The 115,343-nt window shown below is 43.3% G+C and carries 97 protein-coding genes (2 of these 97 only partly in view); 48 read left to right on the top strand and 49 right to left on the bottom strand.

Going from position 1 to position 115,343, the window contains the following annotated elements; all coding sequences use genetic code 11:
- From PBT90_RS18490 to mfd, 3 genes are all read right to left on the bottom strand, one after another.
- A protein-coding gene (locus PBT90_RS18490) for a DoxX family protein (RefSeq protein WP_270130577.1) crosses the window boundary here: on the bottom strand, positions 1–272 show its 5' portion. It extends 172 nt beyond the left edge of the window; only the first 272 of its 444 coding nucleotides appear in the window; the start codon lies at positions 270–272; its stop codon lies beyond the left edge, outside the window.
- A 155-nt stretch (positions 273–427) separates the two neighbouring features.
- Positions 428–1,651 carry a gliding motility lipoprotein GldJ gene (gldJ, locus tag PBT90_RS18485; protein ID WP_264807978.1) on the bottom strand — a complete coding sequence of 408 codons (1,224 nt, stop codon included), beginning with the start codon at positions 1,649–1,651 and terminating at the stop codon, positions 428–430.
- Between the two features lie 176 nt (positions 1,652–1,827).
- A complete protein-coding gene (mfd, locus tag PBT90_RS18480) occupies positions 1,828–5,181 on the bottom strand; it encodes a transcription-repair coupling factor (protein WP_264807977.1) in 3,354 nt (1,117 codons plus the stop codon).
- A gap of 121 nt (positions 5,182–5,302) precedes the next feature.
- Here mfd and PBT90_RS18475 point away from each other — a divergent pair, with 121 nt between their 5' ends.
- Both PBT90_RS18475 and PBT90_RS18470 read left to right on the top strand, forming a co-directional pair.
- A complete protein-coding gene (locus tag PBT90_RS18475; protein ID WP_264807976.1) occupies positions 5,303–5,917 on the top strand; it encodes a cytochrome c oxidase subunit 3 in 615 nt (204 codons plus the stop codon).
- 133 nt (positions 5,918–6,050) lie between these two features.
- Entirely contained in the window at positions 6,051–6,476 is a 426-nt protein-coding gene (locus tag PBT90_RS18470) for an SRPBCC family protein (protein WP_264807975.1), read from the top strand.
- Here the strand turns inward: PBT90_RS18470 and PBT90_RS18465 are convergent.
- Entirely contained in the window at positions 6,473–6,943 is a 471-nt protein-coding gene (locus PBT90_RS18465; RefSeq protein ID WP_264807974.1) for a Fur family transcriptional regulator, read from the bottom strand. The two genes, PBT90_RS18470 and PBT90_RS18465, sit on opposite strands and share 4 nt — an antisense overlap.
- 185 nt (positions 6,944–7,128) lie before the next feature.
- Between PBT90_RS18465 and PBT90_RS18460 the strand changes: the two genes are divergently transcribed.
- The 12 genes from PBT90_RS18460 (at position 7,129) to moaA (ending at position 16,867) form a co-directional block, all read left to right on the top strand.
- Positions 7,129–8,406 carry an aspartyl protease family protein gene (locus PBT90_RS18460; protein ID WP_264807973.1) on the top strand — a complete coding sequence of 426 codons (1,278 nt, stop codon included), beginning with the start codon at positions 7,129–7,131 and terminating at the stop codon, positions 8,404–8,406.
- A 109-nt stretch (positions 8,407–8,515) separates the two neighbouring features.
- A complete protein-coding gene (locus PBT90_RS18455; RefSeq protein ID WP_264807972.1) occupies positions 8,516–9,106 on the top strand; it encodes a LemA family protein in 591 nt (196 codons plus the stop codon).
- A 12-nt stretch (positions 9,107–9,118) separates the two neighbouring features.
- Positions 9,119–9,556: a TPM domain-containing protein gene (locus PBT90_RS18450; protein ID WP_264807971.1), complete on the top strand. Its 438-nt coding sequence runs from the start codon at positions 9,119–9,121 to the stop codon at positions 9,554–9,556.
- Positions 9,534–10,337: a TPM domain-containing protein gene (locus PBT90_RS18445; RefSeq protein ID WP_270130572.1), complete on the top strand. Its 804-nt coding sequence runs from the start codon at positions 9,534–9,536 to the stop codon at positions 10,335–10,337. The genes PBT90_RS18450 and PBT90_RS18445 overlap by 23 nt, the downstream gene beginning before the upstream one ends.
- 181 nt (positions 10,338–10,518) lie before the next feature.
- On the top strand, positions 10,519–11,694 hold the full coding sequence (locus PBT90_RS18440; protein WP_264807969.1) for a molybdopterin molybdotransferase MoeA: 1,176 nt from the start codon (positions 10,519–10,521) through the stop codon (positions 11,692–11,694).
- Between the two features lie 15 nt (positions 11,695–11,709).
- Positions 11,710–12,294 (top strand): molybdenum cofactor guanylyltransferase, encoded by a 585-nt coding sequence (mobA, locus tag PBT90_RS18435; protein WP_264807968.1) that lies wholly within the window; start codon positions 11,710–11,712, stop codon positions 12,292–12,294.
- A complete protein-coding gene (gene cobA, locus PBT90_RS18430) occupies positions 12,291–13,103 on the top strand; it encodes a uroporphyrinogen-III C-methyltransferase (protein WP_264807967.1) in 813 nt (270 codons plus the stop codon). Before mobA ends, cobA begins: the two co-directional genes overlap by 4 nt.
- A gap of 28 nt (positions 13,104–13,131) precedes the next feature.
- Positions 13,132–13,368, top strand: a complete 237-nt coding sequence (locus PBT90_RS18425; protein ID WP_264807966.1) for a MoaD/ThiS family protein — start codon at positions 13,132–13,134, stop codon at positions 13,366–13,368.
- A gap of 3 nt (positions 13,369–13,371) precedes the next feature.
- Entirely contained in the window at positions 13,372–14,418 is a 1,047-nt protein-coding gene (moeB, locus tag PBT90_RS18420; RefSeq protein ID WP_270130568.1) for a HesA/MoeB/ThiF family protein, read from the top strand.
- Positions 14,399–14,827, top strand: coding sequence for a molybdenum cofactor biosynthesis protein MoaE (locus PBT90_RS18415; protein ID WP_264807964.1), 429 nt, complete (start codon positions 14,399–14,401; stop codon positions 14,825–14,827). The genes moeB and PBT90_RS18415 overlap by 20 nt, the downstream gene beginning before the upstream one ends.
- 128 nt (positions 14,828–14,955) lie before the next feature.
- Positions 14,956–15,873: a bifunctional molybdenum cofactor biosynthesis protein MoaC/MoaB gene (moaCB, locus tag PBT90_RS18410; RefSeq protein WP_264807963.1), complete on the top strand. Its 918-nt coding sequence runs from the start codon at positions 14,956–14,958 to the stop codon at positions 15,871–15,873.
- Positions 15,857–16,867, top strand: a complete 1,011-nt coding sequence (moaA, locus tag PBT90_RS18405) for a GTP 3',8-cyclase MoaA (protein WP_264807962.1) — start codon at positions 15,857–15,859, stop codon at positions 16,865–16,867. Before moaCB ends, moaA begins: the two co-directional genes overlap by 17 nt.
- Positions 16,868–16,942: 75 nt before the next feature.
- Here the strand turns inward: moaA and PBT90_RS18400 are convergent, their stop codons facing one another.
- The 12 genes from PBT90_RS18400 to PBT90_RS18345 form a co-directional block, all read right to left on the bottom strand.
- Complete coding sequence (locus PBT90_RS18400; protein ID WP_264807961.1) at positions 16,943–17,470, bottom strand: hypothetical protein; 528 nt, start codon at positions 17,468–17,470, stop codon at positions 16,943–16,945.
- 172 nt (positions 17,471–17,642) lie between these two features.
- Positions 17,643–18,920 (bottom strand): alginate export family protein, encoded by a 1,278-nt coding sequence (locus PBT90_RS18395; RefSeq protein ID WP_270130564.1) that lies wholly within the window; start codon positions 18,918–18,920, stop codon positions 17,643–17,645.
- Positions 18,921–19,155: 235 nt separating this feature from the next.
- Entirely contained in the window at positions 19,156–20,598 is a 1,443-nt protein-coding gene (locus PBT90_RS18390) for a rubredoxin (RefSeq protein WP_270130562.1), read from the bottom strand.
- Positions 20,595–24,116 carry a molybdopterin-dependent oxidoreductase gene (locus PBT90_RS18385; RefSeq protein WP_396127671.1) on the bottom strand — a complete coding sequence of 1,174 codons (3,522 nt, stop codon included), beginning with the start codon at positions 24,114–24,116 and terminating at the stop codon, positions 20,595–20,597. The genes PBT90_RS18390 and PBT90_RS18385 overlap by 4 nt, the downstream gene beginning before the upstream one ends.
- 102 nt (positions 24,117–24,218) lie before the next feature.
- Entirely contained in the window at positions 24,219–25,643 is a 1,425-nt protein-coding gene (locus PBT90_RS18380) for an MFS transporter (protein ID WP_264807957.1), read from the bottom strand.
- A 141-nt stretch (positions 25,644–25,784) separates the two neighbouring features.
- Positions 25,785–26,447 (bottom strand): response regulator, encoded by a 663-nt coding sequence (locus PBT90_RS18375; RefSeq protein WP_270130557.1) that lies wholly within the window; start codon positions 26,445–26,447, stop codon positions 25,785–25,787.
- Positions 26,448–26,506: 59 nt separating this feature from the next.
- Positions 26,507–28,318: an ATP-binding protein gene (locus PBT90_RS18370; RefSeq protein WP_270130555.1), complete on the bottom strand. Its 1,812-nt coding sequence runs from the start codon at positions 28,316–28,318 to the stop codon at positions 26,507–26,509.
- Positions 28,319–28,322: 4 nt separating this feature from the next.
- Entirely contained in the window at positions 28,323–28,901 is a 579-nt protein-coding gene (locus PBT90_RS18365) for a DUF4202 domain-containing protein (protein ID WP_264807954.1), read from the bottom strand.
- 13 nt (positions 28,902–28,914) lie between these two features.
- On the bottom strand, positions 28,915–29,292 hold the full coding sequence (gene nirD, locus PBT90_RS18360) for a nitrite reductase small subunit NirD (RefSeq protein ID WP_264807953.1): 378 nt from the start codon (positions 29,290–29,292) through the stop codon (positions 28,915–28,917).
- Positions 29,293–29,310: 18 nt separating this feature from the next.
- Entirely contained in the window at positions 29,311–31,821 is a 2,511-nt protein-coding gene (gene nirB / locus PBT90_RS18355) for a nitrite reductase large subunit NirB (protein ID WP_270130552.1), read from the bottom strand.
- 172 nt (positions 31,822–31,993) lie between these two features.
- Positions 31,994–32,158 carry a hypothetical protein gene (locus PBT90_RS18350; protein WP_264807951.1) on the bottom strand — a complete coding sequence of 55 codons (165 nt, stop codon included), beginning with the start codon at positions 32,156–32,158 and terminating at the stop codon, positions 31,994–31,996.
- Positions 32,159–32,777: 619 nt separating this feature from the next.
- Positions 32,778–33,200: a nucleoside-diphosphate kinase gene (locus PBT90_RS18345; protein ID WP_270130550.1), complete on the bottom strand. Its 423-nt coding sequence runs from the start codon at positions 33,198–33,200 to the stop codon at positions 32,778–32,780.
- Positions 33,201–33,439: 239 nt separating this feature from the next.
- On the opposite strand from PBT90_RS18345, the gene PBT90_RS18340 reads away from it, so the two are divergent.
- From PBT90_RS18340 to PBT90_RS18315, 6 genes are all read left to right on the top strand, one after another.
- The gene (locus PBT90_RS18340; protein WP_264807949.1) at positions 33,440–33,643 is read left to right on the top strand and encodes a hypothetical protein; all 204 of its coding nucleotides are present in this window, start codon (positions 33,440–33,442) and stop codon (positions 33,641–33,643) included.
- A gap of 57 nt (positions 33,644–33,700) precedes the next feature.
- On the top strand, positions 33,701–34,762 hold the full coding sequence (locus tag PBT90_RS18335; RefSeq protein ID WP_270130547.1) for a BF3164 family lipoprotein: 1,062 nt from the start codon (positions 33,701–33,703) through the stop codon (positions 34,760–34,762).
- 237 nt (positions 34,763–34,999) lie between these two features.
- Positions 35,000–36,034 (top strand): DHH family phosphoesterase, encoded by a 1,035-nt coding sequence (locus PBT90_RS18330; protein ID WP_264807947.1) that lies wholly within the window; start codon positions 35,000–35,002, stop codon positions 36,032–36,034.
- Between the two features lie 43 nt (positions 36,035–36,077).
- Positions 36,078–37,004, top strand: a complete 927-nt coding sequence (locus tag PBT90_RS18325; RefSeq protein ID WP_270130545.1) for an FKBP-type peptidyl-prolyl cis-trans isomerase — start codon at positions 36,078–36,080, stop codon at positions 37,002–37,004.
- 46 nt (positions 37,005–37,050) lie between these two features.
- A complete protein-coding gene (locus PBT90_RS18320; RefSeq protein ID WP_264807945.1) occupies positions 37,051–37,602 on the top strand; it encodes an FKBP-type peptidyl-prolyl cis-trans isomerase in 552 nt (183 codons plus the stop codon).
- Between the two features lies 1 nt (position 37,603).
- Positions 37,604–38,158 (top strand): FKBP-type peptidyl-prolyl cis-trans isomerase, encoded by a 555-nt coding sequence (locus PBT90_RS18315; RefSeq protein ID WP_270130543.1) that lies wholly within the window; start codon positions 37,604–37,606, stop codon positions 38,156–38,158.
- A gap of 28 nt (positions 38,159–38,186) precedes the next feature.
- Here the strand turns inward: PBT90_RS18315 and PBT90_RS18310 are convergent, their stop codons facing one another.
- Complete coding sequence (locus PBT90_RS18310; RefSeq protein WP_270130541.1) at positions 38,187–38,807, bottom strand: methyltransferase family protein; 621 nt, start codon at positions 38,805–38,807, stop codon at positions 38,187–38,189.
- A 112-nt stretch (positions 38,808–38,919) separates the two neighbouring features.
- On the opposite strand from PBT90_RS18310, the gene PBT90_RS18305 reads away from it, so the two are divergent.
- Positions 38,920–40,137 (top strand): NAD(P)-dependent oxidoreductase, encoded by a 1,218-nt coding sequence (locus tag PBT90_RS18305; RefSeq protein ID WP_264807942.1) that lies wholly within the window; start codon positions 38,920–38,922, stop codon positions 40,135–40,137.
- Positions 40,115–40,786, top strand: a complete 672-nt coding sequence (gene deoC, locus PBT90_RS18300) for a deoxyribose-phosphate aldolase (RefSeq protein ID WP_264807941.1) — start codon at positions 40,115–40,117, stop codon at positions 40,784–40,786. The genes PBT90_RS18305 and deoC overlap by 23 nt, the downstream gene beginning before the upstream one ends.
- Here deoC and PBT90_RS18295 read toward each other — a convergent pair.
- A complete protein-coding gene (locus tag PBT90_RS18295; RefSeq protein ID WP_264807940.1) occupies positions 40,783–41,892 on the bottom strand; it encodes a Na/Pi symporter in 1,110 nt (369 codons plus the stop codon). The two genes, deoC and PBT90_RS18295, sit on opposite strands and share 4 nt — an antisense overlap.
- 243 nt (positions 41,893–42,135) lie before the next feature.
- On the opposite strand from PBT90_RS18295, the gene PBT90_RS18290 reads away from it, so the two are divergent.
- The 4 genes from PBT90_RS18290 (at position 42,136) to PBT90_RS18275 (ending at position 47,075) form a co-directional block, all read left to right on the top strand.
- Positions 42,136–43,266 carry a hypothetical protein gene (locus PBT90_RS18290; RefSeq protein ID WP_264807939.1) on the top strand — a complete coding sequence of 377 codons (1,131 nt, stop codon included), beginning with the start codon at positions 42,136–42,138 and terminating at the stop codon, positions 43,264–43,266.
- Positions 43,267–43,277: 11 nt separating this feature from the next.
- Positions 43,278–43,721: a nucleoside deaminase gene (locus tag PBT90_RS18285; RefSeq protein ID WP_264807938.1), complete on the top strand. Its 444-nt coding sequence runs from the start codon at positions 43,278–43,280 to the stop codon at positions 43,719–43,721.
- Positions 43,722–43,827: 106 nt separating this feature from the next.
- Positions 43,828–44,439, top strand: a complete 612-nt coding sequence (locus PBT90_RS18280) for a superoxide dismutase (protein ID WP_270130536.1) — start codon at positions 43,828–43,830, stop codon at positions 44,437–44,439.
- Between the two features lie 206 nt (positions 44,440–44,645).
- Positions 44,646–47,075, top strand: a complete 2,430-nt coding sequence (locus PBT90_RS18275) for an outer membrane beta-barrel family protein (protein ID WP_270130534.1) — start codon at positions 44,646–44,648, stop codon at positions 47,073–47,075.
- Between the two features lie 48 nt (positions 47,076–47,123).
- On the opposite strand, the gene PBT90_RS18270 is transcribed toward PBT90_RS18275, so the two are convergent.
- Positions 47,124–47,594: a MaoC family dehydratase gene (locus PBT90_RS18270; protein WP_264807935.1), complete on the bottom strand. Its 471-nt coding sequence runs from the start codon at positions 47,592–47,594 to the stop codon at positions 47,124–47,126.
- Between the two features lie 167 nt (positions 47,595–47,761).
- Between PBT90_RS18270 and PBT90_RS18265 the strand changes: the two genes are divergently transcribed.
- The 3 genes from PBT90_RS18265 to mtgA all read left to right on the top strand — a co-directional run bounded on the left by PBT90_RS18265 (position 47,762) and on the right by mtgA (position 52,399).
- Positions 47,762–49,645, top strand: a complete 1,884-nt coding sequence (locus tag PBT90_RS18265) for a transglutaminase-like domain-containing protein (protein WP_270130531.1) — start codon at positions 47,762–47,764, stop codon at positions 49,643–49,645.
- A complete protein-coding gene (locus PBT90_RS18260; protein ID WP_270130529.1) occupies positions 49,638–51,578 on the top strand; it encodes a DUF3857 domain-containing protein in 1,941 nt (646 codons plus the stop codon). Before PBT90_RS18265 ends, PBT90_RS18260 begins: the two co-directional genes overlap by 8 nt.
- Positions 51,579–51,703: 125 nt before the next feature.
- Entirely contained in the window at positions 51,704–52,399 is a 696-nt protein-coding gene (gene mtgA / locus PBT90_RS18255; protein WP_270130527.1) for a monofunctional biosynthetic peptidoglycan transglycosylase, read from the top strand.
- A gap of 439 nt (positions 52,400–52,838) precedes the next feature.
- On the opposite strand, the gene PBT90_RS18250 is transcribed toward mtgA, so the two are convergent.
- Both PBT90_RS18250 and PBT90_RS18245 read right to left on the bottom strand, forming a co-directional pair.
- On the bottom strand, positions 52,839–54,566 hold the full coding sequence (locus PBT90_RS18250) for a chloride channel protein (protein ID WP_264807931.1): 1,728 nt from the start codon (positions 54,564–54,566) through the stop codon (positions 52,839–52,841).
- Between the two features lie 119 nt (positions 54,567–54,685).
- Positions 54,686–55,615, bottom strand: coding sequence for a M28 family peptidase (locus PBT90_RS18245; RefSeq protein WP_270130525.1), 930 nt, complete (start codon positions 55,613–55,615; stop codon positions 54,686–54,688).
- A 69-nt stretch (positions 55,616–55,684) separates the two neighbouring features.
- Here PBT90_RS18245 and PBT90_RS18240 point away from each other — a divergent pair, with 69 nt between their 5' ends.
- Complete coding sequence (locus tag PBT90_RS18240; RefSeq protein WP_264807929.1) at positions 55,685–56,692, top strand: NTPase; 1,008 nt, start codon at positions 55,685–55,687, stop codon at positions 56,690–56,692.
- A gap of 178 nt (positions 56,693–56,870) precedes the next feature.
- Here the strand turns inward: PBT90_RS18240 and yjjX are convergent, their stop codons facing one another.
- Both yjjX and PBT90_RS18230 read right to left on the bottom strand, forming a co-directional pair.
- Complete coding sequence (yjjX, locus tag PBT90_RS18235) at positions 56,871–57,437, bottom strand: inosine/xanthosine triphosphatase (RefSeq protein WP_264807928.1); 567 nt, start codon at positions 57,435–57,437, stop codon at positions 56,871–56,873.
- A 21-nt stretch (positions 57,438–57,458) separates the two neighbouring features.
- On the bottom strand, positions 57,459–58,166 hold the full coding sequence (locus PBT90_RS18230; protein WP_264807927.1) for a YebC/PmpR family DNA-binding transcriptional regulator: 708 nt from the start codon (positions 58,164–58,166) through the stop codon (positions 57,459–57,461).
- A 145-nt stretch (positions 58,167–58,311) separates the two neighbouring features.
- Between PBT90_RS18230 and PBT90_RS18225 the strand changes: the two genes are divergently transcribed.
- Entirely contained in the window at positions 58,312–59,643 is a 1,332-nt protein-coding gene (locus PBT90_RS18225; RefSeq protein WP_264807926.1) for an NAD(P)/FAD-dependent oxidoreductase, read from the top strand.
- Between the two features lie 92 nt (positions 59,644–59,735).
- Positions 59,736–60,164: a DUF4890 domain-containing protein gene (locus PBT90_RS18220; RefSeq protein WP_264807925.1), complete on the top strand. Its 429-nt coding sequence runs from the start codon at positions 59,736–59,738 to the stop codon at positions 60,162–60,164.
- A gap of 78 nt (positions 60,165–60,242) precedes the next feature.
- On the opposite strand, the gene PBT90_RS18215 is transcribed toward PBT90_RS18220, so the two are convergent.
- The 5 genes from PBT90_RS18215 to mutY form a co-directional block, all read right to left on the bottom strand.
- A complete protein-coding gene (locus PBT90_RS18215; protein WP_264807924.1) occupies positions 60,243–61,727 on the bottom strand; it encodes a glutamate synthase subunit beta in 1,485 nt (494 codons plus the stop codon).
- A gap of 1 nt (position 61,728) precedes the next feature.
- A complete protein-coding gene (gltB, locus tag PBT90_RS18210) occupies positions 61,729–66,219 on the bottom strand; it encodes a glutamate synthase large subunit (RefSeq protein WP_264807923.1) in 4,491 nt (1,496 codons plus the stop codon).
- A 394-nt stretch (positions 66,220–66,613) separates the two neighbouring features.
- Positions 66,614–67,963, bottom strand: a complete 1,350-nt coding sequence (gene gldE / locus PBT90_RS18205; RefSeq protein ID WP_264807922.1) for a gliding motility-associated protein GldE — start codon at positions 67,961–67,963, stop codon at positions 66,614–66,616.
- A 70-nt stretch (positions 67,964–68,033) separates the two neighbouring features.
- The gene (locus tag PBT90_RS18200) at positions 68,034–68,498 is read right to left on the bottom strand and encodes a single-stranded DNA-binding protein (RefSeq protein WP_264807921.1); all 465 of its coding nucleotides are present in this window, start codon (positions 68,496–68,498) and stop codon (positions 68,034–68,036) included.
- A 48-nt stretch (positions 68,499–68,546) separates the two neighbouring features.
- Positions 68,547–69,617, bottom strand: coding sequence for an A/G-specific adenine glycosylase (gene mutY / locus PBT90_RS18195; RefSeq protein WP_264807920.1), 1,071 nt, complete (start codon positions 69,615–69,617; stop codon positions 68,547–68,549).
- Positions 69,618–69,762: 145 nt separating this feature from the next.
- Between mutY and PBT90_RS18190 the strand changes: the two genes are divergently transcribed.
- The 3 genes from PBT90_RS18190 (at position 69,763) to PBT90_RS18180 (ending at position 72,671) form a co-directional block, all read left to right on the top strand.
- Entirely contained in the window at positions 69,763–70,071 is a 309-nt protein-coding gene (locus PBT90_RS18190) for an HU family DNA-binding protein (RefSeq protein WP_264807919.1), read from the top strand.
- A gap of 18 nt (positions 70,072–70,089) precedes the next feature.
- Positions 70,090–70,917 (top strand): tetratricopeptide repeat protein, encoded by an 828-nt coding sequence (locus PBT90_RS18185; RefSeq protein WP_264807918.1) that lies wholly within the window; start codon positions 70,090–70,092, stop codon positions 70,915–70,917.
- 182 nt (positions 70,918–71,099) lie between these two features.
- On the top strand, positions 71,100–72,671 hold the full coding sequence (locus PBT90_RS18180; RefSeq protein WP_264807917.1) for an Rne/Rng family ribonuclease: 1,572 nt from the start codon (positions 71,100–71,102) through the stop codon (positions 72,669–72,671).
- Positions 72,672–72,781: 110 nt separating this feature from the next.
- Here PBT90_RS18180 and PBT90_RS18175 read toward each other — a convergent pair whose 3' ends face one another.
- The 9 genes from PBT90_RS18175 to PBT90_RS18135 form a co-directional block, all read right to left on the bottom strand.
- Entirely contained in the window at positions 72,782–73,897 is a 1,116-nt protein-coding gene (locus tag PBT90_RS18175) for a DUF4221 domain-containing protein (RefSeq protein WP_264807916.1), read from the bottom strand.
- A 53-nt stretch (positions 73,898–73,950) separates the two neighbouring features.
- The gene (locus tag PBT90_RS18170; protein WP_264807915.1) at positions 73,951–75,168 is read right to left on the bottom strand and encodes a hypothetical protein; all 1,218 of its coding nucleotides are present in this window, start codon (positions 75,166–75,168) and stop codon (positions 73,951–73,953) included.
- 114 nt (positions 75,169–75,282) lie between these two features.
- The gene (locus PBT90_RS18165; RefSeq protein ID WP_264807914.1) at positions 75,283–76,035 is read right to left on the bottom strand and encodes a LytR/AlgR family response regulator transcription factor; all 753 of its coding nucleotides are present in this window, start codon (positions 76,033–76,035) and stop codon (positions 75,283–75,285) included.
- Positions 76,032–77,105 (bottom strand): sensor histidine kinase, encoded by a 1,074-nt coding sequence (locus PBT90_RS18160; RefSeq protein WP_264807913.1) that lies wholly within the window; start codon positions 77,103–77,105, stop codon positions 76,032–76,034. The genes PBT90_RS18165 and PBT90_RS18160 overlap by 4 nt, the downstream gene beginning before the upstream one ends.
- 78 nt (positions 77,106–77,183) lie before the next feature.
- Complete coding sequence (locus PBT90_RS18155; RefSeq protein WP_264807912.1) at positions 77,184–77,828, bottom strand: tetratricopeptide repeat protein; 645 nt, start codon at positions 77,826–77,828, stop codon at positions 77,184–77,186.
- An 11-nt stretch (positions 77,829–77,839) separates the two neighbouring features.
- Positions 77,840–79,999: a TonB-dependent receptor gene (locus tag PBT90_RS18150; protein ID WP_264807911.1), complete on the bottom strand. Its 2,160-nt coding sequence runs from the start codon at positions 79,997–79,999 to the stop codon at positions 77,840–77,842.
- Positions 80,000–80,138: 139 nt separating this feature from the next.
- A complete protein-coding gene (locus tag PBT90_RS18145; protein ID WP_264807910.1) occupies positions 80,139–81,941 on the bottom strand; it encodes a M14 family metallopeptidase in 1,803 nt (600 codons plus the stop codon).
- Positions 81,942–82,091: 150 nt separating this feature from the next.
- Positions 82,092–83,750 (bottom strand): carboxylesterase/lipase family protein, encoded by a 1,659-nt coding sequence (locus tag PBT90_RS18140; protein ID WP_264807909.1) that lies wholly within the window; start codon positions 83,748–83,750, stop codon positions 82,092–82,094.
- Between the two features lie 208 nt (positions 83,751–83,958).
- Positions 83,959–86,490, bottom strand: a complete 2,532-nt coding sequence (locus PBT90_RS18135; protein ID WP_264807908.1) for a M14 family metallopeptidase — start codon at positions 86,488–86,490, stop codon at positions 83,959–83,961.
- 202 nt (positions 86,491–86,692) lie between these two features.
- Between PBT90_RS18135 and PBT90_RS18130 the strand changes: the two genes are divergently transcribed.
- The 7 genes from PBT90_RS18130 to PBT90_RS18100 all read left to right on the top strand — a co-directional run bounded on the left by PBT90_RS18130 (position 86,693) and on the right by PBT90_RS18100 (position 91,607).
- The gene (locus PBT90_RS18130) at positions 86,693–88,087 is read left to right on the top strand and encodes an MBL fold metallo-hydrolase (RefSeq protein ID WP_264807907.1); all 1,395 of its coding nucleotides are present in this window, start codon (positions 86,693–86,695) and stop codon (positions 88,085–88,087) included.
- A 12-nt stretch (positions 88,088–88,099) separates the two neighbouring features.
- Positions 88,100–88,408 (top strand): rhodanese-like domain-containing protein, encoded by a 309-nt coding sequence (locus tag PBT90_RS18125; protein WP_264807906.1) that lies wholly within the window; start codon positions 88,100–88,102, stop codon positions 88,406–88,408.
- 172 nt (positions 88,409–88,580) lie between these two features.
- Positions 88,581–88,835 (top strand): AAA family ATPase, encoded by a 255-nt coding sequence (locus PBT90_RS18120; RefSeq protein ID WP_333482161.1) that lies wholly within the window; start codon positions 88,581–88,583, stop codon positions 88,833–88,835.
- Positions 88,836–88,845: 10 nt separating this feature from the next.
- Positions 88,846–89,022 (top strand): hypothetical protein, encoded by a 177-nt coding sequence (locus tag PBT90_RS18115; protein ID WP_264807905.1) that lies wholly within the window; start codon positions 88,846–88,848, stop codon positions 89,020–89,022.
- 102 nt (positions 89,023–89,124) lie between these two features.
- Positions 89,125–89,331 (top strand): hypothetical protein, encoded by a 207-nt coding sequence (locus PBT90_RS18110; protein WP_264807904.1) that lies wholly within the window; start codon positions 89,125–89,127, stop codon positions 89,329–89,331.
- Positions 89,332–89,473: 142 nt separating this feature from the next.
- On the top strand, positions 89,474–90,502 hold the full coding sequence (locus tag PBT90_RS18105) for a hypothetical protein (protein WP_264807903.1): 1,029 nt from the start codon (positions 89,474–89,476) through the stop codon (positions 90,500–90,502).
- A gap of 217 nt (positions 90,503–90,719) precedes the next feature.
- Positions 90,720–91,607, top strand: a complete 888-nt coding sequence (locus tag PBT90_RS18100) for a DUF4221 family protein (protein ID WP_333482151.1) — start codon at positions 90,720–90,722, stop codon at positions 91,605–91,607.
- Between the two features lie 13 nt (positions 91,608–91,620).
- Here PBT90_RS18100 and PBT90_RS18095 read toward each other — a convergent pair whose 3' ends face one another.
- Positions 91,621–92,199: a PsbP-related protein gene (locus PBT90_RS18095; protein WP_264807901.1), complete on the bottom strand. Its 579-nt coding sequence runs from the start codon at positions 92,197–92,199 to the stop codon at positions 91,621–91,623.
- Between the two features lie 90 nt (positions 92,200–92,289).
- Positions 92,290–95,106, bottom strand: a complete 2,817-nt coding sequence (uvrA, locus tag PBT90_RS18090) for an excinuclease ABC subunit UvrA (protein ID WP_264807900.1) — start codon at positions 95,104–95,106, stop codon at positions 92,290–92,292.
- A gap of 269 nt (positions 95,107–95,375) precedes the next feature.
- On the opposite strand from uvrA, the gene PBT90_RS18085 reads away from it, so the two are divergent.
- The 4 genes from PBT90_RS18085 (at position 95,376) to PBT90_RS18070 (ending at position 98,678) form a co-directional block, all read left to right on the top strand.
- Positions 95,376–95,900, top strand: a complete 525-nt coding sequence (locus PBT90_RS18085; protein ID WP_264807899.1) for a hypothetical protein — start codon at positions 95,376–95,378, stop codon at positions 95,898–95,900.
- Between the two features lie 111 nt (positions 95,901–96,011).
- Positions 96,012–96,623: a nicotinamide riboside transporter PnuC gene (pnuC, locus tag PBT90_RS18080; RefSeq protein WP_264807898.1), complete on the top strand. Its 612-nt coding sequence runs from the start codon at positions 96,012–96,014 to the stop codon at positions 96,621–96,623.
- Complete coding sequence (locus PBT90_RS18075; RefSeq protein ID WP_264807897.1) at positions 96,616–97,155, top strand: ATP-binding protein; 540 nt, start codon at positions 96,616–96,618, stop codon at positions 97,153–97,155. The genes pnuC and PBT90_RS18075 overlap by 8 nt, the downstream gene beginning before the upstream one ends.
- Positions 97,156–97,157: 2 nt before the next feature.
- Entirely contained in the window at positions 97,158–98,678 is a 1,521-nt protein-coding gene (locus tag PBT90_RS18070; protein ID WP_264807896.1) for an arylsulfatase, read from the top strand.
- 19 nt (positions 98,679–98,697) lie between these two features.
- On the opposite strand, the gene PBT90_RS18065 is transcribed toward PBT90_RS18070, so the two are convergent.
- The 6 genes from PBT90_RS18065 to PBT90_RS20410 all read right to left on the bottom strand — a co-directional run bounded on the left by PBT90_RS18065 (position 98,698) and on the right by PBT90_RS20410 (position 106,894).
- On the bottom strand, positions 98,698–99,783 hold the full coding sequence (locus PBT90_RS18065) for a serine hydrolase domain-containing protein (protein WP_264807895.1): 1,086 nt from the start codon (positions 99,781–99,783) through the stop codon (positions 98,698–98,700).
- Between the two features lie 142 nt (positions 99,784–99,925).
- Positions 99,926–101,467 carry a M20/M25/M40 family metallo-hydrolase gene (locus PBT90_RS18060; RefSeq protein ID WP_264807894.1) on the bottom strand — a complete coding sequence of 514 codons (1,542 nt, stop codon included), beginning with the start codon at positions 101,465–101,467 and terminating at the stop codon, positions 99,926–99,928.
- A gap of 132 nt (positions 101,468–101,599) precedes the next feature.
- Positions 101,600–102,322 carry an alpha/beta hydrolase gene (locus PBT90_RS18055; RefSeq protein WP_333482150.1) on the bottom strand — a complete coding sequence of 241 codons (723 nt, stop codon included), beginning with the start codon at positions 102,320–102,322 and terminating at the stop codon, positions 101,600–101,602.
- Between the two features lie 262 nt (positions 102,323–102,584).
- Positions 102,585–102,986 (bottom strand): sensor histidine kinase, encoded by a 402-nt coding sequence (locus PBT90_RS18050; RefSeq protein ID WP_264807892.1) that lies wholly within the window; start codon positions 102,984–102,986, stop codon positions 102,585–102,587.
- Positions 102,983–103,153: an ATP-binding protein gene (locus PBT90_RS20415; RefSeq protein WP_264811486.1), complete on the bottom strand. Its 171-nt coding sequence runs from the start codon at positions 103,151–103,153 to the stop codon at positions 102,983–102,985. Before PBT90_RS20415 ends, PBT90_RS18050 begins: the two co-directional genes overlap by 4 nt.
- 12 nt (positions 103,154–103,165) lie before the next feature.
- On the bottom strand, positions 103,166–106,894 hold the full coding sequence (locus PBT90_RS20410) for a two-component regulator propeller domain-containing protein (RefSeq protein ID WP_264807891.1): 3,729 nt from the start codon (positions 106,892–106,894) through the stop codon (positions 103,166–103,168).
- Between the two features lie 635 nt (positions 106,895–107,529).
- On the opposite strand from PBT90_RS20410, the gene PBT90_RS18035 reads away from it, so the two are divergent.
- Complete coding sequence (locus PBT90_RS18035; protein ID WP_264807890.1) at positions 107,530–108,531, top strand: hypothetical protein; 1,002 nt, start codon at positions 107,530–107,532, stop codon at positions 108,529–108,531.
- An 86-nt stretch (positions 108,532–108,617) separates the two neighbouring features.
- On the opposite strand, the gene PBT90_RS18030 is transcribed toward PBT90_RS18035, so the two are convergent.
- Both PBT90_RS18030 and PBT90_RS18025 read right to left on the bottom strand, forming a co-directional pair.
- Positions 108,618–109,262 carry a response regulator transcription factor gene (locus PBT90_RS18030; protein WP_264807889.1) on the bottom strand — a complete coding sequence of 215 codons (645 nt, stop codon included), beginning with the start codon at positions 109,260–109,262 and terminating at the stop codon, positions 108,618–108,620.
- Positions 109,259–111,187: an ATP-binding protein gene (locus PBT90_RS18025; protein ID WP_264807888.1), complete on the bottom strand. Its 1,929-nt coding sequence runs from the start codon at positions 111,185–111,187 to the stop codon at positions 109,259–109,261. The genes PBT90_RS18030 and PBT90_RS18025 overlap by 4 nt, the downstream gene beginning before the upstream one ends.
- A 488-nt stretch (positions 111,188–111,675) precedes the next feature.
- On the opposite strand from PBT90_RS18025, the gene PBT90_RS18020 reads away from it, so the two are divergent.
- Positions 111,676–113,067, top strand: a complete 1,392-nt coding sequence (locus tag PBT90_RS18020) for a sulfatase-like hydrolase/transferase (RefSeq protein ID WP_270130506.1) — start codon at positions 111,676–111,678, stop codon at positions 113,065–113,067.
- 265 nt (positions 113,068–113,332) lie between these two features.
- Here the strand turns inward: PBT90_RS18020 and PBT90_RS18015 are convergent, their stop codons facing one another.
- Both PBT90_RS18015 and PBT90_RS18010 read right to left on the bottom strand, forming a co-directional pair.
- Positions 113,333–114,223: a phosphoenolpyruvate hydrolase family protein gene (locus tag PBT90_RS18015; protein ID WP_264807886.1), complete on the bottom strand. Its 891-nt coding sequence runs from the start codon at positions 114,221–114,223 to the stop codon at positions 113,333–113,335.
- A 238-nt stretch (positions 114,224–114,461) separates the two neighbouring features.
- A protein-coding gene (locus tag PBT90_RS18010; RefSeq protein WP_264807885.1) for a Tm-1-like ATP-binding domain-containing protein crosses the window boundary here: on the bottom strand, positions 114,462–115,343 show its 3' portion. The gene runs 336 nt beyond the window's last position; the window shows 882 of its 1,218 coding nt (coding positions 337–1,218); its start codon lies off the right edge, out of view; it ends in the stop codon at positions 114,462–114,464.

The raw sequence follows: 115,343 nt of genomic DNA, 5'->3' as shown, positions 1-115,343 counted from the left end.
ATGGGAAGCTGGAAGAGTATGGCAAAGCGTGTTACCAGCCCTAGCGCTATCAGAAACCCTCCTACCAGGTGGGCGAAGGCAACATAATGGGCTAATCCAAGATTGAAAAATTGCAGATCTTTATTCTCCATTAGATTCATCAGGGCATCTGTGTTTGAAATGAACAGCACTCCCTTATACAGGATAAATAAGCCTAGCAGGATTCTCAGGAAGTCAATCCACTGGGGATGATGGGCGTCTGCCCAAGTTTCGATTTTAGTGATAGTTTCCATGATTATTTGGGTTTAAGGTGTTTCCTTTAATTTACAAATAATCAGGATAAAAAGCTGTTTTTCAGGTAAATAAGCTTTTGTTGAAGTCGTAATTAAAATGAAAAGCCCCGTCAAAAAAATTTGACGGGGCTTTCAATATGGTGTTTGGCCTTAGCTTATTTGCCTTTTTCTCCGATCGAAATCATGGCACATCTAAAACCAATGTGGTTGGTAGCTGAGTCCTGATGCATAAACCTTCTGGTACCTGGGGCAAGCCAGTAAGTCACATCTCTCCAAGAACCACCTTTGTAAACTCTCAAGTCATCGGTAAGCAGCGCGCTGCTGTAATCCTCCATATCATCATCTGGTGTCGCCTTTCTCACGGGGTTAAGGTCATCAAAATCCTGGTAGGAAAGAGGTTTATAAACATCCTGTACCCACTCATTCATATTTCCTGCCATATGGTAAAGGCCGAAATCGTTTGGCGCCATATCGTAAACATTGGTTGGGATGATGTCTCCATCATTTCGCTGTCCACCGGAGATTCCGCCGTAGTCACCTCTACCTCTTTTGAAGTTGGCCAGGAAATCACCTTGCTTGCCTTTTCTTTTTACGTTGTAAGGATTACGAACGCCTCGACCATCCCAAGGATAGATTCGGCCGTATTCCTGGTTTTCGTCCATATATTGTGTACCGATCATGGCTTTCGCTGCGTACTCCCATTCTGCTTCAGATGGCAATCTATAATCAGCTAGCGCAACTCCTCTTTCTACCAATTGGCTTTTGGTGAACGAAGAGTCAAGCCCACGCTCTTCTCGGATGATTTCCTGTACGTATTCAGTTCTCCATTTAGCATAGGTATTGGCCTGAGTCCAAGACACCCCTGCTACTGGATAGAAGTTAAAGCCAGGGAATCTGAAGTAGTAAGTTTGGTACATGTCATTGAAGGTCATGGCACCATCCCATACTTCTTCTGAAGGCTCAAGTTTCAAAATGGAATCCGCGCTCACTTTTTTCTTCATATCGAAAACAAACTCCCGATAGTCATTATTAGTGATTTCGGTTTCATCCATGTAGAAATTGGCAAGGGTTACCGTTCTTTCCTGATTATCACGGAAGGCCATTACATCTTCCTCCTGCGTACCCAGTACGGCTCTACCACCTTGGATAAACTTCAAATTTGGCCCTGGGATTTGCTCGGCGTTTTTCGCTACAAAAAATTGTGTGGTGTCCGTTTCGTCAAAACTGAACTCGGCACCGGTGGTAGCACTTTTTTTGCCAGGCTTAGCGGCAGTTCTTCTGCCATAGCCAGGAGTTTTATTACATGAGGTAAGAATAGAGCTGCCGACGATGGCCAAAGCCGCTACCCACATTCCCCAAGATTTGTTACTCAGACGCATATTATAATAGTTTAAGGTCTTTTTCAGTGTGCTAATATATAAGCTATGTCAAGCACTTGCAATGATTTAACTTGCAGTTATATTTTTAAACTAAGCTATTTGGCGCGAAAATCGCCAAAAACTGCAAATTCGGGAGGCAAAACTGCAATATTTATGCCAGTAAAATAATTCATTTATCAGGCTTCATTCATCTCTTTTAGCTTGATTTGAGCACGTGAAATCGTTGAAACATTGGACAGTGTAAGAATCAAACGATTCTTGTACTCCTTTATTTTACATTGTTTGCTGTTGAACTGAGCAAAACGCATGATTTTTTGGAAAATAGCTGAAGAATAGAAATCATCCCTGGTAGAAGGGAGGAGGTAGCACTTCATCTGACCACCTTTCAGGGTAAGTTTTTCTATGCCTAGCTTTTCTGCCTTCCATCTGAGCCTCACCGTTTCCATCAGATCTTCTACAGAATCAGGCAATGGACCAAATCTATCCAATAGCATTTTGGAGAATTTAGTCAACTCTTCCTCGTCTTTGATAGCATCCAGTTTGGAATATAACCCCAATCGCTCGCTGATATTGCCCACATAGTCTTCTGGGATCAGTAATTCCAGATCTGTTTCAATAGTACAATCCTGAACCAGGACTTTTACTTTTTCTGCCAAATCTGTTTCAAACAAAGCCGCAAATTCATTTTCTTTCAATTCCTGCACGGCTTCATCCAGAATTTTATGGTACATCTCAAAGCCCAGATCAGTGATAAAACCACTTTGCTCTGCTCCTAGCAGATTACCAGCACCTCTGATGTCTAGATCTTTCATGGCCACTTTGAATCCATCTCCCAGGTCCGAAAACTCCTCTAGCGTCTGCAATCTTTTCCTCGCTTCGGCAGTCAGGCCTGACATGGGTGATGTCAATAAGTAGCAGAAGGCTTTTTTATTGCTTCGTCCCACCCGACCTCTCATTTGATGTAGGTCACTCAGCCCAAACATATGTGCTCTGTTGATCATGATGGTGTTGGCATTTGGAATATCCAGGCCTGACTCGATGATATTGGTAGATACTAATACGTCATATTCATGATGAATAAAATCCACCATGATTTTTTCCAGTTTTTTCCCATCCATCTGTCCGTGAGCTCCCACTACCCGGGCATCAGGTACCAGTTTCATGATCAGATTGGAAATGGAGTCTATTTCCCCCACTCTATTGTGGACAAAGAAAACTTGCCCTCCTCTTCTCAATTCATAGGAGACCGCATCCCGGATCACTTCCTCTTGGAAAGTCTGAACCTCAGTAGTTACCGGCTGGCGGTTTGGTGGAGGAGTGGCTATGACCGAAAGATCTCTAGCTCCCATCAACGAAAAGTGAAGTGTTCTGGGAATAGGAGTGGCTGTCAAAGTCAGCACATCCACATTCACACGAAGGTTTTTCAGCTGATCCTTTACCTTCACCCCAAACTTCTGCTCCTCATCTATGATCAATAATCCTAAGTCTTTGAATACAATGTCCTTATTGACGATCTTATGGGTACCTACGAGAATATCTATAGCCCCAGATTTGACTTCGGACACGATTTCTTTGATTTCCTTTGCCGAGCGGAATCGGTTGATGTATTCTATTCTTACCGGGAAATTCTCCAATCGCTCCTTGAATGTCTGAAAGTGCTGCATGGCCAAAATCGTTGTCGGCACCAGTACAGCCACTTGTTTTCCGTCATTCACTGCCTTAAAGGCAGCCCGTATCGCGACCTCCGTTTTACCAAACCCCACGTCGCCACAAACCAATCTATCCATGGGATAGGTTTTTTCCATATCGCTTTTCACATCTTGCGTGGCTATGGCTTGATCTGGGGTGTCTTCGTATATAAAGGAAGATTCGAGTTCGATCTGCATCACAGAGTCCTCCTTAAAGGCAAAGCCGGGTGCAGATCTTCGCTTGGCATATAGGGCGATTAGGTCTTTGGCTATATCTTTTACCTGCTTTTTGGCCCGGGATTTTTTATTTTCCCAGTCAGGAGACCCCAGCTTTGACATGGAAGGGACAGTGCCTTCCTGACCCGAAAATTTGGAGATTTTGTGCAGAGAATGGATGTTTACATAAAGCAAATCATCATCCCGAAAGATGAGTCGTACTGCTTCCTGCATTTTACCGTTTACATCCACCTTTTCCAGACCGGCAAACCTCCCTACTCCATAATCCACATGCACGATGTAGTCCCCTGGGTGCAATGCCTTGAGCTCTTTGATCGTCAGGGCTTTGGATTTACTGACTTTGTCACGGGTTTTGTACCGGTGAAAGCGCTCAAATAGCTGATGATCGGTGAAGCAGGCAAGCTTAGTTTGTCTATCATCAAACCCCTCTCTCAGCCCTAGCAAGAGACTGTTTACCTGCAGGGTAGGGTCCAACTCTTTGAAAATTCCCAAAAGCCGGTCGATCTGTTTGGCATTTTCCGCGGTGATAATATTGACCAGGCCCTTTTTTTCATTCTCTGCGAGCTGAGTGACCAGCAGGTCAAAGTTTTTATTGAAAGAAGCCTGTGGCTGACTGTCCCATTTACTGACTTTGGCATTTTTTAGATAAAATTGCCTGCCAAACTCCACTCGAGTAAAGTCCTGGGAAAGCTGCGCAAAGTCTTTTCCCTGATCAAAAAGATCCTCAGGTCCCAGTACGGTTTTGGTATTATTGGTCTTCTTGACAATCTGCTCAAAGGCAAGAGTAGCTTTATGAAAGCACTCATCCATCACATCTATGGTGAGCTGGTAATCTTTGATCCAGATGATGGTCTCAGCAGGTAGAAAACCCAAAAACGACTGCCGAACCTCCTGAAGCAGCTTGGTTTGTACATTTGGGATAAGGGAGATTTGCTCCACACTAGCGATAGAAAGCTGGCTTTCCGGGTCGAAAGTTCTAATGCTTTCTATTTCCCGCCCAAATAACTCCAGGCGATAAGGCATTTCATTGGAAAAGGAAAACACATCCAAAATACCGCCTCGAATCGCGAACTGGCCAGGCTCATACACAAAGTCTGTCCGCTCAAAATCATAGCTGCTCAATAGCTCCGAGACAAACTCCATGTCCACTTGCTCGCCTACCTTGGCGATAAAGGTGTTGTCCTGAAGGGAGCGTTTATTGATCACCCGCTCATATATGGCCTCTGGGTAGGTGATTACGATTCTGGATTTGGCTTTATCTTCCAGAATTAAATTTAGGATTTCGGACCGCATCAGCACGTTGGCATTGTCCACTTCCTCATATTGGTATGCCCGCTTGAAACTAGAAGGAAAAATCATGTGCTCCTCCGTGTCCAGCAGGTTTTGAAGATCAGAATTCAGATAGGCGGCTTCCTCTTTGTCCTGTGCTACTAGAAGATGAAACCCGCCCTGTGATTCAAATAGACTCGAAAGTAAGACCATATCCAGACTACCGGAAATACCCTTGAGCTGAATATTTGCCTGAGCACCAGTGGTGATCTCATGGGCAATGGTCTGAAAAATCGGGTCGGATTTATAAATGGAAAGAAAGGACTGACGATCCAATGGCTTGTGGTTTTGATTTTCGTTGGTGCAACAAAGTTAGGGCTTTAAGAATTCTCAACTAGAGAATAAAAGTTGTTTTGCGAAATTGTGAACCATAGCCCTTCCGAAATGTTTCCATACTATGGCAGAGAAAGAGCATGAGCTAACCTGGTTTCAGCGGATAGAAAGGCTGCATCCATACGAAACACTCCTTTACTTAGGGATGATCGGGAGCGGATTGATTTTTCTTTTTCTGACAGTGGCCTTTTTGTTTTCGGGAAGGATGCACCTTGCGGGCATGAATCAATCGGTGCCTACGGCATTTTTGATTTCTACTTTTTTATTGGTGATCAGTGGGTTTACAGCCACTTCCATCAGGTTGGCTTTTCAGGAAGAAAACACTGAAAAACTGCTGGGGTCGCTCAGAAATACAGTTTTACTGGGCTTGATCTTCAGTGTATTACAGGTAGTAGGTTGGTATGAGCTGGAGGCCAAAGGAATAGCATTTACCGGCATTCCCAGTGGTAGTTTTCTTTATGTACTCAGCGGAATCCATGTTTTCCACTTGCTGGGGGCGATGATTTTTGCCCTGATTCTATACGTACAGCTTGCTAAAGGCCGATCCGACCAAATTCATAAGCTCATCATTTACACCAATCCATTTGAAAAAATGCGGCTAAGGCTTTTTACAGTTTATTGGCATTTTATGGATGCGATCTGGCTGGTACTCTTTTTATTATTTGTAGTCAGTATCTGAGGTAAGGTGATGCAAAACCGCCCCTGATGCAGGATCGATTGGGTATAAACTATTCCGTCAAAAGAGAGTTATCGAAATAGGCAGGCGCATGTAATTGATCCTGCCTGAGGACTTTAAAAGTCAGATTTCACACATGAAGATATCCATATCCACTCCTGTCAACCAGGATTATTTAACTGTAAAGAAAGGGTTTAACTCCGATTTGTTTGAAAAATTGAACCCGCCTTTTCCACCGGTTAAACTGCTTTTATTTGATGGGTCTGAGGTTGGGGATATGGTATCTCTAGAGTTGGATTTTTTGCTTTTCAAGCAAACCTGGACCAGTGAAATCACGGAAAGTGAAGTTTCTGCTTCCGAATATTATTTTGTGGATGTGGGCGTTCAGCTTCCTTTTTTCCTCCAAACCTGGAGACATAAGCATAGAATCCTAAATCTAGGAGATGAATCAATTATTAGGGATGAGATAGAGTTTACGAGTCCGATTTCCTGGCTACTGTACCCGGTCTTATATCTTCAGTTTCTTTACCGCAAACCTATTTATAAGAAGATTTTTGCTTAGAGTTCCTGTAGGTTTTCGCAGTTCTCTATTTCGCAGTTGCCGTAGAGTACCAGAGAGTGACTGGTGATGGCAGACTGGAAAGATTTGCCTATAACTTCCTTGATCTCATTGATTTTAGGATCTGAGAATTCGCGGATTTTCCGGCATTGGTTGCAGACATGATGGTCGTGATGCTTGTAAGTCAAAGCTTGCTCATAGAGCGCTACTTTGTCTTTGAACTGATGTTTTACAGCAAGGCCACTTTCTACCAGCAAGTCCAAGGTATTATAAATGGTAGCGCGACTGATGGTGTAGCCTTTGTTTCTCATGCTCAAAAACAAGCCTTCTACGTCCATATGCTCGTCTTCTGGAAGAGAATACAGTTCATCTATCACAGAAAACCTTTCCGGGGTTTTCCTGTTTCCTTGCTTGGTAAGGAAGCTTTCAAAGATCTTCTTTGCTTTTTCTATTAAAGCTGGGTCAGCCATGGGTCTACAATCATTAAAAAATAAAGATGAGGGAATATCCATTTTTTGACAAGCTTCCACATAGAATGGGTCTAATTTGATATCAATCTAATTAAAACTAATTCTAGTAATTCCGTATTTATTAGAGAAGATTCATAGAGTTTTCGATTTGATTCAGTAATATTTCAAAAAACCAATTAACTTATTTGAATACAGCTCTCAGTCAGTATATGCAGAAAAGCGTAGGTTTTTTTTTAGTATTGATTTTCACCCTGCAGGTTGCCGGCTTTGCCCAGGTTCCTGGTTTTTTCATGAAGGAAGACCGTCGGAAGGTGACCCTTCCCTTTTATGCCTCCAATAGTCTGATCATTATTCCGGTATCCATCAATGGAAATACGCCTATAAATTTTCTTCTGGACACCGGAGTGAGAAGCAATATTCTGTTCAGTAGGGTACTGGGTGATGCTTTGGGACTGGAATATACCAGACAGCTCAAGCTTGTGGGAGCCGATGGTAGTACTGATCTAACTGCGTCTGTTTCTCCGATCAACCATTTTGACCTAGGCCCTATTGAAGGGGTATTTCAGAGTTTATTGGTGTTAGATGAAGAGTTTTTTGGGTTGGAATCTGTAATTGGAATCCCCATTTATGGCATCATAGGGCATGAATTTTTCAAGTACAATCCCATCAAAATAGATTACGATAATGAGAAAATAGATTTCTATCAGCAGGGCAGGATGAAGTGGAAGCCGCTATTTTATAGAAAAATGGATTTGAGCGTGGAGGACAGCAAGCCTTACATCAATGCAGAGGTCAAGCAGCGGGATGGCTCCGTGCTACAGGCCAAACTTCTGGTCGATACTGGTGCCAACCACGGACTACTGCTCAATCGGGAGACTACGGATAAAATCACCATGCCGCCCTTATTTATCGAGTCTGAACTGGGGCAAAGTCTGGGCGGGATCCTCTATGGCTACGTGGGCAGGGTGGATTACATGGAGCTGGCGGGCTTTAGATTGAAGGATGTGCTGACTTCCTATCCCGAAGAGACGGACTTCAGCTATGTAATCAAAGAATCCGGTAGGCAAGGAAGTCTTGGAGCTGAGGTTTTGGGCAGGACCAAGCTTATTCTAGATTATCCCAGAGACAGGATTTTGGTGAAAAAGGCAGAGAATTTCTATGCCCCATTTCAGTTTGACATGAGTGGGATGAGCCTAAAGAAAATTCCAAATGATGATAATAGGGTTTACATTTCGGAGGTACGGGTCGGCTCTCCGGCAGCTAATTCAGGTGTGAAGGCTTACGATGAAATCCTCGAAATCAATAATGTGCCCACCTTTATCTGGGAACTGTCCGAAATCAATCGACTAATGCGCTCAGAGCCAGGTAAGAAAATCACCATGAAAATCCGGAGATATAAGGATGACAACTTGGAAGATTACGAGGATTCTGTGGTTACATTCTCGCTGCGCAAGCAGATTTGAATACATTCCTAAGACGTTTAAGATAAAAAGGATAATTTTGACCTGAGGATGCATAATCCCAACCTCTTTTTTATCCAATCGTAATCTATTTTCTAATAAAAAACCAATCATGAAAAAATTCCTTATTCCTATTCTGATTTTGGCTGTTGTGGGTATTTTTATCTATACCAAGGCCGTAGGGACTTATAATACCTTTGTCCAAAAAGAAGAAGTTATCAATGGTCAGTGGGCTGAAGTAGAGACCCAGTATCAGCGTAGATCAGACTTGATCCCTAATTTGGTCAACACGGTAAAAGGCTATGCGGACTTTGAGCAAGAGACGCTTACTGCGGTCATCGAAGCCAGAGCAAAAGCCACTGCTGTAAATGTGGACCCTTCAAACCTTACACCTGAAAAACTCGCGGAATTTCAAGGTGCACAAGGAGAACTTTCGGGTGCATTGGGCAGGTTGTTGGTCAGTGTGGAGCGTTATCCAGAGCTAAAAGCCAACCAGAACTTCCTAGAACTGCAAGCGCAGCTAGAAGGCACCGAAAACAGAATAGCTGTGGCAAGACGGAACTTCAACCAATCCGTACAGGATTACAATTCCAATCTCAGAACATTCCCGAACAACCTTTTTGCAGGCTGGTACGGATTTGAGCAGAAGGGCTATTTCGAAGCCTCTGAAGGCGCTGAGAATGCTCCTACTGTACAGTTTTAAATTAAGAAAATCATGGCTGAAAAATTATTCTCATCGGCAGACCGGGAGGCGATCATTCAAGCCATCAAGTCTGCTGAAGTTTCCACTTCCGGCGAAATCCAGGTCCATATAGAAAGCCGATGCAAAGGCGAGGTACTAGACCGCGCCGTCCGGGTTTTTGATACGTTGAAAATGCATCAGACCAAGGACCGAAATGGGGTGCTTTTCTATTTGGCCGTAGTGGATAAGCGATTTGCCATTTTGGGTGATAAAGGGATCAATGATGCTGTAGCGGATGATTTCTGGGAAAATATAAAAGAACACATGGCCAGCTTATTTAAGCAAGGCCAATTTACACAAGGTCTGATCGATGGCATCCATATGGCCGGCGAGCAACTTGGACAGCATTTCCCGTATCAGGCTGATTCAGACATAAACGAACTTCCTGATGAGATTTCCTTTGGATCTTAAGATTCGATCAATTCTATTTCTTTTACTCTTCATCAGTCTGGGAATCCAGGCTCAGGAACTTCCCCCTGCGCCGAATCCTCCCCGGCTGGTGAATGATTTTACAAACACCCTTTCCTCAGCCGAGCTGGTGCAGCTTGAAAGCAAGCTTGTGGCATACAATGACAGTACCTCTTCGCAGATCGCTATTGTAATGATGCGTTCTGTGGGGCAAAATGAGATTTCAGATTACGCCTTTCGACTTGGAGATGCCTGGGGCATTGGCGGTGGAAACAACGATAACGGTATCCTGATCTTGGCGGCCATGGATGACCGGAAGGTATTCATTGCCACTGGATATGGAATGGAAGGCGCAGTGCCTGATGCACTGGCGAAGCGAATCGTCGAGAACCTAATACTGCCCAATTTCCGTCGTGAAGCCTATTATGAAGGACTGAACGAGGCTACGGACATGATCATTAAACTAGCATCTGGAGAGTATCAAGCGGAGGATATTGAATCAAAAGGAAATAGCGGAGGAGCTATTTTTATGGTGCTTTTCTTCATTTTTATCTTTGTGATTTTGCCTTTGTTGAGAAATCGCAATGACAATGATAACCATATGGGCGGCCGTGGAGGCGGAGTGGATCTATGGACCACGATCATGCTGGCTAATATGCTGGGCGGTGGAGGCCGATCTTCTGGCGGCTTCGGCGGCGGCGGTGGATTCGGTGGCGGAGGCGGCGGCTTCGGTGGATTCGGGGGCGGTAGCTTCGGAGGCGGTGGAGCCGGCGGTAGCTGGTAATTTCCTACTTGACTAAAAAAGAAACGCTTTGATTAGCGTTTTTTTTTGCCATAAAAATACCTGAGCTTCAAGTGAGAGAAGGAAGATTCCCCCAAAAGAGGAGTTTTTAACAAATAAATACGTAGAAAAATACGTATTTATACTTAATTTTATCTAAGTTAGCAATCTGTTCAACCCCCTTATGATTTCTGTAACTGAAGCATTAGACCTGATCAAAAGAGAAACTACAGCTCTTCCAAAGACTAGCATTCCTTTGGAAGAGAGCAATGGGTACTATTTGGCGGAGCCCATCATAGCCCCTATGAGTCTTCCGCCATTTAGGCAGTCGGCGATGGACGGTTATGCTTTTCGCCATGGTGACGTGACGGAGCTAGAAGTTATAGGAGAATGCAAAGCCGGTGATGCCCATGAATTTGAACTGCAGGCAAATCAGGCGGTTCGGATATTTACCGGGGCGCGAGTCCCAGACCAGGCAGATACGGTGATCATTCAGGAGCATGTGGAAGTGAAGGGGAAGATGATTTCCATCCAAAAACTTCCGGCAAAATCTGCCAATGTGCGTAAAATCGGCGAGCAGGTGCCAGCAGGAGAGCAAGTGCTCGCAGAGGGATTAAAAATCACAGAATCCATTATCGGGTTTTTAGCCGGTTTTGGGATTACCGAGGTTTTAGTCTTTAACAAACCCAAAATTACTTTGATCGTGACAGGAAATGAACTTCAGGAGCCAGGAAGGCCCTTAAATCCTGGTGCTATTTACGAAAGCAATGCGATCATGCTCAAGTCCGCACTGATATCAAGAGGCTTTGATTCAGTGCGGATTCTGAAAGTTCAGGACGATCTGGAGTCTACCAAAAGAGTGATAAGTCTGGGACTTGAGTCAGACGTGCTGCTGATTTCCGGAGGGATATCTGTCGGAGATTATGATTTTGTCAATGAAGCTTTGAAGGCAAATGGAGCCAAGGAGATTTTCTATAAGGTCAACCAAAAGCCGGGCAAACCAATATGGTTTGGGAAAAAGGGAGAAACGCTAATTTTCGCCTTGCCGGGCAATCCGGCATCTTCACTCACTTGCTTTTTGATCTATGCGCTTTCGGCCCTACAGATCATGTCAGGAAATGTGAACTACGACCTGGATTTTAGCACAGGGGTGCTCAGGCATAGTACTACTAATAAGTTCGGGAAGACCCTTTTTATACTGGGTACAGAGCAGGACGGTCAGCTTGATATTTATCCCAAGCAAGCCTCCAGTATGCTGATTTCGTATGCTTTAGGAAATGCCCTGATATTGATTCCCGAGGAAAAGGAAGTTTTAGAAGCTGGAGAAAGGCTGAGCTATCTTCCGATTAATAGAAATTAAAAGCGGTCTGAAAAATTGAAGAAAAACTCAGAAATATCGGCCTATATACTCTGTGGAGGCAAAAGCAAACGAATGCAATCCGAAAAAGGCCTGGTGCTGTATAAGGGAAAGCCTTTTATCCGCTGGATCATAGAGGCGGTCATGCCAGTGACTTCCAATATTATTCTGGTGACCAGTAATGGGGATTATGAATTGATAGGATTGCCTATGATTGAGGATGTCTATGCGGACAAGGGCCCGGTGGGAGGCATCCATACGGCTTTGCAGCATAGCAAAACTGACAGAAATCTGATTTTGAGCTGTGATGTGCCGAAAATAACTACGGAGCTGATCCGGAATCTCGTGAGTGAATCCGGTAAAAGCGAGGCATCACTTACATTTCTTCACGATGGCAAAAATGATTACCCGCTTCTAGGTGTGTATAGAAAATCAGCCAAAAAAGCTTTTGCAGAAGCTATAATCGCAGACAGGCTCAAGCTCTGCCCATTGGTCAATTTGATGTCCCATCAGAAACTTTGCGTCAATTCCCAGCAGAAAGCGCTGGTACAAAATATTAACAGCAGGGCCGAGCTACAGGCTCTAAACCTATTGAATCCATGAAAACATTAACTGGAAAAAATCCACGACTCACTTTGTTGGGTGCAGGTCCTGGCGATCCTGAACTGCTCACGCTGAAAGCAGTGAACGCTTTGAACGACGCAGATGTGGTCTTGTATGACTCTCTGGTCAGCGAGGAAATATTGCTTCACGCAGCTCAAGCCCTGCAGGTATTCGTGGGAAAAAGAGTGGGTAAACACAGCCATTCCCAGGACGAAATCAATGAGTTGATTGTGAATTACGCGTTGGAATATGGACATGTAGTCCGTGTGAAGGGTGGAGATCCTTTTGTTTTTGGGAGAGGAAAAGAAGAAGAACTATATGCTTTGGAGCATGGAATAAATGTAAACGTAATTCCTGGAATCTCTTCCAGCGTGGCTGTCCCGGCTACCTTGGGCATTCCGGTGACCAGCCGTGGTGTGGCGGATAGTTTCTGGGTCATTACCGGCACCACGAGTGAAAGGAAGCTTTCCAAAGACCTGAAGCTAGCGGCCAAATCCTCCGCAACGGTGGTCGTATTGATGGGAATGAGCAAGCTTTCCGAAATCGCCGATATTTATCTATCAGTTGGAAAGGGTGATTTGCCAGTCGCGATTATTAAGGAGGGAACCAAAGCGGAACAAAAAGAAGTGGTGGGAACCATTCAAAACATAGTGGAGATCAGTGCAAACCAAGGAATGGCTGCACCAGCGATTATCGTAATCGGTGAGGTGGTGCATTTGGCAGGAGTGAAAAAGCAGCTTCAGGAAGAATGGATCCTGGAGGATGAATTTATTTTCCAGAACCTGAATACCTTGCCCTTTGTTAACTAATCCGAATCATCTGTATTAACTTGAGCCTATGATCACTGTAAATTACTTTGGAACCCTAGCAGAAGCTGCGCAAAGCGATTCAGAAGCTTTGGATTTGCAAGCTGTCAGCGTAGCTGAACTGGTAGATCTTTTGGATGCCAAATATGGCCTTCGTAAGTTTCAGTTTCAGGTGGCGGTAAACCGAAAAATCATTTCCAAAAAGCAAGATATCCAACTCACAGCTAGTGATGAAATAGCCTTACTTCCACCTTTTTCCGGAGGATAAAAAATGCAAAGATACCAGCGACAAATCATCCTTCCCGGCATAAGGGATTCCGGCCAGCAAAAACTACATGAGAGCAAAATCCTTGTAGTAGGTGCTGGAGGATTAGGCTGTGCTGTTTTACCTTACCTCGCTGCGGCAGGCGTGGGTAACTTGGGAATTGTGGATGGGGATAAAGTGGAGCTGAGTAATCTGCACAGGCAGGTTTTATATTCAGACCAATCTACTGGTTCATATAAAGTTCAGGAAGCCAAGCGCTATATAAATCACTTAAATTCAGCTGTCAAGACAGTGTCTTATCCTGTTTTTCTCACGGAGGAAAATGTGGATAACTTGATCTCCGCATATGACCTGGTGATAGATGCTACGGACAATACGGAGGTAAGATATATCTTGGATGAGGCGTGTAGGCGGGCAAATAAGCCAATGATCTACGGATCAATCTTTCGATTTCAGGGACAGGTTTCCGTATTCAATTACCAAGGTGGTCCCTCCTACAGAAGCCTATTTCCAGAAGAAGAACAAAGCCTCTTAAATTGTGCAGAGGCCGGAGTTTTGGGTACCACAGTAGGCTTGATCGGGATGTTGCAAGCCAATGAAGCCATGAAGATTGTTTTGGGAATTGGAGAGGTGCTTTCCGGGAAGATCCTCATCTATAATCTGCTTTCCAATGAGCAGCAGATTTTTGATTTGGAGATGCCGGAAGGAGAAGTGGTGGAGAGGGTTCCTACGGTGAAGGTAGACTTTATTTCTCCTGAGGAAGCTTTGGCACAAAGTGGAATCTTACTGGATGTGCGTGAAATCGGTGAAGTGCCATTCCTTCAATTCACAAATTGTATTAACCTCCCGCTTTCTGCCCTGGAGAGGCGTTTGGATGAGATTCCCAGAGACAGGCCGATTAGCGTTTTTTGCCAGGCAGGTACCCGGGCTATTGCAGCTTCCAAGATTTTGCAGGAGGCTAAATTTTCTGAGGTGAAAGCCATCCGCGGAGGAGCTAAAGACTTAATACAATTGAAAACCCAATCAACTCAACATGAAAAAAGTATTTCTTGAGGGAGCTATCTCCCCAGAATTTATAGCAGAGTCCATTGCCAAGCATCAGGGCAAGCATACCATCGGGGCGCATAATATTTTCTTGGGCCAGGTTCGTGCAGATGAAGTCGGCGATCAAAAAGTTGTTGCCATAAAATACACCACTTATGAGGAAATGGCAAACGAAAAGCTCCACGAGATTCGTGAGGCGGCATTTGAGCAATTCGATCTGACATGCCTACATATTTATCATAGCCTGGGTAAGGTAAAAGTCGGGGAGGTTTGCATTTTCGTATTCGTATCCTCTCCGAGAAGAAAGCAAGTGTATGAGGCTACAGAATGGCTAGTGAATCAGGTCAAAGAACAGGTGCCGATCTTTGGTAAAGAGATTCTGGACAATGCCGATCATCAATGGAAAGTAAATAGTTGAGAAATTCGGAAGGCTATAGTCTGAATTCTAAAATCGTTTTGGATAGATTGGTAGTGAACGATTCTAGTGTCATCCTGAGTGAAGTCGAAGGATATTCTGATGAACACGAGTAGAGATTAAAATTAGAAATGGTAGATATTACGCATAAAGTCACCACACTTCGCACAGCCAAAGCCAAGGCGATCGTGCAGGTAAGTTTAGAAGAAACCATCGCGGCAGTGGTGGAAAACCGTGTGCCAAAAGGCAATGTGTTTGAAATGGCGAAGGTGGCGGGACTTTTCGCAGTGAAAAACACGCATATCACCATTCCGGATTGCCATCCGCTTCCTGTGGAATACACTGCGGTGGAGTATGAAATTGAAGGCTTGGAGATCCACATTTATATCACGGTGAAAACCGTCTATAAAACGGGTGTAGAGGTAGAGGCTATGCATGGAGCATCGGTGATTGCGCTGACCATGTATGACATGCTCAAGCCCATAGATAAGGGAATTGTTATCCGGGAAATCGGGTTGGTAAAGAAGACCGGCGGCAAATCCAGTTTTAAGGATAGAAATGAAAAGCAGGTCCAGGCTGCTGTGGTCGTTTGCTCGGATTCTATTTCCAAAGGCATCAAAGAGGATAAAGCCGGAAAGGCCATTGTGGATAAGTTGGAAATTCATGGCGTGAAAACTTCCTCGTATGAGGTGATTCCGGATGACTTGGAGCAGATCCGGACTAAAGCATTTGAGCTTTCGGAGAAAAACCAACTGGTGATTTTCACTGGAGGAACCGGGCTATCTAAGCGGGACGTAACGCCTGAGGCTTTGGAACCTATTCTGGAGCGACGAATCCCCGGAGTAGAGGAAGCAATTAGAAGTTACGGACAAAAGATGATGCCATTTGCCATGCTTTCCCGATCCGTGGCCGGCACGATTGGAGATAGCATTATTCTGGCTTTGCCAGGATCTACCAATGGGGCAAAGGAATCTATGGATGCGGTTTTCCCACATTTATTGCATGTATTTCAAATATTAAAAGGAGCTAATCATGACCCAATCGGGTAATATTCAGGAGCTTAGAGATCGATTTGGGCGAGTTCACAATTACTTGAGGATTTCGCTGATCGAGAAGTGCAATCTGCGCTGTAGCTACTGCATGCCCGCTGAGGGAATCGCACTCAGTCCTAAAGCCACCATCATGAGTGCAGAAGAAGTACTAGAGTTTGCGAGAATTTTTGTTGGGCTGGGCGTAGACAAAATTCGGCTTACCGGAGGTGAGCCACTGCTGCGCAAAGACATTAGTGTGATCCTGGAAGGCTTGTCCCGAATGCCTGTGGAAATCTCCATTACTACGAATGGTTTGCTGATCGATAGGCATGTGGATAACTTGAAGAAATTTGGGGTTAAAAAAATCAATTTCAGTCTGGATACTTTGAAAGAAAGCCGCTTTCAAGAGATTACCAGGCGATCCGGATTTCAAAAAACCTTGGACAATTTTGAGCTGCTCCAAGAGGATTTTGATCTGAAGATCAATGCGGTGTTGATCAAAGGGACCAATGAGGATGAAATTGTGGATTTTGTGAACTTGACCAGAGACTATGAGGTCTCCGTGCGTTTTATTGAATTTATGCCCTTCGATGGCAATCGCTGGGACAGATCAAAAATGGTTTCCGAGCAGGAAATCCTGGATCATCTGTCAGCTCGTTTTGGTTCAGCACAAATTGCTTCCTTGCCGAATGAAAAGAATTTTACTGCCCGGAAATTTCAGGTGGCAGGATATAAAGGGACTTTTGGAATTATCTCCTCGGTGACCAATCCATTTTGTGGCACCTGCAACAGGATTCGCCTGACTGCCAATGGGCGTATCAAAAACTGTCTTTTCTCCAATCATGAAATCGACCTGCTGTCGGCTATGCGGGCTGGGGAAGATGTGGAAAAGCTGATCTTGGAGTCCATTTTGAATAAAAAAGCTCTTCGAGCCGGGATGGACAGCATGGAGAAATTATCCGACCCGGCACTTCATTCAGATAATCGAAGTATGATTGCGATTGGGGGGTGAAGTATAGGATTTAAATCCTACATAGGTTGTGTGCATAGATTATTGATAGGAAGCTGAGGAGTTTTGAAAAGAAATTCATTTATAATGCAGTCTTGAAAAACTGATTTTTGCATTATAATCTTTGTTTCCATGAACATCCTCGTCAACTATTATTTCCGAATCATATTCGATATTATATGATTTTAATAGTTGATCCATCTTCATTTTCCTTTTCTTTTCAATTTGGAAATCTTGTCGGAACGATATTAAAGGACCAGTGGCGAAAGGAATAATGAGAAAACCAACGCCAATAATAATTAAAGGTACTTTGGAGACAACTCCCTTGTCCCAAGCCATTGAACCTAGAAAATACCCACCTAGCATTATTGTAACTCCAATCATGAAATAGAGAATAAAATGGGCAACGTTCATCCACTTTTTAGATGCAACTCTATAATGCTCAATGTTCACTTCCCTTATACGTCGGATATGATTATCACCAAATTTGATATTCGGACATTTACCCTTAAAATCAGGCCTCATTGAGGTTAAACCACATGTGGTACCAGTTGATAAGTCAAACACCCTATGATCACATAATTCACAATGTTTTGCTAATTCCATTTTTTAGGGGTTTGCCGAAGTCATAATATAATGGTATGTACTCTGAGCAGAGAGTTCAGAGAAAGATTACTCTACTAAAGCATAATCATTGATAAGAAGTTGAGCAGAGAGATATTGGTTACAGCCATCACTCCGTTTCTGCACATGAAGGATTCAATTGAATTTGAGTATGTTACTCCCCCTTAACCTTATACGTCAGCAACCTAGGATTCACTATCAGCTGCACCCAGCCCCAGTTGTTGGTATTGTCTGAAGTCACCCCGCCTTTGAGCACACTCATACTTTCTGTGGCAAAGAGCTGGGAATATCCTCCGGCGATCTTCACATATTGGCCCAAAGAATGGCTGTAATAGAGGTCTAGTTCTGCTCCCAGATTTTTACTGAAATCGTCCGCTAGTTCTGCATTGGCTGAGAAATAATGAAGATCAAGTCCTAGATTTCCTTTTGAAGCCACTGCCAGTTGCACTTTTCCGTAAAAGTCATTCAAACCCACATTGTTGGCATGATTTCCCACGTAGAAATAATCCATAAATCCATTGAATTTGTGGTTGGTTCCATAGAGAGGAAAGAAGGATTTATTTTTATCCTCGCCTGCTTGATCTGTGCCACTCAGGGATTCAAAGCCTGCGATCAGAGTGACTTTACCGGCTTTGTATTTCGCTTCGATCATGTATTGGTATGCCGATAGATCGGTAGCGGCATTGGCCATTCCGCTTTGTAGGTAGGCAGAGCCTGTGATGGTCAGGAAGGAAATCGGAAAGCTATAATAAGTTCCGGTAGTTTGTCTATAATATAAGCCGTCGGTTTGGGGAATGGGATCATTGGTATATTTCTGAAAACCAGTATTCATAAAAAGAAAACTAAAAGTGGCTTGATCCCAGGCTTTAGTCAGGTGGGCCATTTGCATGGTCTTATAGGAAAATCCACCCCTGATGGTATAGTCCGTTCCGAAGTTATACTGTCCCTCTTGGTTAAAAGCAAAAGCCAGGTCCAGATCGAATTTGTTTCTGGAAAATTGGAGCATTGCAGCATCATGGGTTCTTCCCTGCATGGCCCAGTCTGTGGCTCCAAGGATTCGCTGATCATCGTATGAAAGTACCTGCCTACCAAGTTTGATTCCCCAGTTTTCATCGAAAGCATAGCGTATCCAACCTTGGAAAATGGAGAATGAATTATTCCCATCCGTTGCACTCAGTTGCTGAGTATCACCCCAAGTACTTACGTCCTGGGCACTGAAATAAAGGCTCCACTTTTGATCTTTAAATGCGAAATTCAATCTAGAGCGCTGCGTGACAAAGGCTGCAGGCTTAGCTTCATCTGCATAAAGGCTGGAAAATCCATGTCTGTATTCAAATCGCGGACGAATATCTGCATCCAGTGTGAACTCCTGAGCCTTAGCGAGTTTTCCGAGCGTAATTGACAAGAAAAGTAGGGTAACAAGCTTTTTCATATTCCTTCTGTTAAAGTTAAAATCAGGAATAAATATAAGTAAAAATACTTATAAATAAGCTAGATAAATACGTAATAATCTAAGTATTATTTTCTTGGATAGTATTGAAAAACTTGAATAGGATTAGTTTGTAAGTCCCCTGTTTACAGCTTGTTGTTCCTTTTTCCTAGGCTCAGAAAAAGCGGCTAGCACCTTAAGGTTAGGAATGGGGGCTAACTTCTAAAAACTAGTTTTACTAGTCCACTTCTTTCTCAAAGACCCTTTTCACAAAATTCGACTTTGGTGCTTCGCAAAGGGAGCAATGATAATCCTCAGGCAAATCCTCAAAAGTTGTCATGGCCTCAATATGCTGAGATTCATCACCATACTTTGGATCATAGACCGTGAGACAGTCTGTGCACTGATACGCTTCGGTTTTGATGGTCTCTTTTGGGGAAATAGATTTTTTGGATTCTACAGGCTTTTTGCCCAGCTGCTCGAAGTACATTTTACTCAGTTCGATGAGTAATCGCGGGAGTTCTGCCTTGTCCACCTCCTGCACATGCACGATGTATTGCTGGGTGTTTGGGTCAAAATTTTTGGCATACAGCAGGTTATAGGTGTCTCGGATTTTTACGCCGTCCAGACCAACTGGAGGCTGGTTTTTCTCTATAATGATAGATGTAAAATAATATGCCTTTCGAGTGTAATCTGTGATTCCAAAAGTCAGTCCATAGGTACTGATATCCCGCTTGTCAAAGTTTTCCACTAAGTACTCTTTCAGCTTGAGTGCCGCTTTGTTATTTACCGGAAGGTGCCAGTTCAATTCCAACATGGAGTGGCGCACATTGATCCCATAGCGGCCCAGCAGCCTTTCCCATTCGATTTTGGAATTTTCTGGTATTCCTTTGATAATGATGGATTTCCAAGGTGTAATGGAGATTTTTCCGATTTTGCTGTCGGCGCAGAGGTCACAGAGTACTTTCAGAAAATCTATATAGTACTTGTTGTTTCTCCAATATAAGCCCAGCCAATAACGGTCGTCGCCCACGCGATTGATGCCTTCATAGTAGGGAAAAGGGTAAAAGGGAACCTCCAAAGGCTTGTCCACAGTCCTGTTGTTGGAATCCACCGCATCATTGACCAACTCAAATAAGACCTCAGCAGTCTCGGGTTCCTCTTGGAGAATATCCTCAATCGCCGTAGCGACCTTAGCTATGTCCCAGCTGTATATCAGTGCCGGATACATCTGGTTCTCCTCCCAGTCTGGCAGCCGTACGTACAGATACCAATAGTCTTCATGCGCTGAAGCAATGAAATTAAGATGTCCTGTAAAAAGCGGTACCAAGCGTTGCTTGGGATCGGTAATGTTGATTTTTAAGTGGGGTTGCTGCCTGAAATTTTCCAAAATGTAGAGGTAACGATCCCCGGTAAGCCAAGGCGTGTTTGGGAAAATATCTGCAGATGCATAGGAAGAAACTATGTTTTCAGATCCGATTTCCTCTGGGGAGACAAACTGAAATTTCTCCTGAGCGTCGATTTTCAGTGAATCATCATCTTTGATAAAGAGGATATCCTGCCTTGAGCCCAGTGAAATCGTATCCAGCCCGGCACTCTCGCCGAGTTCTAAAATCTGCTTCAATTCGGCAGGAGAAAGCACTCCTCCTTTGACAATTACTCTAGAGAATGTCTGTTTCATACCAGTACTTTTGATTGGTGAAGAATCTCCCTAACCTCCGTTTTGCAGCTGCCACAGCCCAGTCCAGCTCCAGTTTGCTGACAAAGTGCGGTAAAATCTGTGCAGCCGTCTGCAATTGCTTCCTTGATGTTTCCCTCACCTACACGGCTACAGCTACAAACTAATTTCCCAATAACCGGTCGGGTATCCGAGGATCCCATCAGTAAGGATTTACGTTTTTCGGAGAGTTCAATTTTGTTTTCAATCAGGGATTTGAATTCAGCAAATTCATTTTTATCTCCCATCAGCACTGCCCCTACCAACAGATCATCTTTGACAATGCACTTTTTGTAATAGCGTCGACTGATATCGGTAAATATGATTTCCTCGTAACTGTCGTCATTTTCGGGAATGCTGATGTCTCCAATGCTGCACAGTTCCAAATCTTTGAATTTTAGAATATTCATCAATACGGAACCGGAATAGATGCTGCTCACATCTCCTGCAATGTAATTGGCTAATACCATGGCCTGCTCCTCAGCAGCGGAGGTGATCCCAAACAGCTGATTCTCGAATTCTGCGATCTCACCTATGGCGAATATGTTTGGGTAATTGGTCTGCAAATGCTGGTTGACCTTGATGCCTCGTCCACAGATGATGCCGTTGTCCCTTGCGATTTTAATATTTGGTTGGGTACCTATGGCATACACCACCGCATTGGCATAAATGATTTTTCCGCTTTTCAGGGTGATGGAGAGTGATTTGTGTTCCTCATCATCGAAAACAGTGCTCACCTCATTGTCAAAGTACACATGAATTCCCCGCTCCTGCACGTCTAGGGAAAGCAGTTTGCTGGAAACCTCATCCAGCTGTCGCTCCATCAGCCGGGATGCTCGCTGCACGATGGTCACTTTGACTCGATTGTGCTGCAAAGCTGCCGCCAGCTCTAGTCCCAGCAATCCACCTCCGATGATAACCACATGCTGGTTTTCCGGGGGTAAATGGGTAGCGTCTAAGTAATCTTTGAATCGATCCGCATCAATTTTACTTCGCATGGTAAAGCGCCCAGGCAGATCCAGCTGCGCATCTTTTGGGATAAAAGCCCGGCTTCCTGTCGCCAAAATCAACTTATCAAAGGAGTATTCCTGTCCTTTATCGTCAACTACTAATTGAAGTTCGGGATCGATTTTTTCTACAGAAAGCTCCGTGTGTAAGCTGATTTTCAGCTTTTTGAGCTCTTGCTCTTTGATTTTTTGTAGTTGCTCCCAGGTGAGTTCCTCAGTCACATATTCCGGCAATAGTACCCGATTGTAGAATGGATGAGGTTCTTTGGAAAACACATGGATTTCATCTGTTTCGTTATGCTCTCTATAGTTTTGAATGAAACGAAATGCTGCCGCTCCGGCTCCTACCACCACGATTTTTTCCTTCGCTTTTTTATACTTGGAAACGGATACTGTAGTAAACTTGAAATCCGGTTCCTTGGATTGAGGATCTACTACGGTTTTGGTGAGATTGTTTGCACGGTTGAGGTCACTTTGCAGCTGCTTGCCCCAGTGCATTGGGAGAAATACCACGCCTTCGCGGATAGCTTTGGACAGTTTGGCTTTCACCCGTACCATTCCGTTTTTGCTTTTTACTTCCACTACATCACCATCTTTCACCTTATCCAGGTAGGCATCTATGGGATTGATCTCCAAGACAGGACTTGGGTAATGTGTGCGAAGTCGGGAAACTTTCCCGGTCTTGGTCATGGTATGCCACTGGTCGCGCACACGTCCTGTAGTGAGAATCAGTGGGTATTCCTTACTGGTTTGCTCTGAGGTATTGCTGATCTGTGCGGGAATATTGAATACCGCTTTTTGGCTTGGGGTGTAAAATTTTCTATCGGAAAAAAGCCTGGGCGTTCCTGCATGGCGGTATTCCGGTACGGGCCATTGGAAAGTACCCTCGTTTTTCAGTCTATCGTAATTCAGGTATGAAATATCAATGTTTGTCCCCTTGGTCATTGCACAGTACTCCTCGTAGATTTCCTCAGAGTTTGAAAAGTTAAAACCTCTGAAACCCATTCTTTTGGCGAAATCACAGAGGATTTCCACATCTGCTCTGGCCTCACCTGGAGGGTTGATACCTTTATTCAAATAGGAGATTCTCCGTTCGGAATTGGTCATGGTACCCTCCTTTTCCAGCCATCCGGCGGCTGGAAGTACCAGGTCTGCATACGCTACAGTATCGGCTTTGTGCGATATATCCTGAACCACCACGAACTTGGCATTTTTCAAGGCCTTTTCGATTTTTTTGGAATTGGGGAGGCTCACCAGCGGATTGGTGCAGATGATCCAAATGGCCTTCATTTCTCCACTTTCCAGTGCATCAAACATTTCCGTGGCAGAATAGCCGGGCTCCGCAGAAATCTCATGCACTCCCCAGAAGTTAGCCACCTCCTGCCGGTGTATAGGGTTGCTAAGTTCCTTATGGGCCGCCAAAAGACTGGCCATGCCCCCTACTTCACGTCCTCCCATGGCGTTGGGCTGACCTGTCAGAGAAAATGGCCCGTTGCCTGGTTTTCCGATTCTTCCGGTCACCAAAGAAAGGTTTAGCAGAGAGAAATTCTTGTCAGTTCCTACGGCACTTTGGTTCAATCCCATGGCCCACATGCTGATAAAGCCTTTGGATTCTCCGATGATTTCAGCCACTTGTTTGATTTCATCCACAGAGATACCGCAGAGTTTGGAGGCTTCTTTTAGCGATGTGGCCATCACTTGCTTGCGGTATTTCAGGTAGTTTTCGGTGTGTTTTTCAATGAACGCCTTGTCAGCTAGACCGATATCAATAATTCGCTTGCCGATGGCATTGTATAAAATGATGTCTGTTCCCGGGATGATCTGAAGGTGAATATCTGCGAAACTAGCCGAGTCGGTTTTTCTAGGATCTACCACAATGATTTTCACATTTGGGTTTTTCTCCTTATGCTTTTCCAGCCTTCGGAATAGGATAGGATGACACCAGGCAGGATTTGCGCCAGCAATGAGAAAGGCATCTGCCAATTCTATATCCTCGTAGGAAATCGGCACGGAGTCTTCCCCAAAGGTTTTTTTGTATGCTACTACCGCCGAACTCATACAAAGTCGGCTGTTGGTATCAATGTTATTTGTACCCAGAAAGCCTTTTGTCAATTTATTGACTACATAATATTCCTCCGTCAGACATTGCCCTGAAACGTAAAAACCTACACTTTTCGGTCCATGTTTTTGAATCAATGACTTGAAAACCCCCGCCGCTCTATCCAGGGCATCATCCCAACTCACGCGCTCGCGAGGGTGAGATCTGCTCCAGCGCATTTCAGGATGGAGGATTCTATCCGAAGTGTCATTGACTACGTAGTGGAGATTCATGCCTTTGGAACAAAGCATGCCTTGGTTTACGGGGTGATCTTTGTCTCCTTCGACCTGTACTTTTTGCTGGGCGTCTACTCCCGCCACGATGCCGCAGCCGACTCCGCAGTAGGAACAGGTGGTTTTGACTTTTTTATCAGGGATCACAAATTGACAATTACGATGGTAAATAGGTTTAGAACAAAATAGCTCATCCACTTGAAAACCTTCAATGCTGGAAGATCTATTTTGGGAGTATGGCTAAAGTTAATTATCTGCGCGTACTAATTCAGGCTGCAGTTTACTTAATTCTACTTCGGCTACTTTTTCATCGGCTGTGCTGAATCGAATGGCCAAGGCTATCACTCCGGAAACTACAATCATGCCGCCTATGATCAAATACCCCGCAGATACTGCGCTGGCGGCAGCAGCAGACTGAGCGGCGGCAGCAGCTTCAGCACTGAGTGATTCACTGGCAATCAGAGCAGCTTTTTCGGCCACTGCTGATTTGGAACTGAGAAAAAGTGCTGCCAAAAAGGCTCCGAAATTCCCTCCTGCTCCTACTATTCCCGATATGGATCCAATGGCTTTTCTATTCACGAAAGGCACCACGGAAAAGGTGGCTCCTTCTGCCATCTGTACGGATAGGCTAAATGCAATCAGTAAGGCAAAACCAACGAATATTCCTGTGGCTAAAGAGAATAAACTAAGCATTAACCCTTCCACAATTAATATGGCTGCCAAGAACCATACTCTACCTTTGAGACCGCGTAGTTTACCAAACTTGTCGCCAAAGTATCCTCCCAGTGTTCTGGCAAAAATATTCATCAGCGCAAAAGATAGAACTATGTTGCCGGCAGTGAGTCGCTCCAGCTGAAAGGTGTTTTGCAAGTAATCATCCATGGTGCCATACACGGTCAGCTCTATGCCGAAACTAGCGGCATACACGAAAAAAAGGAGCCAAACCCGGTAATCTTTGATTGCGGTAGAGAATCCCACCTTGTCTTTTTTTGTGGTAGGCACTTTTTCTCCCTTTTCCTCTAGTTCTTTGAAGTTTCCTTCAGGGGTGTCTTTGGTGAAGAAGTAGTACACCAGTCCCATGCTGAAGCAAACTACTCCAGCAATGACCATGGCATACCTCCAAGCGTCAGCCTCAGCTACTCCCAGACCAATCACTATGGCGGCAATGATCGGCATTCCCAATCTATTGGCTCCACCGCCTAGATTTCCCCAGCCAGCAGAAGTGGCATTCGCCGTGCCAACTACATTGGAGGCAAACATGAGCGAGGTATGAACTTGGGTGATGACGAAAGAAGCGCCGATAAAGCCTGTCAGCAAACGGCAAATGTAAAACTGCATAGGCGTCTGCACCAGTCCGCTGGCGATCACAGGAATAGAGCCTAGGATCAAAAGCCAGGTGTAACAAAGCCTGGGGCCGTACTTGTCACATAGTTTTCCGATGAGTAATCTGGCGAAAACCGTGCCCGCTACTGCCAATACGGTAGCGTTCCATTTTTGGGATGGCGTGAGTCCGAGGTCCTTGACTACGTCTGGCATGAATGGGACTATGCCAAACCATGCGAAAAAGCAGGTGAAGAATGCAATAGAGGTGATCCAGAAAGTCCGGATCGGAATGCTCTTGAAATCTAAAAGATTTAGTCTAGTTGCTTTGTGGGTAAGTAGTGATTCCATAATACTTATTTTTAGATGTCTAAAAGTAAGTATAAATACGTATTTAATCCAAATAGTACGTAATTTATTTACGTACAAAAATAAAAATCCATCTAGTTTGGCGCAAGATGGATTTTAAGACTACTTATTTTCTCATGGATTCTAGATCATGTTCAGTTCCCTACACTTAGTGGTCAGCTCGGCTAGATTTTTCACATTCATTTTTTTCATGAGATTAAATCGGTGAACCTCAGCAGTTCGCTTACTGATCTCCAATTCCTCTGCGATTTCATTATTCCCCTTTCCTTGCAAAATGAGATCTAAAATCTGCTTTTCCCGGTTGGTCAGGTTTGCTAGCTCTTCCGGCAGCGCCTCAGGCTTACTGCTGGCTTTGGGTTTTCCATTGACAAAGTTGTTGATGATATACGCGGAGACATCACCTGCAAAAAACTTTCCTCCTTCAGAAATCGTGTGCAGGGCCTTTAAAAACTCGCTTTTCGAAGATCCTTTAAGCAAATAACCATCCGCTCCAGCCTGGATGGCCTCCACCACATATTCTTCAGAATCGTGCATGGAAAGAACCAATTTTTTGATTTTGGGGAGGGATTTTGTCAATTCCTTCACGACTTCCAGTCCGTTCATGACCGGCATACGGATGTCTACGATGAGCAGATCCGGTTTTTGCTCGGCCACTACCGCTAAGGCTTCCTTACCGTCAGCGGCTTCATCTATGACCAAAAAATCATCTTCACTTTCCAGCAAGGATTTGATTCCATCGCGAACCAACTCGTGATCATCCGCTAAAACTATTTTAATTGGGTTCATATGTGCTTAGGTAAATACGTAGTAAAGAAACAGAATTTACGTAGAATAATCTAGCAAATCTAGGCTAAAGGTACGTTAAGGGTGACTTTTGTGCCTTCATTGATGGACGAATTGATGAAAAGGCGTCCGTTGATATATTTGACCCGTTCTTTCATAAACGTCAATCCCATTCCTCCTTCCTCGTCGGGTTTGGACTTGAGTTTTGCCTTGTCAAATCCTTTGCCATTGTCATCTACTATGATGCTGAGTAGGTTTTGGCTGTGGGAAATGGTGACGATGATGTGTGTGGATTCGGCATACTTGATGGCATTGTTGATGGCTTCCTGCGTGATGCGGTAGAGGTTGATTTCTACCAGGGAATCCAGACGTTGATTGAAATCTGATTTGTTGAAGAGTACGATTTCTTTTCCGGTAAGCTTGGAAAGCTCCTGGGTCAGTTCGGTGAGAGCCGGGACTATCCCATAATCCTTCAATTCAGGGGGAGTCAGGTTGAAAGTGGCCGTTCGCACACCTTTGATAATATTGGAAGTGAGTTCTTTGAGCTTAATGATTTTGATTTCCGCTTTTTCCGGGTCGCTAGGATCCACACTCTCCAGCAGGTATTTCAATCCTGTCAGCATTTGGCCGATTCCGTCATGAATATCTTTGGCAATCCGATTTTGTTCGTTTTCCTGATTTTCTATAATCTGTCTGGAGACGATTTTTTGCTGCTGCATTTTCTCTTCAAAGCTCTCCTTGGTCAGGCGCTCCACTTCCTCCATGACTTCCTTCCGCTTGGTAATGTCCAGGCAAATTAAGATCAGTTCCTGCTTATCTTCATCGGAATTGAATGGGGTCATGGATACATCCAGCCAGATGTCCTCACCGGTGCGAGAGCTGGTTTTGAGTTCGCCTTCCCAGCCTGCCTTTTTGTTTTCAGCTATAATTCGATCTATGGTGTTCTTTTCATTTTCCTGTGTGGAGAGAACATCGGAGATTTTAGCATTTATGTTGAAATTATGGTACTTATAGAGCCGGCTGAATTTCTCTCCCATGTGCGTGATATAGCCTTCTGGTGTGATTCGGGCGAAAAGCAGCACCTGGTCCATTGCCTGGCTAAGCGCTCTTAGTTCACGTACTGTTTTTTCTTTGGATTGACTGAGTAAATCAGCGTTTTTTGCCATTTGAATGGCTTTTTTCTCAGCATCCATCAGTTCATGGATGCTTTGCTTCATGGCTTTGGCCGAAGGCCAAAAGATGATCAAAAACTCCCCAACTAAGACTAGCATAGTGAAAAGTGTGATCAATAGCTCCAACCTTCTGAGGCTATTTACCTTTTCCTTGGCCTCAAAATCGTACTGGTTTACGATTTCGTCCATTTTCACCAGGAAATTTTTAGCATTGTTTTGCACCGCTGAGACTTCTAAGGCTATGCTCGTAGTGTCCGATGAGTTTTCGGATTTTAGAAGCAGGAAATTCTGCGCGGCCTGAACGGCATTTTCGAAATGGGGATTGATCTCGGAAAACATTTCCTCGACTACCGGGCTGTTTTCAGCAGTAAATCCAAAGTTCTCGTCTCCGGCCTGAAGTGCTTGATTGGCACTCTCCCAAAGGGTCAGCGTGTTTTGGATGGTATCTGAGAGGCTGATGATTTCGGCTTGGCGGGTAGCTTCGGCGAGTTGCAAAACTTCTTTGCTGAGTTTTTGGCTGAGCATGCGCTGTCTGCCGGCTACATTTACTAACCGGCTATCGTTTTCCTGATCATTGAGATACTTTCGGATGATGAGTTGGCTTGCGATCAAGGAGATGGCAATAGCTCCCAAGGCGATAAGATAGAGTCGGCGTAGTCGATTAAAAGTTTCTTGATCCAGCGATCGCGGTGTACCGGTCATTTTGTTAGGTAATGGCTTCTTTGACTAATTGTAAACTTGTAGGTGAAAGGGGCAATTGCAGTGCGGCTCGGTGTCCTTTTTCCGACATTTTCGCCCAGGTCTTCTGTAGGATGTCAATGACTTTTTCGTTTTCATGCTTTTCTGCAAACTCCTCGAAGTAGTACTCCAAAAATACCAGGCAGATGACGTCTTCCATGGTTTGGGTATCCGGATCAGTTTTTAGTTGTTTTTTTCGGATCAGGAATTTAGTCCGCTCGATGGTCTCCTCATCATAGCCTGATTTTTCCAGAATTTCTGCAGCCAGATCAGCGTGCATTTTCTTGAGCTCCTCTCTCCATCTCAGGTATCCTACCCTATCCATGGGGTATTCCGATCTGGGAATTTTCCACCTTGCGATGTGCTGGGCACGCACGGCAAGTTTCATGGCTTCGGAGGAATCAGGCTCAAAATCAGCCAGTTTGTCCGTCATTCGGATGGAGTAGAGGAGTTCTTTGGAGATTTCTTTGCCGTCAAGGGTTTCTTTGGTAGGATCTTCGGCATTGACCTCATCGATCAATGCGATTGCTTTCTGAAATTGGTTCATGTGTCAAATTGGATTAATCTGCGAATCCAATATATACATTTCCCTCCTGAATCCTGACCGGATAGGTGGCTATGCTGTAGGCTTCACCGTTCAGATTGCTACCGTCTTCTAGTGAGAAGGTCTTCTTGTGAAGGGGACAGGCTACTTTTGGGATGCCCTGAGAATCTCCTGTCATTCCTCGTGATAGGACCATTTCCATCTTGTGCGGACAGAGGTTTTGGCAGGCATACCAAGAATCTGTTCTGCTGAAATAGTACACAGCAATCTGCTTGGAGTTATACTTCACACAGGCACCGGCATTTTCCGGAAAGTCGCTTGTATGCCCTACTCTCACCCAGTTGATGGCCTGTTGTTCTGCGACTGTTTGATATTGTTTTAATAATTCTTCCATGAACTTATTCTTATAGGATTACCAAGGTCTAGGCATTTTTTGTTCTCTCATTGGCACGAATACCAAGCTATCGTCCGTCTCATCAGAATTCACAAATGGCTTGAACCGCTTCATCATCTGAGGATCTTCTATGGCTTCTTTCCACTCGCAGGCATAGCGCTGCACCAATTCTTCCATTTCAGCTTCCAGTTCCTCGCCGATTCCCAGGCTGTCTTCCACGATTACCTTCTTCAGGTAGTCTATTCCTCCTTCCAATTTGTCCAGCCAAGGGGCTGTTCTTTGCAGGGGCGCGGCTGTTCGTATGTAGTACACCAGGAATCTATCGAGGTACTTGATGCAGGTTTCGTCGTCTAGCTTTTCTGCCAAAAGAACAGCGTGTTTTGGCGTGGCTCCGCCATTGCCACATACAAACAGGTTCCATCCGCCTTCTACCGCGATCACGCCAAAGTCCTTTCCTCTAGCCTCTGCGCATTCACGTATACATCCGGATACACCGCCTTTGAGCTTGTGGGGAGAGCGAAGTCCTTTATATCGCTCCTCAATTCGGATCGCAAAACTCACGCTGTCATGCAAGCCATAACGACACCATGTCGATCCCACACAGCTTTTTACGGTTCTAAGTGATTTGCCATAGGCGTGCCCACTTTCGAAACCCGCGTCAATCAGCTCTTTCCAAATCATGGGAAGCTCATGAAGCTGCGCTCCAAAAAGGTCTATTCGCTGGCCCCCGGTGATTTTGGTATAGAGATCGTATTTCTTTGCCACTTGTCCCAGCACCATCAATTTCTCAGGAGTAATCTCTCCTCCCGGAACTCTAGGCACGACGGAATAAGAGCCGTTTCTCTGAATATTTGCCAGAAATCTATCGTTTGAATCCTGGATAGGAGCCTGACGATTAGCGGTTTCCATGTAAATACTGGCAAATATCGAAGCTAAAACCGGCTTGCAGGTTTCACAGCCGTGTCCTTTCCCATGTTTGTCCAGCGCTTCATCGAAATCCATAATGCTGTGCAGCTTTACCAGATCGTACAATTCCTGCCGGCTGTACTCGAAGTGCTCGCAGATGGTTTCTTTGACTTCTTGTCCCATGGACTTCAGTGTGGCATTCACCAGGTCCGTCACCATAGGTTTACAGCCACCGCAGGAACTGGAAGCTTTGGTGCTTTTCACTACATCTGTGAAAGAACAGCAGGCTCCACTGCTGATGGAATCGCAAATTGCGCCTTTGGAGACCGCCTCACAGGAACAAATCTGAGCCGTGTCCGGAAGATCCAACACAGATCCCAGCGCGCTTTTGCTTTCTCCACCTCTAGAGCCTAAGATCAAATCTTCAGGATTCTCAGGAAGCTTCATCGCATTGATGTACAGCTGGAAAAGGGTATTGTAATCTGAAGAATCACCCACCATGATCCCACCAAGAAGCTTGGATCCATCCTTGGCGATATTGATTCTTTTATAGACTCCGCGTTGCTTATTTTCATAAACTATCGCGGTGACGTTTTCATTTTCTATAAATGGATCGCCAAAAGAAGCTACTTCTGTACCGACGAGTTTCAGTTGGGTGGACATGTCTATAGTAGGACTCATCAGCTTTTCCCCGCCGGTGATTTGTTCTACAGCGACTCCCGCCATTTCATAACCTGGCGCGACTAGTCCGTAGATTCCATTGTTATAAAGTGCCACTTCTCCGATAGCGTAGATCGCCGGGTCGGAGGTTTCCATTTTGTTATTTACATAAACTCCACCGCGCTCACCGGTTTTCAAGCCACTTTTCACTGCCAATTCATCCCTAGGTCGAATGCCTGCGGAGATGATCAGCATATCGGTTTTTAGCGTGGTTTCGTCAGTAAAATCGATTTGCTCAATACCGTCCTCGCCTACGATTTCTTGGGAATTTTTGCCTAGATGCACCTTGATGCCGAGGCTTTCAATCTTGTTTTGCAGCATGTCGCTCGCTGCCTGGTTCAATTGTCTGGGCATGAGACGCGGGGCAAATTCGATGACGTCTGTTTGCATGCCCAGTTCTTTTGCTGCATTTGCTGCTTCCAGTCCTAGCAGTCCGCCTCCAAGAACCGAAGCTTTGAATTTGCCTTCATTCTTTAATTTTTGGGCGTAGTCCTTGATGGCATCCAGGTCTTCTATGGTTCTGTAGATAAATACGCCCGGTTTGTCCACTCCTTTGATGGTTGGGACAAAGCAGGAAGAGCCTGTGGCTAAAATCAGATAGTCATACTCGAAATACTCATGCTTATGGGTAAGCACGCGTTTGGATTTGGTTTCGATGTCAGTGATCATTTCCCCGGTTCTTAGGGTAATCTGATTTTCATCGTACCAGTTTCTCGATGCCAGTAGCAGTTTGTCTGCTGAGTCTAGCGTGAAATATTCGCTTAGGTGGACACGATCGTAAGCGGGCCTGGATTCTTCACCGAAAACAGTGATCTGAAATTGATCTCTAAGTGGGTGGGCGGCGAGTTTTTCGCAGAACTTATACCCTACCATTCCATTTCCTATGACAATAACTTTCTGCATGGCTACGTAATTTAGAGCTCAAATATAAGTATAAATACGTAATTAGAAAGAGTTTCTTGAATAATTACTTAATTTAAATAAGTAATTTTAAATAGCTATTAAAGTGAAAAAGTGCTATTGATGTGGTTTTAAGGTCTATTTTTATATTGGAATCAGCTTCATACGTATTTTTTCATACTAAGTGTCTGGCGTACGTAAGTGGTTTGGTTTTTAAGTAAAATGTGGAATTTGCCTGAAAACAGTGGATGTTCCTGAGTAGCAGAGGGGAGACTTTTGACTCTAGGGCTTCTGGAGAAAAAGGATAATCCAGAAATGTGGCCTTTGTGTTATCCGCCATGTGCTTAGTGATTAAAATTACGGAATTTTTGAGGGCTGTACTTAAAGGCACAGCTTCCACTTCTCAATTCATTATAGCTACCCATAGTTGGTCCCTAACGGGACTGAATTGGGGCAAACTAGTCTGGATAATGGAAAAGTAGGATAATCCAGACATGTGGCCTTTGTGTTATCCGCCGTGTGCTTAGTGATTAAAATTACTGAATTTTTGAGGGCTGTACCTAAAGGCACAGCTACTACTACTTAATTCAATTTATCTAGCCATAGTTGGTCCCTACCGGGACTGAATTGGGGCAAACTAGTCTGGATAATGGAAAAGTAGGAAAATCCAGAATTGTGGCCTTTGTGTTATCCGCCGTGTGCTCAGTGATTAAAATTACTGAATTTTTGAGGGCTGTACTTAAAGGCACAGCTTCCACTTCTCAATTCATTATAGCTACCTGTAGTTGGACCCTTACGGGACTGGATTGGGATGAACTAGTCTAAGTTCTAGAAAAGATGAATAACACTTCTCTGCGCCCTCCGTGAAACCTCTGCGCTCCCTGCGGTTAAATCAAAATTGACTTTAATCAAAAAAAGCACCCCAAATTGAGGTGCTTTCGAAATTATTTTCTGTAGAATTAACCTATTCTTTCTGTTTGAGAGAAGTAGAATGCCCCTTCGATAGCTGCGTTTTCGTCTGAGTCAGAACCGTGTACTGCATTGGCTTCGATAGACTTAGCGAAGATCTTACGGATAGTTCCTTCTGCTGCATCGGCAGGGTTGGTAGCGCCGATGAGTTTTCTGAAATCTTCTACTGCATTTTCTTTTTCCAGTATCGCCGCGATGATAGGTCCAGAAGACATATAAGCGCAAAGATCAGCGTAGAAAGGTCTTTCTGCGTGAACTTCGTAGAATTTACCAGCTAGAGCCGGAGTCAATTGGGTAGCTTTCATGGCTACGATTTTGAAGCCTGCTTCTTCGATCATTTTAAGGATAGCTCCAGAATTTCCTGCCGCAAATGCGTCAGGCTTGATCATGGTGAATGTTCTGTTAGTTGCCATGTTATTGGTATTTCATTGGTTTAAATCGGGCGCAAAAATAGTGGAATCCCAATAGTAATCCGAAAAATTAGCGGGAATTAACGGCTATTTTGTTCAAATACAGTGAGATGAAAATCATTCAACTAGCCATGTTCTGAATTGGATAAACCCTTTAGGAAATCGTGGGTACTTACCTTGTGATTTTTTGGATAATTCATTTTTTTTAAATTCGGAGATCTTTTAACCAAAATCCCAGTTTTATGAAAAAATTGTTAGTAGCGTTGGTGATGATCGCAGGAGCGATTTCGTTTCAGCCATCACCAGTAGAAGCAAATGAATGGGGAGGATTATGTTGTAAAGACATTCCAAATTCTTGTTTTCACCCCATCGGAATGAATATTCCAGAGTCGGTTTGGACGTCTGGTAGGGATACTTGTACACTTGATGAAGATGGTGAAGGTTAATTAATTTTCAATAGAGGCTATCTCTTTTATTGGAGGCAGCCTCTTTCCTTACTCATTATGAAAAAATTATTTTTTATATACTTTCTTATATTTAATCTCACTAGCTGTAGTCAGAAAGCAGACCGCAGTTTTGAAAATTTTACACAATTTACATGGGAAGATCTTCCCGACGCGAAGGAAATCAATGGAGAAAAGTTGAGGCTTGACGGTTTTTTAGACCCTAGAGGCCTTTTGTACAAAGAAGGGATGCTTGTAGTATCTGAGACAAGTAATGAGTTTCAAATACACATCTATAAGGAGGATGAAAATTTTAGGTTAGTTAATTCTAAGGGTTACAATGGATTTGGTCCTGGTGAATTGACAAATGTCAGGAAGATGGAAGATCGTGGAGAGCCAGGCAAGTTTTGGGCATATGATCTTCAGCAGAAATCTTATTATAGATTTGATCTTCATGATTCCAGTTTTTTAGCTGATAAAGAATACAGTCGTTTAGAGCCCTTCTACTATGTGGCAGATATGACCTGGGCGTCTGATAGTACTGTATGGGCAAATATGGTCGACCATGAGGATCAGTATTTTGAGCTTTCAATAAAAGGAGACACTATCGCAACGTGGGGAAAGTGGCAAGATTATGCGGATCGACCAGGGGTGCCGTCTAGTGTTTTCTCTAGTTTACATCAAGGTAAAAAACACGTAAACTTGTCTAAACGAATAGGAGTAGTTGCAGGTTCCCAGAGAGATTATATAGAAATCGTTGATTTGGAAACTCATGAAATGATCCAAATAAGTGGACCTGAAAACTCTTACCCAGAATATACTGTAGATTATTCACTTGGATACCCAATGCCTAATGTCAACCGTAATAACAAAGCCTTTTATTTGGATAGCTATCCAGGCGATAATTATATATACTTGCTTTATTTTGGAGAACCGGGGAGGAAGCTTGGGGAGCTAGGATACAATTCTAAACTATTCATTATGAGTTATCAAGGAATAATAGAAAAAGTTTATCAGTTTAAACAGCCTATCATTTCTATGGCTATAGATGAAGAAAACGATAGAATGTTTGGTCTTTCATATGAGGCAGACCCCGACGTTTATTTGTTCAATTTTAAATGAATGAAAGCACAGATTATCAAAATAGCTGCTTAATATTGAACGCTTTTTAACTTGTTGAGGCAAGGATATAACCTTTATAATTTTTCCATTCATGAGAAATTCAGCTGGTTCAATAGATGTTTTAGTCAGGTAAGGACTTATCTTATTAATTATCAGCACACTACTATAATTGGGAATTGTCAAAAATTTCCTGACCTTTGCGGACTACAAGAGCCAAAAAGCAGCTAAATGTATAAAATGGAAGCTTTAGCCTCGTTTAAGAGAGAGATTTCTTCACCCAAAAAAATATTCATCACCACTCATGTCAAACCCGATGCCGATGCATTGGGTTCTTCGTTGGGAATGGCAAACTACCTGACCAAGAAAGGACATGAGGTAACTGTGGTGACTCCGACCGATTACCCTTCCTTCCTGAACTGGATGAAAGGCAACGATGAGGTACTGGATTTCAGCAATCCCGATCATACCCAGGCTGCCACCAATTCACTGGAAGATGCGGATATTATAATCTGTCTGGATTTCTCTTGCTTATCACGAGTCAACGAACTAGGCGAAATGATCCGCAAGTCGGATGCATACATCGTCAATATAGACCATCATCAGGATCCTGAGGATTTTGCAGATTTCCGGGTATGGAGCACCGAAGCCGCAGCCACCTGTGAGCAGGTATATGAACTCATCGTGGCCCTTGGGGACGAGAAACTACTGGATAAGGATATCGCAGAATGCCTTTACGCGGGCATTATGACAGATACAGGGGGGTTCAGACATCCAAATACCACCAAAAATGTCCACTTGGTGGTAGCCGAACTCCTGGACTTGGGCGCAGATACCTCGCAGATCGCCAATTGGATCTATGATTCCAATTCAGTGAACCGTCTGAAATTCATAGGTTTTGCGATCAGCCGCAGACTGGTGGTGCATGAGGATCTCCACATGGCTTACTTTGCCATCAGCAAAAAAGATCTTAAAAAATATCAAAGCCGTACCGGAGATACTGAAGGATTGGTCAATTATGCACTATCTTTGGACGGGATTAAACTGGCGGCTTTGTTTTCAGAACGTGAAGACGGAATCAAAATCTCTTTCAGATCTTCCAGTGAAGTGGCAGTCAATAAGTTTGCAGCCAAATACTTCGATGGAGGAGGACATAAAAATGCTTCCGGAGGGAAGTCCAATCTGTCACTGAAAGAAACCGTGGAACTATTTGAAACCCTGGTGAAAGACCATCAGGATGAGATATTCCAGGCTGATCCGGTCACCGCGAACTGATGCACAATCTCCCGATTATTACCTTGAAAAATCAATACTCTTTATGAAAAACTCCAAAAGCCTTTTGGCGATCCTGGTTCTCCTGGTGGGAATAGGTACTTTGACTGCATGTAAAAAAACTAAAGTCACCGAAAACGACGGTATAGAATATACCTACGTAAAAGAAGGAAATGAAAAAGCTCCGAACGGGGAGTTTTTGCTATATAATCTTGAGATCAGCACAGCGTCTGACTCTGTTATTTACTCTACCAATGACCAGCCTTTTCCGGGCTATCTAATGGCCAATGATTCCATGCCGGTAACTAACGGTATGGACGAAATCTTCAAAGGACTTCGCAAAGGGGATAGCATTGCTTTCGAAGCTAATGCTAAGGTGATTTTTGGAAATAACTTCCCTCCTTTTCTGAAAGAAGAAGATATGATCAAAGTGAGACTGGGAGCTTTTGAGATCATGAACGAAGAGGCTATCCAAGCTTATTTTGAAAAAGTGATGGCTGCTGAGGATGAAAAGAAAGCCGAAAGAGCTAAGGAAAGACTGGTAGAAGAAGATAAAATCATCCAAGACTATATCGCTGAGAAAGGCTTAAATGCCCAGAAAACAGAAAGCGGATTGTACTATGTGATCGAAGAAGAAGGTACCGGTGATCCGGTAACTCCAGGTACTACCATGCATGTGGATTATGCAGGTTACTTGCTTGATGGTACTTTATTCGACACTTCTATAGAGGCCTTGGCCAAAGAGCACGATATCTTCAACGAGAACAGACCAAGCTACGAGCCACTTCCAGTGACAGTAGGTATGGGTCAGGTGATTCCGGGCTGGGATGAAGGATTACTTCTTCTGAAAAAGGGATCTAAAGGTAAATTCCTGATTCCTTCTCCTTTAGCCTATGGCGAAAACGGAGCCGGTGCCATGATTCCAGCTAATTCTGTACTTGTTTTTGATGTAGATGTAGCGGATGTAGAATAGGCATCGTCTACGGTTCATATCTAAAACAAAACAAAAACCAACTAGAATGAAAATTAGAGTATTTACAATCCTAAGCCTACTGGCAGGGAGTATGGCTATGATTTCCTGTATCGATGATGAGGCGACTGATGAAGTTATCCTTGCTAATGACAAAGCGTCAATTGAAGAATACTTGGCTAACAACTCTATCGTGAATGTAAAAGAGGTGCATGATGAGAATACTGGACTACGAGTGATATGGCAAGAGGTCTCGGAAAGTGGTGTTGGTGTAGAGGCTGGTGATACATTAAGTGTAAACTATGTAGGCCGATTGCTGACCAACCAGGTATTTGATACCTCCCTAGAAGATGTGGCAGTAGATGCAGGTATTTATTCTTCTTCAAGAGATTACGAACCCTTGGTATTTCCTATAGGTTATAATTTCCTTATATCAGGTTTCGAATATGGAGCAGGACAAATGGAAGTAGGAGATAAAGCTACGGTATTTATCCCTTCTTTATTTGCATACGGAAGACAGGGAAGTGGATCTATTCCAGCAAATTCTCCGATTATGTTTGAGTTGGAGTTAATAAGTGTCACTCCAGGACCAGTAGAATAACATGAAAATTCAAAGAGCCGGTATATTCTTTTTTCTCATTTTGGTGGTAGCCTTTAGTAGCTGCGAACCCAATAACCCATTCGATACGGGACCCCCATACGATTTTGAGGGCAATCTAGCCAAGGACAGTCTGCTTATAGTGGACTACCTGGATACTGCTCAGGTGGATAGCCTCTATAGGATTCATGATCCCAGTGGGGTAGTGATCATCGTTCAGGAGGAAGGCGCAGGATCCAGACCAGTCAATGGTAATGTGGTTTATGCCGATTATACCGGGTCCCTGATGAGTGATGGGACTGTGTTTGATACTTCTGTAGAAAGCGTTGCGATGGCAAATGATTTGCATGTAGAAGGCGATGAATATAGGCCTATCCGGTTTTTGCTTGGAGGCGGCACAGTCATATCTGGGTGGAGTGTTTCATTCAGAAGGTTACGCCCCGGATCCAAAGCTAGATTGGTCATTCCGTCTCCTTATGGATATCAAAACGTAGACAGGGATCGAATACCGGCCAATTCAGTATTGATTTTCGATGTGGATTTCTTAGGCATAGAATAAAATTAAAAGAGGGTTTCGGCCCTCTTTTTTATTTCCATCGGGGGATAATTGCCGGTACTTCGGATTGGTATTTTTTATAGGACTCACCAAATTGCTCCACTAGATTTTGCTCCTCAAAGTAAATTCCCACAGGTAGGTAAATCAATAGGCAGGCTAAATGTATGGCAGCGGTGATACTCCCGGAAAAAAGAAAGTATCCTGCAAAAACCAAAATCAAGCCTGCATAGAGGGGATGGCGTACTTTTCCATAAAGTCCGGAAGTTACCAGCTGCTCCTTTTCTTCTTTTACTGGCACCAGGCCCAGAAACCTCACCATGGAGTAACCCTTGCTTGACTTCATGAGGATAATCGTACCAAAGGCAGCCAGCATATAACCAAAATAGCTACTCAGATCACCTCGGGAAAGAATAATCTCAGCAGGAATCAAGAGGGATTGCCCTACGATCACCAAGAAAAGCAGGACAGAGACCATGGTATAGAGCAATCGGTACCATTTGTATGCCTTTCCCCATTTTACCTTCAAAAAACTTTTTAACTTAGAAGAAGCCAGCACAGTATGCGAGGCATAAAAAATAAACCAGCTTAAAATCAGGAGTAAGTAGTGCATCACATGAAATTTATTTCCGTAGAAAGCTAAATGCTTATGCAAGCAACACGATTAAGAGCAGCATTTCGACTAAAAGGAGTGGGTTTTTTATGCCCCCAAATTTTAGCCCGACATACGGAAGGCAGTTTTGACCCTAAAATACAACTTTAATCTTATGATAATCGGCATCATCCGTGAGGGTAAAAACCCTCCAGACAAAAGGGTTGCATTTGCTCCAGTCCAGCTCAAGGCAATCCTGGATACCTATCCGGGAAAATTTCACCTAGTGGTGGAGTCCAGTACCGTCCGCGCTTTTTCTGATGAGGAATATAGAGAACTGGGAATAGAGGTAAAGGATGACCTGGCAGATTGCGAAGTGATTTTTGGAGTGAAGGAGGTTCCGGTGGATCAGTTGATCGAAGGGAAAACCTACATTTTCTTTTCCCATACCATTAAGGAGCAGCCGGCAAACCGGAAATTGCTGCAAGCGGTCTTGGATAAAAACATTCGCTTGATTGATTATGAGACCCTTAAAAACGAATCTGGAGACCGGGTAGTAGCCTTTGGGAGGTGGGCAGGACTGGTCGGTGCGTACAATGCTTTTTGGACCTATGGGATGAAAACAGGACTTTACGAGATCAAAAGAGCCCATGAGTGTGATAGCTTGGAGGAGTTATTCTCAGAGCTGGGAAAGGTGCAGCTTCCACCGATCAAAATAGTCCTTACCGGTAGTGGAAGAGTAGGCCGAGGAGCGATGAGTATTTTGGAGAAGCTGGGCATTCTCCAGGTAAATACCCATGATTTTTTGCATCAGTATTTGGAAGAACCGGTATTTGTGCTGCTTCGCTCAGAGGACTTGTATCGTAGGAAGTCCGATGGAGGTTTTGACAAGGAGGAGTTTTACAGCTTTCCGGAGCGTTATGAAAGCCATTTTCAGAAATTTGCCGAGCATGGGGAAATGTTGATTTCAGGGGCTTATTGGAATCCTGATGCACCCAGGCTTTTTGAAATTGAAGCGATTTCGGAAGAGGACTTTCAGTTTTCAGTGATAGCGGATATCTCCTGTGACGTGGGTGGATCCATTCCCACCACCTTGAGGTCCTCTACCATTGCTGAGCCAGTATATGATGTGGATCGGGATACAGGAAGGGAGTTGCCTGCTTTTGGCCAGCAAACCAGTATTTCGGTGATGGCCATAGATAACCTACCCTGCGAGCTCCCGCGTGAATCCAGTGTGGAATTTGGCCGACAACTCATAGAATGGGTCATTCCGGCATTACTGGAAGAAAACTCAGCTATGCTCGAGCGCGCGACCATAGCTAGAGACGGGGACCTCACTATAGAATACATTTACCTCAGTGATTATGTCAATGCACAAGATAAAGCTCAATAGATACCTGGAATCCACCCTACTCAAGCCTACCATGACCCAAAATCAGGTAGATAATCTGGTGAGAGAGGCCATAGAGGAGCAATTTGTGGGAATATGCGTGCCCCCTTTTTGGGTGAAAAAAGTACGGCGGGAGTTGGGAGAGGAAGATATTCAGCTGGTGACGGTCATTGGTTTTCCTTTTGGCTATACAGACACTGCCACCAAGCTCTTCGAGACTAAGGAAGCCATTCGACAGGGTGCAGATGAACTGGATCTGGTGTGGTCACAGACGGCTTTTCATTCTGGGATGGACTGGCCAAAAATAGAAATTGCACAGATCGCCAAAGCCTGCCATGAGGAGGAGCGGATTCTGAAAGTCATCATTGAAACCGCCTACCTTTCAGAGGAGCAGCTCATCCGGGCTTGCCAGATTTGTCAGGAAGCTGGAGCGGATTTCGTCAAAACCTCTACAGGTTACGCGGATGCAGGTGCGAAAACAGCACATATTAAACTCATGAGACAGCAGCTCTCTTCTAACGTAGGAATCAAGGCCAGCGGAGGGATTAAGTCCTTGGATTTTGCACAGGAACTAATTGAAGCAGGCGCAGACCGCCTGGGTACTAGTGCTGCGACAACTTTGATGCAGGAGTGGCGGGATAAGCAGTTTTAATTATTGCTGAAATAGATCAGTAAAAATGGGATAATGAAGAAAGTCAGAAGGATATAGGCAAAACCAATTACTTTATTTTTCACAGTGGCTTTGCCCATTTTCAGCGCCAGCTTGACAGGAAGTGCTCGCAATGTGGGGAAGGGAAGAAAGATACATGCGCCGATGGCATTGAACAGAAAGTGTACCAATGCCAAAGCAATAGCTGCCTCTACCTTATAAATGGCTGCCAGTGCTGCAGTAATAGTCGTTCCTATATTCGCTCCTATGATAAAAGGGAAGGATTTTTTTACCGATACTTTTTTGTTTGCCACCAGTGGTACGATCAGTGAAGTTGTCACGGTACTGGACTGCACGGCAGCTGTAAAAAAGGTGCCGTAAATGGCTGCCATGTAGGGGTTTTTGAAAATCAATTTGTTGATATCCTCAAAATTATTGTTCAAGAAGGCTTTATATACCGAGTTGGATAGAAGTTTAATCGCCCCGAAAACCAGAAAAATAGAAATCATCATGGTGATGAAAGGGATGTTAATCGTCTCTGAAACCCACTCGGTAACGGGCCGGGTAAATACCTTATTGGATACAATGGAGCCTGATAAAGTAGGATCTGAGATAAAAAGGTCGGCGATTTTGATGGCCAATTTTGAGAGAAATTTAAACTGCAACTCCAAGGGCAATAAGATGACCACGGAGAAGATATTGAAAATATCATGGAGCATCCCGGCAGAGAAGGCTCGTTTGAAGGCTTTGGGATCCATGATGAAGGACAAAGCAACCAGCGTAGAAGTCAGCGTGGTGCCTATGTTGGCCCCCATGACCATGGGAACTGCCTGCTCCAGGTCCAGGTTGCCAGAAGCCACCATGGCAACTATACTGGCGGTGACTGTAGAGCTACTCTGGATCAAAGCGGTGACCAGCAATCCGATAAAAAGGCTGACAAAAGGATTCTTGGTGGCTAGCAGTATGTCCGAGGCCACCTGATTATTCAAGTGGCTCATGGCCACGATCAGAAGATCTATCGCAAAGATGAAAAGCAGCAGTGCCAAAAGCATGATGATATAGCTTTTGGTTTTGTTTGTTTTCAACTGTTCCTGCTCCAAAGGTTCCATCCCTAGCCTGATGCTTTCTGTAATTTACCTGAATTAAATTAGGGTTATTTTCGCCCCTTTTATCAACTTGAAATGGACGGGAATCCAAATTTTCGATAAAATAATTAGCAAAAGTTGAAATTTTTTTACGATTTACAAGCTAAAACTCTAGAATACAGACGAAATAGTGTTTACTTAACAATTTGATAATATGGAGACTAGTATAACTTCTTTAATTTTGCGCGACAGACCAAAAGCCAAATCATGGCCAAGAAAAAAATAGACCAAAACATCAACCAGGATAAGCTTTCCAAAACCGCTTATTCTTTATTCGATTTCACCAAAAAAGAGAAGTCCTTTCTGATAGTGATCTGTATTTTGATTTCTATTGCCGGATTACTCACTCCCTACACTTATGCGGCTATGTGGTTTGGATTTGGCTTGGCAGCCTACTCTGCTATAGCCAATGACAGTATTCAGACCATCGGTACTTTCATCGCCTCTAATAGCAATAAAAAGTGGTATTGGCTGTGGCTATTTATGGGGCTGATCTTTGTGGCGACGGTGACTTACAGTTGGTTTACTTATAATGGAGATGTGAGTTATCAAAGGCTGAGCGTAAAGGGGCTGGATAAGGCACCGGAAAGCTTTGTCTTTTTGCAGCTGGCTGCGCCAATAGTCCTATTGATCATGACTAGGATGAGGATGCCGGTTTCCACCACATTTTTATTGCTCAATGTCTTTACTTACAAGGCTGGCACCATTGCCAGTGTCATGTTCAAAAGTTTTGCGGGGTACGTCTTAGCCTTTGTCATCGCCATCATAGTATGGTTTGTGCTGGAGCGATTTGTAAAAAATTACCTTAAAGGAAAGCCGGCTCCCTATTGGATATTTCTACAGTGGATTACTTCGGGTACACTCTGGGCAGTTTGGATCATGCAGGATGCCGCCAATATTGCTGTTTTCCTTCCCCGACAGCTGTCTCCGGTAGAATTTGCAGTTTACACCGGTTTTGTATTTATAGGCTTGGGCTTTTTGTTCTACCTCAAGGGAGACCGAATCCAGGGCATAGTCAATGAAAAAAGCAGTGTCACAGATGTGAGAGCCGCTACCATTGTGGATTTTGTGTATGCAATTATCCTGTTCTACTTCAAACTCTATAATAATGTACCTATGAGTACCACTTGGGTATTTATAGGACTATTGGGAGGTAGAGAACTTGCTATCGCGCTTGGGAAGCATGCCAAAGCGGAAAAGAGAAATGCTTGGCTATTCCGTGCTTTCAGATTGGCCAGAAAAGATGTTTACAAAGCATTTATAGGATTAGTGGTTTCTTTGATCCTCGCCTTTATCATCAATGATGGAGTGAGAAACGAAATCCTGGACTTCTTCTAGCATTACTGCCTGTGGAGCTTTACTCACATGAATATTTTATGAATGAAGCCTTGAAGCAGGCCAAGGCTGCATTCGAAGATGGAGAAATACCTGTAGGTGCGGTAATAGTCTGTAGAAATAAAGTTATTGCCCGAGCTTACAATCAAACCGAAACACTAAATGATGTAACGGCTCATGCTGAAATGCTGGCCATTACCTCAGCTGCCAATTATCTGGGAGCAAAGTATTTGGTAGACTGCAAGCTTTATGTGACGCTGGAACCCTGCGTGATGTGCGGGGGAGCGCTCTATTGGTCGCAGATCAGCGAAGTGCACTATGCAGCCTCTGATCCCAGGCGTGGGTATCTACAGAGCAATACGGGTATTTTGCACCCGAAGACCAAAGTGTATTCTGGTACTATGGGCTCAGAATCTGAAGCACTTTTATTGCAATTTTTCCAAAACTTAAGAAAATAGCAGGAATTTGGATTCTTAAGAACCTTTTTCACCCTGTCTTGGTTGCTAAGGCAGATTATTTGTACAATTTTAAATCTTATCTTTTAACCCTAAAAAAATAATAACTATGGCTTTTGAACTTCCAGCTTTGCCGTATGCAACCACGGCCCTAGAACCACATATCGATGCAACCACCATGGAAATCCACCACGGAAAGCATCATGGCGGATACGTAAGCAAATTGAACGATGCGATCGCCGGAACTGACCTTGAAGGTAAGTCTCTAGAGGAGCTGCTTCAGGTAGCAGGATCAAACCCTGCAGTAAGAAATAACGGTGGAGGACACTTTAATCACAGCCTATTCTGGAAAGTGATGTCACCTAATGGTGGCGGAGAACCTACCGGTGATCTTGGTAATGCAATCAATGCTAAATTCGGGAACTTTGAATCTTTCAAAGAATCTTTCAATAAAGCTGCTGCTACCAGATTCGGTTCTGGCTGGGCTTGGTTGATCTTGACCACAGCTGGTGTGTTGGAGGTAGTTTCTACTCCAAACCAGGACAATCCACTCATGGACATTGCCGAAATCAAAGGTACTCCGATCATCGGCCTGGACGTGTGGGAGCATGCCTATTATTTGAATTATCAAAACAAGAGACCTGATTACATTGCAGCTTTCTGGAATGTGATCAATTGGGATCAGGCAAATGCCAATTATGCTGAAGCTTTGAAAAAATAAGAGCTTTCAAGCTAAACCTAATTCCCCGGACAGTGTGTTCGGGGATTTTTTTTTGTCCAAAAATCGAAACAAAAGTGTACGATAATGATACAGTGGGCATAGGCTTAAGCTGAAAAAAGGGGCTTGGCGGCTAAATTGGGTCTATTTCTGACCTTGGCATTTCTTTTTCAAGTAGGGTATCAACATAACACACAATGAATATTGAAATGAAAACTACCAACTTGCTTTTTTATACACTTTTCATCTATCTGCTGGGAATTAGTAACCTGGCAGCAAAAGACCTGAGCAAGGTGTCCGGTACAGTCAAGGACCAGAATGGTCAGGCGGTTCCTTACGCCAATGTGGCCTTAATCTCTACCCACGATGGCAGTCTAGTGGATGGGGCGGTTTCTGATGAGGAAGGCAAATTCCTAATAGAAACCGGCAAGACCGGTAAAGTCAAGTTAGTCATCTCTTCTATTGGGTTTACCGCTTTCGAAAGTGAAGCATTTGAGCTGAAGTCAGGCTTGGTGAAGGACTTTGGGAGCCTGAGCATCCAAGATGAAATGACCGGACTGGAAGAGGTGACGGTGAAGTCCAGCAGACCTGAAATTATCATTGAGCCGGACAAAACCACGGTGAACGTAGAAGGGACTGTAATGGCTGAGGGTTCCAATGCGCTGGATGTGATCGGCCGATCGCCAGGCATCTATGTAGATCAGGATGGGAACATTAACCTCAATGGCCGCTCTGGCGCTACGGTGATGATCAATGACCGACTTACCTACATGAGTGCTACTGAATTGGCAAACTTCCTGCGAGCCATGCCAGCGGAGAATATCAAAAGTATAGAAGTGATCAATAATCCTTCTTCTAGGTTTGATGCAGAAGGGTCTGCAGGTGTGATCAATTTAGTACTGAAAAAAAACACCGTAGATGGGATTTTTGGCAATGTGCAACTGGGATCCCTTTACAATGGACAATGGCTGCCAAATACCGGCGTAGCACTCAATGTAAAGAAGGGAAAATGGAGCACCAATGCAAACTTGAATTATAATCACTACGGCAGGTTCAATGATTTAGAAATCAACAGAAATTTCACCTTGCCGGAGGGTGTTTCGAATTTCTTCCAGGATTCCAGAATTACCTCTAGAAATAAAAACCTCTTTTTTAACGGTTCGGCAAATTATGAAATCAATGAAAATCAAAATTTTGCGATCAATGTGCAGGCGTCCAATTCCAATGATACGGACAATAGTAAATCCCTGACTACCATCATCACTCCCGGGGTGGATGACACAAGCTTTTTGGATTCTAAAAATGATTCTGATGGAAATGGAAACAGGATTTTTGCCAATCTACATTACGACGCCAAGTTTGATACGCTCGGAACCAAACTGAGTGCTGATGTGGATTTCACGCGCATGAATTCCGATAGTGAATCCCTGCTGACCAATATGCAGTGGTCTGGTGATGACCTGTCCAATACTTTTGACTATAATATTCTCACCCTGAACGATATGTACTACAATATTTTCACCGCCAAAACGGACTTTGTGAAACCGGTGGGTAAAGGAACCATAGAAACCGGGGTAAAGGGAAGCTGGGTGAAATCTGACAACAATCTCTACCTGAGCAGATCTGAGGAGGAAGGTCCTTACGTGCCAGACCCAAACAGTAACAGTTTCATCTACAATGAGAATGTCTTGGCAGCATATGTTTCCTATAAGGGCAAATTCTCTGACAAACTATCCTTTCAGGCAGGATTGAGAGGGGAGCACTCCGATATTACCGGTAATTCTGTGACACTAGGGGAAGTGAATAACCAAAAGTATTTCAACCTATTCCCGAGTGCGTTCCTTCAGCAAAAAGTAAGTGATAACTATCAGATCATCTACAATGTAAACCGTAGGATCACTCGGCCAAACTACCGTCTCCTAAATCCATTTGTCTACTACATCGATCCGCTGACTACTGAAACAGGTAACCCTAACTTGAAGCCTCAATATTCCAATAATTTTGAGATGAATCATGTGATCAAAGGTGCCTATCAATTCACCCTGGGCTATAGTGAGACAGAGGATGCTTTTATGCAGGTATTTGTGCAGGATGAGGAGAGTAGAACTACGACTACTTATACAGACAATTTTGATAAGACCCGAAATGCCAATTTCCAAGCAATAGTACCGGTAGATATCCGACAGTGGTGGGCTACTTCCAATATGCTACAGGTGAGCTACAACAGAAATAAAACTCAGATCGGAGAGGATTATCTGGACAATTCCAACACCTCTTTTATGGTTCGGTCCCAGCATAACCTGACCTTACCCCTTGGGTTCAAAGTAGAAGTGATGGGGATATATATCGGCCCTCAGATCTGGGGACAAGGAGAAATCTCCGGCTTCGGATGGGTAGATGCCGGCGTGACCAAATCCATCATGAAGGATAAATTAACGATATCTGTAAACGGCACAGACCTATTCAGAACTAGAGTGATCAAAGCAGATATAGACTTTGCGGCCATAGATACGAACTTTAGGCAATATCAAAGTAACCAGGGCATCAGGTTTACGCTTCGATATCAATTTGCCAAAGGCGAAAGCTTCCGGGTGAAAAGCAGCACTGGAAGTACTGAAGAGCGAAATAGATTGGATTAATAAGTGACTCTGGGGGCCGGCTTGCAAAAGCTGGCTTTCTAGTTTTATTTACAAAGAATTAAAATGATAAAGGAAAACTAAAACGCCGGTAAACGCCGGTTTTTTCTGGTCTTTGATTTCCAACTTCACTTCTACCTCAGCTTTTACCGTGCCACGGAGATTGGCTACATTTTTCAGTTTGGCTACCAGGCGGACTTCACTGCCCACTACTACCGGAGTAGCAAACCTTAAAGACTCTATCCCATAGTTGATCATCATTTTGAGATTTCGCACATCCACGATTTGTGACCAAAGGTGCGGGACTATACTTAGCGTGAGGTAACCATGAGCGATGGTATTTCCAAAAGCCCCTTGGGATTTCGCTTTTTCCGGATCCGTATGAATCCACTGATGATCATGGGTAGCATCTGCGAAAAGATTGATCTGATCCTGAGTGATTTGGAAGTATTCTGAAGTGCCTAGCGGCTGGCCATTATGTTTTTCAAAATCCTCAAAACTTCCGATGATCAATGCAGACATGTCTCTATTTTATTTGGTAAAGCGCCAAATTAGAGAAGTTTTGGCGGGATATACAAGTTATTTAATGGGATAGGCCATCGTATCATTGGCCAAATGGATTAAGAAAATTAACCAAATATTATCATTCCACTTTTTAGTTTTACTAAAAAAAACTTCTACTTTGGTGCATGTTTTTATCACCCCTTTCTTTAGTTAACATTCTGTTTGCTCTTGCTTCATTTGGTGAAGTTATCGATCAAAATGAGGCTATTAAAAGTAATGAAGATCCTCTTATTTATTCTTTATTAGAAGAGAATCAGCGGATTGAAATCTTAGATAACTTTGAGGTAATCCATAAAATAGAGCAAAAGCACACCATTTTATCCCATGAAGGATTGCGCCATGCATTCACCTCTATTTTTTACGATAAGCTGAACTCTATCGAGAATTTCCAATTGCAGGTAATAGATCCGGCAAGTGGAAAAACGCTAAGCAAAGCAAAAACAAAGGATATGGTAGATGCTGCTATTTATTCCAGAAGCAGCATTTTCGATGATAACCGGCATAAGTATTATGAAGTAAAGAGCCATCAGTTTCCCGTGGAGGTTCATGTGGAAATTGAAACTAAGGCTTCCAGCAATTTTCAACTTGATGAGTGGGTGCCTGTTCATTATTACAATCAGAAGGTTACGAAATCTACTTTGACGGTGGTATATCCGGAGCAGATCGGCTTGCGCTATAAAGCCCTGAATTTGCTCGGAGAGCACACTGAAAAGAAGAATGGCAATCAGATAGAAATGACCTGGGTGGAAACCGACCTTCCGGTACAATTGCCGGATTTGAAGAAGGAGGATGACCATAAGTTACTTTTGGCACCGCTGAGTTTTGCTTTGGGAGATTACGTGGGCACCATGGAGGATTGGGCAGGTTTGGCAGCTTGGCAGTACAAATTAAATGAAGGGAGAAGGTCACTTTCTGAGGATTTTGAGGAGAAGCTTCATGAAATGGTGGCCGGAGTTGAATCTGACTTTGAAAAAGTGCAGATCCTGTACGATTACCTGCAAAAGAATTATCGCTATGTCAGCATCCAATTGGGCATAGGAGGATGGCAAACTATGTCGGCTTCGGATGTAGTGAGTTATGCATACGGGGATTGTAAGGGCTTGACCAATCTGATGCAAGCCATGCTAAAAGCGGTAAATATTCCTTCTAATTACACCTTGGTTTATGCCGGTGAAAATGCCGATGACATAGAAACAGACCTACCTTCCAATCAATTCAACCATGTGATTTTACAGGTTCCTCTTCAGGAAGGAAAGGACCCCGTATGGCTGGAATGCACTTCCAATTCCCTCCCGGCTGGATTCCTGGGCAGTTTTACTAAAAACAGGCATGTCCTCGTCATTACAGAAGACGGGGGATATTTGACCAAGACTCCTTCTTACAACTCCTTTGATTGGAATGCGATTCATAGCCAAAATGAGGTCAAGATCGATGGGTCTGGAAATGCCACCATTGCTACCCAAATGAAAATTGACGGGAATTTCGCAGAAGATTTGCTGGGTGTACAGCGATACTTGGACAGTAGGGAGCAGAAGGATTACCTCCATAGAAACTCGCCTGTGTCCGGTTTGGTGATCAATGAATATCAGTTGGAGCTTGAGCGTAAGGACTCTCTGCTTATTGCGGGATTGAGCTACGATGGGTTCATTCAGCGCTTTGTTCAGAATACCGCCAAAAGGATGATTTTGAAGCCTTTCCTCGGTAAACTCACCGAAGACATGCTGGTGAATAATTCTCTAATGCAGGTCGATGAATATCAAATTGAACTTCCGGAAGTCATGGAGGCAGAAAATCTCGCCGAGCTATTAGTACTGGACGAGGAAGGAGTGCATGTAACCCTGAGCAGCTCTTTAGAAGGTAAAAATCTCAGTGTAAACCGTGAAATAAAACTGTCCTTATCCGATGATTTTTCGGAGGAGGATAAGGAGGAACTCATCCGAAAAATAAATGCCCTAGGTTCTACCAATTTCTATTTTATAAAAAACACATCAGCTTTAACACATGAATAAAACAGTACTGACTTTTGCACTGACTTTTCTATCATTGGCATCTTTTTCCCAGACTTTAAAATTTGGCAAATTTGAAGAAAGTGAGCTCTCTCTTTCCGAGGTTCCCTTCGAACCAGATGCTCCTGCAGTGATTTTGGCCACCCAGGGCAGTTCAAAGTTTGGATCCGGCTTACTGGAAACCAGCAATTTTGTAAGAATAAAGATACTGGCTGAGGCTGGAAAAGAATACGCTGATGTACGGGTTCGCTACTATTCAGGGGATAGCAATACCGAAAGCATCAATCGAGTAAAAGCCCAGACCACAAACTTTGTAGATGGCAAAGAGGAAGTCACCAAGGTCTCAGGAGATGGGATTTTTACCGTTGATCTGGCAGATGGATATAAGGAAATGCGGATCACCTTTCCCAATGTGCAGGTAGGTTCTATTATAGAGTATCAGTACAGTAAATTTGATAAGAACCTCACATTTATAGACGGCTGGACTTTTCAAAATGAGATACCTACCCTCTACAGCAAATACGAAATCAATATTCCGGAATCCCTGGATTATAGATCTATAGGGCAAGGAGAGAACTTTTCGACTAACGTAGAGAAAACCGATGAATATGGCAATTATGGCTGGATTTTGAGAGACCTGCGCTCTGTCAAAGAAGAGCCCTATATGAAAAACTACCGAGATTATGTGGATCGTATAGAATTTCAACTTGCGCGATATAAGACTAACTCCACTACATCCGGCATTGGATGGGAGGACGTGCTGAACACCTGGGAAGTACTGGGAGATGAGGTGATTTCGATTTATTCCCAAAATGGATATTATAGAAGCAATCCCATTGAGAAGGAGTTTTTGGACGTGGATTTGTCTGGTGCCACAGAGGCTGAGACTGCAGAAAAGGCCTATTATTATGTGAGAGACAATTTCAAAATTGTAGGTGAAGACTGGATCTATCCCGAGCAAAACTTAAATCAACTGTTGAAATCAAAAGTTGGTAGTCCATTGGAGGTCATGCTTACTTTGATGGGCGTACTTAAGTCTGTAGGAATAGCCTGCGAGCCGGTTTTGATTGGCAGTAAGGGCTATGGAAGGAGTAATTTGGTCCCTTTCCCTTTCCTGAATCAATTTGATGAGGTGTTACTTTTGGCTGTTTTGGACGGAAAACCACAGTTTATTGATCTCTCACTTTCGGATGCACCATTTGGGTATGTGGACTTAGACAAGCATGTGAAAGGTGGTCTATACCTGGCGGAAAAGGAAAGCAAACTGATTCCTATAGAAATTCAGCATAATTCCAATACGGTATATTACAGCCAAGTGGCCATCAATGAGGAGGGTGAGCTGGTGATGAAAAGCTCACACAGAAATTACATGTACCGGGGATTAAATCTATCCCACCGAATCGAATCCATTCAAAAGAACCAAGAGTCTTTGGAAACGCTTTTCAAGAAAAATGCTGCGGTGGTTTATGAAGATTTCAAAGTGGAAAACGAACTTCAGGAGAAGGATCACCTTACGCTGTCATTTCAGATGAAATACCCTGAATCCCATAATAAGGACATGCTTTTATTTAACCCTATAAAATTTTCAAATTTCTCCGAAAATCCATTTACGCAGGAGTACAGGATTTTTCCGGTAGATTTTGGATATGCTTTTTCAGAAACCTACAATACCATGATCAGTGTTCCTGAGGGCTATGAGGTCGATGATTATCCACTGGAAGAAAGTATTGCCATTCCGGGTGGATATGTACAGTTTATTTATTCTTCAAAGCTACTCGGTAACAATCTCAATATCTCGGGTAGATTGGTGGTGAATAATCCACTGATTCCGGCCAGTGAATATCCGAATCTGAAATATTTCATGGAAAGTGTCGCTTCAAAGCTGGCTGAACCCGTGGTCTTGAAAAAGAAATCAGATCCTATTCCTTCTATTTAGAAGGGGGGCTTTTTGCTGCATTCGGCTCCGGATTGCTTACTTTAGACAGATGCTTCGTTAGATTTCAAAATTCCAGCTAATGCTCAGGCGGGTGGTTGAAGTACCAAATATCAAACTTAAATAGCATGAAACTCTTTCGTTGGCTTTGGAGGATTGTTTGGAAAATCACCCTGTGGTTTTTGATTATTTCTGTAGGGTTGACCTTAGTCTATCGATTTGTTCCTGTGCCTATCACCCCATTGATGGTTATTAGGCTGGTGGAGCAGGGATTGGATCCGGATCAGAATATGAAGCTGACCAAAGATTGGGTTTCACTGGATGAAATTTCCAAAAATGCTCCCCAGGCGGTCTATGCTGCTGAGGATCAAAAATTTTTGACCCACCATGGTTTTGATATTGAAGCCATGAAGAAGGCTTGGGAAAACAACAAAAAAGGCAAGCGGATCAAAGGGGCAAGTACCATCACTCAGCAGACAGTCAAAAATGTCTTTTTATGGCCTTCCAGAAGTTATTTGAGGAAGGGAATGGAGGCATATTTTACCGTATTGGTGGAGTTGATCTGGCCCAAGGAGCGGATCATGGAGGTGTACTTGAATGTCATTGAAATGGGGGATGGAATCTATGGGATAGAAGCAGCTTCGCAAAGCTATTTTAACGTGCCGGCTTCCAAACTGTCCCGTGGGCAGGCGGCGCTGATAGCAGCAGTGCTTCCCAACCCCAGACGCTGGTCACCTGCTAAACCTACGCCGTACATAGTGGGGAGAAAGGCTTGGATTTTGACACAGATGAATAATCTGGCTCCTTTGGAAATGGGCAATTAAGTGTTGAAATCTAAGGGTTAAAATTGGATTAAACGAGGATGTAATTTTTGACTAGCTGTTACTTAAAGTGTCGTAAATTTGAGTTGGCAATGGAAAAATGCCCATTCTATGTCTGACAAAATTTTCTATTAAACCTAAAAGTTTTGTCAGCATATTTTTTCTCTTGTGATTCGGTGGAAGAGTAAGTCTTGAGTAACAAAAATATGCCTTGGATCACGCTATTTGTACATTAAAAAATGCAAGGATTTTTTATCCACATTTTCGTTAATTTATCCACACTTGTCCACACGGTAGTTTCAACTAATTAAAAATCAATAGATTAGGCTATAGTTTTTAAAGGAGATTTTGTGGATAAAGAGCGCTAACTTGAAAAAAAGTGCAAAAACCTCTTCAAAAAAGGTGGATAAATTTGAGTTCCAAATATTATTCTTTTTTTGGATTATCCTTCCTTTTGTTTGATGAGTTTTTTACGGTAAGCATTGAAGATTCTAGACTTCGAAACAAAGCCAAAATACTTACCATCCTCAATCACTGGTAAATTCCAAGCACCGGATTGTTCAAATTTCTCCATGGCTTTTTGCATATTTTCAGTAGCCAATAGGATTTCTGGGGGGCTATGCATCAGCTGTCTCACCAGCACGGTGTCCTGCTTTTCCCGATCAAACATGATGTCACGGATGTCATCCAATGTGATGATGCCTCTCAGGGATTTCTGATCATCCACCACAGGGAATATATTTCGTTTCGATATTTTCACCAGTCCGATCAAATCCTTCAATTTAGAATCTGGATGGATGGGTAGTAGGTCTTTTTCAATTACATGGCTGATACTGATGAGGTCCAGTAGTTCCTGATCTTGTGATTCTGGGAGTTGCCGACCTTTTTCCTTCAGCTGCGTCATGTATAAGCTATCTTTTTGGTAGGATGTTTTGGTAATGTACGAGATGGCAGAGACAAACATCAGCGGGACGAAGAGTTCATAGCCTCCGGTGATTTCGGCAATCAAGAATATCGCTGACAGGGGTGAGTGCTGTACGCCTGCCATCACTCCGCACATGGCTACCAAAGTGAAGTGTGCCAGAGGCAAAGGAAGGTGCAGCCCTAATTGATTGTTGGAATAAGCAAAGACAAAGCCCACCAAGCCCCCTGCGTATAGAGACGGGGCAAAGATCCCTCCGCTTCCCCCCGCACTCAGCGTCAAAGCTGAAGCTATGGGTTTGACTAGAATGATCAGGGTTAGAAAAATTATAATCAGATAGGGCGATTCCAAGACAGAAAAGAATGGACTTCGTTCTAAAATTTGGTTAGAGTTTCCATCTATAAGCATATTCAGGGTATCGTATCCTTCTCCGTAGATCGGCGGAAAAAAGAACACGATGATCCCCAGTATGGCACCACCGTAGAGGATCCTCAGGATCTGACTTTCCAGGCCATCCATGAGGTCTTCTGTCCGCTTCACAGCTACACTGAAATAAACCGACACCAACCCGCAGACAATACCCAGCAATAAGTAGTATGGCATGTGAGATGCTTGGAAAGATTCCGTCAGCTTAAAATTAAAAACCGAATCCTTTCCTATAAGGACCATGGAGGTAAGGGAGCCGGTGACTGTGGCGATGAGTAGTGGAATGAAACTGGCGGTACTGATTTCCATCAAGATTACTTCTATCGCAAAAATCACCCCTCCAATAGGAGCTCCGAAAATCGATGAGATGGCCGCCGCCGCTCCACATCCAATCAGCAAAGTTCTTTTCTTAGCATTCAGGTGGACCAGGCTCCCTACGTTTGACCCTATGGCAGAGCCCGTGACCAGCATAGGAGCTTCCAATCCTACAGACCCACCAAATCCCACCGTAAGTGAAGAGGTAAATACGCGGCTGTAGGTTTTGACCCGGGCGATGATGCTTTGTTTTTTAGAAATGGTAAAAAGAATATCCGGAATGCCATGTCCTCCATAATCTTTGAAAATATACTTACCCACAAGGTAGGCCGCGGAGATCCCTATCAGCGGATAGATGATATACATGAAGTTGGCATACTCCGTGTAAAAGTCTTCGGTCAGAAACTTTTGGATGGCGTGAACGCCTTGCTTCAGGATTACCGCTGCCAAACCAGACAATATTCCGATGATCCCACTGAGAATCAGAATAAAGGTTTGGTTGCTCATGTGTCTGAGCCGCCAGATCAAAAGACGAGTGATAAAATCTGTTTTAGCCAAAATATTAGTTTGCAGCCTGCTTTAAAATGTAAATTAAGGAAGTTGGGGTCTAATGAAAAGTAATTGAATTATTCTTTGAGCAATTCCTGATCTAGCGCTATCGTGCACTTTAAAATAAGATTTGTAGCATTGACAAAAAACTCCTGATCTATATTTTCAAATGAGTCGCTTGGCTTATGGTAATCTTTATGATCTTCTACCCCGAAATAGATATGAGGCACATTTTCTTTGAAAAATGCCCCGTGATCAGAGGAGTTTGTCCAGTTGTCCCTCCCCGTATTGGGTTCATCGTGTCCAAATTTTAAGATTGGTTTATTTCCCGAAGCCGCCTCTTCTAAAATCGTTTTGAAAGTAGGGTAATAATAAGTGCCAGAGGCATATAGCTCCCCATTTTCATTTCTGGAGATCATATCCATATTGATGTTCAACACAATCTGATCCAGCGCATACGGGAAGTCCTTCACCAATGCTTTTGCCCCTTGTAGTCCCATTTCCTCGCCATCGAGTGCCGCAAACATAATTCCATGCGCGGGACGATGTGCCTTGAAATACCTGGCCAACTCCAAAAGTGCGGCTGTTCCAGAGGCATTGTCATCTGCGCCGTTGTAAATGGAGTCTCCTGCTGAGTCCGCCCGACCTATTCCCACATGGTCATAATGTGCAGTGATGACGATTAGTTTTTTCGAACTGCTTCCGGGAATGTAAGCTATGATATTGGCTGCCTGATCGTAAACTTTATTGTCTCTCCTGCCTTCAAAGGAAAATTTCTGGATATAATCGGGATATTGTGTCGCCAGATCTAGACTTTTGAACTCGTTCAAGATATATTCTCTAGCTGCGAGATTTCCTTGGCTTTGGGTTTTTCTCCCTTCCAGCTCATCAGAGGATAGGTATGCGATATGTTCGATCAGCTTTGTTTTGTCAATAGACTGGGCTTTGGCCAGGTGAATTGAAAAAATTAACAGACAACTTAGACAGTATTTGATTGCAACTTGCATCTGGGATAGTATTTTGCGTTATGTATATTGGTAAAATTAATAAGCTAAGTGAATCGCTGGTCTGAATTCATGAAATATCTCTTCATAGTACTTATACTTTTTATTTCTTCAGCGGTGCTGCGTGCCCAGGGGACTCTGCCCGAGTCTTTTTTTGATGGGAAATCCATTGTTTTTATCTCTGCAGATCCTTCTGCCAGACCGATTATGACCTGGATGGAAGTGGCTGATAGTGTTCATCAAGCCCTAACAGCTGCAGGAGGTGATCCTGTCGCTTATTTTGAATTGGAAAAAGTAGCTCTTTCAGAAGCAGTACAAGCTGATTATGCGCAGTATTTTGGAACTAGGCTGATTAAAAACATCGTATTGGTGACACGCCAGAAAAACCAGTCCAGTATCCATGTAGGCCCATTTACCGGGGATGCCAAAATGATCCCTTCTACCTCGCTATATGGAATTCAGGCTCAGGGTTTAGAGGAAACGTTGAGTCAGTTTGCAGGCATTGGAGAGGCGAGAGAAACTAGGAATTTGTTGGTTATCGATGTGCCTGAATTCCTGACGATCAATCAAGAGCAGATCTCTTCGCAGCAAAAGTTTTTGGCGAGAAATCCCTTGAACCTGGATGTATTCAAATTGGGAATCCCCATAGCTGGTTCATCTGCGGAAACCGGCCTCTTGAGCTACTTCAGGTATGATATGTACGGCAAGTCTCCCGAGGCCATACTGGCGGAGCAGGATGCCCAAAAAGCCGGGATCAAAAGTATACTTGACCGGGAATATCCATATGATGTAGAATGGCTGACAGAAGCCAGATCAAATCAGGAACTCATTCAGGATAGAATACAATTTTTACTGGTCAAAGTAGAAGGCCGGGAGGCAGATCTGATGAAAAGTATGGGGGTGGAATCAGCAGGAGCTGAGCCGTCTCAGCAAATTGTAGTCAAATACTACATCAAACTCATCGTGAGGGATGAGCTCTACATAGGTCCAGAATGGGATGCAGACCCGGACTGGCGAGTGGCTTTAGAAAACTTTCTGAAAAACCTGAAAAAAGTAGGCCTCTCCGAGGAGAGGCCATAAGCTACTTAATTTTAGGGGTGATTAAAGCAACTTCTACTTTTCTAGCTCATCCATCACGAATTGGAATAATTCGTGTGTATTGGATAAATCAAAGGATTAAATTTCAATTATCCAATAATAGGTAAAATATTTTCCATTTGTTAAAACTTCTTGAAAAAATTTTCAAAAAGAATCCATTTCAATATATTTCTTTATTGATGAATGGGATCAGTGCTAATATAATTGCCTGACTATAATAGGATTGCCTAGTTAATACGCCTTTGGTGAGTATGCCTACTGATCCTCCCTGCTGTTTGGAATTATGCTGGGAAAAGAATTGGTCATCCGCTTTACCTAGCTCCAAACCGGCATGGACCAGGTCTGCCACAGCTTGTGGGAGATAAAATGTCCCGGTTTTGGCCTTGCCGTGCTTGCCCGCCTTGTCTTCAATGTATATCCAGGCAAAAGCATACATTCCATTGTCATCGTCGGCCACTCCCCCTTCTATCCCCACCCAATAATCGGCTTCTGGAAAAGTCCTTTTGGCATTCATGACCCTGTTTTTGGCTCCTAGGTAAGTTTCTTTGTCACCATGGGGCTGATCAGGTACCTGAGATGCTGCACTGATGCCATTGACCAGATAGTTTCTGTTGAATGTTTCAGCAAATGCAATTTCCGTGCAGGCTATTTTGACGGGGTTTTTACTACCCACGATGATCAGGGGTTTTTCTGTGGGTCGGAAATTTTCTCTTTTGGGGAAATTCATAAAAAAAGGCCCGGCAAAAGCCTAGGCCATATTGGTGAATATTTGGTTCACATCATCGTCTTCTTCCATTTTATCAATCATCTTGTTGATGATTTCTTCCTGCTCTTCCGTTAGTTCGGTGAGAGTGGTAGGGAAGCGCTGGAAATCCGCACTGATGACTTCTATTCCTTTTTCTTCTAAAGCTTTTTGCATCACACCAAAATCCTCGAATTCAGTGTAAACGAAAATCTCTCCTTCATTTTCGTCAATATCTACTAATCCAAAATCGATTAGCTCCAGCTCCATTTCTTCCAGGTCAAGTGCATCCTTCGCAAAGCGGAACACAGCTCTTCTGTCAAACATAAACACCACCGAACCGGAGGTTCCCAAAGATCCTCCAGCCTTCGAAAAGTAACTTCTTACATTAGCCACTGTTCTGTTGATATTGTCTGTGGAGGCCTCGACTACTACAGCTATACCAAATGGCCCATAGCCCTCATATACTACTTCTTCGTAATCTTTTTCGTCTTTGTTGGAAGCACGTTTGATCGCAGCTTCGATTCTGTCCTTAGGCATTTGGGCGCCTTTGGCGTTTTGGATGATGGTCCGCAGTTTGGGGTTGGAGGCTGGGTCAGGTCCGCCGGATTTCACCGCCATTACGATTTCTTTCCCTAGCCGCGTAAATACCTTGGACATCTTGTCCCAACGCTTGAATTTTCTCTCTTTTCGGAATTCAAATGCTCTTCCCATAGTTCTCGTTATTTGGGTGGTAAAAATAGTAATTCTTTTCGTTTAGGTAGAAATATGAACGATTCTAAGCAGAGAATTTGTTAATTGAACAGTCAAATGAGCCCTATCTAATCAATTAATTTTAAGCTTTTAAATTGCTCGTACTATGACGGACCATTCCTCTACAGTCCTTCCAAATATCCCCAAGTCAAATTATCCCAAAGTAGTCATCATAGGAGCCGGATTTGCAGGCCTCAAGCTGGCGCGGGACTTAATGAACAAGCCCTTTCAGGTGATTCTTCTGGATAAGAACAACTACCATCAGTTTCAGCCCTTGTTTTACCAGGTGGCTACAGCCGGGTTGGAGCCTAGCGCCATTTCATTTCCGCTTCGCAAAGTTTTTCATAAATCTACCAATGTGATCTTCAGGATGGCTGAGGTGGATTATTTTGACCAAAAGATCAAGCGTGTTTACACCAATGTAGGCTATCTAGATTACGACCATCTGGTATTGGCCATGGGCGCTGATACGAACTATTTTGGATCTAAATCCATAGAAGCAGCCGCATCACCCATGAAATCCGTGTCGGAAGCCTTATTCATTCGGAATAAAATCATTTCAAATTATGAGCGGGCGATTAATATAGAGAAAGCTGAAGACCGCAAGGCGCTGATGAATGTGGTGATAGTAGGTGGAGGTCCCACCGGAGTGGAGCTCGCCGGAGCAATGGCAGACCTGCGGAATAATGTGCTTCCTAAAGATTACCCAGAGCTGAATTTTCACAATATGAAAATCGTGCTGATAGAAGCAGGTCCTACCTTGCTGGCACCTATGTCCAAAGAAGCAAAGGACAGCGCTTTGAAATACCTCCTAAAGTTGGGGGTGGAGGTGATGCTAGATACCATGGTGAAGAATTACGATGGCAAGGAGGTGACGCTGGAAGGAAAAGCCCCCATAGAGACGCACACCTTGCTTTGGGCAGCTGGTATCAAGCCAGTTCAAATTGGAGGGTTGAAAGATCAGCATTTTGCTCCGAATGGAAGGATTCTGGTCAATGAGCAGTCCGAAATAGTAGATTGTCCTGAAGTATACGCCCTTGGAGATGTGAGTCTGATGAAAACTGAAGACTATCCTAATGGCCATCCACAGGTAGCACAGGTAGCGCTGCAACAGGCGAAAAATCTAGGCTTCAATTTGATCCAAAAGCAAAAAGGCAAAGGTACAAAACCCTTTGCCTATAAAGATTTGGGATCCATGGCCACGGTAGGGAGAAAACTGGCCGTAGTGGATCTTCCATTTATTAAATTTCAGGGAGTTATGGCCTGGCTCACATGGCTTTTTGTGCATTTGATGGCCATACTAGGTGTCAAAAACAAACTTTTTATTTTCCTGGATTGGTCTTGGAACTACCTCAGTTTTGATCCTAGTCTTCGGCTTTTGATCAAACCAAAGATTGCTAAAGGGAAGGATCCACAGGAGCTTATGGAGGAGCAATAGGTGATTTAGATTTGTTAACATGTTTTGAGTATGCATAGATTAAACCGAAGGAGCTGTGCTCTGTCTAATCCATGTAACTAACTATAAAACAGATGAACAAATGGATTTTAGCTACAGGCATGATGGTCATGATCAGCCTGGGCACAATGGCGCAAAAAAGAGGTGGGGATAGACCTAGCCCTGAGCAAAGAGCGAAGATGAGCACTGAGAAAATGGCAGAGCAGCTGCAATTGTCTGAGGAACAGCAAAAGCAGATTTTGGAAATCAATCTTGAATATGCGAAAAAGAGAGAAGCAGAAATGGCGGAGCGCAAAGCTGAAGCTGAGGAGCGAAGAGCTCAGATGCAGGCCATGCGTGCGGAAATGAAAGCTCAGGATGAGGAGATTCAGTTGGTCTTGACCGAGGAGCAGAGAGCCCAATGGATAGCTCTAAAGGAGGAGCTGAGAAGTGAAAGAAGAAGGGGCAGGCCTAATGCCCAGATTGAAGATAATCCGCGCAGGCGAGGCGGAGGAAATAACTAAAACCAGCTTGCTGAAAGTAAAAGCCACTCAAGAACCAGGTCCCTGAGTGGCTTTTTAATAGCAGTAGCGGCGGTCGGCTTAACTTATTTTGGAAGTTGCCAGTTGCTCTTCTACTTGGAAGTAAGATTCGTCTTTTTGAGGCAATGCAGAGCTTCCCATTAGGAACTCATCTACTTTTACAGCAGCTTCTCTACCTTCAGAAATCGCCCATACCACCAGGGATTGACCTCTTCTCATATCCCCGGCCAAGAAGACCTTAGCATTTGTGCTTTGGTAATTTTTGGATTTTGGAAGGGTGTTTTCCATGGTTTGTACGCCGAAAGCATCCAAGAGGCCATTTTGAGCAGGGCCAGTATATCCAATTGCCAAGAAGGCTAGGTCACAAGGAATAGTACGCTCTGTTCCTTCTATTTCTTCGAATACCATGCGCCCGTCCTTATGCGTCCACTCCAGGTCTACTAGTTTCAAGCCAGTGACTTGTCCTTGCTCATCTACTGTAAATTCCTTGGTAAGAATAGAAAATACCCGATCAGCTCCTTCTTCATGGCTGGAGGACGTACGTAGCGTCATTGGCCATTCGGGCCAAGGGTTTAGTGTATTCCTTTGCTGAGGAGGCTTTGGCAGTAACTCCAGCTGGGTAATAGATGCGGCTCCGTGACGATTGGATGTGCCTATACAGTCACTTCCAGTATCTCCTCCACCGATTACTACTACATGTTTTCCTTTAGCGGAGATCGGGTTTTCTTCGATTTCTCCAGATACCACCTTGTTTTGTTGTCCCAGAAATTCCATCGCAAAGTGAACGCCTTTGGCATTGCTACCTTTGATGTTCAAGGCACGTGGCTGTCCTGCGCCTGTGGATAATACCACGGCGTCAAAGTTTTTCAGGATGTTTTCGGCTTTGATATTGATTCCTACCTCAGTGTCACAGGAGAATATTACTCCCTCCTTCTTCATGAATTCTATTCTTCTGTCGATCACCCATTTTTCTAATTTGAAATCTGGAATACCAAATCGGAGAAGACCTCCGGGTTTAGTGTCTTTTTCAAACAAGGTAACCTCATGACCTGCTTGGTTCAATTGGTCCGCTGCAGCAAGTCCTGCAGGTCCAGATCCGATCACAGCGACTTGCTTACCGGTTCTGGTTTTTGGAGGTTTAGCTTCGATCAAGCCTAGTTCATATGCTTTTTCTGCAATGTTCTTCTCGATCAATTCTATTGCCACCGGATCTTTATTGATACCTAACACGCAGCTGGCTTCACAAGGAGCCGGGCAGATTCTACCAGTGAATTCCGGGAAGTTATTGGTACTTCTCAGAATTTTAATGGCTTCTTCCCACTCTTCATTATACACAGCGTCGTTGAAATCAGGAATGATATTTCCTAACGGACATCCACTATGACAAAAGGGTATGCCACAGTCCATACACCTGGCCGACTGTTGATTTAACTTTTCGGCAGGAAATGGCTCATATATCTCCTTGTAGTCACCTACTCTTGATTTTGGATCACGGGTAACCGGAGTTTCTCTTTTGAATTGTAAAAAACCTTCTTTTGCTCCCATTTTACACCAATGATTTTGATTGTTCTAATGCTCTTTTCTGCAATACCGCCTTGTAATCTCTCGGCATTACTTTGATAAATTTTTGTTTTGAATTGTCCCAATCCTCCAGGAACTGTGCTCCTAATCTGGATTTGGTCAGTTTTACATGCCTTTTCAGGTAAGTCTTGATAGTAGAGAAGTCTTCCTCTTCCATTGGATCAATGTCTACCAGCTCAGGGTTGACTTCGGATACATAATCATTCAAGATGTAGGCTGTTCCTCCACTCATACCTGCTGCAAAATTTCTTCCTACCTCACCTAAGTTGATCATTAACCCACCTGTCATATATTCACATCCGTGATCTCCTATGCCTTCGATTACAGTGTGTACACCTGAGTTTCTCACGCAGAATCGCTCGCCGCCTTTACCGTTAATGTAAGCTTCACCAGAGGTAGCTCCATAGAAGGCGACATTTCCGATGATGATGTTCTCTTCTGGTGCAAATCGTGCATTACGGCTTGGGTAAATGATCAGCTTGCCACCGGATAGCCCTTTGCCAAAGTAATCATTAGCTTCGCCTTCCAGTTCGAAATTGATTCCTTTGGTCAGGAATCCCCCGAAGGTCTGTCCTGCAGATCCGTGGAACTTAAAGTTAATCGTATCCTCGGGTAGTCCCGGGCTTCCAAATATCTTCGAGATTTCATTGGAAAGCATAGCGCCTACCGATCTGTCCGTATTTTTTATCTCGAATTTTGCCGAGGAAGGCATCGCTTGCTCTAGGGAAGCATGTGCTGCTTTGATCAGTTTGCGATCCAAAACATGCTCAAGTTCGAAGTCTTGGTCTATTTGCTTATGGATACCTACATGATCAGGCACTTCCACTTTGTGGAAAATCGGGCTCAGGTCTACTTTATCCCATTTCCAGTGATTTAAATGGCCGGTAGACTGAAGAACGTGACTTTGTCCTACCATTTCATCTACAGTGCGGAAACCTAGAGATGCCATAATTTCACGAAGATCCTGTACGAGGAATTGGAAATAATTGACTACGTGGTCAGGATCACCTGTAAATAGCTTACGAAGCTCAGGGTTCTGCGTTGCGATACCTACTGGGCAGGTGTTCAAATGACATTTTCTCATCATGATACAGCCCTCTACTACCAGAGCCGCAGTGGATATGCCCCACTCTTCGGCTCCCAGCAAGGTAGCAATAGCCAGGTCGCGGCCTGTTCTCAGCTGTCCATCTGTCTGTAGGACTACCCTGCTTCTCAGGTTGTTTTTCACCAAAGTCTGATGCGCTTCAGAAAGACCAAGCTCCCATGGCAGCCCAGCATGTCTTATTGAGCTAAGTGGTGATGCGCCTGTACCGCCGTCAGCTCCAGAGATTAGGATCACATCTGCCATGGCTTTGGCTACACCTGCTGCCACGGTACCTACACCGGCTTGGGAAACCAGTTTTACGTTGATACGGGCTTCTCTATTGGCATTTTTCAGGTCATAGATAAGCTGAGCTAGATCTTCTATGGAGTAAATATCGTGATGCGGTGGAGGTGAGATAAGTCCTACTCCAGGAGTGGAATGTCTCACTCTTCCTATCCATTCATCTACCTTATGTCCCGGAAGCTGTCCACCTTCTCCGGGTTTAGCGCCCTGAGCCATTTTAATCTGGATTTCGGCAGCATTGCTGAGGTAGTTGCTGGTGACACCAAATCTACCGGATGCTACCTGCTTGATAGCGGAACGCTCCCAATCTCCATTTTCTTTCTTCTGAAAACGTACCTCATCCTCTCCTCCTTCTCCGGAGTTACTTTTGGCGCCGATTCTATTCATTGCGATGGCCAAGGTAGAATGCGCTTCATGGGAAATCGACCCAAAGGACATTGCTCCGGTGGCAAATCTTCGCATGATGGAGCTAGCAGGTTCTACCTCATCTATTGGGACTGAAATTCGCTTTTTGAATTCGAACAGGCCCCTTAAAGTGAGCGCATCTTTGGATTGCTCGTTGATTTTATTTGCGAATTTTTTATAAAGTCCAAAGTCATTAAGACGGGTAGACTTCTGTAGCAAGTGAATCGACTCTGGATTGAATAGGTGTTTTTCACCTCTACGCTTCCATTGATAGACCCCGCCCTGCTGAAGGACTGGAGAATCAGTGGTAAACGCCGCAGTGTGCCTGATCAATACTTCTTCGGCCAGTTCATTGAAGGAGATCCCGCTGATTCTAGAGATGGTTCCTTTGAAGCATCGGTCTATTACCTCTGGGCCTAGGCCAATAGCCTCGAAGATCTGCGCGCTTTGGTAAGACTGCAAGGTACTGATTCCCATTTTGGAGAGTACTTTGAGCAGTCCCTTGCCAATTGCCGCTTGGTAGTTTGAAAACACCTGTTTTTGGCTTTTCGCATTAGGCAGTTCGCCTTTTTCGTACATCTCTTTGAGAGATTCCAGTGCCAAATATGGGTTGATAGCAGAAGCTCCATAACCTATGGCTGTAGCAAAATGGTGGGTCTCCCGGATGTCTCCGGATTCCAAAACCAAGCCTGCACTGGTACGGATTTTCTTTTTGACCAAATGATGGTGAACAGCGCCTATTGCCAGTAATGAAGGAATTGGGGCATATTCTATGGTGCTATTTCTATCAGAAATGATGATGATATTTTTCCCTTCAGAAATGGCCTTTTCTGCATCCTCACAGATTTTATCCAGTGCCTCCAGGAGTCTTCCGGGCTTATGGTCTGCCACAAACAAACTACTCAAGGTGGCACATCTATAGCCAAAGCCTTCCATGTTTTTGACTTTTTCTAAGTCTTCATTGAGAAGTACCGGCTGAGAAATGTGAATTTGCCGCGTGTGTCTTGGGCTTTCTTCTAGGATATTTTGCCCTACCCCTAATCGGGTAAATAGGGACATAACCAATCGCTCTCGGATCGGGTCGATCGGTGGATTACTTACCTGTGCAAATAGCTGCTTGAAGTAATTGGAAATATGCTGACTTTCCTTAGAGAGTACAGCTAGTGGGGTGTCTGCACCCATGGAGCCAATGGCTTCATAGGCAGTATTTCCCATAGGACTGAGTACTACTTTCAGTTCCTCAGAAGTATAGCCAAAAATGGTTTGGCGTTTTTTGATCTCTTCGGTGGAATAAGGATGTGTCAGTGTTTTAGGGTCGTCCTCTAGTCGGAGTTTGATGCGCTGATCAGCAACCCACTTTTCGTAAGGCTGAGACTTGCAGATTTCACCTTTCACCTCTTCATCAAAAAGGACTCTTTTTTTCTCCAGATCTGCCCAGATCATTCGGCCAGGACTGATCCTTCCTTTGTCCACTATAGTTGCTTCCCGGATAGGGAGAGCTCCTGCCTCAGAAGAAAGAATCAATCGATCATCCTTAGTCACGAAGTAACGCAGTGGGCGAAGTCCATTCCTGTCCAGGGTGGCACCTACAGATTTGCCATCTGTAAATAGCAAGGCTGCCGGTCCATCCCAAGGCTCTACTAAGGAAGCGTGGAATTTGTAGAAGGATTTTCGGTCTCGGTCCATCACCTCATTGTCTTGCCAAGCTTCTGGTACCAGCATCATCATAGCATGCGGAAGGGATCTGCCACTCAGCGTGAGTAGCTCGACCATAGCATCCAAGTTGGCGGAATCAGACTTTTGCTTATCAGTGATAGGCATCAATCTTGACAGCTCCTCATCTGAGAAATACTTTGATTTCATCAGGTTTTCCTTGGACTTCATCTTGTTCAGATTGCCTCGGATGGTGTTGATTTCCCCATTATGGGATAGGAATCGGAATGGCTGCGCCAGCCTCCAGTTAGGGAAGGTGTTGGTAGAAAACCGGGAGTGTACAATCGCAAATGCGGATTCTATTCTTGAGTTTTGCAGATCCTTATAGAATGGCAAAACCTGATCAGTTCTTAACTGTCCTTTATATATAAGTGTACGGCTACTGAAGCTGGCAAAGTAGAATGAGTTATTTACACCCGGTATCTTAGAGTTGATCTCCGATGTGGCGTAGTTTCTCAGGACATATAGCTTTCTCTCCAGCTCTATTCCGGTCAATGCTTTTTTATGCTTGACAAATAGCTGTTCAATATTAGGCATTACCTCCAGGGCTCCAGACCCGGGCACTGTCTCATCTACAGGTACAGATCTGTAGCCGATGACTTCAAAGTCTAGCTCTTCCACTATTTTATTCAGCAGTTCCTTGGACTTAAGGAATAGCTGCTTATTCTTTGGGAAAAAAGTCATACCCACTCCATAGGATCCGGATTCGGGCAGAGTGATCTCAGCCCTCGCCGTGACATCCTTTAGGAACTCGTGAGGTACTTGTATTAATACGCCGGCTCCGTCGCCAGTCTTGGGATCTGCTCCCCGACCGCCACGGTGCTCCATATTGCTCAGCATATATAAGGCATCGCTGATTGTTTCGTGTGTAGGGGTTCCACTCAAATCGACAACCGCACCTATACCGCAGGAGTCATGCTCAAACTCCGATCGATACAAACCTTCTTGCATTTTTCTAGGATTTATTAGGTTCAAAATTTCCAAAAATTACAGAAAAAATTTATCCTATTAAAATTAAGGCAATGAAACGGCTGCTTTAGTGCCTTATTTTTTATGGATATTAACTTTTTTGATTTTTTGGCAATTGAGAATCTGGTTAATTTTTTTTACTCAAAGCTTACAAGTTATCTAAGTTTAGGGAAAGATAGGGTGTTTTTTTGAGCTTGTTTGTGAAAAAACAAGCAGAAATATAAAAATTCAGATTTCTGAAAATTTCTTTTAAAAAAAATGTAATAAATAATCGAAATAAATTATTCCAACTCCTGAATTCTGGTGCGGGAGAATGCTATGGCAAATTATATTCTGAAATTACACTAAAACCAGAAATATTATAAATCCCTAGTTATCAGTCTGTATGGGGGCTGACGGAATCTTTGTCCTGAGAGTTGATGAAAACTTTTACTTTTTTGATTTTGCGGGCATCTACTGCCAAAATGGTGAATACAAATTCTCCAAAAGTGATTTTTGTTCCATTTTTGGGCAGCTTGGTGTTCAGCTCCAGCAGTAAGCCACCCAAGGATTCACTTTCGCCTTTGACGTCTTCGAAAAGCTGTGGATCTAACTCCAGTTTTTTGCAGAAATCATTCAGGGAAACCTTTCCTTCAAATATAAAAGTGGAGGAATCGATTTCCTGAAAGAATATATCGTCGTGGTCATCAAATTCATCGTTGATTTCCCCGATAATTTCTTCGATCAGGTCTTCCAGAGTCACCAGTCCGGAGGTCCCTCCATACTCATCTACTACTATGGCCATGTGCACTCTTTTCTGCTGGAAATCCTTCAGTAGGGTGTCTACCTTCTTGTTTTCAGGTACAAAGAAACTCTTTCGGATCAGCTCGTTCCATTTGAAGTCCTCGTCTCTTTCTATGTAGGGAAGGAGGTCTTTGATATAAAGGATCCCTTGGATGTTGTCTATAGTCTCTTCAAATACAGGAATCCTAGAGTAGCCGCTTTTGTTGATTTTGTCCATTAGCTCATGGAAGTCCATCTCTATATCTATGGCTGTGATGTCCATGCGGCTTTGCATGACTTGTTTTACAGTGAGTGTACCGAAGTTCACTATTCCACGAAGGATCTCTCGCTCCTCGTTAGGAGTGTCTTCCGTGGTGAGGTCTAAGGCTTGGTTTAGCTCATTGACAGATAGGGAGTAGCCTTTTTTTTCTATTCGCTTCTCGATGAGATTACTGAAGGACATCAAGAAAACCGAGATAGGCTTCAGCATGGTGGAAAAAAAACTGATCGCTGGAGCCATGGTTAAACTAAAGCTGATTTTGGCATTGTTTGCATAGACTTTTGGGACGATTTCTCCAAAAAACACGATGGCGAAGGTCACCCCTATGGTCTGGATCAGGATCACAACGATTCCAGTGGCATTCATCCCAAAGATGGACCAGGACACAAAGGTAGTCAGGGTCACTATCCCGATGTTGATCAGGTTATTCAAAATAAGAATGGTGCTAAGCAGTTTTTTGGGTGATTGTACCAGGCGTACTACTTTCTTGCCCCGGTCTGAATTTTCTTCATCGAGTTGATTTAGATCTTCATTAGAAAGCGAAAAAAACGCAACCTCCGAACCGGAAACCAAGGCAGAGCCCAGGAGTAATAGGGTAAAAAGCAATCCATTTATTATCAGATAGGATACCGATGGGGTATTAATCTGAGCGAGTAAATGGTAACTCGGGTAAGGATCGTCCATGTATTAAACCGCAGTGGTTGGTACAAAATTAAAAGATTCCCCTGAAAATAACTTCCAGGGGATCAAATTATTAAAATGGAAGGTCGTCATCATCCGTGTCTGTGGCCGGTGCCGGTGAGGAAGGGGTAGCGGCGGCCGCTGCATTCGGTTTTGGCTGATAAGACTGCTGAGGAGCTGATCCTCCTCCGCCTCCTGCTCCGTCTGGTCTGCTACCCAGCATGGTAAAGCTCAAAACCCTGATTCTAGTGCGGTAGCGGTTTTGTCCCTGCTCATCCTGCCAGCTATCGGTTTTGATTTTGCCTTCGACGTAGATCTGGCTGCCTTTTTTGAGGTATTGCTCTGCGACTTTGGCCTGGCCTCCCCAGAGCTCTAGGTCATGCCACTCTGTTTGCTCCACGCGCTCGCCATTCCGGTTTTTATAGGCTTCAGTGGTGGCTAGACGTAGATTTGCGACCACATTGTCACCTTCCAGATACTTCACTTCTGGATCTGCACCTAGATTGCCTACCAAGATTACTTTATTAACTCCTGCCATTATTCTGTTGGTTTTTGATGATTGAAAAAGTTGTCAACTTGAAGTTACTCAAATCCCCTGATCGTTCAAAAAGTTCACGATTAACTTTGGCTTAGCCAAATATTCGATTTTACTTTCCTCTACCAAAACAAACCCCTCATCCTCACACCATTTTTCCAGATTTGCGAAATTTTTTTCTGCGATTTCTATTTCTGAGAAAACCGCATTGAGTTTCTGATGAGACAAAATGTGCCGGTAATTTTTTGGGAAAGTGTGTTTATGGGTCGAAATCTCATGTGCCCCAGCCATGATTTCCGCTTGGTTTACCCCTTCTTCGACTTTGGGAAAATCGTACAACCCTTCCCAGATGTCTCCAGCGGTTCGCTTGTTCCACACCCATTTTTCCCCACAGCGGATCACGTAATAGTGGAAGTGCCTCTCGCGAACTTTGACTTTGTTGATTTTTACGGGCAATTCGGGCACCATATTATATAGGTGTGCAAAACAGGTGTTTCTGACAGGGCAAATGGTACAGTTTGGGCTCTTGGGAGTGCATTGCCTTGCGCCAAAGTCCATCATGGCCTGATTGAATTCTGCCGGATCAGCTATAGGGATGATTTCATTTGCCAGCGCTTCAAACTCTTTTTTCCCTTTGCCGCTGGCAATGTCTGTTTCTATCCCAAAGTACCTGGCGAGGACCCGGAACACATTTCCGTCCACCACGGCTTTGGCCTCTCCAAATGCAAAACTGGCGATGGCAGCCGCGGTATAGTTTCCCACTCCTTTAAGTTTGAGCAGCCCCTCATAAGTATCAGGGAACTTTCCGTCCAATTCAAACCAGATAGTTTTGGCACAAAAGTGCAGGTTCCTCGCGCGGCTGTAATAGCCCAGCCCCTGCCAGAGCCTGAGAACATCTTCTTCTGCTGCTAGGGCGAGCTCCTTCACCGTGGGGTAAGCTTCGCAAAAAGCGTAATAATAAGGTAACCCTTGGGCCACACGAGTTTGCTGTAAAATGATTTCTGAGAGCCAAATTTTATACGGATCACGTGTTCCGCGCCATGGTAAATCTCTTGGATTTTGCTGGTACCAAGTGATGATTTGGTGTGAAAAAGCCTGATAGTCAGTAGTTTTTTGGGTCATGGTAGTGAAGCGTCTATTCTACAAATCAAGCTAATTTTCATGAATTTGTTTTTTAATTGCAATGGTTCTCGTACATTTGCAGTCCCAAAAACACTTGGTTAATAGGTTGTTAAGCTTATTTCGTAATTTCTAAATTAATATTACAGTGACTAAAGCAGAAGTAATCACTAAGATTTCGGACAAAACAGGTATCCAGAAGGATGATGTGACACAAACTATCGAAGCGTTCTTCAAGGTAGTGAAGGACTCCATGTCCGAAGGAGACAACATCTACGTGAGAGGATTTGGTAGCTTCATCAATAAGAAGAGAGCTAAAAAAATCGCCCGAAACATTTCTAAAAACACAGCGATCGTGATCGATGAGCATTACATTCCGGCATTCAAGCCGTCTAAGGTGTTTGTTGAGAAGATCAAAAACAGTAAAAAGATCAAGGAACTTGCTCCTCAGGACTAAGTCTGAAGAGTATTTGACATGAAAAAAACTCAGCTCATACTCATCGTAGTGGGAGTGCTTGCTATCGCAGGATTGTACGCGCTTCCTAGTGTGGTGGTGGATAATGAAGGGCAAGCTGATGGAGTATCGCAAGATAATGCCGCAGCATCCTCAGAATCTACTGAAGCCATAGCGATGCATGAGCCTGAACTTACTCCAGATCAGCAGCTTCAGCTCAATACCTTGAAGCTACAGGTGAAAGAGGATTCATCGAGCGAAGATATAGTGTCTTCTTCCGAAGAATTGGCTGGCATCTATCAGGAGATAGGGAAATACGACAGTGCGGGATATTATCTAGGTCTGGCTTATGAAAATAGGCCAGAAACTGAACTGGCAGAAAAGGCAGGAAATGCCTATTACGAAGCGTTTAGCTTTGCGCTAGATCAGGAGAAAGTAAACTACACAGCCGAGCAGACCCGGAAGTATTTAAATCTGGTGTTGGATAATGATCCCACCCGATTGGATTTGAAAACCAAGATAGCGATGACTTATGTGTCCTCGTCCAACCCAATGCAGGGCATTACCATGCTAAGAGAGATCTTAGAAGAAGACCCTCAAAATGAAGATGGACTATTCAACATGGGCATTTTATCTATGCAATCCGGCCAATACAAGCGTGCCACTGAGCGATTTGAAGAGTTGGTGAAATACCATCCGGATAATCTACAGGGGCAGTTTTACCTGGGCGTGAGCTATTTCGAATCCGATCAAAAAAACAAAGCAAAAGCTCAGTTTGAGAAAGTAAAAGAGCTGACCGATGATCCTACGATTATCGGCACAGTGGATACTTATCTCGATCAGCTATAAATTATTGTATCACTACTAAATCCAAAGACTATGCCTTGCGGAAAGAAAAGAAAAAGACATAAGATCGCTACGCACAAGCGTAAGAAGAGACTAAGAAAAAACAGACATAAGAAGAAGTAATACACTTCTTCTTATTGTCACCTGAGTACACGTTCATTTACATCATTTAATAAGACGAGATTTTGAGTACGGAATTGTTAATCGATTCTGCTCAAAACGGAAGTCGAATTGCCCTTTTACAAGATAAAAGCCTGGTTGAGTTGCATTCCGAAGGAATGGACAATCAGTTCAAAGTGGGGGATATTTACCTGGGTACAGTCCGCAAAATCGTCAATGGGCTCAATGCAGCATTCATAGACGTAGGGTATGAGAAAGACGCCTTTCTCCATTACCAGGACCTCGGGCCGAATTTCAACAGCTTGACGAAGTTCACCAAAATGGTGCGCAACAATAACTACGGCAATTATAACCTGAAGGGGTTTGACAACGAACCTGAAATAGAGAAGATTGGAAAGATATCCGGTCCACTCTCCAAAAACCAACAAATATTGGTGCAGGTCGTCAAAGAACCCATTTCTACCAAAGGACCTCGACTATCCTGTGAGCTCTCTCTGCCAGGTCGATACCTTGTGCTGGTACCCTTCTCGGATTCGGTAAACGTCTCCAAGAAGATCCGTAGCAACGAGGAAAGAAAAAGACTTTTAAGGCTAATCAAATCAATCAAGCCTGCCAATTTCGGTGTTATCATCCGGACAGTGGCTGAAGGGCAATCCGTGAGTGATCTGGATAAAGACCTTCGCAACCTCCTGACCAACTGGGAAGAAGGCATGGCCAAATTGCTGAAAGCCAAAAGTCGCGACAAGATAATCGGAGAGATGAGTATGGCTTCATCACTAGTGAGAGACCTGCTCAACGAATCATTCGACGCAATCACCGTAGAAGAAGAATCTACCTACGATCAGATCAGATCCTACATCAGGAACATCGCTCCTGAAAAAGAAAAAATTGTCAGGCTTTACAACGGTAAGGCCAAGCTATTTGAAAATTTTGGAATTGAAAAGCAGATCAAAAGCCTGTTTGGACAGACGGTAAGCCTCCCTCAAGGAGGATACGTGATCATCGAGCACACCGAAGCCCTTCACGTCATAGATGTGAACAGTGGCAACAAATCCAATCAGGAAAGTGACCAAGAATCGACAGCATTAAAAACAAACTTGGTCGCCGCTAAAGAAATTGCCAGACAGCTGCGCCTCCGGGATATGGGAGGCATCATCGTCGTAGACTTCATCGATATGAAGAAGGCCGATAACAAGAAAGCCATCTACGAAGCGATGAAAAATGAGCTTCAGTCTGACAGGTCTAAGCATACTGTTTTGCCGCTGAGCAAATTTGGGCTCATGCAGATCACTAGACAGCGAGTAAGGCCAGAGGTCAACATTGTGACCAAAGAAACCTGCCCATCCTGTAACGGAACGGGCAAAATCCAGGCTTCTATCCTGGTGGCCGATAAGCTGGAAAAAGACCTGGAGCATATTGCTACCATCCAGAATGTGAGTAAAATCCAAATTGGGCTGCATCCCTACCTGCACGCATACTTCACTACAGGCATTATCAGCCGAAGAGTAAAGTGGTTTTTCAAGTATAATAAGTGGATTAAACTGATCAAAGATTCTTCACTACCAGTGACGGAATACAGGTTCCTAGATGAATCTGGAGAAGAAATAGAACTACAAGTAAAAAGCGAGACTGAATAGTCTCGCTTTTTTTATGCACTTTTTTTAACCACGAAGGACATTAAGTAAGCGCAAAGAGCGCGGCTAGAAACTGGTTTTTTCCGCTTCAACACTTCAATAGTTACTTAGTATTATTTCCTAGGGTTTATTTTAGAGAAATCAAGTTTCCCAAATGCTACCTCATCCTCGGAGTGCGGATATCCTAGGTATAGGTAATATCCGTCAGGGGTTGAAAACCCTCGGGTAAGATCCGGTAAAGTCACTTCTCCGATTTTTTCAAAATCTCTATCAAGGATCACAAGTTTTGAAAGCGGTCGTATGCCTTCCTCACGATTTGCTTTACTATCTGCCCTTATTATCGCCTCTCGGAGATATACCTGCGCAGTTGGATCATAATCTACCCAACTATATTTGCTAGTATTTTCATTTGGTAAGAAAGCAGTGTATTCCCCTTGTTGCGCTGTTCTACCCACTAAAAATTCCATTTGATCATTCACTCCCGCAAAAACCCATTTCTGAGAATTTGGTGAAATGACCAACAAAGAGTCATCCGCAGGGAAGGAAATTAGATGAAGATCTTCAGCCTTATTATATCCATTTTGGTAGGTAGCGAAAGTCGGGTCATCCAAAAATTCCAGGTACTTACTCGGGTATTTGAATTTCACATAATTGATAGAACTGTCCTTGGGGTTAAATTTCAGCAGCCAATTTTCATAATTAAGTAAAGACTCTTTCAGCACAAAAGGTACATCGGGGATCATAATCCTACCATCGACGTTCATGGCTTTTGTGCCAGCCAAAGTATTATAATTGACTGCGAATCGATCGGTTGGCTCCGCAGGAAGGTTGTAACGAGCCAACACTTTCCCTTTTTGATCAGCCTGGATTAACTTCTGAAAGGATACGAACCAAACCGAGCTGTCATCAGTGAAACTAACCGGTAAAAAACTTCCTATTCCATCAGGCCCTTCTTTCTCATAGAATTGATCTCTCATTAGCTTTCCTTCGGGATAGCTATACTCGATAAATCTATGCTGTCTGGAGGTAATCAGAAATTCTTCCCCTCCTCTTTTAATGTAATTGAAATTTGTCCCTAATTCCTTGGTAAGGGTATCCTTTTCCAAATACAGGGTGTCAACAATCAATTCCTTTAAATCGATTAGTTGTACTTCTTTAGTTGCGTTATTGGAACAGGAAATACCGAAAAAAGAAAGGGTAAGCAAACTCAATAGAGTTAGGAATCTCATAGTTTTTGGGATTAGAATATCTTAAATTTAAAAAATCCGTTACAAAACGTAAATTACCGTTTTATAAATTCAAACTGATCCCAATGTTCTATCGTAATCAGCTCGGCCTGATTGTCTATAAAACCGTATTTCAACAGTAGTTTTTCTACTCGTAGCGTATGGGTACCCTCTGCTAGATTTGAAATGTCTATGCCTGTCTGATAAATTTTTTGCTTGGTCCCCCCGATCCTATGCTTCGACCAGGTTTCGATCGGTACCAGTTGCTCGTCGATGTACACTCTATGCAGGTCTGCTGTTTCCTGAATTGGCTGCCACTTCATGGAGTCCAGGGCAGAGATAAATTCTGTATTGAGTGCGGTGATGATCTTGCCGTCTCCCTCGTAGCGCGCGATTCCCAGCTTCATGTAGTCGTCATCTAGTTCTTCCCTGGGGATAAATGAACGCGGAAACCGGCTGCCTGCCACATGATCGGACTGGAAGTGTAGATGCTTTCCAGGCCACTCCAGTTCCTTTTCGATTAATCCCCGGTCATTGCTAAACATAGAGAAATCATCCGTGTCAGAAATTATGATGGGGACTGAAAAGGCGAAAATCAAGATGGCATAAACCACCGCTAGCCATTTGCCGAGATTACTTTGGTAAATCGCAGAAATAGAGCTCAACATACTTTCAGAGTACCAGATCTTTAGTTTGGTTTTCTTTCTGCCTAGTACCAAGGTGAAAAATGCAGCTAGACTCAGCAGGATAATGATGGAAAGTGTAAGCAAGTTTAAATCAAACCAGATGTATATCGCTATCAAAAAGCCAAAATAAACGGTGAGCATCAGAAACATCAACACCAGGGAAACGGGATAGGCGAAGGTCATGCTGCAGATTTTTTCCAGTCTCAACACCATATCAGCAGGTTTTTGATAATTGTATCCCTGCGCTATTTTGAAGAGATTCTGATTGATGACCCCTTCGGGAAATGCGTAGCTAAGCCCTAACAGACCCGCCCAAACAAATCTCAGACAGAGGTGCACCACAAAAAAAATCTTGAAAACAGAAACCACAGTGGTCAGATAAAACAATATCAACAAGCTTGGCAGATATCCTACGCCTACCTCTTGGATCAAATAGACCGAAAACTCATAGATTTTGGCAGGGAAAACAAATAAGAAGGCCAGTGTAATACCCGAGATAATCACTTCCGGTTCCCAGCTATTGAGTTGGAGATTTTCCAGCCAGGTCAGTTCTTCCTGTTTCCGCTCGTAATCAGTTGTTTCTTTCATTTGTCGATATTTTGCTATCCATCCTGAGTTGGGATTTCTAAGTGCTGAACACCCGGGCTAAGTAGCGTTTGTTTTACCTCCCAAAAAATACATTAGAATTTTGGGATATCTAAATCAGCGATCTAGCCAACTTTTAAATTCCGATACTTTTTCCCTGCTGATCAGAATATCCTGGTCTTCACAATTTTTTAAAGTCACTTTCAGTCTACTATTCGAGTATGAGAAGATTTCCTGAATGGCGTGGGCACTGACCAGATACCTGCGGTTGATCCTAAAAAAATCATCCGGGTTCAACTGGGATTCTGTTTGTTCCAAAGTCCCTTCCAGCACAAATTTTTTACCCGCTACGGTCTGCAAAAATGTGACTCTTTCCTCACTGAAAAAATGAGAGATTTCCGCTATTGCTATGCTTTGAATCTTCTCTCCAAACCTGACTAGAAACCTGGATTTATAGGATTTATTGGGTGGAGAAAGCAGAGACTTTAGCATGTCCAGTTCTATAGTGGAACGAATCTCCTTTGCCTTAAACTTATCCACAGCTCTTTGTAGATCTTCCGGATCAATTGGCTTTAACAAATAGTCAATAGCATTTACCTGAAAGGCTTTAATTGCATATTGATCAAATGCTGTCGTAAAAATTATCGGTGTGGATAATCTGACATTTTCGAAGATTTCAAAACTGATTCCATCTGCCAATTGAATATCACAAAAAATCAAATCCGGAACTGGATTTTCACGTAACCATGCTACCGAACTTTTAACAGTGTCCAAATTTCCAAAAATTTCCGCAGTTGGGAAATACGGCTTGATTTTCTTCAGGAGCAGATTAAATGCAGGTTTTTCGTCTTCTATAATTAAAATCCTCATGTGGATAACTCTAAGATTGGTAGTTTGACAAGGAATTCATCTTCGGTCTGGATGACCTCCATTTTTCTGGTGGAAATGAGTTGATATCTCATTTTTATATTTTGTAATCCTATGCCAGTGGACGGTTCCGATTGGCTGGATTTCGGCTGAAAAGTATTGCTAATCCATAGTTCGTCCTGATTTCTATAGATGTGGATAAATAAGGGATTTTCATTGCTGATGATATTGTGTTTTATCGCATTTTCCAATAACAGCTGAAGTGAAAGTGGAGGAATCCATCCCTCTTGATCCTCAATTCCAATGGAAAACTGAAGACTGTCTTCAAACCTTATCTTCTGAAGCTCCAGGTAGTTTTTGGCAAAATTGACTTCCTTTTCCACTCCAATCAATTCTTCCTTTTGGGCTTCCAAAACGTAGCGATAAATCCTCGATAGCTTTTGAATGAAAGCGGCGGATTTGTCCGGGCTTTCATAGACTAAATTTGAAAGAACATTCAGCGAATTAAACAGGAAGTGTGGGTTCAGCTGATCTTTTAGAGATTGGTATTGGCTGGCCAGTTTTTCATTGCGAAGAATTTCCGCCTCCAGTGCTGACTTTCTCCATTCTAATAACCATGAGCGCGTGGTGAACAAAGCCATAAACACCAAGGCTATGCCCATGGGCATGAGCGCATAGTCGAACAGGTCTCTCCATGGTAAATTGTCAATTGTAACATCTCCCTTTATCAGAACATAGGAGGTCACCAGAACAAATGATACCAGAAATGCATAAGTCAGATAGGTGAAGCTCGTAAAGAATAGGCGCTTTACTGGATGATGGATCCAGGATATCTTATCGTCATAATAGGTTTCGACTTTGTTGCCTCCATAGCTCATAGCCACCGTGATGGCCAGGGAAAAAAGAAAATCCGGAAACAGCGCTTTGAGGCCATTCCAGGACAAAAAACACCTGGGACAAAAGAACAGCATCAAAACCATCACGATTCCTAAGTTGATCAGTATAAAGCTTGAGGTTCTGTGCCAAATTCCTCTATCTGGCCGATAGGTACTGTTTTCAGGTTTTACTGTCATGATGGGAATTTAGTTAAAAACAAAGAAATCCTATCGCTTAATAAAGTAGAGAAAGGATTTCTTTATAGGTTTTTCGGATTAATTACATTTAGAACTGACCTCTTCTGCCAGAGATTTTCCCCAGGTAGGGAGAATGTAAGATTCAGTTAGTTTTGCTTCCTCTTTTTCAAATATTTCCAAAGCCATTCTGGCCATCCCGCAGGCTTTCTCAGGTCCAGAGCCGAAAAATTGCGCCATTCCCAATTCCATCTGCGCCATGAGCGTCACAGCTCTTGGATTATCTCTGTCCTGGTTGATAGCCTTGCCAAATAGCTGCATGGCTTGAGGACTCATTTCCTGCCCACGGGAAGCAGGATCTACGCTTAGTTTTCCCATAATAGCATATCCATGAAGTGCTGTGATTTCAGAGTTGCCGGGAGCTATTGCATCAGCTTTTCGCACCAATTCTATAGCCTGGTCAAAGTATTGATCCTTATCTACCTCAAATCGAAAGGCGGCTATGATTTGATTATAGGCCGCATAATACAGCGGAAGCCATTCTTCATTTTTTGCCTCTGCTATGCGTAAAAACCCATTGGTGACTTGCTGGGAAGTAGCTAAATCTGGTATGGAATTCATGGCTTTAATTTGTTTTTGCATGGCTGCTTCGTAAGCTGGGTCGTTTGCAGATGCTACAGTTATCCACATCAAGAAAGCTGCGAGTGTTAGGATAGTTTTTTTCATGATTTTTGATTTTAAAGGTTGTTTAAATTATTTGCTGTTTTGTCTTTTGATAGGGTGAGGAAGACTCCTAGAAACAAGAATCTGGGTGCTAATTGTCCATTAGGGATAGATTCGAAGACACCCTGATCATTTGTACTCGGGCTAAAAGTATATCCGAATACGTTATCTCTTCCCAGGACATTGGAGCATGCCAGGTGTATGATCAGATTTGGTTTTGGCAGGTAACTCCAGGAAATACTTAGGTTTTGGAAATATTTTGTTTTCGAATTCATCTTTGAGTTATCCACATTTGGATCGGTATAGGTGTATCCGTCATTATAGGCGAAAGATGCCCCGATTTGAGATTTCAATGGCGAGATAAAATGCTTGACGACTAGGGAGAAATTATGCCGTGGGGCAAAGCTAGGCTGGACCTGAGTTTGGTATTGATGGAAACTTCGCTTACTGTCCACAAAACTATAGGTAACCCAATAGTCAGTCTCCTTGAAAGTCTTGCGGTCCCGGAAGAAAAAATCAATTCCTTTGGCATACCCTGCCCCCATGTTGGCGAGCGATTCCGGATTTTGTGCTGTTCCTTGAAATGTAACTAGTTGATCATAAGTCTTGTAGAAAGTTTCCGCCCGGAAGGTGTATCCTTCTTTTGAGTACAAATAATTTAAAATCAAGTGATTAGATTCGGTGTTTTTCAGATTCTGGTTCAGAACCCGATAATTTTCCTCCGGAAGTTGATGAAACTTTCCAGCTGCTACAGAAAGCTGGCCTTTTTCGCCCAGTTGGTAGGCAAGTGAGATTCTAGGGTCTATCCAGGTTTCATCTGACACCTCGCTATTACCTGCTCTTAAGCCTGTTCGGAGTACCAAATTCTTGTTGAAGTAGTAGTCCCATTCGGTAAATAGATAGGTTTCATGGTCATTGAAAGCTCGGCTTTGGTTTTCTTTTACCAGTTTTTCTGAGAAAGGATGAACAAAGTGTTCCACCCCGAATTTGGCAGAAAACCGGTCCGAAAAGTCCTTTATTCCGGTAGCCTTGAAGTGAAGCAGCTCACTTTCCCGCTCTACTTTCAGACTGTCATAGGTAATTCTGTCTTTGTTTTTGGAATAGGAGAATCCGGTGAAAATCATCCAATCATTTTTCAAGGCACTTCGCCAGTTGGCCTGTGCATAGGTATAATTATTCTTGAGGTCAATGAAAACTCTATTTTCAGAGCCGGGTAGGGGTTGCCAAAGTTTCATTCCTCCAGCTTCAGTTCTGGCCATAACCTTTAGCAGGCCATTTTTTCCGGTTTTCTTTTGCGCGGCCATCTCCACATCCCAGCTTTCAGGAGCTTTCTCAAAATCTAGGTTTTGTTTGATCAGTTCCTGGTATGGGCCCAGGTTAAAGTAATTGGCACTGGCAGTGATGCTTTGTCGTTCATTGGCCAAGGTATGGGAGTAGCCTCCTCCCACTGTCATCAGGCTCAAGTCACCTTGATTTCTGATCGAAAGATCTTTGGTGTTCAGTGCTAAAGCTGAAGAGAGCGCTTGACCATATTCTGCCGAATATCCACCGGTACTAAAAAATGTTCCTTTGAATAAATTGGGGTTGAAGCGGGTTCTGGTAGGTACATTTCCGGCGGTACTACCATAGGCATTGCCCACCTTCATTCCGTCTATATAAATGCCTACCTCACTGGCGTCGCCGCCACGTACAAATAAACGACCATCATTGCCCACTGTGCTGGTGCCGGGCAGGGTTTGGAAAGCTCCCATGATATCGCCCATGGCACTGGGTGTGGTGACAATATCCAGGGGTTTTAAGATGACTGATTTGCTCTCGTCGGATGCCTGCATTGCCCCGGCTGAGATGGTCACCGCATTCATTTCTGTGATCAGTTCGACCAGTTGAATATCAGGGACTGTGATTTCAGACTGCTCACAGTTAAGCTCTAGCTCCTGAGTTTTAAAACTTAAAAATTTGAAAACCAAAGTTTGTTTTCCCTGAAGCGAGGTTTCGAATTCGTAGCTTCCATCTATGGAGCTGCTGGTCCCGTCAAAGCTTCCTTTGATAAAGACATTTACGCCTGGTAGCGCCTGTCCTTTTTCATCCAGGATTTTTCCAGTAATCAGCGTTTGAGAAGAAACGCCTAGGTGGAAAAAGAAAAATAAAGCAGTTAAATAAAGTTGGCCGTTCATATCGTATCAATGTTTGACCCGAATATGAAGGCTTTGCGAAGTTGAAAAAATTCAACCTGACTGAAGCGTCAATTTTCCTGACTGAACTGTAAAAAGCCACACCTGAACTTTTGCAGATGTGGCCTCAGATACGAGCTACCTACCATTCCCTGCCCACTGGAATTACCTTCCAGTTTTGATCAAAATAGGGCGTTTGCTCATAAAACCAGCGGTAGATCTGGCGTGGAGATTTCGCAAAGTCGGCATTTGATGCTTTTTTTTCCTCAAATCTTTTGTTCAAATCCGAATCTTCGGCGAGCATTTTGGAGATCAGAGGTTCCATGATGTAAGTTTCCATGTACTCGGTTTGGGACAAAATGCTATTGAAATAGCCCCACTGGAAAAAACTGTCCACAGACTCCGGTTCCAATAGTATCACTGCTAGTTCGCCCAAAGCCTGCTTGGTTTTCACACGGACCGAGCCGGGTTGCAGCCTTACTTTTCTGTAAGATTTGCTCAGCTCAAAGGACTGAAAGCGCATCAGGCCCTCGTATGGCTGACTGACCATTTTGAATTCTTCCACTTTAGAAAACTCCAGTTGGATCTCCCTGGCCTCGTCCAAAACCTCCATTTCAATCCCGTGCTCCTCCATTTTATGGATTACTTCACTCCATTCTGCAGGGATCCAATAGGCTTTTGGCACTGGTACTGAAGCGGAAGCTTTATCCATCAGCAAGCTTGGTACCTGCTGGGTTATTGGTTCGCCTTTCCATGTCACGTATTCATTTCCTGTGATTTCTGAGGTTACTTTCTTTGAAGCAATGCCCAAAAAGTCCATGGAATCTGCCGGAGTGTCCCGGAAGGCATATTTCACTACCACGGACTCCATGCTTTGGTTCTGATCAGATTCTATAGCTTTTTGAAGGGATGCGAAATGCTTCCCCACAGTTTTGATGGCTTGTTCTAGAAACACATACGTTCCCAAAACCCGTTGTTCAAAAGGCTTTAGGGAATGATTTTCAATCAAAATTGCAGGCAGGTGCCGGATGTCTCCATAAGTGTGCGAAAAACGAGGGCTAAATGAGAAGGCAATATTTCCTTCGGTAAAGTCTTCTCCATTGGCTGCAAAAAGCAGTGGGCCTGGGATGTGCCCCTGATCACTCAAAGCTCCATCTACTTCAGGTTTGAAGTGGGAAGAAAGCCAGTTGGAAATCTCCGGTGAATATCCTCCTGTTTCCACAAAACCATAGGTGACATCATACTGGTAATCTGCTCCATCTGTGACATGGATGTCGATATACAGGTCAGGATCGTACTTGTTGATAACTTTGGCTATAGCTTGGACTCCTGCAGTTTCCAATTTGGTATAATCCCGGTTCAAATTCAGGTTTTGGGCATTGGTCCTCCAGCCCATCACTTTTGGTCCGCGCTGGTTTACGCGACCATATTCGCTTTTTCTTTCGTGCCCATCTACGTTGAGAATTGGGATAAAAAGGAGGTTGGCATGATCCAGGAGGTCTATTTTAGACCCTTGGGTGATATCGCGCAGGAGCATCATCCCCGCATCTTTCCCGTCAATTTCTCCTGCGTGAATTCCAGCTTGGAACAGTATCAAAGGTTTTTTGGATGTGGATAACTCTTCAGCTGTGAAGTCCTGATCTTTGGAAGCAATGACCAGCTGGATTTGTCTTCCTTGCTCACTTTTGCCAATGCTATTGATTTCCAGATAGGCAGAATTACGGGCCAGTTTTTCTATCCAAATCATGGTCTCCTCATAGGAGGGCGACTCTAAGCCGTCAGAGAGCTCAAAAGGAGTAACCCATTCGTTTGATTTTTCTACAATCAATTGCTTGCTTTTTCCATTCCAGGGCAAATAGGGAGGCATGATGTCCTGAGCAATGGCAGCGATGGGTAAAGAAAGTAAGGATAGAATGAAAAATAGGGTGGATGATAGTTTTTTCATGGTAAGGTGTTTGCTCAAATATCGTAAAAATTGGTGGAGTACCTTACGCATTTGGGATAAGCAGCCTTTCACTCTTTTGAAAGTTCGCTAGGCGCTTAACCTGAAAATAAAAAGCGCAGAAGTATCACTTCTACGCTTTAGTTCGATCACTTAGGCTTGCAATGCCGCTAAGCCATTTGCGTCGGGTTTATTTTTCAAGACTGAAGTGTCGTTCAGAATCATAGTTTCTCCACCCGATGGCGTGTATGCTTTCCACTGCGGAAGTGCTCCTGCATTGGGATTCCCAGTTTTCATAAATGCAAGCAGCGAAGCGGACATTTTCTGCGACAGCTTCCTAGGTCTATCCCCACCTCCGGTATGCGTGTACATTCTATCGGTGTTGTCAAACCAAAAGCAAATGTCTATGCAGTGGAAGGCTTTCATTCTGCCAGAATATAGCTGCGGCTCCCAACCAAACCATGCCAGATATACGGGGGCTTTTTGTTTGGCTTTGGCATTTGCGGTATTGATGGCTCCTTGACGGTTGGATAGCACCATGGCCCAAATATCTGCCGGCGAGGCTTCTGGGAAGTCCTGGCGATATGCATTGACAATTTTTTCAGAGGCCTCACCGAATCTAGGATGGAGTTGCTCCACTACGCCTGCCCAGTCTATCTTTTCCAGTTCGGGAGAAGTTCGAGTGGGGTTCCATTCATGGAAAGTAGTACACACCAGCATAGGAATAGCCGCCGTTTGCCCATTTGGATCAGCAAAGAACTCACCTTTTGGGAGATTCACTCCGTCAGCCACTGGGCTAAAGCCACCTCGGAAACCTGCATTGGGATGATCATTGCGCATTTTTTCCTGGGCTCTATTGGCTATATCGATATATTCTCTCCAGCTAAGTTCCTGAAGTTTGTCAATTTGATCCCTGCTGAGTCCTGCTTCTTTCAAGACATATTCTCCCAGTTTTTGGGAATATTCCTGAGGGGTAGCCTGGATCATCGAGCCGCTTAATGGCACGGCTCGGTGCACTAGCCCTTTAGCTGCAGGCATGGACATGGTGGCGGTTACTTTGGCTCCTCCTCCGGATTGGCCCATAATGGTCACGTTGTTGGGATCGCCTCCGAAATTGGCGATGTTTTCCCTTACCCACTCCAGAGAAGCGACGATGTCGAGCTGGCCTACATTTCCTGAATGGGCATATTTGGCCCCACCAACTCCGGAGAGATCCGTGAAGCCGATTGGGCCTAGCCGGTGGTTGATCGACACAAAAACTATGTCTCCGTTTTTGCTGATGTTTTCTCCGTGATAGCCATCTTGTTCTATGCCGTTTCCATTGGTAAATCCTCCTCCATGCAGCCAGACCAATACCGGTCTCTTTTTGCTGTCCAGTGCCGGGGTCCATACATTCAGCTTCAGGCAATCTTCGCTTACATCGTCGTAATTCCAATGATCCGCAAAGGAATAATCTACATTTGCGTAACGATTATCCATGATTTGCGGAGCTGTATTTCCCCACCAGATAGCTGGCTTCACTCCGTCCCACTTTTCTGGTTTTTTGGGAGGCATAAATCGGTTTTTTCCGGAGGTATCGGCACCATAGGGCACTCCAAGAAAAGTATAAACATCATTGAGAATGTAGCCTCGGATTTTCCCAGAATCGGTATTGGCTATGGCAATATCATCGCCGATTTGGAGAAACTGCCTATTACTTTGTTTGCTGGGATTGGCGTGGCCTTGGGCAGAAAGGGGAACCGTGGCGGCCAGGCCAAGTCCGGCAGTTCCTACGCCTACTTTTTTGAAGAATTCGCGTCTTTGGTTTTTCATGATTTTGGGTCTAATGGTAAGGGGTTGATTTTGAGAAATATACTGCCAATGAGGGGCGTGGTAAAGCGAAATTCCTTCAAAGGCATAATATTGTTTCAAAATGAAAAAATAGAATGAATAAAACAAAAAAAACCAGCCACCTTTCAGCAGCTGGTCTTGATTCTAAAATCTGATTTCTTGATACTTATGTCTAACTACTAGCGTCTTACTATTGCCCTACCATAAAGATCGCATTGCTCAAAAGAAGTTTGCCAGCTTCCCAGAAACCTCTGAAAATAGGATCATCTACAAAGTAGATCACATGGCCTCTCCCTACTCTTTCGGTCCCAATTGCCATGGATTCGCCCATTTTGGATTTGATTTTGTATCCAATATATCCGGTTCGGTAGGCCTCATTAGTAGCTATGATGCCTGCATTTACCCCTTTGGATAAATAGGCGAAGCGGGTAGAATTGTTTTTCAACGTATAGTATTTTCCGCCTGTACCATAGCCAAGGGGATGAGTTTCATCCATGCTGATCTCATAGATCGCACCAGCGGCTCCACCAGAAATCGCCACTCGCTCTCCTTCTTGATAGGGAGCTAATCGCTCTTCTTTTTCCAAATCCGAAGCTTCTTTTTCGGCGGCTTCCTTTTCCTCCTCCGTATCAAATGTCTTCAAATCAAAGCCTTCTTTGTTTGCAAAGGCATTTACGGCACCATCTAAGGCTATCATTTTCCCTCCTGCTCGAATCCATTCTGTCACATGCTCCATGGCTGACGCAGATAAGCCTGCTCCCCAGGTCGATGGCATGATCAAAACATCGTATTTGCTGAGGTCATACCGGCTTATATTTTCAAGCTCTAGATTGACCAGGGGATAGTTCAGCTCCTGCTCAAAAAAGTGCCAAATAGCCCCGTAATTCAAAGAGCTGGTTCCTGAGCCACCGATGAGCGCCACTTTGGGGGCTTGGATGATTCTGATATTTGGGGAGCCAAAGTCCTTTCCTTTATCCATGTATCCGCTCATGGTAGTAGCTAATGTCACCCCGAATTTATTGGCGATCTCGGTGACTTTCTGGTCAAAGTTGGCCACATATTCGTTGCCCCCTTTGGTGATCAAAAGTGATCCTGCAGCAAAGCTTTTACCTTCCACTTCGAAAGGAAATTCTGGGTATTTCACCCGGATTCCGGCATTCAGCAATGCGGACAAGAAAGCAACGTCCCGGGTTCCTTCCCATGCAGCCATGTAGGCTACAGGGGTATTACCAACTTGGTTGGCTGTAAATTCCGCTGCCTGGTAAGCCCCTGCCGGATCTATTCGGTTTTCCACTGCATAAGCTTCCAAGCCGTAGGCGTATGGCAATGCCCAGCTGGTGATATCATAGGTAATGCTGTCGTTTAGAGTTGGGTTTGGCTCAAAGAAAACCTGCGTCAACACTGACTTGGGCTGGTAAGCATTGATGATGATATCCTGATCCGTAGTGGCAAATGACTTTTCTTCACCACTTTGATAGGCAAAGCCTTTGAGGCCAGATTTGGAACCCGCTTTGCCATACTGTATTCCATTTTTATCCAGCAGCTCCAGCAACTTACCCACTTGAGTCGGATTGCTCTCCCCTTTGATCACGAAGCTCTTATACTTACCTATTGGATTAGAGGAATTTTCATTATAGAATTTCTCATACTCTGCCAAAAGCTTTTCAGCATTTTGGCTGGTGACCTCCGCAGCAGACATTGCTGCTGTATAATGCCCGGCGATCCTATAGCTCAAGGTCACCGTGTCACCCACAGCATTATATCCTCCTATGCCCGCTTGGCCTCCACCGCCTTGCTCTATGGTCATTCCTATGGCACCGTTAAACATGGGGTATGAATCTCCATAAGAGGGATAGAGCAGGTCAAAACGCTCTTTGGTGAAGTAAAAACGCCCAGCTTCATCGAAGTATTTTGCCGTATTTCTTCCAAAGATATCCTGAAACTCGTGCTGCCACTCGGTCAATTGCTCATGCAAAGGCTCCGCTGCAGGAGCCATGTAGAAGGGGTTATTGATTCCCTGCTCATGAAAATCCAGGTGTAGCTGTGGTAGCCATTGGTTGTACAGCTTCATTCTCTGTTGAGATTCGACCTGGACCTGCCAAGCCCAATCCCGGTTCAGATCAAAAAGGTAATGATTGGCACGTCCTCCCGGCCAAGGCTCGTTATGCTCTACGGATTGCAGATCCGGCTGGAGTGTGGTATTCATTTTTTGGTTATACCAGTTGGAATATCGGTCACGGCCATCAGGATTAATGCAGGGATCTATGATGATTACTTGGTTTTTCAGCCATTGCTGAGCTGTTTCATTGGCGGGATTTGCCAGGGTATAGAAGGTAGAAATGGCAGCTTCCATACCCACGGCTTCATTGCCATGTACATTAAAGGACATCCAGTTGATTGGAATAGAAGTGGTTGGCTCTCCTTCCAAGATGCCAGCCCTTCTCAAATTGTCCTCGCGGATTTGCTCGATTTTGGCCATGTTTTCTCCGGAAGAAATGATCGCTACCAGTAGTGGGCGTTTCTCGTTAGTTTCTCCGTATTGTAGCAGTTTGATGTTTGGATTATTGGCCGCCACATGCTCGAAGTAATCGACCATGCGGTGATGTGGGGTAAAACGATCACCGGGCTTATAACCCAAAAACTGCTCGGGTGTCTGGATCTGCGCCCAGGAGCTTAAGGTGATCGAAAAAGCGAAAATGCTCAGAAGTATCAGTTTTCTCATAAAGTTGGGGGTAAAATGCGCTCCGAAAGTTAAGGCGAATTGGATTTTGCCGCTATACCAATTAAAAAAAAGCTAGGGGCTTTACGCCAAAGCGATGAGAATAGCCAGTAAATACCCTCCTGAGTCCTTAATGTGACAAAAGTTCCTGACCCTTAAGCAGGATATGTTCAATTTTGAAGTAGAATTTAAAACAACAAGGAAGATGTATTTTCAACACGTATATGATAAGACCCTTGCGCAGGCAAGTTATTTTATTGGCTGTCAAGCCAAAGGAGAGGCCATCGTCATCGATGCCCAGCGGGATATGGATGTGTACTTGGAGATCGCCAAGCAAAACAACATGAAAATTACCCACATCGCTGAGACCCATATCCATGCGGATTTCTTAAGTGGATCCCGTGAGTTGGCTGCAGTGACCGGGGCCAAGATGTACCTATCAGATGAAGGCCCGGCCGAATGGCAATATGAATTTGACCATGAAGGGCTGAAACATGGGGATAAAATCACGGTAGGAAACCTTTCTCTGGAAGTGCTCCATACGCCAGGGCACACACCGGAAAGTATCAGTTTTTTGTTGACTGATCATCCGGCTACGGATCATCCTGTCATGGTGTTCACGGGAGACTTTGTGTTTGTAGGTGACGTAGGCAGACCGGATTTGTTGGAAAAAGCAGCAGGAATAGCGGGCACTCAAGAGCAGGGTGCCAAGCAAATGTACGAATCCATACAGCGTTTTGCGGAGCTTCCAGAATATGTGCAGGTGTGGCCAGGGCATGGTGCAGGTTCAGCCTGCGGCAAAGCTTTAGGATCCGTTCCGAGCTCCACTGTAGGATATGAGAAAATCAGAAGCTGGGCTTTTCAGTTTGCTACTGACCAAAAGGGATTTGTGGATTATCTTCTGGATGGTCAGCCAGAACCTCCTAAATACTTTGCGATGATGAAGCACCTGAACAAGGTGGACAGACCGCTTCTGGTAGAAGTACCCAAGCACACCAAGCTGAGCAAAGATCAGTTTCTCCAAGCACAGCAAGATGGACTGAAAGTCATAGACACCCGAAATAAGGTGGATTTCGCCAATGGCTTCCTGCCGGGAAGTATCAATATTCAAGGAAATAATTCCTTCTCTACCTGGGCAGGCTGGATTTTAGATTATCAAGAACAGTTTGTCCTAGTGGCCAAAGAAAGCGATATGGAGGATCTGACCAGAAAGCTGATGAGAATCGGACTGGATAATATCTATGGATTTATCGAGGACGTTTCTAGTCTCGGCCAAGAGCTGCAAACTGCAGATCTGATCGGCCTAGAGGAGTTTAAGGATTTACTTGGCAAAGAAGAAGTGCAGGTAGTGGACGTGAGAAATACCACAGAGTTCCAGACTGGTCATGTGCCAGGTGCGGATCATGTTTTTGTGGGTACGCTGGAAAATAATCTGGACAAAATCAGTAAAAACAAGCCAGTCCTGATTCACTGTCAAAGTGGGGATCGTGCCGCTATTGCTTATTCACTTCTTCGCAAAAATGGGTTTGATCAGGTGAAGAATTACTCCGCAGGAATGAAGGAATGGAAAGCCCTGGGAAATGAAATAGTCACTAAATAAACAAAAATAGATATGGGTTTTTTCTCAGCAATATTCGGAACTACAGACAATACCAAATTGTCAGAAGCAATCCAAGAAGGCGCATTTCTGGTAGATGTGAGATCAGCAGGTGAGTTTGCGTCTGGAAGCGTGAAGGGCGCGGTCAATATCCCTTTGGATAGCGTAGCTAGCCAGTTAGGTAAATTCAAGGGAAAGAGAAACATTGTGGTATTCTGCCGATCAGGAAATAGAAGCAGTCAAGCAAAAAGTATTTTGGAGCAAAATGGCTTTCAAAATGTCATCAATGGAGGTACTCACCAAAATGTCAGTCAATGTGTTTAAAAAGGATATTGGCGGAGAAATTCACTCATTCTACTTGTTGGATTGGTGTATAAATAAAATGGATTAGTTGAAAAGCTGCTATCAACCTATAGTAGCAAATGCCTGGTAAATTTTACCGGGCATTTATTATTTCAACATGCTTACCGGTGTTGTTTTACCATGAAAATCGTAAATCATACCTTCGATTTACTTATTAAAAGACAGGAAATTACTCTCGCTACTTCAGGAAAATCTTTCCATTTTCCCTGCTGTAGGTCTATTGGGCCCGCGGCAAGTAGGGAAAACTACGCTTGTCAAAGACCTGAAACTCGATAGAGAAAGTATTTACATAGATCTGGAAAAAGCTTCTGATCGGACTAAATTGGTAGATGCGGAGCTTTTACTCATTACTTTAACAAGAACAGGGACGCATCGCGACTTATTTTAAGCATGACTTTGTGGTTCTAAACTTACCCAAAGGCCTACAGCACTTCATGGAAGATACCGGAGCTGAAGAAGGAGTGGTGATTTGCAGAATCGAAGGAGAATATCCGCTTTCGGAGAAGGTGAAGGCGGAGGGGCTGAAGGAGTTTTTGAATAAATTGAAATCTCCTTCAATAAAATCATCTAAATAAGAAAATTGCCGTTTATCACTGCCCCCCCCCCCCATTAATGAAAATTTTTGGTGCAGGAAGGTTTTAAAAGCTTAGAATTAAGAAATTTTAAACATCAATCATATGAAAAATTTAAAGATTTTGTTTGCTTTAACAACACTGTTTGCATTGCCTACTTTTGGAATGGCATGTAGTGGAACATGGTACACATGTGAAAATTTAGAGGAGTTTTTAATTGAGGTGGCAGAAAACTGTCCCTGTGATGGTGGAATGATTATCCAAGATTGTGATGCAGGTATGATCGAGTTAGATTATAGCTGTGTGGATTAATGTTTTAAATTCCATACCGACTGTCTGTCGGTATGGAATTGTAATTATTATTTAAGTATAAATGAGAAGAATCTATTTTCTTTTTTTGATTACGTGCTTATCATGCAATAAGAAACAATCAAGTGACTCTATTTCTTACAATGTGAGTAAAATATCTATTGATATAGGAAATTCTGGGCTTTCTTCAAATCTACCATTTCCTTTCTTCAATGACATAAATAACCTATTCATTTATGATGATTTCACTAAATCGATACTTATATACTCACAGTTAGATTCTACTTTTTCTGAAATGATCTCTTTTAGCAACGAGAATAGATTTGAAATATCTGATATGCAGTCATTTATAGTGACTGACCTAGGGTTATTCACTTTTAGCCCTAATCACATTATTCACGTAAATAAATCTGGAGATATAAATAAAATACTAGTAGAGGATTTAGTCAACAAAGAGTCTGGAGAATTTTTAGACTATGAATACAAAATACAATTTAATTTTACATTTGGAAATAATATAAGTTCATTTAATGATAAAAATGGGGTTTTATACTTTCTATTAAAGAAAAATGATAATTATAAAATTGCTGAATATAATATTCATTCTCCTAGGGAGACTAGGCTTATTGATGTCATAGATAATGGATTAATAGCTGAACATAAAATAGGAAACCAATTTACTGGGAAAGTTTCATTAAGTAATGCTGTAACCCCTATATTGACTTATGCAAATGATAAGCTAATCATTTCCTATCCTTTTGAAAACTATCTTCAAGTTTTGGACTTGAATACAAATAAAATAATTAAAGTAACTCCAAATTCCACCCTATACCCAAATTCTAAGGTAAAGCAGGTAATTCTTAAAGATCAATTGGCAGAGTTTGTTTCCAAAATAAAAGATTGGAATAATGACTATTCCTTTGGTCCGGCTTATTGGAATGAACAAAATAGGGTCTATTACCGGGTTGTAAAAGGGGAGTCGTCACATTTAAATCCATTTGATGGTGATTTATATATCACATTTTTTAATGAGAGTTTTGATTTAATTAATGATGAGGAAATTTCGAAAAGTAATAGACATACATTTGAATATTTCGGTTCACCAGAAGCATTATTTGTAAAACAGATTTCTGATTCAGAGGATGATCTCAATTATACTAAGATTTCTATGTAGAGTTACCATTTTAAGAAGATGTTTGTTTTTCCTTGCTCTTTTAGTTTCTTGTGGACCACATTCGGACGATAATAATACAATTAATAATAAAGAAGTCATTTCTATCCCCATTTCGGATAATTTCTCGAACACCTATTCAGTTGCCTCAGACAATTTTAATGAGGTGTTCGCCGGGTATTTTCTCCAAAGGAATTCCATTGATCTAATCGATTTAAAGATGAAGGAGAGTCTTGGCCAAGTCCAACTTCAATCTTCCAACTCTACTACAGTCACTCAAGGTGGAGGTCTTACTATTACTGCAAAAGGGTATTATTATAAAACACATAATCAGCTTTTTTATTTTCCTGAAGGCTCTAATGAACCAGAGCTAAACTATCCACTGAATTCTGAACTCTCCTTTGGTGGGGAAACATTTTTCAATTCTGCTCAAGGGATTGTCTCAGTTTTAAATGATATTTCTCCTATTCCACTATTTCAAGATCACCTGGTTCTGCCAATGTTTAGCCTGGAAAAGCCATTTCGTTTTGCAGGAGTTTATCTATTGTCAGATCGATTCGAAGTGAAAAAGGTTGTTCCTATTGACTTGGATCTGGACTTTATAGAAAATCTAGCCCTTTATGAAGGGCTTCAAAACCCTTTTATTTCTACTGACCAAAACCATATTTATTTCCAATTTCCATTTACTTCAAATGTGATCAAGCTGGATCCTGAATCTGGAAATAAGGAGATGCTGGATGTGCCGGGGAATTTCATCCAAGGAAGAATTGATCCATCACACTTTGTGAAAGGTGAGTATCATGCAAGGTCGATCCGGTACTCAGCGCAGTTTTGGGATATTGTTTGGGATCCCTTCCGGGAAGTGTTTTACAGGATTGAAAAGGAAGAGCATTTCGATGAAAACGGAGAACGAATCAATACCCGTAGAGGAGATCATTGGATCAATGTAATTTCTCAGGATTGGGAGGTCTTAGGTCATTTCAAACTGCCAGATGATCACTTGGCGCGACCTTATGTAGCAGAGAATGGTATCTACTTTCAGCGATCAAATAGTGATAATGAGTCGGAACTCAGGTTTGCTTTTTATTCAGAGTTGCCATTGAAATAAAGAGTCATGCAACCTACCGCTTCTCTGCCTGAAAGCTATTGATAATAGCGGTGAAATTGGGCTTTACTTTCTCGAACTGATCCGCTGGGGCAGTTCCGGTGATTTTGAAGGTTTGATTCAGCTTTTGGTACATGTAAAAAACCCCGAGGTGCTCACCATTCTCACCATGCGAAAATTTCACCCAGCTCGCTTTTGTTTCGTCTATGGTGGTGCTGCCGTTTTCCAGCACACCTAGGTTTGAAAAGTCCTCAGTCAAAATGTAGCGTATTTCAAAAAGAAAATCCTCTTCAAAGGACTGCTTTCCACCTAAGGATTCTAAATAGTCGGCTCCTTTGGCACTCTCTACGTAGGTAAGGGAAATGTAGGTGTCTTGGTTATCAGGTGACTGGATAATATAATCGTAGCCGTCGTCTTTGACCTGCCAGCCTTCCGGTAGGCTATAGCTGAACTTGATTTCGGGATCTGTGACTTCAACTCTATTTTGTGCTGTGGCGACCAAGGGCAGCAAAGCTATGGATAAGATTACGAGCAGGCGGTGAATCATGATGATTTTATAGTTGGGAACAGAAATTACCTGAACTAATATATCCATGATGACGCGGGTATTAAAATACTGTGTTCTGATTTAAGGATAATTAAGAAATTAGAAATAAGACCTAGAAGCTCTTTGATTCATCAAAAACTACACAAAAGCCTCTCTCAGGTACTTTGCAGTATAATTCCCTTCTTCTTTCATCATATCTTCCGGTGTTCCTTCAAAAGTCAAATAACCGCCTTTATTTCCGCCTTCAGGTCCCAGATCAATTACCCAGTCTGCCGATTTGATCACTTCGGTATTGTGCTCGATGATGATGACCGAGTGGCCTTGATCAATCAGGGCATTGATGGAATGGAGGAGTTTATTGATGTCATGGAAATGAAGCCCTGTGGTCGGTTCATCGAAGATAAAGAGAATAGGATTTCCTGCTTTGGTTCCCCCCTTGCCTAGAAAAGAAGCCAGCTTTACCCGTTGAGCTTCTCCACCTGAAAGGGTATTGGAGCTTTGTCCCATGCCGATATAGCCAAGCCCGACTTCCTGCAAGGGCTGAAGTTTATTGATGATCTGGGTTTTTCCCTTGAAGAAATCCAAAGCTTCATCAATGGTCATGTCCAGTACTTCGGAGATGTCCTTGTCTTTGTATTTGACATCCAAGATTTCATTCTTAAACCGCTTTCCTTTGCAGGATTCACAGGTCAAATGAATATCTGCCATAAACTGCATCTCAACGGTAGTAGTCCCCTCACCGGCACAGTTTTCACAGCGACCTCCATCTACATTGAAGGAGAAAAATGCTGGTTTGTAGCCTCGCTGTTTAGAAATAGGCTGTTCAGAAAATAGCATTCGTATCGCATCGTAAGCTTTCACATAAGTCACCGGATTGGAGCGGGAAGACTTACCGATTGGATTTTGATCCACAAACTCTACTTGCGAAATGGACTTGTAATCACCTTCTATCTTGTCGTATTTTCCGCTTTCGTCTATGACGGTTCCCAACATTTTGCCTAAGGCAGGATAAAGAACTTTCTTGATCAAGGTGGACTTTCCAGAACCGGAAACCCCAGTTACGCAGGTAAGCGTGTTTAGCGGAAATTTGACTGAAATATTTTTCAGGTTGTTTTCCCGGGCGCCTTTTACCGTGATGGTATCCTTCCACTTTCGGTTGCCATCTTTTTTGAAAATCTGCTCCTCATTACGTAGGTATTTGGCAGTATAGGTCTGAGCAGAAGTCATCAGTTCTTCGATTGGGCCCTGAAAAAGTAATTCCCCGCCATTCACACCTGCGTCTGGACCGATGTCGATGATCTGATCGGCAGCTTTCATTACTTTTTCCTCATGCTCAACTACGATCACGGTGTTGCCTAGGTCACGAAGAGTCTTCAATACTCCGATCAAGCGATCGGTGTCCCTTGGGTGCAAACCTATGCTGGGTTCATCTAAAATATACATGGATCCTACCAGCGCAGAGCCCAGAGAAGTAGCCAATTTGATCCGCTGAAACTCTCCTCCGGAAAGGGTGGAAGTCAATCGATTCAGCGTGAGGTAACCCAAGCCAACTTGATCCATATATTCCAATCGACTTTGGATTTCCTTTAGCAGGCGATTGGCGATTTTGGCCTGATGCGTAGGGAGTTCTAATTCATTGAAAAAAACAAGTGCCTCATCTATAGGCATGAGTACCAGGTCTGTGATGGATTTTCCCTCTATTTTGACGTAGGAAGCATCTTTGCGTAAGCGCGTTCCCTTACAATCTGGGCAAGTAGTACGACCACGGAAACGGGAAAGCATCACACGGTACTGAATCTTGTGCGTTTTGGTTTCCAGATCTTTAAAGAAAGCGTTGAGGCCTTTGAAATATTTATTTCCAGTCCACAGCAATGCTTTTTCCTTTTCTGTCAGATCTTCATAGGCTCGATGAATGGGGAAATCAAACTCGATTCCCTTTTTCAAAAGTGGCTCCACCCAAGCTCTTGAAGACTCACCACGCCAAGGAGCAATGGCACCTTCGTAAACCGAAAGGTCTTTCTCGGGAATGACCAGATCCGGATCGATACCTAGCACATTTCCAAAACCTTCACAGGTGCGGCATGCCCCATAGGGATTATTGAATGAGAAAAAGTTGACTGAAGGAATTTCAAATTGCATTCCATCGAGCTCGAAGCGATCCGAAAAGCTTTTGGTTTCCTTACCTGGAATAGTGATTTTACAATCTCCATGGCCTTCGAAAAGCGCTGTTTGTACTGAATCGGCAATTCGGAATTGATTATCCTCATCTTCCTTGTGCACGGCCACACGGTCTATCAGGATCTCGTATTTTCCCTTTTGGATTTTCTTTTCCTGAAGTAGGTCTTCTACAAAATGCGCTTCATCATCGATCAAAATTCGTGTATAGCCTTTTTGCAAAAGCAATTCCAGCTCTTGGTTGATCTTCCTTCCGCGCTCAATTTGAAGCGGACAGGAAATCATGACTTTGGACCCTTCTTCAAATGACTGGATATAGTCAACTATGTCGGTGACAGTATGGTGTTTTACTTCATTGCCCGAAACTGGCGAAATGGTTTTGCCCACACGGGAGAAAAGCAGCTTCAGGTAATCGTAGATTTCGGTAGTGGTTCCTACTGTCGATCTAGGATTTTTAGTATTGACTTTTTGCTGGATGGCGATGGCCGGAGCCACTCCTCTGATGTATTCCACATCTGGTTTTTCCATCCTGCCGAGGAATTGACGGGCATAGGAACTTAGGCTTTCCACATACATTCTCTGGCCTTCGGCAAAAAGTGTATCGAAGGCCAAGGAAGACTTACCAGAACCCGATAGTCCCGTGACTACCACAAATTTGTTTCTGGGAATCGCGACGCTCAGGCTTTTCAGGTTGTTCACCCGGGCGTTTTTGATGATGATGAATTCTTTGGGATCGAGTGAGTCGATGTCTGTTTTAGCGGATAAAGTGCTCAAAGTCATAGCTGGCAAAGTTACGAAAGGAACAGAGGAACTCCTTACAAAGTTTTGTCTGTAAGGCAAATTGTCAGATCTAATGCGTATCAGCTAAATTGGCTATTGATGTTAGATAGCTTTGTGAGTTAATAAATGGAAATCAATTAGTCTGTAGCATTTCTGAAGATCAGTGCGTTCTCTAATTGGGCAAACAATAATTCAAGACCGATCCCACTTTCAAAGTGTCTTGAATTATCCTTATTTTGAGATTGCTTTTTAGGTTAATAAATGAAATTATGAAAATTTTCAGTAGAAGTTTTTGGCTCCTCGCACCACTTGCGCTAGTGTTGTTCTCTTGTCAGGAAAAAGAAGGTCCTTGTGGATGCACATACATTGATACTTCTTTTCGTTTCAATGTAGTCAATGATGACCAGGTAGATCTGCTCGACCCTAGTAATCCAGATCATCTTGTAACCAGGGATTTGGTAGTTTCTTTTCTTCTAGATGGAGAGAAAGTGGAGGTTTATGATTCGAAAATTAATCACCTGAGAAGCTATCCAAAGATTATCGAACCGGAACCCTTAGCCGGTGTGGATAAGTATATGTTGAACGTGATTCTGAATTCATCTGAGGATGAAGAAATTCCGACCACTTATTTGGAATGGAAGGATGGGTCTGCGGATAAATTGGAAGCTGAATTTAGTTACAGCGGCAACTCTGTTATGATAAGAAAACTTTGGCTCAATGAAGATCTCATTTGGGATATGCAGAATGATGGGGAAAAGCCTATTTATGAGCTTGTTAAAGATTTTGATCAGTAGAGATTAACGATATAGATTACTATTAAAAATGCCTTTCAGCTATGGAAGGCATTTTTATTGGCAGCTTTTTCAATTTTCTAATCTTACCATAAAAATCCTTTTCTTCGCAGGATGGATTTCCAGTTTTTGATCGAAGGATTTACTGAAGGGCTGCGTCAGATGACCTGGCTGGAAGCTTTTGCGGTTTTTTTTGGGATTGCCTCGGTGTATTATTCCATGAAAGTGAATATCCTGGTTTATCCCACCGGGATTATTTCTACGCTGATCTATGTATGGATTTGTTTTCAATACAAACTCTACGCAGACATGGGGATCAATGCTTATTATTTTAGTATGTCGATTTTTGGCTGGTATGTCTGGACACATCCGAAGGAGGGCAAAACCGAACTTCCGGTGACTTGGATGAAAGCCAGTGGCTGGGCAGTAGCTAGCGGGATATTCTTGCTCTCGTATTTTGTGCTTTCCTACGTCTTAGTGAATTTTACCGATAGCGATGTGCCGTATTGGGATTCCTTTACTACTGCTTCGGCGTTTGTAGGGATGTGGTTGATGGCTAAAAAGAAGGTGGAAAACTGGATTTTTTGGATTATCACGGACTTTGTGGCAGTACCGCTTTACTTCTACAAAGGATTGATTTTGACTTCATTTCAGTATCTTTTTTTTACTGTTTTAGCAATTATGGGTTTAATTGCTTGGATCAAATCTGCAAAAGAGCATGGCTGAGGCAAAGCGAATTTTAATATTAGGTCCGGAATCTACCGGAAAAAGCACTTTGGCTGCTGATTTGGCCAATCATTTTTGTGAACCCTGGGTTCCGGAGTTTGCCCGGGAATACTTGGAAGAGCTGGGTCGGGAGTATAGCTACGAGGATATGCTAGCTATAGGCAAAGGTCAGGTGGCACTGGAAGATAAGATGGCGAATGAAGCAGATCAATATCTTTTTTGTGATACAGATTTAAGAGTTATCCACATTTGGTCGCAGCATAGGTTTGGAAAAACCGATCCTTGGGTTTTGGCGCAAATGCAGGCTAGAAGCTACCATTTGATACTATTGACAGCTACTGACTTGCCTTGGGAGCCGGATCCATTGCGCGAATACCCTGATTTGGAAATGCGGGATTACTTTCTGGATTTGTATAAAAAATTAGCCGCAGAAAGTGGTTTTCCACATTATATTATCTCTGGTTCGCGGGAAAAAAGACTCGAAGATTCAATATCTCACATTAAAAACACTATTTTTGGGCAAAAGACCTAGAAATGAAAAATTTACTTTTGCTTGTTATTTGCGGTATTTGCATCGCATGTGATACTAAGGAGCCTGAGGTTCAAAGCCCCAATGTTATATTAATTTTAGCAGATGATCTAGGCTATGGCGAGGTGGGATATCAAGGTCAGAAAAAGATCAAAACCCCAAATATTGATGCCCTTTCAGAAACGGGCATGGTATTCACCAATCATTATTCGGGAGCTCCTGTCTGCGCTCCAGCAAGGTGTGTTTTACTTACTGGCAAGCATATGGGGCATGCTTACATTAGGGGAAATGATGCCATGAAAGAGCGGGGCGATGTCTGGGATTACGCCAAAGCAGCAGCTGACCCCAATCTGGAAGGGCAGCGTAACATTCCGGCGAATACAGAAACGCTCAGTAAAATGCTGCAAAAAGCTGGTTACAAAACGGGTATAGTTGGCAAGTGGGGACTGGGAGGGCCTATGACAGAAGGAATCCCTACCAATCTGGGTTTTGACTATTTCTACGGATACAATTGCCAGCGTCAGGCACATAATCTCTACCCTAATCACCTTTGGGAAAACGAAGAGAAGATTTTGCTGGACAATGAATTGGTGGTGCCAGCTACTAAACTAGAACCAGGGGCTGATCCTAATGATCCGGCCAGCTATGCCAAATATGAGCAAAAGGATTATGCTCCGGACTTGATGCATGAAAAGGCCTTGTCTTTCATTCAGGAAAACAAGGATGAACCGTTTTTCTTGTATTATGCTTCCCCACTTCCCCATGTTCCGCTTCAGATTCCTAGCGAGGATAGAGAGAGCTACATCGCTGAGTTTGGCACTGAAGAGCCCTATGATGGGAGTAAGGGCTATTTTCCAAACCAATATCCAAATGCCACCTATGCGGCCATGATCAGTAAACTGGATCAGCAGATCGGAGAGGTCAGAGCAAGGGTAAAAGAGCTGGGATTAGAGGAAAATACTATTATCATCGTGACCAGCGATAATGGGCCTACCTATGCCGGAGGAGTAGATTCCGAGTACTTTGAGAGTTCCACGCCGTTTGCCAATGGGTTTGGAAGAACTAAAGGCTTTCTTTATGAAGGAGGGATCAGAGTTCCTATGCTGGTCAGCTGGCCTGGTAAAATCACGCAAAGCACTTCAGATCATATTTCTGTGTTCTATGATATTTTCCCCACGCTTGCGGAGTTGGTAGGAATGCCGGTTCCTGAGGAGTTGGATGGGAAAAGCTTTCTGCCTGAGCTGATGGGAGAAGCTCAGGAAAAACACGATTACCTGTATTGGGAGTTTCCCGAAACGGGTGGGCAGCAGGCCGTACGAATGGGGAAATGGAAAGCAGTCAGGCAGAATATTAAAAAGGAAAACAACTTGGAAATTGAGCTTTATGACCTTTCAAATGATATTTTGGAGCAAAATAACCTAGCGGCTGAGCATCCTGACTTGATTAAAGAATTCGAAGAAATCATGGCCAAGGAACATGAAGCGCCCGAGGTAAGTACTTTCAGAATGCCAGCTTTGGGGGATTGATTTTCCGGCTATCCACCCCTTATTTCTTCCCAAAAGAAAGATTTGCTGATTCTACCACTTTCATCATGTCTGGGTGAGCGTTATTATTCAAGACTATGACGGTTTTATTTTCCTCAATATATCTGGCAATGATGGTGCTGTAGCCCGGATTGCTACCCGTATGCATGACTACCTTGCCAAATGGACTTTGTATCTTGATTTCCCATCCAAATCCATAGTAGCTTAAGGTTCCATTATTCAATTCAAAAGGGGTGAAAGCCTCAGTGAGGGTTTTTTGCGAGACCAGTTTGTCTGTATAAAGAGCCTGGTCCCATTTCAGGAGATCCTCAGCGCTACTGCTTACCCGGCCTGGTCCTTTGCGATTTCCCAGCCAGACGGTATAATCTGAAGAGTGGAAAGTATTGGCATTTACATATTGTCCTTGCTTATTTTTCAGATGGCCTGCGGCAAAGTTTTCCACATTAGCTTTTTCTTCTAAAGACCTTATAGCTGTGTTTTGCATTTCCAATGGCTCAAAAATCCATTCCTTACTGAGCTTCACAAAGTCCTCACCGGTGACTTTTTCCACAATACTTGCCAAAATCACGTAGCCAGTATTGCTGTATTCATATTTTTCACCGGGTTCAAAGGATTTGGGGGGCGCATACTTTCTCAAGTATTCCAATATTTCAGGGTTTCCAGCTACTTGGCTTTTGTCCCAGTACTCATCCATAATCGCCTGATAATCCGGCAATCCACTGGTGTGGGTCAGTAGGTTCCGTATGCTGATCCCTTTGTAGGGAATTGCCACATAGTTTTCTGCCATATCATCAAACTGCAGCAAGCCCTTTTCTTTGCAAATCATCACCATCATAGCGGTGAACTGCTTAGAAAGAGATGCCAATTCAAAAATATCAGTGGTTTCCAGTGGGACAGATTCCTCATAGGAGCGCAAGCCTATGGCTTCCTCCACTAGAATTTTCCCCTTGTTGGCGGTAAGTACCACTCCGGAAAAGCCATTGGCATCCGTTCTTTTCAGTGCTTTTTTCAGGACCCTTTGCTGCGCAAAAAGAGGATTAAGAACTCCCATAAGTAAAAGCAGCAGGAAAGGACGAAAACTTTTCATAGTGAGGTATAAATAAGGCAGGAATTTACAAAAGGAATTCGGCTTGCGCTAATCACAATTTTTAAGTAGGTGTACTATCACTAGGAAAAAAAATGCCACGGAATTCCGTGACATTAATAATATAGCTAGAGGTATTGTTGACTTAGTCCAGACCACCCTTTCTGGTAGGTGAACGCATCGCCGGCCAGTCTGTAGGCTCGCCATTTCTTCCGATCGGAACACGCACTTCTCTAGATACCATGTTCTCTTCTTCACTAGCCATATACACCATGATTGCAGCCAAGATGACGTTGCTTTGCACATCATCAAAGATGATCTTGTCATAGGTGTCCAGGTTGGTGTGCCAAGTGTAATTAAAATAAGACCAGTTCAAGGAGCTAAGCGAAAAAGCTGGTACTCCCGCCGCTACAAAAGAAGCGTAGTCAGATCCGCCACCACCTGGGTTACCCGGGAAGTTGGTTTCAATCTCTCTGGTAATCTCTCTTGGTACTTTAGAAAGCCATCTGCCCAGATATTCATAGCTATCCACAAAGCCCTGACCTGATAGATTTACCACACGGCCGGTTCCATTATCCTGATTGAAAAGCGCCTGGATTTTTTCCATCATTTCTGGATGATCTTCCACAAAAGCTCTAGAACCATTCAGCCCTTGCTCTTCAGATCCCCAAAGCCCTACTAGGATGGTTCTTTTGGGATTAGGATACACTTTTTTCAGTACGCGCATTACTTCCATCATCATGATACTACCGGTACCGTTGTCGGTAGCACCTGTACCGCCATCCCAAGAGTCAAAGTGTGCTGATAGCAACACATACTCGTCAGGTTTTTCGGTACCTTTGATTTCGGCAATGGTATTGAAAGTAGGTGCTACGCCTAGGTCTTTAGACTGAGCGTTTAGGTTGATAACAGGTTTCTCACCACCTTCAGCTAATCTGAAAAGCAAACCATAGTCTTCTAATGAAAGGTCTACAGTAGGAACTTCACTGGTATATGCGGAGAAAATTTTGTTGGCTCCGAATCCTTGCGACCAGTACGAGGTAATTATGCCCAAAGCTCCGGCTTCTTCCAGTGCTGCTGGCAATTCTCTTCTTCCTTTCCCGGTATTTCTCAATCTTTCATTCCAGGCTCTATTGGATTCGCTGCGCTCTTCCTTCATTTTTTCGAAAGACTCCTCTGTGGCGAATTCCTCCCAGTTGTAATCCGGACGACCGGTTACCTGAGGAGCTGAGATCATTACGTATTTTCCTTTTACAGAAGGTAGCCAAGCTTCAAATGCTGCTTGATCTGCTACTTCCGGCAATACTACCACCTCACCCTGAGCGCCTCCTTCTGGAGAAGCGGGGCTCCAGGCTAGCTGCTGCCCAGAAAGTGACTTGGTCCATGGAGCTACCATGTCTATATGGGTAATTCCCCGTTCCCAGGATTTCCATTCGCCCCACTGCTCATTACGGGCTTCTATGCCCCAGCTTTCAAATTTTTCTACTGCCCAATCATGAGCTTTCTGCATTTGAGGAGTTCCCACCAATCTAGGACCTATCCCATCCAATAACTCATGGCCGAGCTGCTTGAGCTGGGAATTTTCAGTTTCCTCTGCAATGATTTTGTCAATGACTTCATCTTGTGCCTGAACCTGTGTGCCCAAAAGCAACATCAGACCCACGCCTAATAGGTATCTCTTTTTCATATTTGAGTTGTTTTAATGGTTAAAATTATGCTTTGCTATGTTCAAATCCGCGCCGTTGGTGGATTTTTGACCGAATCTATTGACTTCTTGCTTTTTTGGAAAACCAATAGCTCTGAGTGAAACAAAGAGGTATTAGTTGGCGCTTGCAAAATAATTGTGGAAAAACAGCAGCTGATAAGGAACAGCATCTCTCCAATAGTCCCAGGTATGGCCTCCTGGGCCAGTAATGAAGGTATGAGGAATATTATTGTAAGCCAGTTTTTCGTGGAGTCTCACATTCACTTCGTAGAAGAAATTTTCTGTACCACAGCTAATGATTAGCTTCAACTTATTTGGAATCAGACGATTGATTTGGCACATCACAGAATATTCTTCCCAGCGCTCAGGATTTTCTCTTTTGGTGCCAAGGTGTTTTTTCATTTCCCAGTTTTCTGGAAACGGCCCAATATCAACGCCTCCGCTTAAGCTTCCCGCTGCGCCAAAGGTGTCCTGATGCCGAAAAGCCAGAAACAAAGCCCCATGTCCGCCCATGCTCAAGCCAATGATAGCTCGTCCATCACGACTTTTTACGGTGCTATATTTTTGGCCTAAAAACTCTACCAATTCTTTTCCTACATAAGTTTCGTATTTGGAGCTTTCCACTTCTGGGCTGTCCCAATACCAGCTGCCAAAGTTTCCGTCGGGATTTACGATGATCATGTCATATTGATCTGCATAGGACTCTAATTGAGGGGCTTTCGCGATCCAGTCGGAGTAGTTTCCTGAATACCCGTGAAGTAAACAGACGACTGGGTAATCTTTGGATTCATCATAATCCTTTGGGGTGATCACCACCGCTTTTATCTCTTTTTGCATGGATGGGCTAAAAGTTGCCACTGTGTCCACACTTGCGAAGGAATTAAAAGCTATTAGGCAGAAAAATGTAAAAACTAGAAAGGAAGAGTTTTTACTGTTCATTAAGAGATTTGATTTAGGAGGTTCGATAGTAAAAATGGCAAGGATTACCTGGAATTCCTGTATAGCTAGTTAAAAAAGGCACTTGGAAGTAAATGAAAGCTATGATTTTTTGTTAGGCGGATAGTCCACTATTTGTAATAAGATGACCTTTTCTGTTCCTTCACCAACCGTACTTTTGATACGAAACTCCGCCAAGTGCTTTCACAATAGCATAGCTCAAACTCAAGCCCAGACCTGTTCCTTGACCTGTCGGCTTGGTGGTGAAGAAAGGCTGGAAGATCTTGTCTTTGATGGAGTTTGAGATGCCAGAGCCGTTATCTTGGACGGGGGTCTGAATTATATCGCCGAAGTTTTTTGTACTGACGATGACAAGGGGACTGAGACCTGGAAGGTTTTCATAACCTTCCAGGTCTTTTCTGCTTCTTGCATAAAAAGTATTGTTCACCAGTGTCAAAATTATTCGCCCGATAACTGAGGCCACCACACCTACCTTTGATAAAGCTGGGTCAAGATCTAGTTGTTTGTATATTTCGACATCCCTGTCTGGCAGGCTAGATTTCATATTAATTGGTTTTTGATCGGTAAAAAGATGATCATTTCTGTGCCTTCACCTTCCACACTTTTTACCCGTAGGTCACCACCGTGGGCCTTGATAATATCGTAGCTGAGAGATAGCCCAAGGCCAGTGCCACTCCCTGTAGGTTTGGTAGTAAAGAAAGGCTGGAAAATCTTGTACTTGATTTATTTAGGAATTCCTCCGCCATTATCTTCTACAGCTATTTCCACTCCTCCCATATTCCCAGCTAGGTCCACTAATCTAGACCGTACGACGACTTTTGGCTTGTATTCACCCTGATCACCATCCTTGCTTTTCAGCTCTTTGGTTTTATCATCTACTGCACTTCGACTACGCTCAGCACAGGCATAGAAGGCATTGTTTATCAGGTTCAAAATTACTCTGCCAATATCCTGACTGACAACATCTACCTTTGGAAGGTTAGGTGCTAGCTCGGTCGAGAAATCGGCATTAAAAGTCTTATCTTTTGCTCGTAAGCCATGGTAGCTCAATCTCAGAAATTCATCTGCAAGTGCATTTAGGTTAGTAGGCTGTACATCTCGTGAATTTACACGACTGTGTTCCAGCATCCCTTTCACGATTGAGTCAGCTCGCTTCCCATGATGGTTGATCTTAGTCAGATTTTCTTTCAGATCATTTGAAATCTCAATAGCCAACTGCGTGTTACCCTGACCCAATTCCTCCTGCATCTCATCGATCAATTCGACACTGACGTCCGAGAAGTTATTCACAAAATTCAACGGATTCTGAATCTCATGGGCGATACCCGCAGTAAGTTCTCCGAGGGAAGCCATCTTTTCGGATTGGATCAGCTGCGATTGGGTAGCTTTCAATTTAGTGTAAGCTTTCTCGATTTCTTTGGATTGGGCCACTTCCCGCTCCAAACTTTGAGCTCTTTCCTTCACTCTAATTCTTCTTTTCAGTTCTGAATAGGCCACAAAAATGACCAGTCCAAGTGCAAGAAGGTAAAGCGTATATGCCCACCAGGTTTTCCACCAGGGCGGAAGGATGGTTAATAAAAGAGAAGTTCCTTCTTCATTCCAAACTCCGTAGGCGTTGGAAGCAATGACCTTAAAGGTGTAGGTGCCAGGTTCCAGATTGGTATAAGAAGCAAAGTTTCTATTATCATACACCCAATCTTCATCCAAGCCTTCCATCATGTGGGCGTACTGATTTTTGGTGGGATTGGCGTAATGAAGCGCAGCAAATTCGAAGCTTAGGTCATTCTGATTGTGTCGAAGAATAATGGCATTGGTAGAAAGAAGGTCTTCTTCCAGCGGAGAATTTTCTGCCATATCATATACTGAGCGATTGGAAATAGAAAGATTGGAGATGATCACAGACGGCGGAACTTTGTTTGAGGCTATGGTAGAAAATGTTGTCAGGCCATGATCTCCGCCAAAATAAAAATCACCGTTCGGAGTTTTTTCAGCAGCTAATGATATGAATACATCACCACCAATTCCATCATCTTCATTGTAATTGATAAAGGTCACTTTATGCAGAGATTCATTACGGATCATTTGGATTAGACCATTGCGTGACGAAAGCCACATTTCGCCGTTTTCTCCAGGAAGGATAGTTTCCAAAAAGTTGGTGGGTAATCCATCTTCTTCAGTATATCTGGAAATTTCTCCAGAGTTGGGATCCAGGATATTGATACCTCCATAGGTAGCCATCCAAACTAGTCCATTTTCATCTTCGAATACATCGTTGACTTGTATGCTACTTAATGTGGCAGGATCCAGCGGGTCACTGGTATAGTATTTAAAGGAATTTGTCTCAGGATCTATCTGAGTCAGACCGGCATTTAAGCTCGATATCCAGATGTATTTTTTTCCTATTTCTATATCAGAGATGTTTGGATCCTGAATGATTATTTCAGCATTTTGTTCGTTGATATTCACCACTTGTGCCTGGCTTTCGGCCTGGTTTTCCTGCTTGAAAAGGGCTATACCATAAAGTGGAAGAAACTCTGGCTCTGGAGCGTTCCAACTGTTGTAATGGTGGCTATCATCGGAAGAATATCGTAAAGAGTAGGTTCCCGGAGTTAGCTCAAGTTGAGTGATTTGCATTCGATTCTTTGGACTTCCACCTGCGAAAAAACTGTCTCCAAATAACTCCATACCAGCGATAGTCTCCCCGGAAGGATTTCTTAGCCATCCAAAATCAGCCATGCTAGTAAGATCTCCTTCGCCAACTGTCACCAAAAAATAGGTAGCTTTTTCTGTGATTTCTACTTCCTGGGTAAGCTCTTTGTTTTCAGTTACATTATCTATGATGGCCAAGGCTTCATCATTTTCCAACCACGTGTTCACCTTGGCAATGATCTCATCAGAATATGATTTGGCGTACTGGCTTACTATTTCCGTATAAGTTTCTGTTTTGGGATCAAAAACATCTAAGCCTCCATTAGTGCCTATCCATAACTTGCCGCTTCTGTCCTCTCTGATTACCCGAACTTGATCATTGATCAGACTATTATTATCATCTGGATCATTCTTGAAGCGTTTGATTTCATTGTAATCTTTATCCATTTTTATCAAGCCATCACCCCAGGTTCCTATCCAAATTGTCCCGTCTTTTTGCTCATAAATTGATCGGGAAGACCCACCGAACATATCGTTTGCAGAAGAAAAATTCACCTTAGTGATTGACTTATCAGAACTATCAAAAATATTAATGCCATGCCCACGTGTTCCTATGAACACTTTACCTGGGTTGATTTTAGAGGTATAAAGTCCAAAAACACCTCCAGGGCTAATTGAGTTTGGGTCTTCCGGTTGATTACTAAAATACTTAAATGGTTTGTTTATTGGATCGTATTTGAACAATCCATTAGTTAGTGAGCCAAACCAGATGATCCCACTGGAGTCAACCAGCATATGTGTAAAGCGGTGAGTCCACCCGCCGGAATTTATTTTTCTATTTCCTGGGATAAGCACCTCCTGAAATGAATCAGTATTCCCTTCAAACTTTAATACCCCTCTGAAATTATTTAAAACCCAAATATTGCCATCCCTATCCTCTTTGATGGAATTCAGCGAACTATAGATATCATCCAAAGCATAATCGTATTCAGCAAGCATTTTTAGCTCTTTGGTAGCTAGATTATACTTATGAATTCCTAATCTACTTGTGATCCAGAGAATTCCATCCTTATCAATATACAGCCCGGTAATACCGTTTATGGTAGAGCTGAAGTCAACAAATTGATCAAATTCAATCGGCTTAAACCCTGGTCCTCCTTTAGGGAAATGCAATAACCCGTAGCTGGATGAGCCAGCCCAAATCCCGCCATCTTCATCTTCAATTATAGGAAAAGAAATACCAAGGCGCGACGTATTGGTTTTCTCTAAATGTTCATAAGGAGCCAATTCCCAAGTATTCTTTTCTGGTGAAAAAAGAACTATTTCTTTAGCCGCTGTGGTTGCCCAAATTCTACCTTGAGAATCAGCCAGTATATTGAATGTCCTCCCTGACCCTAGAGCTAAGTCAAAAATTTGCTCAAAATCGTAATTGGTAAATGTGTTCTCGGATCTATCATACTTAGTAACTCCTTTATCATTTGCGATCCACAGATCATGATTTTTATCCTCCTCGATGTCAAAAGTCACATTGTTTTGAAGCGTGTTTGGATTGCCAATAGTATTCCGAAAGGTCTTCCAAGTGTAGCCATCGTAGCGCTGGATCCCGTTTCCTGTGGCTAGCCAAATCAACCCATAGCTGTCTTGCATCACGTCCATGACTTGTGGGGAAGCCAGGCCATTGGAAATAGAGATTGTTTCTAACTGAATTTCTTGGGCATTTAACGTCAATGGCCATAGGACAAAAAAGGAAAGTGTAAAAATCGTAATCGTTCTAACTATTGAGCTTATCATGAGATTCTTCATCTAATTAAAAATTTATGGGAGGGAAAAGGAGACTTTAATCATTTAATAATTACCCTAAGTCGGGTTATGGATGGAAATGAAAAACTTCCAATAACATCTTAAATTGACATACAAGGATTTTGACTGATTAGTAAAATGTGGGAAAAATGAATCTGGTAAAACTTGCATGCATACTAAAAATATTACAATTCTAATGAGTACTTACTTCTCTGAAAATAAGGGATTATGAAGAGAATTCAATTCAAAACAGCATAATAAATTGGATTTTTTGAATCTTAAACCTAGAAAAATGTAGGTTGTGAAAAAGTGTATAGTTGTGGAGAGACAGCGAGTTGTCACTTAAAATAGATCAACTAGGATTCACGTTTAAATCATCATCTATCTGTTGAATGAGGGATTGGGTTTTTTCTCTTAATGGGAAAAAGTGCTGGTAAAATGAAACGGAAATTGTAAAAATATAGAGGCTGCTCGATTGATAGTGATAAAATATCCCCACAATTAGGGATTGATATTGGATCAGTAATCGTGGACTTTTGAATCAGTCAGATTAGTCGCTTTTGAACCTTCGACGGCTACTTAAGTGAGCGATCTGATTTCTGAATTTCAAGCAATACTTATTTAATAATCAAAAGAAAATGAAATCATTATACAAAACTTTAACTTTCTTCATACTATTAATTTTATGTCTCTCTACCCATGTATTTGCACAGAAATCTCTTCAAGATATTGCGGAGCTAAATGACAAAAAATGGGATAAGCTTGTCAAAAACTACCGAAATTACAGCAACTCGATAGATCAGCTCCAAGGCTTACTCAATGAAGAGCTCCTAGAGGAAGAGAATTTACCAAACCCTAAGAAAATTGGTGTTTTATCCATGCAAGTGTGGGATTACTCAGTAACAAATTCCTCCAAAGTGGCACAAACCACTGTGTATCAGAAAAATTTTCTAACACCGGAAGGAAGCAATCTTGTGGCAGATCATTTCTTGGAGTCTATTCTTCCCATATTTCAAGATCAATTCCAAGCGAAGGGGATAGCGCTAGTAGAGCCTAGTGAGTTTCTCACAGATGAGGAAAAGCGAAAGATTTATGAAGAAGGAGGTAGTCGGATAGAGACTAGCGGTTTGGTCAAGACACTCGGTTCTATTACCTCTTTCCTATACAATTCAGAAATGGGAGAAGGCTCAGTTGCCGCATCAGGCTATGAGTTTTATCCAATCAGTGTTGTGAATATGTCAACAGACTTCAAGGCGCCGGCCACACTTGGATTGCTTGTTGAAGATTTGGATTTAGATGCCGTATTGATTCTCTCAGTTGGAGTAAGCCTTGTCAAGAACGGACGAAGTATGGTATTGCATAAAATTGAAGCTGCGATTGTCGGCCCTATAGATGATGACCAATCCAAGGAGTACAAAGGGAGAATTGGGGCAGGTATGATGAATATGTACAGAGATGGTTTGAACTACAGTTCTGTCATGCTTGAGGTAGAGCCTTTTGAAGTCGCCAAAATCAACAAATCAGAAGGATCAATTGAAGAATGGCAGTTGGACGGACTTGATGTGGTCAGCAAACGAATGGCAGCTGATCTGATTAGGGGTATGGAGAAGTTTATTGCTCTGGATAAGTCGAAAGATTAATTCTTTCTGAACCCTTACTTGCAAAACATGTATGATAGAATCTGGGGTAAAATCCCAGATTTTTCTAAGTAACACCTTGCAAGGACCTATAAATTAATGAGTTGGTTAGAAATTGAAAACTTGACCAAGCCTACTAAGCTGTTTTGATGAGTTTTTTTGAATAGATTTTTCTTATGACTTTCTACCGTATGCCTGCTGATGAATAGCTTATCGGCGATTTCCTGGGTGGTGAGCTCTTGAATAATCAATTGGAGTACATCTAGTTCCCGCTCACTCAGCGATTGAAGGATTTCATGCTTTTTGTTTTGGAGTTGGAAATTTGATCTGAGTTTTCCGACAATTTGGTCACTATAATAAATGCCATCATCGAGGACTCGGTTCACAGCATTCACCAGCTCTTCACTTGTATTTTCTTTGAGTAAGTATCCTTCTGCATCTGCCAAAATGATTTCTTGAACATAGTGGTCGTTGTCATGCATGGATAGGATGATGACCTTGGTTTCTGGGTGATTTTCTTTTACCCACTTGGTCAGTTGTAGTCCATCCAGCTCTGGCATACTGATGTCTGTGATAATTAAATCTACAGCGGTTGCGGATAGAAATTCCTGTGCCGATTTACCATTGGTAAATTTGCCTATAAGTTGAATTTCCGAAATTTCGTGGAGTAGCATTTCAATGCCTTCCATCACAATGGGATGATCATCTACGAGGATTGTTTTTACTTCATTCATGAGCTATTGGGGACTGTGACCAAAAGATCAGCACCTTGGTCAGAAGGGTTCAATTTGATGGTGCCACCTAGAAATCCCGCACGGGTGGTCATATTCTGCCAGCCGATCCCGGTACTATTATGCAATTCCTTTTCAGAAAATCCAGGGCCATTGTCACGATAATTGATACTGAGTGTCTGATTGTTTTCCTGAATGGACAGTTCAATTTGGGAAATATCACCGTGTTTTAAGCCATTATTTACCAGTTCCTGGATGATTCGATAGAGATGGACTTGGTTTTCTTTTTTCAATCTAAGGACGAATGAGGCTAGAGTTAGGCGAAAATCAATCTGATGTGTTTTATTGATCAGTTCTTCCATTTCTTCCAATGCCTGAAGCAGTCCCTGGCCCTCAAATTTTTTGGGCATCAGGTTGTGGGAAATTTGACGAACTTCCTGAATGGAATGACTTAATAAGCCCATTGACTTTTCTTTGGATCGCTGTTCATCTTCTGAATCAGGGTTTTTGCCTAGGCTTCCAACAAATATTTTAGCTGCAGTGAGGCTTTGACCCAATCCATCGTGTAGCTCCCGGGCTATACGTGAGCGTTCTTTTTCTTCAGCTTCGATGACCGCTTTCAGGCGATTTTTCTCTTCCGCTGCTTTAAGGTCTTGGATTTCGAGCTGCTTGCGGTATCGACTTCTGTTGTACCACAATCCCCCAACTAGCAAGATCAAAATAAAACCACCTGCTGAGATAAAAAGCTGCATCCGATTGATAGCTCTTTGTTGGGCTATATCTGCCTCTTGCAGAGCGATTAGTTGCTCTTTTTTCTCGGTCTCATAGCGCACTTCCATTTCCGAAAGACTGGTAGCTTTTTGTGCATTGAAAATGGAGTCGGTGAGTTTGTTGTAGTCTTCAAGGGCTTTAAAACCCTCCTCCTGATCCCGTAAAGCTATTTTGCTCAAAGCAAATGTCATCAAGGCGGAGGAATTTGCAGATTTTACTTGAAGAGAATCCGAGATGAGTAGCGATAAATCTGCTAGCTGAGCGGCTTCTTCGAACCTCCCCGTTTTCAGGTAGAGATTTGCCAATTCCGCATAGCGGTTCATCAAATGGGATTGATTTACAAATTCCTTGGACAGGGCAATTGCTTGCAAATAAAGAGACTCAGCTTCTTTGAATTTTTTCTGACGCTCTAGGTTGCCCGCCAGGCCTGAATAGGATTTTGATTTTTCGATATCATAGTCCAAGGCGTCGGAAATCTTGAGGCTTTCAAACAAGATAGAGTCAGATTTGTCATATTCTTCCAATTCTGTGTAGATAAAAGCAAGGTTGCCTAGGGATGTCATGATATCGATACTGTCCGGAATAGCTCGCCGGAGATCATGCGCTTCTTCACCGTAGGTTAAGGCCTTTTCAAAATCACCTAGGGATTGATAGATCAGCCCAATGTTATTGGAGACCATAGCTTTGTCGTAGAGATTCTCTTCGAGATCATAGGCTTTTTTAGCTTCATAAAAATGCCCTAGCGCCTCTGTCAATAGGCCTTTGTTCCAATAATACATCCCAATATTGTTGTCGAAATGTGCAAGTTGAAGATCCTGACCAGCTAGCTCTGCTAGAGCACGACCTTTTCTGTAATACCAAATGGTGGAGTCGGGCCTGTTTGACTCGAAGAAAACCACCCCTTTGATTCGGTAGGTAATGATTTCTCCCAAAGTATCTTGGTATTTGATAGAGATCTGTTCTGCCTTGTTGACATAGTTTAATGCAGAATCCGTGTTTTCTTGTGCGTAATAAAAGGCAATTCGGAGTAAATCTAATACCTGGTCTTTTTCTTCTAAAGTTTGTAGGTTTTGGAGGAGTGAATCCGGATATAGATGTACTTGAGCGTTGGCTTCAAAAAAGGTCAAAAAGAAAAGGAGCAACAAACAAAGCTTCATAGCCGAACATACTAAATACCTTTTTCACATGAAATCCAATGGGAGATTATTTGATTTTTATAGAATGATGTAAGTGATGCAGTCGGTAATATTTTTCCAGCTGAAATGGACGAGTACCAAGTCACTTTATTTTGATAGATATTGCTAAAAAAGGTGATCATGGATAAATTGAGTGTTACAACAGTCTTAAATAATCATATTTGAGTTGTTTAGATGTTAAAATTATCTCATCCTATCTTTAATTCCTTGCCGTTTGTGGATTTCCATATTTCTACATGGAAAATCTGTCCCACTGCTGAGTCCTAACTTTTGTGGTTTTCTATTCTTGTGCTGGGGCCGCCGAAGCTATTTTTCTTCAATAATTAGGCCAGGAGCCCAATTATCATTAAACATAGGGGGTTGATCAAATTTTCTAGAAGTACTTGGGGCGGAATGATGTTTTGGCTCCGAAATCCAATTAATTTTCAAGCTTGATTCAATCAGTATCTATGAAAACGACTATTGTACTCCATTTACTTTTGCTGTCTACCATATCTTTTGCCCAGCAAAGACCTACAGCGGAGAAGCCAAATGTGATTATCATCCTGACGGATGATCAGGGATATGCCGATGTAGGCTTTAATGGAAGCACCGAAATTCCTACTCCTAACATTGATCGCATCGCTAATAACGGGGTGGTTTTTACCTCAGGCTATGTGACCTATGCAGTATGTGGACCTAGTAGAGCGGGATTACTGACTGGTAGATACCAGGATAAGTTTGGCTTCTCAAAAAATCCACTGATGGCACCCAAGGATTCCCTAATGGGGCTTCCGCTTAGCGAGGAGACGATTGGAGCTGCCATGAAAAAAGCTGGATATTCCACGGTTGCTTTTGGAAAGTGGCACATGGGCGTTCACCCAAGTTTGAGGCCTAATAAAAGGGGTTTTGATGAGTTTTATGGATTTTTATCCGGGGGACACAAGTACTTTCCAAAGGATTTTGTCTTAGCAGACATAGAGCAATCCAAATCGCAGTACGATGCTTACAATACAAAATTACTTAGAAACACTGAGCGCGTGGAAGAGTCAGAATATCTCACAGATGCCTTGTCCCGTGAAGCAGTTGATTTTGTTGAGAGGCATCAGAAAGAGCCCTTTTTAATGTATTTGGCTTACAATGCTCCCCATGCTCCTATGGAAGCCACAGAGGAATATCTCAACCGATTTTTACACATCAAAGATCTCAAACGGCGCACTTACGCTGCCATGGTCAGCGCAGTGGATGATGGAGTAGGTGAATTGCTGGATAAATTGGAGGAATTGGATATTGACGAAAACACGCTAGTATTTTTCTTGTCTGATAATGGAGGTCCCACTAGCCATAATGCTTCGGATAACAGTCCGCTCAGAGGATTTAAAGGTGATTTTTTTGAAGGAGGTGTCCGAGTCCCTTTTGCAGTGCAGTGGAAAGGCGTGATCCCTGCAGGCGCAACTTACGACTACCCGGTAAGTTCATTGGATATTTTTTCTACTGCGGTAGCTTTGGCAAAGGTGACCCCAAAAAACGAACTTGATGGAGTAAACCTGATTCCATACCTGACTGGCGAGGACAAAGGAGTTCCTCACCAAGAACTCTACTGGAGAAACTATAATGCCAATAAATTTGCGATCAGAACATTGGACAGCAAGCAAATTATGGAGAGGGAAACAACCTATCTCTTTGACATTCAAAAAGACATTGCTGAAAAGGTGAATTTAGCCTATGGTCAGAAAGATCGTGTGAAAGCAATAGAACACCTGATCAAGGAATGGGAAATGTCCCTGATGGATCCTGTTTTCATGGGTTTATCTGAGGAGAAAAAATACTCAGAATTGCACCCGGATAGGTTTGATAAATAACACGGAAATCCGGAATGATGAAAGTGAAACAATAATGTGACAACTAAAATCAGGTAAGGTCAAATCGTCCACAGACTACGGTCCACAGACCACTGCTTCCTTTTCATAACTGCATACCTTATTTCATTTGGCTAGAGATTTGATTGCGGATATATGCAATTTGAATACCTGCTCTCCAATTCTAGATTAAATAAATGCGTTAAATGCGCTAATTCAAGCACTTTTAACGCATTTCGAGAAATGTATTCCCTACACTTAAATCACTTTACTTAATCGTCAATTTTTTAAATTCCTTGGTAAGATTGGTTAACGATTCTTCTACTCCCATTCTTTCTAAAGAGGAAGCACCAACGAATCCATGAACATCAGCTTTCTCTAAAACTTCACGAACGTCTTCAGGTGTGTTGATAGGGCCACCATGCGCTAGGAAAAATAAATCTGGATTCACAGCTTTGGCCGCAGCCACAATCTCGTTCGTTCTCGCTACCGCATCATCCATGCTGCAGCTCGCGCCAGTAACTCCGATAGAACCTCCTACTGTGGTCCCGACATGGGAAATAATCGCATCTGCACCAGCTTCTGCCATTTGACGAGCTTCTTCAGCAGTAGCGACATAGACAATAGAAAAAAGGTCCATCTTATCGGCAATTCGTACCATTTCCACTTCCTTTTCGAAGCCCATTCCTGTTTCTTCCAAAACCTGACGGAAATGTCCATCCACGATAGAATGCGTAGGGAAATTATTAATTCCAGAGAAACCCATTTCCTTCACTTTCAGCAGGTGGTGCCAAATGCGTCTTCTCGGGTCTGAACCATGAACCCCGCAAATGACAGGAATCTCTTCTACCACAGGCAGCACTTCAAACTCACCGATTTCCATGGCTACCGCATTCGCGTCACCATACGCCATCAATCCAGCTGTGGAACCGTGTCCCGACATTCTGAATCTTCCGGAGTTGTAAATAATAAGCAAATCAGCACCGCCTTTTTCAATAAATTTGGCTGAGATGCCGGTTCCCGCGCCTGCTGCTATGATAGCTTTCTTCTGGGCTAAGGTTGCTTTTAGTCGATCTCTTACTTCCTGTCTGGTGTAGGGATTTCCCTTTCCTGTCCATGGATTTGGCATATTTTCTACTTTATCGTTTTTTAACCGCAAAGGCCGCAAAGTTTTTCGCGGAGGGCACGGATTTTACAAATTTATTTCAAATTATCCTGCTTCTTGTCAGGTTGTCCTGCTTCTCCAGAAGCTGGACTCTATTACTGATTTTTCTAGGTCTATCACCTAATTACAAGGTCTCGATTTTTATCTCGCAGACCGAAATTAATCCATACCCTCGGTCTGTGCATGCCTTGCCGGTAGGCAGGTCTTCACAGACCGAAACATACAACGACTTCTATTTCATCAGCTCTATCAATGTTGTCACCGCTTTCTCAGCAAATTCTTTTTCATTGATATGTAAAGCCAAGTTTATAAAAGCGATATCCGAATTCAAATTCTTTTCAATTGAATCTGAAAGTATATGGTTTACCTCAGGATTATAAAACACATTTCCCTCAGCATCAATTTGCGAAAGCCCTTTCTCCGGGAAAAGAACTTCCGTCGGACCTAATCCTTGATTTAATTTATTGGCAAGTATTTCTCCTAATGCTTTATTTTCTTCTTCATTTGTTCTCATCAGGGTAACTGTTGGCACCCAACTATACAATTGACGCTTTTTATATTTATTAGGCACTGATTCCAATGTTCCAAAATTGACCATATCCATGCAACCGGGAACTACTACTTGAGGGATTCCCATTTTAGTCGCAGCTTCTAGTCTTTTCGGTCCCGCAGAGCAAACCCCGTTGCAAAGTTCATCGGCCAATTCCGTGGTAGTTATGTCCAAAATACCGGAAAAACAACCTTCAAGAGTTAGGCTTTCCATGGCTTTTCCTCCCAAGCCATTGGCATGAAAAGTCATCACTTCATAGCCTTTGGCCTCCAGCAAATCAGTACAATGATCTACACAGACACTGGTGTTTCCAAACATGCTAATGGCAATGCGCTTAGAAGTAGTTGCGTTTTCCGGAATAATCACGCCGCACATCGCTACAATCGCAGCAGCAGCCTGCTGGATAATTGGTTTGATGATACTATTAAGTGCTGCTACATCCACCACGGAGGGCATCATTACAATGTCCTTCACACCAATCTGATCTGAGAGGTCCTTGCTGGCCAAGGTGGAAATACAGATTTTCGGCATTCCTAAGGGAAGTTCTTGCATGGCCTTTAACGT

It is taken from the genome of Algoriphagus sp. TR-M9 (assembly GCF_027594545.1).
GTDB lineage: Bacteria > Bacteroidota > Bacteroidia > Cytophagales > Cyclobacteriaceae > Algoriphagus > Algoriphagus halophytocola.
This window is presented reverse-complemented; position numbering and strand designations above follow the sequence as displayed.

What these genes read in the sequence shown, in the direction of transcription:
- PBT90_RS18345 (WP_270130550.1), bottom strand. Translation starts at nt 33,200, where the DNA reads ATGGCAACTAACAGAACATTCACCATGATCAAGCCTGACGCATTTGCG.
- PBT90_RS18140 (WP_264807909.1), bottom strand. Translation starts at nt 83,750, where the DNA reads ATGAAAAACCAAAGACGCGAATTCTTCAAAAAAGTAGGCGTAGGAACT.
- PBT90_RS18270 (WP_264807935.1), bottom strand. Translation starts at nt 47,594, where the DNA reads ATGTCTGCATTGATCATCGGAAGTTTTGAGGATTTTGAAAAACATAAT.
- PBT90_RS18335 (WP_270130547.1), top strand. Translation starts at nt 33,701, where the DNA reads ATGAAAAAATTATTTTTTATATACTTTCTTATATTTAATCTCACTAGC.
- PBT90_RS18220 (WP_264807925.1), top strand. Translation starts at nt 59,736, where the DNA reads ATGAACAAATGGATTTTAGCTACAGGCATGATGGTCATGATCAGCCTG.
- PBT90_RS18265 (WP_270130531.1), top strand. Translation starts at nt 47,762, where the DNA reads ATGTTTTTATCACCCCTTTCTTTAGTTAACATTCTGTTTGCTCTTGCT.
- PBT90_RS18275 (WP_270130534.1), top strand. Translation starts at nt 44,646, where the DNA reads ATGAAAACTACCAACTTGCTTTTTTATACACTTTTCATCTATCTGCTG.
- PBT90_RS18240 (WP_264807929.1), top strand. Translation starts at nt 55,685, where the DNA reads ATGAAATATCTCTTCATAGTACTTATACTTTTTATTTCTTCAGCGGTG.
- PBT90_RS18380 (WP_264807957.1), bottom strand. Translation starts at nt 25,643, where the DNA reads ATGGAATCACTACTTACCCACAAAGCAACTAGACTAAATCTTTTAGAT.
- mtgA (WP_270130527.1), top strand. Translation starts at nt 51,704, where the DNA reads ATGAAACTCTTTCGTTGGCTTTGGAGGATTGTTTGGAAAATCACCCTG.
- PBT90_RS18350 (WP_264807951.1), bottom strand. Translation starts at nt 32,158, where the DNA reads ATGGCGGATAACACAAAGGCCACATTTCTGGATTATCCTTTTTCTCCA.
- PBT90_RS18145 (WP_264807910.1), bottom strand. Translation starts at nt 81,941, where the DNA reads ATGAAAAAACTATCATCCACCCTATTTTTCATTCTATCCTTACTTTCT.
- PBT90_RS18315 (WP_270130543.1), top strand. Translation starts at nt 37,604, where the DNA reads ATGAAAATTCAAAGAGCCGGTATATTCTTTTTTCTCATTTTGGTGGTA.
- PBT90_RS18440 (WP_264807969.1), top strand. Translation starts at nt 10,519, where the DNA reads ATGATTTCTGTAACTGAAGCATTAGACCTGATCAAAAGAGAAACTACA.
- nirD (WP_264807953.1), bottom strand. Translation starts at nt 29,292, where the DNA reads ATGGAAGAATTATTAAAACAATATCAAACAGTCGCAGAACAACAGGCC.
- PBT90_RS18290 (WP_264807939.1), top strand. Translation starts at nt 42,136, where the DNA reads ATGGCCAAGAAAAAAATAGACCAAAACATCAACCAGGATAAGCTTTCC.
- PBT90_RS18340 (WP_264807949.1), top strand. Translation starts at nt 33,440, where the DNA reads ATGAAAAAATTGTTAGTAGCGTTGGTGATGATCGCAGGAGCGATTTCG.
- gltB (WP_264807923.1), bottom strand. Translation starts at nt 66,219, where the DNA reads ATGCAAGAAGGTTTGTATCGATCGGAGTTTGAGCATGACTCCTGCGGT.
- uvrA (WP_264807900.1), bottom strand. Translation starts at nt 95,106, where the DNA reads ATGACTTTGAGCACTTTATCCGCTAAAACAGACATCGACTCACTCGAT.
- yjjX (WP_264807928.1), bottom strand. Translation starts at nt 57,437, where the DNA reads ATGAATTTCCCCAAAAGAGAAAATTTCCGACCCACAGAAAAACCCCTG.
- PBT90_RS18165 (WP_264807914.1), bottom strand. Translation starts at nt 76,035, where the DNA reads ATGAGGATTTTAATTATAGAAGACGAAAAACCTGCATTTAATCTGCTC.
- PBT90_RS18375 (WP_270130557.1), bottom strand. Translation starts at nt 26,447, where the DNA reads ATGAACCCAATTAAAATAGTTTTAGCGGATGATCACGAGTTGGTTCGC.
- PBT90_RS18475 (WP_264807976.1), top strand. Translation starts at nt 5,303, where the DNA reads ATGGCAGAGAAAGAGCATGAGCTAACCTGGTTTCAGCGGATAGAAAGG.
- nirB (WP_270130552.1), bottom strand. Translation starts at nt 31,821, where the DNA reads ATGCAGAAAGTTATTGTCATAGGAAATGGAATGGTAGGGTATAAGTTC.
- PBT90_RS18110 (WP_264807904.1), top strand. Translation starts at nt 89,125, where the DNA reads ATGAAAAATTTAAAGATTTTGTTTGCTTTAACAACACTGTTTGCATTG.
- cobA (WP_264807967.1), top strand. Translation starts at nt 12,291, where the DNA reads ATGAAAACATTAACTGGAAAAAATCCACGACTCACTTTGTTGGGTGCA.
- moaA (WP_264807962.1), top strand. Translation starts at nt 15,857, where the DNA reads ATGACCCAATCGGGTAATATTCAGGAGCTTAGAGATCGATTTGGGCGA.
- PBT90_RS18095 (WP_264807901.1), bottom strand. Translation starts at nt 92,199, where the DNA reads ATGGATATATTAGTTCAGGTAATTTCTGTTCCCAACTATAAAATCATC.
- PBT90_RS18070 (WP_264807896.1), top strand. Translation starts at nt 97,158, where the DNA reads ATGAAAAATTTACTTTTGCTTGTTATTTGCGGTATTTGCATCGCATGT.
- PBT90_RS18450 (WP_264807971.1), top strand. Translation starts at nt 9,119, where the DNA reads ATGGCTGAAAAATTATTCTCATCGGCAGACCGGGAGGCGATCATTCAA.
- PBT90_RS18455 (WP_264807972.1), top strand. Translation starts at nt 8,516, where the DNA reads ATGAAAAAATTCCTTATTCCTATTCTGATTTTGGCTGTTGTGGGTATT.
- PBT90_RS18325 (WP_270130545.1), top strand. Translation starts at nt 36,078, where the DNA reads ATGAAAAACTCCAAAAGCCTTTTGGCGATCCTGGTTCTCCTGGTGGGA.
- PBT90_RS18100 (WP_333482151.1), top strand. Translation starts at nt 90,720, where the DNA reads ATGAAGGAGAGTCTTGGCCAAGTCCAACTTCAATCTTCCAACTCTACT.
- PBT90_RS18020 (WP_270130506.1), top strand. Translation starts at nt 111,676, where the DNA reads ATGAAAACGACTATTGTACTCCATTTACTTTTGCTGTCTACCATATCT.
- PBT90_RS18250 (WP_264807931.1), bottom strand. Translation starts at nt 54,566, where the DNA reads ATGAGCAACCAAACCTTTATTCTGATTCTCAGTGGGATCATCGGAATA.
- PBT90_RS18400 (WP_264807961.1), bottom strand. Translation starts at nt 17,470, where the DNA reads ATGGAATTAGCAAAACATTGTGAATTATGTGATCATAGGGTGTTTGAC.
- PBT90_RS18470 (WP_264807975.1), top strand. Translation starts at nt 6,051, where the DNA reads ATGAAGATATCCATATCCACTCCTGTCAACCAGGATTATTTAACTGTA.
- gldE (WP_264807922.1), bottom strand. Translation starts at nt 67,963, where the DNA reads ATGGACGATCCTTACCCGAGTTACCATTTACTCGCTCAGATTAATACC.
- PBT90_RS18075 (WP_264807897.1), top strand. Translation starts at nt 96,616, where the DNA reads ATGGCTGAGGCAAAGCGAATTTTAATATTAGGTCCGGAATCTACCGGA.
- PBT90_RS18320 (WP_264807945.1), top strand. Translation starts at nt 37,051, where the DNA reads ATGAAAATTAGAGTATTTACAATCCTAAGCCTACTGGCAGGGAGTATG.
- PBT90_RS18060 (WP_264807894.1), bottom strand. Translation starts at nt 101,467, where the DNA reads ATGAAAAAGAGATACCTATTAGGCGTGGGTCTGATGTTGCTTTTGGGC.
- PBT90_RS18230 (WP_264807927.1), bottom strand. Translation starts at nt 58,166, where the DNA reads ATGGGAAGAGCATTTGAATTCCGAAAAGAGAGAAAATTCAAGCGTTGG.
- gldJ (WP_264807978.1), bottom strand. Translation starts at nt 1,651, where the DNA reads ATGCGTCTGAGTAACAAATCTTGGGGAATGTGGGTAGCGGCTTTGGCC.
- PBT90_RS18175 (WP_264807916.1), bottom strand. Translation starts at nt 73,897, where the DNA reads ATGAGATTCCTAACTCTATTGAGTTTGCTTACCCTTTCTTTTTTCGGT.
- moaCB (WP_264807963.1), top strand. Translation starts at nt 14,956, where the DNA reads ATGGTAGATATTACGCATAAAGTCACCACACTTCGCACAGCCAAAGCC.
- PBT90_RS18370 (WP_270130555.1), bottom strand. Translation starts at nt 28,318, where the DNA reads ATGACCGGTACACCGCGATCGCTGGATCAAGAAACTTTTAATCGACTA.
- PBT90_RS18215 (WP_264807924.1), bottom strand. Translation starts at nt 61,727, where the DNA reads ATGGGAGCAAAAGAAGGTTTTTTACAATTCAAAAGAGAAACTCCGGTT.
- PBT90_RS18260 (WP_270130529.1), top strand. Translation starts at nt 49,638, where the DNA reads ATGAATAAAACAGTACTGACTTTTGCACTGACTTTTCTATCATTGGCA.
- PBT90_RS20410 (WP_264807891.1), bottom strand. Translation starts at nt 106,894, where the DNA reads ATGAAGAATCTCATGATAAGCTCAATAGTTAGAACGATTACGATTTTT.
- PBT90_RS18390 (WP_270130562.1), bottom strand. Translation starts at nt 20,598, where the DNA reads ATGAAACAGACATTCTCTAGAGTAATTGTCAAAGGAGGAGTGCTTTCT.
- PBT90_RS18135 (WP_264807908.1), bottom strand. Translation starts at nt 86,490, where the DNA reads ATGAGAAAACTGATACTTCTGAGCATTTTCGCTTTTTCGATCACCTTA.
- PBT90_RS18425 (WP_264807966.1), top strand. Translation starts at nt 13,132, where the DNA reads ATGATCACTGTAAATTACTTTGGAACCCTAGCAGAAGCTGCGCAAAGC.
- PBT90_RS18130 (WP_264807907.1), top strand. Translation starts at nt 86,693, where the DNA reads ATGTATTTTCAACACGTATATGATAAGACCCTTGCGCAGGCAAGTTAT.
- PBT90_RS18155 (WP_264807912.1), bottom strand. Translation starts at nt 77,828, where the DNA reads ATGAAAAAAACTATCCTAACACTCGCAGCTTTCTTGATGTGGATAACT.
- PBT90_RS18395 (WP_270130564.1), bottom strand. Translation starts at nt 18,920, where the DNA reads ATGAAAAAGCTTGTTACCCTACTTTTCTTGTCAATTACGCTCGGAAAA.
- PBT90_RS18085 (WP_264807899.1), top strand. Translation starts at nt 95,376, where the DNA reads ATGAAAATTTTCAGTAGAAGTTTTTGGCTCCTCGCACCACTTGCGCTA.
- PBT90_RS18150 (WP_264807911.1), bottom strand. Translation starts at nt 79,999, where the DNA reads ATGAACGGCCAACTTTATTTAACTGCTTTATTTTTCTTTTTCCACCTA.
- deoC (WP_264807941.1), top strand. Translation starts at nt 40,115, where the DNA reads ATGCACAAGATAAAGCTCAATAGATACCTGGAATCCACCCTACTCAAG.
- PBT90_RS18160 (WP_264807913.1), bottom strand. Translation starts at nt 77,105, where the DNA reads ATGACAGTAAAACCTGAAAACAGTACCTATCGGCCAGATAGAGGAATT.
- mutY (WP_264807920.1), bottom strand. Translation starts at nt 69,617, where the DNA reads ATGACCCAAAAAACTACTGACTATCAGGCTTTTTCACACCAAATCATC.
- PBT90_RS18305 (WP_264807942.1), top strand. Translation starts at nt 38,920, where the DNA reads ATGATAATCGGCATCATCCGTGAGGGTAAAAACCCTCCAGACAAAAGG.
- PBT90_RS18445 (WP_270130572.1), top strand. Translation starts at nt 9,534, where the DNA reads ATGAGATTTCCTTTGGATCTTAAGATTCGATCAATTCTATTTCTTTTA.
- PBT90_RS18465 (WP_264807974.1), bottom strand. Translation starts at nt 6,943, where the DNA reads ATGGCTGACCCAGCTTTAATAGAAAAAGCAAAGAAGATCTTTGAAAGC.
- PBT90_RS18225 (WP_264807926.1), top strand. Translation starts at nt 58,312, where the DNA reads ATGACGGACCATTCCTCTACAGTCCTTCCAAATATCCCCAAGTCAAAT.
- PBT90_RS18365 (WP_264807954.1), bottom strand. Translation starts at nt 28,901, where the DNA reads ATGAACCAATTTCAGAAAGCAATCGCATTGATCGATGAGGTCAATGCC.
- PBT90_RS18245 (WP_270130525.1), bottom strand. Translation starts at nt 55,615, where the DNA reads ATGCAAGTTGCAATCAAATACTGTCTAAGTTGTCTGTTAATTTTTTCA.
- PBT90_RS18280 (WP_270130536.1), top strand. Translation starts at nt 43,828, where the DNA reads ATGGCTTTTGAACTTCCAGCTTTGCCGTATGCAACCACGGCCCTAGAA.
- PBT90_RS18050 (WP_264807892.1), bottom strand. Translation starts at nt 102,986, where the DNA reads ATGAAATCTAGCCTGCCAGACAGGGATGTCGAAATATACAAACAACTA.
- pnuC (WP_264807898.1), top strand. Translation starts at nt 96,012, where the DNA reads ATGGATTTCCAGTTTTTGATCGAAGGATTTACTGAAGGGCTGCGTCAG.
- PBT90_RS18185 (WP_264807918.1), top strand. Translation starts at nt 70,090, where the DNA reads ATGAAAAAAACTCAGCTCATACTCATCGTAGTGGGAGTGCTTGCTATC.
- PBT90_RS18055 (WP_333482150.1), bottom strand. Translation starts at nt 102,322, where the DNA reads ATGCAAAAAGAGATAAAAGCGGTGGTGATCACCCCAAAGGATTATGAT.
- PBT90_RS18035 (WP_264807890.1), top strand. Translation starts at nt 107,530, where the DNA reads ATGAAATCATTATACAAAACTTTAACTTTCTTCATACTATTAATTTTA.
- PBT90_RS18025 (WP_264807888.1), bottom strand. Translation starts at nt 111,187, where the DNA reads ATGAAGCTTTGTTTGTTGCTCCTTTTCTTTTTGACCTTTTTTGAAGCC.
- PBT90_RS18415 (WP_264807964.1), top strand. Translation starts at nt 14,399, where the DNA reads ATGAAAAAAGTATTTCTTGAGGGAGCTATCTCCCCAGAATTTATAGCA.
- PBT90_RS18200 (WP_264807921.1), bottom strand. Translation starts at nt 68,498, where the DNA reads ATGGCAGGAGTTAATAAAGTAATCTTGGTAGGCAATCTAGGTGCAGAT.
- PBT90_RS18125 (WP_264807906.1), top strand. Translation starts at nt 88,100, where the DNA reads ATGGGTTTTTTCTCAGCAATATTCGGAACTACAGACAATACCAAATTG.
- PBT90_RS18330 (WP_264807947.1), top strand. Translation starts at nt 35,000, where the DNA reads ATGGAAGCTTTAGCCTCGTTTAAGAGAGAGATTTCTTCACCCAAAAAA.
- PBT90_RS18295 (WP_264807940.1), bottom strand. Translation starts at nt 41,892, where the DNA reads ATGGAACCTTTGGAGCAGGAACAGTTGAAAACAAACAAAACCAAAAGC.
- PBT90_RS18170 (WP_264807915.1), bottom strand. Translation starts at nt 75,168, where the DNA reads ATGAAAGAAACAACTGATTACGAGCGGAAACAGGAAGAACTGACCTGG.
- moeB (WP_270130568.1), top strand. Translation starts at nt 13,372, where the DNA reads ATGCAAAGATACCAGCGACAAATCATCCTTCCCGGCATAAGGGATTCC.
- PBT90_RS18065 (WP_264807895.1), bottom strand. Translation starts at nt 99,783, where the DNA reads ATGAAAAGTTTTCGTCCTTTCCTGCTGCTTTTACTTATGGGAGTTCTT.
- PBT90_RS18030 (WP_264807889.1), bottom strand. Translation starts at nt 109,262, where the DNA reads ATGAATGAAGTAAAAACAATCCTCGTAGATGATCATCCCATTGTGATG.